Source organism: Variovorax sp. J31P207 (assembly GCF_030316965.1).
Classification (GTDB): domain Bacteria; phylum Pseudomonadota; class Gammaproteobacteria; order Burkholderiales; family Burkholderiaceae_C; genus Variovorax; species Variovorax ginsengisoli_B.
In genome coordinates this window covers 224,471-337,263 of record NZ_JASZYN010000005.1, presented here as the reverse complement: position 1 = coordinate 337,263, position 112,793 = coordinate 224,471, and the positions used below count along the sequence as shown (strand labels likewise).

Sequence of the window (112,793 nt, the reverse complement as noted above, 5' to 3'; positions counted from 1 at the left end):
CACCGTGTCGTTGACCGGGCGCATACAAGCCCAGAGCGAAGTCAACCAGTCCTTCCGCATCGACGGCCGGCTGATCGAGCGCAACGTCGACATCGGCGACCGGGTCAGGCCCGGCCAGCTGCTGGCGCGGCTGGACCAGATGAACGAGGACAGCAGCCTGCAGTCCGCGCGGGCCCAATTGGCGGCCGCGCAGGCCCAGGGCATCGAGGCCCGCAACACCTTCAACCGGATGCGCGACCTGCTGGCCGAGAACGCGGTCTCGCGGGCCTCGTTCGAGCAGGCCGAGGCGATGCTCAAGGTCACGCAGTCGCAGGTCAATTCGGCCCAGTCGCTGGTCGAGATCGCGCAGAACCGCCTGAGCTACACCCGGCTGCTGTCCGACGTGGCCGGGGTGGTCACGGCGCGCGGCGCCGAGCCCGGCGAGGTGGTGCCGGCCGGCCGCATGATCGTGCAGGTGGCACGCGAAGGCGCCATCGACGCGGTCTTCGATGTCCCGGCCCAGATCAAGGACATCGCGCCGACCAATCCCGACATCCTGGTCTCGCTCGGCGGCGACCCGAAGGTCACGGCCGCGGGCAAGGTGCGCGAAGTCTCGCCGCGCGCCGACCCGGTCACCGGCACCTTCGCGGTCCGGGTCCGGCTGATCAATCCGCCCGCGGCGATGCGCCTGGGCAGCACCGTCACCGGGCGCATGAAGCTCAACACCGAGCCCGCGCTCGACATCCCGGCCAGCGCGCTGGTGCGCGCCAACGGCCAGACCTCGGTCTGGGTGGTCGACACCAAGGCCGGCACGGTTTCGGCCCGCAACGTCCAGGTGCGGGCCTATGACGCGGCCCGCGTTCAAGTCTCCCAGGGGCTGGCGCCCGGCGATGTGATCGTCACCGCCGGTGTCCAGGCGCTGCGGCCGGGACAGAAGGTCCGCTGGCTCGAGGCCGCGAAGTGATCGGCCCGAACCTGTCGGAGTGGGCGCTCTCCAAGCGCTCGCTGGTGGTGTTCCTGATGATCATCGCGGTCGTCGCGGGCACCTTGTCGTTCCTGAAGCTCGGGCGCGCCGAAGACCCGGCCTTCACCTTCCGCACCATGATCGTCGCCGCCGGCTGGCCAGGGGCCACGGTCGACGAGACGCTGTCGCAAGTCACCGAGCGGCTCGAGCGCACGCTGCAGGAAACGCGGCACCTCGACCGGGTGCGCAGCTACACCACGGCGGGCCAGACCACGATCTTCGTCGACCTCAAGCAGTCGACGCCGCCGGCCGAGGTGGCGGACATCTGGTACCAGGTGCGCAAGAACATCGGCGACATGCGCCAGACGCTGCCGACGGGCGTCGTCGGTCCCTTCTTCAACGACGACTTCGGCGACACCTTCGGCATCATCTATGCCTTCACCGCCGACGGCTACACCTTCCGCGAACTGCGCGACAAGGTCGAAGACGCGCGCTCGCGCCTGCTGCAGGTGCCCGACGTCTCGAAGATCGAGGTGCTGGGCGCGCAGGACGAGCAGATCTTCATCGAGTTCTCGACCGAGCGCCTGGCCGGCCTGCGCCTGGACTACGGCGCGATCGTGGCGGCGCTGCAGGCGCAGAACGTGATCCGTCCGGCCGGCGTGCTGCACACCGAGCAGGAGCGCGTCTTCATGCGCGTCACCGGCTCCTTCGACAACGAGCGCGACATCGAGTCGGTCAACCTGGTCCTGGGCGGTCGCAATATTCGCCTGGGCGATATCGCGACCGTGCGGCGCGGCTTCACCGACCCGCCGCAGCCGATGTTCAGGGTCAATGGCAAGCCGGCGATCGGCCTCGCGATCGCGATGCGCGACGCCGGCGACATTTTGGCGCTCGGCAAGAACATCAAGGCCGTGATGGCCGACATCACGGCCAACCTGCCGCACGGCATCGAGCCGACGCTGGTGGCCGACCAGGCGGTCACGGTCGATGTCGCGATCAGCGACTTCATGGCCTCGCTGTGGCAGGCGATCGCGATCATCCTGGTGTGCAGCTTCGTGAGCCTGGGCGTGCGGCCCGGCGCGGTGGTGGCGCTGTCGATCCCGCTCACGCTGGCGATCGTCTTCGCGATCATGGACTTCGTGAACATCGACCTGCACCGGGTCTCGCTCGGGGCGTTGATCATCGCGCTGACCCTGCTGGTCGACGACGCGATGACCACGGTCGACGCGATGCTCAACCGCCTCGCGGCCGGCGACACGAAGGACCAGGCCGCGACCTTCGCCTACCGCACGCTGGCGGCGCCGATGCTGATCGGCACGCTGGTGTCGATCTCCAGCTTCGTGCCGATCGGCTTCGCGCGCAGCTCGGCCGGCGAATACACCTTCTCGATCTTCGCCGTGGTGGCGATCGCGCTGCTCGTCTCGTGGCTCGGCGCCGTGATCTTCGCGCCGCTGGTGGGCAAGGCGCTGCTCAAGTCGCCCAAGGCCGATGCGGTGGTCAAGCCCAGCAAGTTCCTGAATGCCTACGGCGGTTTCCTCAAGGGCGCGATCCGCGCCAAGTGGCTGACCATCGGGCTCACGCTGGCGGCCTTCGTGGGGTCGATGTTCTTGGTGCGTTTCGTGCCGCAGCAGTTCTTCCCGGCCTCCGACCGGCCCGAGCTGACGGTCGACCTGACCCTGCGCCAGAACGCATCGATCTACGCCACCGAGGAAGAGGTCAAGAAGCTCGAGGAGATCCTCAAGGCCGACCCCGATGTCGACCACTTCAGCAGCTATGTCGGCCGCGGCGCGGTGCGCTTCATCCTGACGCTCAACGTGCAGCTGGCGAATCCGTTCTTCTCGCAGCTGGTCGTGGTCGCCAAGGACCTCGAGTCCCGCGACCGCCTGCAGAACAAGCTCGAGAAGGTGCTGGCCGAGCAGTTCCCGGACATGGTGGCGCGGGTGTCGCCGCTCGAACTCGGGCCGCCCGTGGGCTGGCCGCTGCAGTACCGCGTGATGGGGCCCGACAAGGACGAGGTGCGCAAGATATCGCTCGACCTGGCGGGCATCCTGGGCTCGCATCCGCAGGCCCGGCACGTGAACTTCGACTGGATGGAGCCGGCGCGGCAGATCCAGATCCGTGTCAACCAGGACGAGGCGCGCCAGCTCGGCATCAGCACCGGCGCGCTGGCCGGCATCATGAACGCGACCGTGACCGGTACCGCGGTCACGCAGGTGCGCGACGACATCTACCTGATCAACGTGGTGGCCCGCTCGAGCGCCGAGCAGCGGCTGTCTCTGCAGACACTGAGCACCCTGCAGGTGCCCACCGCCAGCGGCCGCATGGTGCCGCTGAACCAGTTCGCCACCTTCTCCGAAGAGCAGGAGTCGCCGCTGGTGTGGCGCCGCAACCGGGTGCCGACGCTCACGGTGCGCGCCGACGTGGTCCACGGCGCGCTGCCCGACACCATCGTCGAGGCGCTGGCACCGAAGATCAAGGAGTTCAACGCCAAGCTGCCGAAGGGCTACAAGATCGAGACCGGCGGCCTGTCCGAGGAAAGCGCCGAGTCGAGCGCCTCGGTGTTCGCGGTGGTGCCGCTCATGATCGTGCTCATGCTGCTGAGCATGATGGTGCTGCTGGTGAGCTTCCGCCGGCTCGCGATGGTGGTCTGCGTGATGCCGCTGGGGTTGATCGGCGTGGTGATTACGCTGCTGGTGTTCAACCGGCCGCTGGGCTTCGTCGCCATCCTCGGCATCCTGGCGCTGATCGGCATGATCGCCAAGAACGGCGTGATCCTGATCGTGCAGATCGAGACCTACCGGGCCGAGGGCATGAGCGTGCTCGACGCCGTCGTGGCCTCGGGCACCTCGCGGATGCGGCCGATGATGCTGACCTCGATCTCGACCGTGCTGGGCCTGATCCCGATCGCGCCGACCGTGTTCTGGGGCTCGATGGCCTTCGCGATCATGGGCGGCCTGCTGGTGGCCACGCTGCTGACGCTGGTCTTCCTGCCGACCCTGTACGTGATGGTGTTCGGCAAGGAGAAGCCGACGCCGCCGGCAGGCGAGGCCGAGCCGGCGTGAACGACCGGCTGGCTGACGGGGCAAGGCACATGCAGGCATCCGCAACACCGACCGGACCCGCGGTGCTGGACCTGCACGTGGCCGAACTCCGGCAGCTGTTCAACTCGATGGACCCGGCGCCTTTCCGCCAGCGCGACCTCGATGCCAAGGCGCAGGCCTACATCGTCGACTGGGCCCAGGAGGTGCCGGCCGGCCGGCCACTGGAGCTGGTCGTGCACGTCGGCGCCGAGACCGTCGCGCCGTCCGATGCCGCGATGCTGAAGGTCGCGGTCGACGAATACTTCCGCCAGCGTGCGCTGGCCACCTGGCGCGGCTTGCGCAAGCTGTTCCGCACCGGCCGCATCAGCCTGCTGATCGGCGTGCTGTTCGTCGGCACCGCCGCGGTCGTCGGCGAGTCGATCGCCAGCTTTGTCAGCAAGGGGCGCTACGCGACCCTGATCCACGACAGCCTCGTGATCGGCGCCTGGGTGGCACTGTGGCGGCCGATGGAGATCTTTCTCTATGACTGGTGGCCGGTGCGCACCGAGGCCCGCCTGTTCGAGCGCCTGAGCAGGCTCGATGTCCGGCTGGTCAGTGCCGGCGGCACGGAGGCGAGCGCATGAAGCCCGCTGCCTCCGATCCCGCCACCCCGGCCGCACCTTCGCGGCGCACCACGGCCGTGGTTCGCGGACTGATGCTGCTCGTGCTCTGGCTGCTGCTGATGCCCAGCCTCAAGCCCGCCGACCTCGGGGTGGGCCTGGTCGCCGTGGCCGCCGGAACCTTCGCCAGCCTGCGCCTGCTGCCGCCCGAGGCGGGGCATCTGCGCCTTGGCGCGCTGTTCGGCTTCCTGCCGCATTTCCTCTGGCAGTCGGTGCTGGCCGGCGTCGATGTCGCGCGCCGGGCGCTGTCGCCGCGCATGCCGCTGAAGCCCGGCTTCATCGTCTACAAGGTCGGTTTCCGCCCCGGCCTCGCGCGCAATGAGTTCAGCTCGATCACCAGCCTGCTGCCTGGCTCGGTGCCGGTCGCCGAATCGGAGCACGACATCACCTACCACTGCCTGGACCTCGACGCGCCGGTCGCCGAACAGCTGGCGGCCGAGGAGCTGCGCCTGCGCCGCGCGCTGGTCGCCGGGGAGCGCCACCATGACTGAGTTCCTGCTCGGCGCTTCGGCCTTCGTGCTGCTGACGGTCGCGGTGGGCCTGATCTGCATCCTGCGCGGTCCCGACGACGTCGATCGCATGATGTCGGTGCAGCTGTTCGGCACCGCCGGCATCGCGGCCCTGCTGCTGCTGGGGGCCGCGATCGGCGCCGCGGCCGTGGTCGACCTGGCGCTGATCCTGGCCGTGCTGGCGGCCTTCGCCGCGCTGGCCTTCGTCAAGGCCGGCGCGCGCCCCGAGGCCGCGCACACAGAACCGGAGGACCGCGCATGAGGGCCATCCTGGACATCTTCACGATCGTCGCCGTGGTCGCGGGCGCGTTCTTCTTCCTGGCCGGCACCGTGGGCCTTTTGCGCTTCCCCGATACCTTCACGCGGGCGCACGCGCTGACCAAGGCCGACAACCTCGGACTGGGCCTGGTGGTGATCGGCCTGCTGCCGCAGATGGACGGCGTGATGGCCGGGCTCAAGCTGGTCCTGGTCTGGCTGATGGTGCTGCTGGCCTCGGCCACGGTGTCGCAGCTGATCGCGCGCGCGGCGCGGCGCGGCGGGTCCGGCGGGGCCAAGTCATGACCGTGGCGCTGACCCTGGCCCTGGTGGGCCTGCTCATGGCGCTGGCCATCTGGACCGTGGTGGCGCGCGACACCTTCGCCGCCGTGACCGGCTTCGTCCCCTACGGGCTGCTGCTCACGCTGGCCTGGCTGCAGCTGCGCGCGGTCGACGTCGCGATGACCGAGGCGGCGATCGGCGCCGGCCTGACCGGCGTGCTGCTGATCGCCGCCGCCGCCCGGCTGCGCTCCACCGAGACGCCGGCCTGGGCCGAGCGGCCCGGCCTCGCGACGCGGGTGCTGGCCGCGATCGTCTCGGCAGCCGTGGCCGCCGGCATCGGCGCCTGCGTGCTGCTGCTGCCCGATCCGGCGCCGAGCCTGGCGCCCGCGGTGGTCGAGAACATCGCCGCCACCGGTGTCGGCAATCCGATCACCGCCGTGCTGATGTCCTTCCGCGCGATGGACACGCTGCTCGAGGCCATCGTGCTGCTGCTGGGCCTGGTCGGCGTCTGGTCGCTGGCGCCCGACCGCTTCTGGGGCGGGCGGCCGGGGCCGGCGCCGACGGAAGACCCGAACAGCATCCTGGGCTACCTCGCGCGGGTGCTGCCGCCGATCGGGATCGTCGTCGGCGTCTACATCCTCTGGGTCGGCGCCGACCATCCGGGCGGCAAGTTCCAGGGCGCCACGGTGCTGGCCGCGATGTGGCTGCTGGTCATGATGGCCGGCCTGTCGGACGCGCCCGCGGTCGATCGGCGCTGGGTCCGGATCGCGCTGGCCGGCGGCCCGGCCGCTTTCATCGCGGTCGGCCTGCTCGGCAGCGTCATCGCGGGCGCCTTCCTCGGCTATCCGGAGGCGCTCGCCAAACCCCTGATCGTGGTCATCGAGGCGGCGCTGCTGCCGTCGCTGGCGGTCACGCTGGCGCTGCTCCTGACCGGGCCGCCGAGCCGCAAGGACACCAGCGAATGAACACGCCCACCCTGCTCGGACTGTGCGCCGCGGTGCTGATCGGCCTGGGGCTCTACGGCCTCATCGTGAACCCGCACCCGCTGCGCAAGATCATGGCCTTCAACGTGATGGGCAACGGCATCTTCCTGGTCGCCGCCGTGATCGCGCGCCGCGGCGCCGGCGCCGGAATGGGCGGCGACCCGGTGCCGCAGGCCCTGCTGATCACCGCGCTGGTGGTGGCCTTCGCCGCCTCGGCCCTCGGGGTCGCCCTGGTGCTGAGGCTGTTCGAGGAAACCGGCTCGGCCTCGCTGACCGCGCCGGAGGCCGCGCCGCGCACCCACGCTGCCGAGAGCGAGGTCTAGGTGCCGCTCTCCATGCCCGTTGTGGATCCGGCGACGCCAGGCGGCCTGCTGCTCGTGCTGGCCGTGCTGCTGCCCTTCATCGGCATGATGCTCGGCTTCGTGCTCGGCGGCCGGCGCGCGCAGCAGGTGGCCTGGGCGACCATCGCGCTCGGCATCGTGCTGGTCGCCGCGATCGCGCACCGGTTGTGGGTGTCGGGCGACGCGCTGGTCTACCTGCTCGGCGGCTGGGCGCCGCCGCTGGGCGTCAGCCTGCGCGCCGATGGCCTGGCGGTCTGCATGATGGTGGCCGTGATGGTGGTGGTGGTCGGCATCGGCGTCTACGCCAACGGCGATTTCGGCACCCCGGCCGGGGTGCGCGAGAAGCGCTCCGCGCTCACCTTCTGGCTGCTGCTGCTCGCGGTCTGGGGCTCGCTCAACCTCGTGTTCGTGAGCGGCGACGTCTTCACGCTGTACGTCGCACTCGAGCTGCTCACCTTCGCCGGCGTGCCGCTGGTCAGCCTCGACGGCCGCGGCGAAACCTTGCAGGCCGCGCTGCGCTACCTGCTGTATGCGCTGGTCGGCTCGATGTTCTACCTGCTCGGCGGCTTCCTGCTGTACGGCGCCTACGGCACCCTGGACATCGCGCTGCTGGCCCAGCGCATCGGCGCCGAGCCGGTGGCCTGGATCGCCGCCGCGTCGATGACGGTCGGCCTGCTGGCCAAGACCGCGCTGTTCCCGCTCCACCTGTGGCTGCCTCCGGCGCATGCCGGCGCGCCGGCCGCCGCCAGTGCGCTGCTGTCGGCGCTGGTGATCAAGGGCGCCTGGTTCCTGGTGGTGCGGCTGTGGGTCGATGTCTTCGCCGGCGTCATCACGCTGCCTTCGGCCCAGTTGCTCGCGGCGCTCGGCGCCTCGGCGATCCTGGTCGGCAATGTCGTCGCCCTGCGGCAGGCGCGCCTGAAGCTGCTGATCGCCTACTCGACCGTGGCCCAGATCGGCTACCTGTTCCTGATGTTCCCGCTGGCGGCCGGGCTCGATGCCGCGCAGCTGGACAGCAGCTTCGCGGTCACCGGCGGGCTGCTGCAGGCGATCTCGCATGCGACCGCCAAGGCCGCGATGTTCATGGCGGCCGGGCTCATCTACACGACGCTCGGCCATGACCGCGTGGCCGACCTGCGCGGCGCCGGGCGGGCCCTGCCGATGACGATGACTGCCTTCGCGCTGGCCGGCGCCTCGCTGATCGGGCTGCCGCCCTCGGGCGGCTTCCTCGCCAAGTGGATGCTGCTGTCGGCGGCCATCGCCACCGCCCAGTGGTGGTGGGTGGTCGTGATGCTGGTGGGCGGCCTCTTGACCAGCGCCTACGTCTTCATGGTGATGGTGCGCGCGATGGCGCCGGCCGCCCTCGGCTGGGTGCCGAAGGCGCGCGTGCCGGGCTACCAGCAGGGGGCCGTGCTGGCGCTCGCGCTGTGTTCGTTCCTGCTCGGCGCGGTGGCGCTGCTGCCGGTCGACGTCGCCCAGATCGGCCGCACCGGCCTGCTCGCGATGGGGGTCCGATGATCGGTTCCATCACGCTCGCCGCGGTCGTGTTCGAAGTGCCGGTGCTGTTGCCGCTGGCGCTCGGCGTGCCGCTGCTGCTGCTGCTGGCCTGTGCGTTTCCCGGCCTGCGCCGGCGCCTGCCGGGGCTGTTCGCGCTGGCCCCGGTGCCGGCGCTGGCTGCGGCCCTCTTGGCCGGCGCCGAGCCGGACCTGGTGCTGGGCAATGCCTACTTCTCGCTGACGTTCGCGCTCGATGCGCCGGGCGCGATGCTGCTCGGCGTCGCCGCGGTGCTGTGGATCTTCGCCGGGGCCTACGCTGCGCGCTGGCTGCGCGGGCGGCCCGACCGCGACGGTTTCATCGTCTGCTGGCTGATGACGCTGACCGGCTCGGTCGGCGTCTTCCTGGCGGCCGACCTGATCGGCTTCTACTTCCTGCTGGCCGTGCTCAGCGTCGGCGCCAGCGGCCTGGTGCTGCAGGGCGAGGGGCCGGATGCGTTCCGCGCCAGCGCGCTCTACCTCGGGCTGGCGCTCCTGGCCGAGGCCTTCCTGCTCGCCGGCCTGCTGCTGCTGGCCCTGGCCACGCCGGACGGCAGCCTGCTGATCGCCGATGCCGTGGCGGCGCTGCCCGGCTCGCCGTGGCGCGATCTCACGCTGCTGCTGCTGCTCGTGGGCCTCGGCATGAAGGCCGGCCTGCTGCCGCTGCATTTCTGGATGCCGATCGCCTACGGCGCGGCGCCGATCCCGGCCGCGGCGGTGATGAGCGGCGCCGTGGTCAAGGCGAGCATCATCGCGCTGGTCCGCTTCCTGCCCTTCGATGCCGCGCTGCCGTCCTTCGGCCTGCCGCTGGCCGCGCTCGGGCTCCTCGGCGCGCTCTACGGCGTGGCGATCGGCATCACCCAGACCCAGCCCAAGCTGATCCTGGCCTACTCGAGCGTCAGCCAGATGGGATTCCTGGTGGCCGTGATCGGCATGGGCCTGGCCGCCGGCGACCCCGGCACCGCGCTGGCCGCGGCTTTCTACGCGGCCCACCACCTGCTCGTGAAGGGCGGCCTGTTCCTGGCCGTTGGCGTGGTCATGCTGACCGGCCGCCGTCACCTGTGGCCGATGCTGCTGCCGGCCGCGGTCATCGCGCTGGGACTCGGCGGCCTGCCGCTGACCGGCGGCGCGCTGGCCAAGTACGCGGCCAAGGACTTCATGGGCAGCGGCCTGGCCGCCACCGTGGCCGTGGTGTCCTCGATCGCCACCACGCTGCTGATGGTCCATTTCCTGCGGCGGCTGGCCGCCGATACGGCGGTCGATCCTGGCGCTCGCGCGCCTTCGGTGCTCGTGGTCTGCTGGCTGGCGATGGCGCTGGCCTCGGTGGCACTGCCGTGGGCGCTGTGCCTGCTGCTGCCGCTCGGCGCGCTGCCCGAGGCCCTGTCGCCCGCGGCGCTGTGGGCCGCGCTCTGGCCAGTGCTGATCGGTGCCGCCATCGCGGTCGGGCTGGACAGCCTCCGACGGGCGCTGCCGCAGATCCCGGCCGGCGATCTCGGCGTGGCGCTGGGCCGGCTCGGCGGCCTGGTCGCCGCGGCCGGACGAGGATTCGAGACGATCGACACTTTCGCGCGGCGCTGGGCCGTTGCGAGCATTGCATTGCTGGTAGTGTCCCTGCTGTTCGGCTACGCGCTGATGGCACAGGGCTGAAGGAGAACGAGATGAGGAAGTCAACGCTCGCGGCGGTGTCCGCTGCGGTCCTGGTGGCCCTGGCGGGCTGCACGGTCGGGCCCGACTTCGTGCGGCCCGCGGTGCAGTCCCCGGCGGCTTGGCGGATCGACTACCCCATGGCCGCCGAAGTGGCCAACACCCAGTGGTGGGAACAGTTCGGCGACCCGGTCCTGAACCAGCTGATCGAGACCGCGCTGCGCGACAACCTCGACGTCCGGGTCGCGGCCGCCCGCATCGACCAGTTCCTCGGGGCGCTGACGACCACCGATTCACAGGCCTATCCGCAGTTCGGCTACGGCGCCGGGGCGGCCCGCACCCGCGCCAGCCGCGAGGGCCAGCCGCCGATCCCCGAGCCCGTCAGCAACTACTTCTCGCTCTACCAGGCCAGCGTCAATGCCGCCTGGCAGGTCGACCTGTTCGGCCGCGTCCGGCGCCAGAGCGAGGCCGCGCAGGCGCAGGTCTACGCCAGCCAGCAGGGCCAGCGCGGCGTGGTGCTGACGCTCGTGACCGGTGTGGCGACCAGCTACATCGCGCTGCGGGCGCTCGACCGGCAGCTCGAGATCTCCAAGTCCACCGCCGCCAACTTCGGCGAGACCGCGCGCATCTTCGACCTTCGCTTCAAGCGCGGACTGGTCTCGCAGACCGAGGTGACGCAGGTGCGCTCCCAGTACCAGCAGGCGCTCACCGCGATCCCGACCTTCGAGCAGCAGATCGCGGCCCTCGAGAACCAGATCTCGATCTTGCTGGGCCGCGACCCGGCGCCGATCCCGCGCGGCAAGACCATCGACGAGCTCGCCGCGCCGCTGATCCCGGCCGGCCTGCCTTCCGACCTGCTGCTGCGGCGCCCCGACATCCTGGCGGCCGAGCAGAACCTGGTGGCCGCCAACGCCAGCATCGGCGTCGCCCGCTCGCTCTATTACCCGAGCCTGTCGCTGACCGGCGCGCTGGGTTCCACCAGCACCTCCTTCAGCAACTTCCTGACCGGGCCGGCGACCACCTGGTCAGTGGTCGCGGGCCTCACCGGCCCGATCTTCACCTTCGGCGCCATCGAGGGCCAGGTCCGATCGGCCGAGGCCCAGAAGGCGCAGGCCGAGCTGGTCTACCGGCAGACCGTGCTGGGCGCCTTCCGCGACACCAACAACGCGCTGATCGGCACCCAGAAGAGCATCGAGGGGGTCGAGTACCAGCGCGGACGGGTCAAGGCGCTGCGCGAGTTCGCACGCCTGTCCAGGCTCAAGTTCGAGGCCGGCCTGATCGGCTACCTCGAGGTGCTGGTGGCCGACAACGAACTGTTCGCGGCCGAGCTGGCCTTCGTGAATCTGCAGGCCAACCGCTACTCGCAGGCGATCAACGTCTACCAGGCGATGGGCGGCGGCTGGGTCGACGTCGCGGATGCGCAGACGCCGCGTCCGGTCGGCATGGCCGGCGGCCAGCGAACGCCTTGAACCGCCGCGGCATGAACGAGCGCTTCCAGACCCTGGTCTACGGCACGGCGATCGCGCTGATGATCGGCTGGGTGTTCTACATCGGGCGCAATGTCTTCGTGCCGATCATGTTCAGCGTCTTCGTGGTCTACGTGATCCTCGGGCTGGCGCGCCTGATCGGCAAGGTGCCGCTGCTCGGGCCGGCGCTGCCGCAGTTGGTGATCTCGATCCTCTCGGTGCTGATCATCGCGCTCGGGCTCGCCATGGTGGTCTACACGATCCTGGCGAACAAGGACAGCGTGATCGCGATGGCGCCGCGCTACCAGGAGTCGCTGCTGGCAGCGGTGCAGCGGGTGGCGGTGCTGATGCGGGTCGAGGCAGAGCCGACCTGGACCACGCTGCGGCGCGACCTGCTTTCCCAGGTAAGCCTGCAGCGGGTGGCGGCGTCGGCGCTCGCGTCGGTATCGTCAATGTTCGCGACCGTGATCGTCGTGGCGCTGTACGCCTGCTTCCTGCTGGTCGAGCGGACCCATCTCGACGTCAAGATCCTGGCCATCGCACGCAGCCCCGAGCAGGCACGGCGCATCAAGCAGGTCATCGCCGACATCAACGCCCGGGTCGGCGCCTACCTGGCGCTCAAGACCTTCCTCGGGGTGCTGCTCGGCGCGCTCAGCTACGTGATCATGCGCTTCGCCGGCCTCGAGTTCGCCGGCTTCTGGGCCGTGATGATCGCGCTGCTCAACTACGTGCCCTACATCGGCTCGTTCCTGAGCGTCGTGCTGCCGGGCCTGATGGCCGTGGCCCAGTTCGGCAGCGCCGGCGAGGCGATCCAGATCATGATGTCGCTGGCGGTGGTCCAGTTCGTGATCGGCAACTTCCTGGACCCCTACATCATGGGGAATTCGCTCAACCTGAGCCCGTTCGCGATCCTCGTGAGCCTGGCGGTCTGGGTCGCCCTCTGGGGCGTGCCGGGCGCCTTCCTGGCGGTGCCGATCACCGCGATGATGACCATCATCTTCTCGGAGTTCCCTGGCACCCGCCCCATCGCCGTCCTGCTGTCGCAGAACGGCAAGCCTTAGTCGCTGCGCCCCTCAAGTTTCGGCGCGGCTGGCCGATATACGGTCAGCGCATGCCCTCGCCGCGTCGGACGGGTGGCGTGTCGCGACGAGGAGCCAGCGTGAAACTGAGGTCGATGCAGGGTCGCTGCAGTCCGGGCCCGAGGGGGCGGGGATGAGCTTGGCCGTCTATGGCTACGATGCCTTCAAGGTGCTGGCCTTCGCCGCGCCGGTGGCCGGCTTCGCCGCCGTCGCCCATGTGCGCGCCACGCGGCGCCGGGAGCAGGCGCGGCGGGTCGAAAGCGCGAGCCGCAGCTGCCGACAGGTCTTCGTCGAAGTGCCGGGACTCCCCGGCGCGCCCCCCGATTCGGTCTCCTTCGAGCTGACGCCGCAATTGCTGGGCTGGCTCGCCGCCGCCCAGAGCGGTTCGCTGAAAGGCATCGACACGCCCGACGCCGTGATGCTGGCCTTCGATGTCGAGGCGGCCTGGAAGGGCGTGCGGCCTGCCGGGGCGGGCGACGACCCGGACACCCGCAGCCAGCTGGTCGCGACCCGCGAGCGCTTCTTCGTTCGATCGGTCGATGCCCGCCGCAACAGCGCCCCGGTGTCATTGCGCGCGATGCTCGATGCGCATCGCAGCCTTGCGGAGGGCGAGCCGCTCCATTGCTCGGTCGATGGCCTGATCGGCGTCAGGCCGGTGCGGCGGTTGCGCGTCGAGGCGGCGGCGGTGGTGGCCAAGCAGTTCTACTGGGTGCGGGCGAATGGGGCGGGGCCGCCACGCTCTCCGCCGAGTTAGGTAGGATTGCGGGCTGTCCGCTGCGCCTGCGGGCAATCTCGCAATTCAAGGACTCCGCATGACCACCCCCAGCTACCCCGACACCCGCCTGCTGATCGATGGCGAATGGTGTGACGCCGTGAGCGGCAAGACCCAGGACGTGATCAACCCGGCCACCGGCCAGCCGATCGGCAAGGTCGCCTTCGCCGCGACCGCCGACCTCGACCGGGCGCTCGATGCGGCCCAGCGCGGCTTCGAAGCCTGGCGCCGGATCCCGGCCAACGAGCGCGCCGCCACCATGCGCAAAGCCGCCGGCCTGCTGCGCGAGCGCGCCGCCGACATCGCCCGCATCCTCACGCTGGAGCAGGGCAAGCCCTTCGCCGAGGCCCGCGGTGAGGTGCTCGCCGGCGCCGACATCATCGAATGGTTCGCCGACGAAGGCCGCCGCGTCTATGGCCGCATCGTGCCGTCGCGCAACCTGGCGGCGCAGCAACTGGTGCTGAAGGAGCCCCTGGGCCCGGTCGCCGCCTTCACGCCCTGGAACTTCCCGATCAACCAGATCGTTCGCAAGCTCGGCGCCGCGCTGGCCAGCGGCTGCTCGTTCCTGTGCAAGGCGCCCGAAGAAACGCCGGCTTCGCCCGCCGCGCTGCTGCAGACCTTCGTCGATGCCGGCGTGCCGCGCGGGACGGTCGGCCTGGTGTTCGGCGATCCGGCCCAGATCTCGAACTACCTGATTCCGCATCCGATCATCCGCAAGGTGACCTTCACCGGCTCGACGCCGGTGGGCAAGCAGCTCGCGGCCCTGGCCGGCCAGCACATGAAGCGCGCGACCATGGAACTCGGCGGCCATGCCCCGGTGATCGTCGCGGCCGACGCCGACGTCGAACTGGCTGTCAAGGCCTCGGGCGGCGCCAAGTTCCGCAATGCCGGGCAGGTCTGCATCTCGCCGACCCGCTTCCTGGTGCACAACAGCATCCGCGACGCCTTCGCCCAGGCGATGGTCAAGCATGCCGAGAGCCTCAAGCTCGGCGACGGCCTGGCCGAAGGAACGACGCTCGGCCCGCTGGCCAACGCCCGCCGCCTCGGCGCCATGGCCAAGGTGCTCGAGGACGCCCGCGCCACCGGCGCCAAGGTCGCGACCGGCGGCGAGCGCGTCGGCAGCAGCGGCAACTTCTTCGCGCCCACGGTGCTGACCGACGTCTCGCTCGAGGCCGACGTCTTCAACAACGAGCCCTTCGGCCCGATCGCGGCGATCCGCGGCTTCGACTCGCTCGACGAGGCGATCACCGAAGCCAACCGGCTGCCCTTCGGCCTGGCCGGCTATGCCTTCACCCAGTCGATCAAGAACGCCCACCTGCTGTCGCAGCGCATGGAAGTCGGCATGCTGTGGATCAACCAGCCGGCCGCGCCGTCGCCCGAGATGCCTTTCGGCGGCATCAAGGATTCGGGCTACGGCTCGGAAGGCGGTCCGGAGGCGATGGAGAACTACCTCAACACCAAGGCCGTCTCGATCATGGCGATCTGAGGCGCCGCGGGCGCGGGGGCCGCGCGGATGAGCGGCCCTTGCGTCGGCGGCGCAGCGGACCACAATGGCGGGCATGCAAAACACGCTGCTCCGCCGGGTCCTGGTCTGTGTCTGCCTGCTGCTGCCGGCGCTGGTCTGGTCGCAGACCCAGCTCGGCAGCGCCGCCGCACTGCAGGCGAAATTCGAAGCGGTCCAGTCGCAGTTCGACAAGAACGCCTTCGGCCGGCCGCTGGTGCTCGAATCGACCGAGGCCTCGGGCCAGCTGAGCGGCAACATCTTCGCGCTGGTCGACCATCCCTTCGACCAGGTCAGCGCCGCGCTGGTCAAGCCGGCGGTCTGGTGCGACATCCTGATGCTGCACCTCAACACCAAGTACTGCGCCGTGCGAGGCGGCGGGGCGGCGACCACCCTGGCAGTGTCGGTGGGCCGCAAGTTCGACCAGCCGCTGTCGGATGCGCAGCGCATCGATTTCGTCTGGCAGCCCCCGGTCTCGGCGGCCGACTACATGAGTGCCCGCCTGAGCGCCGACAAGGGGCCGCTGTCGACGCGCGACTACCGCATCGAGGTCGAGGCCACGCCGCTGCCCAACGGCAAGACCTTCATCCACATGGCCTACGCCTATGCCTACGGCACCGCGGCCCGGATCGCGATGCAGGGCTACCTCTCGACCCTGGGCAGCGACAAGGTGGGCTTCAGCGCCAAGGACAAGGACGCTTCCGGCCAGCCCAGCCTGGTCGGCGGCGTGATCGGGGTGGTGGAGCGCAACACCATGCGCTACTACCTCGCGATCGACGCCTACCTCGATTCGCCGGCCGAGGCCGAATTGCCCAAGCGCCTGGCCCAGTGGTTCGACAGCACCGAGCGCTATGCGCGCCAATTGCACGAGGTGGACCGCAACGACTACCTCGAGATGAAGCGCAATGAATACAAACGGCTGAAGACCCAATAAGCCGAGAGCTCGCCCCCGGTAAAAGCGCCCTTGCATCCGCGCCAGATGCACATGTATCCTTGTGTATCTGAAAGGGCCGCCCATGTCCATGGAACTGGATTTCCACCTCCACAAGATTCAGTCGCTGAGTCCCAAGGCGGCCAAGATCGCGCTACGGATGCTGGACCGCGATCCGCGCGTCCCGACCGAATGGGTGATGGCCCTGCGTCCGGCGCTGGTCGACCGCAGCAGCGACGCGGAATCCTTCGGCGGCACCGACTGGATGACCATCGCGGCCATCGAGCGGCCCGGCATCCGGCGCTTCACGGAGCACTTCGAGAGCCGCGAGCAGCGACATGCGCGGCTGTGGGTGCTGAGCCTGCGGACCGCGACCAAGCGCCATGACCGCGCCGAGCCTGGCGAGAGCCTCTACGGCGCGCTCTAGCGCGTGTGCGACGCGGCGCCGGCGACTTCGCGGCCGTTCATTTTTTCCGTCCCGCTCCGCCCCTGAGCAGTTCGCTCCGGTGCTTCTGAACCTCGGCCAGCCGCTTGAGTTCGGCCGCGCAGTCGGCCTGGGTCGCGACCAGCACGATCGGGCTGCGGCGCAGCGACGTGATGGTCTTCTCGACCTGCACCGGGTCCCGGTTCTTGATGACCAGTCCGGCCGCCACCGCGGCCCTGGATTGCTTGTAGAAGGCCTTCTCGAAGCCCGGCGTACCGCAGCGCGCGGCGATCACGCGCAGGTCGGCCTCCTGCTGTTCACCCGAAATCGGCGCGTCGCCCCCAGCCGGCTGGGCGCCGGCCATCATGGGCATGCCGATGACCGCTGCGGTCACCACGGCTGCGATATCGAACCTCGTTGTCATCTGTCCCCCTGCTTCCTGGAAATGCGCTGTCGCAGGCGCCATCGTACGACCTCGGAGGCCCGATGCGCCATCGCCGGCGCGCCCGGCCCGATTGCACGAAAGGGCAATGGCGCCTGCCCGTTGGTCCAATTTGCAGCGCTTGCACGGTCACCCAAGATGGCCGCGTGGCCAGAGGTTGCGAATCGAACAGGAGTGGTCCGGAACGCTCCCCTTCACCAGGAGACCGCATGACGATCGCGAAGCGCCCGCTCCGGCTGGCCATGGCGGCGGCATCGCTCGCGGCCTGCGGCGCCTGGGCCCAGGACGACGCCGACCTGCAGAAGAAATTGGCGAACCCGATCGCCGACATCGTCACCTTGCCATTCCAGTGGACCACCAACTACAACGCCGGGCCCTTCGAGAAGCCGCAATACACGCTCAACATCCAGCCGGTCTATCCGATCAAGATCGGCGGCGGCTGGTCGCTGATCAACCGCGCCATCGTTCCGCTGCTGTCCAACCCCGCGGTGCTGCCGGGCCAGGACCGCAAGGACGGTCTCGGCGACATCACCTACGAAGCTTTCTTCGCGCCACCGGCGGGCGAAGGCGGATGGATCTGGGGCTTCGGTCCCGCGATGGTCCTGCGCACCGCCACCGACGACCGGCTTGGCGCGGGCAAGTGGTCGCTCGGCCCGGCGGTGGTCGGGCTCAAGGAGTCCGGCCCCTGGACCGTGGGCGCGCTCGCGACCCAGGTCTGGTCCGTCGCCGGCGACGACAACCAGCCGAACGTGAGTGCCTTCACGTTCCAGCCGATCGTCAGCTACCGGCTGGATTCGACGCAGTCGCTCGGCTACATCGGGATCGTCACGGCCGACTGGGAGCAGAAGCGTTCGAGCCAGCGCTGGACGGTGCCGCTCGGCGTGTCGTATTCGCTGCTGGTGCGGCCCGAGGGCTTCGTGCCGATGAATTTCGTCGTCGGTGCGGGCTACAACGTGATCCGGCCCGACAATGCGTCCGACTGGTTCGTCCGGTTCCAGGTCAATTTCGTTCTTCCCAAATGAGGAGCCAGGCATGCGTGCGAGCGACACACTGAAGGGGCTGGCCATCGTGCTGGCGATGGCCGGAGCGGCAACCGCGGCCGCCACCCCGTTGACCTTCTACAACGGGATACGCGAAACGCCGATCACCAAGTTCAACAAGGCCGACATGGCCCTGATGAACAAGGCGGTCTACGGGGCGCTGGACTCGGGCGCTGACGGCGTCAAGGTCAGCTGGGAGAACCCGGACACCTCCAGCAGCGGCAGCGTCACGCCGGCCAAGGACCCGAAGGGCCGGGCGTCGTGCCGGCTGGCGCAGATCGAGAACCGCCACAAGAACCTGCTCGGCTCGGGCAGCTACATCTTCTGCAAGAACACCAAGTCCAAGACGCCGCCGTGGGAGCTGATTGCGCCCTGGAACGGCGGCTGATCCGAGGCGCGCCCATGCCCGCCCTGCGCATCCTCCTTCTGCTTCGCGGCGCGGTCAGCGTGCTGTTCGCGCTGTCCAAGCTGGCGCCGGCGACGATTCCGGCGGCGATGTCGTTGAACCGCAACGGCACTTTTTCGATGATCGACGGGCTGCTCGGGCTGGCCCTGGCCTTCGCGGTGTCGAAGTCGCCGCGCTACAAGTGGCTGTTCGGGCTGGTGCTGGCCGACGCGCTGGTGCGCCTGCTGATCGGCATCGTGGCGATCGCTGCCCCGGACATCGAGGGCCGCATCCTGGGCTCGATCGCCTTCTTCGGCGCCATCATCACGGCCTGCGTGGCGCTCGGCGTGTTCGGGCTGTTCTTCGCGCTGAGGGGCGGTCGCGAGGCGCCGGCCGACGCGCGCGGCGGGGTCGTGCCGGTGCTGGTGGTCAGCGCCTGCACCCTGGTGCTGGGCGTGGGCCTGCTGTTCGGCTTCGGATCGGTCGATGCGCGCCGGCTGCTGATCGGCGGCGTCGCACTGGCGATCGGCCTGTGCCTGCTCGCGAGCGGCTTTCTCTCGAAGGACCCACGGTCCATTCGCTGAGCTCAGGCGCCGGCGTGGCTGGCGCCGTCCGGCGTCACGCCCAGCTGTCCCACGGCGCGCACCAGGTCGGCCAGGGAGCTCACCTCCATCTTCTCCATGACGTGTGCGCGATGGGCCTTCACGGTGCGTTCGGCGGCACCGAGCTGGGCGCTGATCTGCTTGTTGAGGGCGCCGTTGACGACCATTTCCATGACCTGCCTTTCGCGCGGGCTGAGCCGCGAATAGCGGGTCTGCAGGGCGCACAGCCGGCGTCGCGCCTGGCGCCGCACGGCGTCGTCCTCGATCGCCTTGCGGACCACGGTCAGCAGCGTCTCGCTGTCCACCGGCTTGAACAGGAAATCCGAGGCGCCGGCCTTCATGGCCCGCAGCGTCTCGTGCACCGTGGCCTCCGCGGTCACGAAGATCACGGGCAGGGGTTCGGGCTGGCTGGCGACCATCTCCTGCAGGTCGAGCCCGCTGGGACCGGGCATGTGGATGTCCAGCACCAGGCAACCCGGTGCGCTGCCGATGCCTTCGAGCAGCATCTCGCCGACCGATCCGTACTCCATCACCTGGTGCCCCGCGCTTTTGAGAAGCCGCTGCAGGGCCCGCCGAAAGGCGATGTCGTCATCGATCAGCCGGACGACGGGCGATTCCCCGTCCGCGGCAGCACTGATTTGCTTTCCCATGCCAATCCTCCAGGCGCCCGCAGGCGAAGGTGAATTGAACACGCGCCCTGGGGGCATGACAAGCTGCCCTTTGGTGTAAGCGAATACCGATTTGCTATTTTTGTAGCTATTTAGTTTTATTAAATGAGCTTGACGCAAAAAAAACCGGCCTCGCTCGTGGCGCAGGCCGGTTGATTCGGGGGCCGCGGATTTACAGGGCGGCCTGGCGCGTCGTGCCGCCGGTGCGCGGGCCGCTGAATTGCGGCGGGACCACGCTGTTGGCGAAGGATTCGACGCGGACGTTCTGGTTCGGCCGGTGGGCGGCGGCGACGGCTTCGCTGCGCACCGACGAACGATCGCGGGTGCTGGCGATGGTGGTCACGCCGTTGTTGTAGCCTTCCGCGTAGGGGTTCGCGCTGTGAGCCGCGACTGCGGCCTGGGTGCTCACTTCGGCGCGGCTGTTGGCGGAAGTAAGCGCATGCACGCCGTCATAGGTTTCGGCTTGGGCGCCAGCGGCGGCGAGCAGCGACAGGGTGGCGGCGGCGATGATTTGCGAGGTCTTCATTTCAGTTGTCCTTTGTTGGTTTGAACGGGCGGAGGGCGCTTCGGCGATCCGTCCACGCAAGTCTAAGGCTGAAGACTAAGTAAAAACCCTAATGAAATCGAACCGCGGTGTTGCCAGGAACGAAACAATCGGCCGGCGACCTGCCGGCATAACCGATCCGCGCCGATGTTGCGGCGCGGCATCGCGAAATTGCAATGGCACGCTCAGTCAGGGTCGAGGCGTCGGCCGTAGGCGCTGAAGCTCGCCGCCTTCAGCGCCTTCATCATCACCTTGGCAGCCGGCGACAGCAGCCGGTCGGTCCGCGTGATGATGCCGAAAGCATCCATGTGGCAGGGCATCTCGACCGGCAGCAGCGCCACGATGCCGTGGCTCGCGTAGTAGCGCGCCACATCGGTGGCCAGCACCGCGACCATGTCGCTCTGCTGCAACATGCGGGTGATGAAGAGCAGCGCCGCGGTCTCGATCACGTTGATCGGCGGTGCCAGCCCTTCTTCCTGGAACATCAGTTCGAAGCGGTGCCGCAGCACGCTGCCGGCGGGCGGCACGATCCAGCCGGCCGACACCAGGTCGCGCAGGCTCAGGCCGCTGACACCGAGCAGTGGATGGCCCGGGCGCACCAATGCGCACACCGGCTCCTCGGTCAGGGCCTCGTAGCGCAGGTTGGTCTTGTCGTGCTCGGCGAACAGCCGCGCCACCAGCAGGTCGAGCTTGCCCTGCTCGAGGCGTTCGAGCAGCACCGGGCTGGTCTCGATCTCGACCGACACCCGCAGGTTGGGCTGCTCGCGCTTCACCTCGGCCACCGCCGGCGGGAGCAGCACCAGGCCCGGTGCGGTGATGACGCCGATATTGACCTGGCCGGCGCGGCCGGCCTTGAGCGCGCTGAGTTCGTCGTGCGCCTGGTTCAGGCTCGCCAGCGCGACCCGGGCGTGGCGGATCATGATCTCGCCATACCAAGTGGGCCGCATGCCGCGTGGCAGGCGGTCGAACAGCGACACCTCGAGCACGTCCTCGAGGTCCTTCAGGAGCTTGGAGGCCGCCGGCTGCGTCATGTTGAGCACCTGGGCCGCCCGATGGATGTTGCCCTCCTCGGCCAGGGCCACCAGCAACAGCAGCTGCCGGGTCTTGAGTCGCGCACGGATGAACCAGTGCGTGTAGTTGGTCATGGGGTTTACCTGAATGCTTCTTCGGATATGCATTCGATCCAAATCTTGATTGGAAAGATATGGGTGTGATTCCTAGACTCGCGTCACCGTGAAACGCAGCGAACTCCAACAGAAAGCCCGCCAGTACATCAATGGCCGTTGGGAAAGCGGTGTCACGACGGGCCTGAGCGAGAACCCGTCCGATACCCGCGAAGTGGTGGCCGAATACGCGCGGGCCGACCGCAGCCAGACCGAGGTGGCGGTCCGCGCCGCGGCCGATGCCTTTCCGCACTGGAGCCAGAGCACGCCGCAGCGGCGCGCCGATGCGCTCGACCAGATCGGCAGCGAGCTCCTGGCCCGACGCGAGGAACTCGGCCTGCTGCTGGCGCGCGAGGAGGGCAAGACCCTGGCCGAGGCCGTCGGCGAGGCCGCGCGGGCCGGTCACATCTTCAAGTTCTTCGCCGGCGAGGCGCTGCGCGCGAGCGGCGGCGAGATGCTGGCCTCGGTGCGGCCGGGGGTGCAGGTCGACGTGACGCGCGAGCCGCTCGGCGTGGTCGGGCTGATCACGCCCTGGAACTTCCCGCTCGCGATCCCGGCCTGGAAGATCGCGCCGGCGCTGGCCCATGGCAACAGCGTGGTGTTCAAGCCGTCCGAACTGGTGCCGGCCTGCGGCTGGGCGCTGGCCGAGATCATCAGCCGGGCCGCGCTGCCGGCGGGCACCTTCAACCTCGTGATGGGCAGCGGCCGCGAAGTCGGCCAGGCGATGGTCGACAGTGCGGGCGTGGACGCGATCAGCTTCACCGGCTCGGTCGCCACCGGCGAGCAGATCCTGCACGCCGCGGCGCGGCGGCGGGCCAAGGTGCAGCTCGAGATGGGCGGCAAGAATCCGCTGCTGGTGCTGGCCGACGCCGATCTCGACCGGGCGGTCGACTGCGCCGTGCAGGGCGCCTACTTCTCGACCGGCCAGCGCTGCACCGCATCCAGCCGGCTGATCGTCGAGGGCGGCGTGCACGACGCCTTCGTGGCGCGACTGCGCCACCGCCTGACGGCGCTCAAGGTCGGGCATGCGCTGGAGCGCGGCACCGACATCGGCCCGGTGGTCGACCGCGCGCAACTGGCACAGAACCTGGCCGCCGTCAGCGCCGCGCGCGAGGAGGGCGCCGAGCACGTCTGGGGCGGCGAAGCGCTGCAGCGCGCGACGGTCGGCCACTACATGAGCCCGGCGCTGTTCCTGGCGCGGCCCGAGCACCGGATCGCGCGTGATGAGATCTTCGGTCCGGTGGCCTGCGTGCTGCGTGCCGACGACTACGACCATGCGCTGCAGATCGCCAACGACACGCCCTTCGGGCTCTGCGCCGGCATCTGCACCACCTCGCTCGCGCGTGCCATGCATTTCAAGCGGCATGCGAAGGTCGGCATGACGATGGTCAACTTGCCGACCGCCGGCGTCGACTACCACGTGCCTTTCGGCGGTCGCAAGGCTTCGAGCTATGGCCCGCGAGAACAAGGCCGGCATGCGGCGGAGTTCTACACCAGCGTAAAGACAGGCTACGTGCTGGCCTGAGCAAACAACGATAACGACAAGAGTTGCTTTTTTCACCACGCCAACCAGGAGACATCATGAAACTGAACCGTCGCACGCTCAATATCGCGCTCGCATCCGCCACGTTGTCCTCGCTGTTGCCGGCCACGGCCCTGGCGCAGAAGAAGCCGGTGCTCGGCTTCGCCCAGGTCGGCGCCGAAAGCGAATGGCGCACCGCCAACACCGAGTCGATCAAGTCGGCCGCGGCCGACGCCGGGATCGAGCTCAAGTTCTCGGATGCGCAGCAGAAGCAGGAGAACCAGATCAAGGCGATCCGTTCGTACATCGCCCAGAAGGTCGATGTCATCGCCTTCTCGCCGGTGGTCGAATCGGGCTGGGACACGGTGCTGCTCGAGGCCAAGGCGGCCAAGATCCCGGTGGTGCTCACCGACCGCTCGGTCAACACCAAGGACGACTCGCTCTACGTCACTTTCATGGGCTCGGACTTCGTCGAGGAAGGCCGCAAGGCCGGCCGCTGGCTGGTCGAGAAGGAAAAGGGCAACCCCGGCCCGATCAACATCGTCGAGCTGCAGGGCACGGTGGGCTCGGCGCCGGCGATCGACCGCAAGAAGGGCTTCGAGGAAATCATCAAGGCCGACCCGAAGTTCAAGATCATCCGCTCGCAGACCGGCGACTTCACGCGCGCCAAGGGCAAGGAGGTGATGGAAGCCTTCCTGAAGGCCGAGGGCAAGAAGATCAACGTGCTGTTCGCGCACAACGACGACATGGCGATCGGCGCGATCCAGGCGATCGAGGAAGCCGGAATGAAGCCGGCGCAGGACATCATCATCATCTCGATCGACGCCGTGAAGGGCGCCTTCGAGGCCATGATGGCCGGCAAGCTCAATGTCTCGGTCGAGTGCAGCCCGCTGCTGGGCCCGCAGCTGATGGCCGCGGTGGCCGACATCAAGGCCGGCAAGCCGCTGCCCAAGCGGATCCTGACCAAGGAAGGGATCTTCCCGATGGAAGTCGCCAAGGCCGAATTCCCGAACCGCAAGTACTGAGACCGCGCGCGGCGCTTCGCGACAGCGCAGCGCCGCGCGTCCGCAAATACAACAAGGAGACCTTCTCATGAAACGCACTTTCATCAAGACCCTGCTGGCCGGCGCCGCCCTGGGACTGTTCGGCCTGGCGCCGCTGGCACAGGCCCAGGACAAGGGCCTGGTCGCGATCTCGATGCCGACCAAGTCGTCGGCGCGCTGGATCGCCGACGGTTCGAACATGGTCAAGTACTTCAACGAGAAGGGCTACAAGACCGATCTGCAGTACGCCGACGACGACATCCCCAACCAGCTGGCGCAGGTCGAGAACATGGTGACCAAGGGCGCCAAGGTGCTGGTGATCGCGGCCATCGACGGCACCACGCTGTCGGACGTGCTGCAGAAGGCGGCCGACAAGGGCGTCAAGGTGATCGCCTACGACCGGCTCATCAAGGGCTCGAAGAACGTCGACTACTACGCCACCTTCGACAACTACCAGGTCGGGGTGCTGCAGGCCAGCTACATCGAGAACGCGCTCAAGCTCAAGGAGGGCAAGGGCCCCTACAACATCGAGCTGTTCGGCGGCTCGCCCGACGACAACAACGCCTTCTTCTTCTACAACGGCGCGATGTCGGTGCTCAAGCCCTACATCGACAGCGGCAAGCTGGTGGTGCGCAGCAAGCAGATGGGCATGGACAAGGTCTCGACCCTGCGCTGGGACGGCGCGGTGGCGCAGGCGCGGATGGACAACCTGCTGTCGGCCTACTACACCAAGGACCGGGTCGACGCGGTGCTGTCTCCGTACGACGGCCTGTCGATCGGCATCATCTCGTCGCTCAAGGGCGTGGGCTATGGCTCGGCGCAGCAGCCGATGCCGGTGGTGACCGGCCAGGACGCCGAGGTGCCGTCGGTCAAGTCGATCCTGAAGAAGGAGCAGACCTCGACCGTGTTCAAGGACACGCGCGAACTGGCGAAGGTGACGGTGGGCATGGTGGACGCGATGCTGGCCGGCAAGACGCCCGAGGTGAACGACACCAAGACCTACAACAACGGCGTCAAGGTCGTGCCGTCGTACCTGCTGAAGCCTGTCAGCGTCGATGCCTCGAACTGGAAGCAGACGCTGGTCGACAGCGGCTACTACAAGGAGAGCCAGATCAAGTAGGCCGCTGAACGGCGTGCGGGTGGAAGGAGCCACGGTGAACGATGTGATCCTGGAGATGCGCGGCATCACCAAGACCTTTCCGGGCGTGAACGCGCTGGACAACGTCAACCTCGCGGTGCGCGCCGGCGAGATCCATGCCGTGGTCGGCGAGAACGGCGCGGGCAAGTCGACGCTGATGAAGGTGCTGAGCGGCGTGTATCCCTGCGACTCGTACCAGGGCGAGATCCACTTCGAGGGCCAGCTGCGCCGCTTCAAGGACATCTCCGACAGCGAGAAGCTCGGCATCATCATCATCCACCAGGAGCTGGCGCTGGTGCCGCTGCTGTCGATCGCGGAGAACATCTTCCTCGGCAACGAGACGGCGCGCGGGGGCGTGATCGACTGGTTCGAGGCCTATGCCCGCACCCGCGTTCTGCTGGCCAAGGTCGGGCTCAAGGAGCCGCCGACGGCGCTGATCACCAACCTGGGCGTCGGCAAGCAGCAGCTGGTCGAGATCGCCAAGGCGCTCTCGAAAGAGGTCAAGCTGCTGATCCTCGACGAGCCGACCGCGAGCCTGAACGAGAGCGACAGCGATGCTCTGCTGCGCCTGCTGCTGGAGCTGAAGGCGCAGGGCATCGCGTCGATCCTCATCTCGCACAAGCTCAACGAGATCGCCAAGGTGGCCGATTCGATCACCGTGCTGCGCGACGGCGCGACCGTCGAGACCATGGACTGCCGCGGCGCGCCGATCAGCGAGGACCGCATCATCCGCGGCATGGTCGGGCGCGACATGGCGCACCGCTACCCGGAGCGCAGGCCGGACATCGGCGAGACCATCTTCGAAGTGCGCGACTGGCACGTGCACCATGCGCTGCACGCCGATCGCGAGCAGATCAAGGGCGTCGACCTGCACGTGCGGCGCGGCGAGATCGTCGGCATCGCGGGACTGATGGGCGCGGGCCGCACCGAGTTCGCGATGAGCGTGTTCGGGCGATCCTACGGACAGCGCATCAGCGGCTCGGTGCACATGCACGGCAAGGAAGTCGATGTGAGCACCATCCGCAAGGCGATCGACCACGGCATCGCCTACGTCACCGAGGACCGCAAGAGCGCCGGGCTGGTGCTGGAGGAGGACATCCGCAAGAACGTGAGCCTCGCCAACCTGGCCGCCGTGTCCGAGCGCGGGGTGATCGACGACGGCCGGGAGTTCAAGGTCGCGAGCGACTACCGGCGCGCGCTCAACATCCGCTGTGCCGGCGTGGACCAGCGCGTGGTCAACCTCTCGGGCGGCAACCAGCAGAAGGTGGTGCTGAGCAAATGGCTGTTCGCCCAGCCCGAGCTGCTGATCCTCGACGAGCCCACGCGCGGCATCGACGTCGGCGCCAAGTACGAGATCTACACCATCATCGAACGGCTTGCGAGCGAAGGGAAAGGCATCCTCATGATTTCGTCGGAACTGCCCGAGCTGCTCGGCATGTGCGACCGCATCTACGTGATGAACGAGGGGCGCTTCGTCGCCGAGTTTCCGGCCGCCGAGGCCTCGCAGGAGAAGATCATGCGCGTCATAGTGGCTTCCGGGAGCAGCGTCCATGCCGCCTGAACTCGAGGCCGTGAAGGCCGCCACCCACCTCGCGCCGGCGGCGCCCGGCGCGCACGCCGGCTTCCTCAAGAACAACCTGCGCGAGTACGGCATGCTGATGTCGCTGGTCGCGATCATGGTGCTGTTCCAGGTGCTGACCGACGGCACCCTGATGCGGCCGCTGAACCTCACCAACCTGCTGCTGCAGAACAGCTACATCGTGATCATGGCGCTGGGCATGCTGCTGGTGATCGTGGCCGGCCACATCGACCTGTCGGTGGGCTCGGTGTGCGGCTTCATCGGCGCGCTGGCGGCGGTGCTGATGGTCGAATACGAATGGCACTTCGTGCCGACCTTCATCGTCTGCCTCATCGCCGGCGGCGCGATCGGCGCGGCGCAGGGCTGGTTCGTGGCCTTCTTCCGGATCCCGTCGTTCATCGTGACGCTGGCCGGCATGCTGGTGTTCAAGGGCCTGACCTTGGCGCTGCTCGCTGGCCAGTCGGTGGGCCCTTTCCCGGAGGCGTTCCAGAAGCTCAGCTCGGGCTTCGTGCCCGACCCGCTGGGCGGCGAGAGCCTGCGCGCCACCTCCCTGCTGCTCGGCGCGCTGGCCGCCGCGGCGCTGGTCTTCTTCAAGCTGCGCGGCCGCGCCAAGCTGGCCAAGCACGGCATGGAGACCGAGCCCTACGTCTTCTTCCTCGGCAAGAACCTGTTCTTCGCCGCCGTCATCCTGCTGCTGAGCTACCTGCTGGCGACCTACAAGGGCCTGCCCAACGTGCTGATCGTGATGTCGGTGCTGATCGTCGCCTACGACTTCGTCACCAACCGCACCACCGTGGGCCGGCGCATCTACGCGCTGGGCGGCAACGAGAAGGCGGCCCGGCTGTCGGGCGTCAAGACCCAGCGGCTGGCCTTCCTGACCTTCGTCAACATGGGCGTGCTGGCGGCGCTCGCCGGCCTGGTGTTCGCGGCCCGGCTCAACACGGCGACGCCGAAGGCCGGGCTCGGTTTCGAGCTCGACGTGATCGCGGCCTGCTTCATCGGCGGCGCGTCGGCCTCGGGCGGCGTCGGCCGCGTGATGGGCGCGGTCATCGGTGCCTTCATCATGGGCGTGATGAACAACGGCATGTCGATCCTCGGCATCGGCATCGACTACCAGCAGGTGATCAAGGGGCTGGTGCTGCTGGCGGCGGTGTTCGTCGATGTCTACAACAAGAACAAATAGCATGGACACTTCAACCGGCGCGCCCGTGCTGCTGCTCACGGGCATCGACAAGCGGTTCAACGGCGTGCCGGCACTGTCGGGCGTCTCGCTGCGCCTGCGTGCCGGCGAGATTCATGCCCTGCTGGGGCAGAACGGGGCCGGCAAGTCGACCTTGATCAAGGTGCTCACGGGGGTCTACCCGGCCGATGCCGGCGAGATGGCGCTGGCCGGCCAGCCGATCCGGCCGGCCTCGCCGCTCGACGCGCAGCACCTGGGCATCAGCACGGTCTACCAGGAGGTGAATCTCTGCCCCAACCTGTCGGTGGCCGAGAACATCTTCGCAGGCCGTTATCCGCGCCGCGGCCCGGCCCAGGGCTGGCGCATCGACTGGGCCGCGGTGCACCGCGAAGCACGTGCCTTGCTGGCGCGGCTCGACATCGACATCGACGTCACGCAGCTGCTCTCGAGCTACTCGGTGGCGGTGCAGCAGATGGTGGCGATCGCGCGTGCGCTGGGCCTCTCGTCGAAGGTGCTGATCCTCGACGAGCCGACCTCGAGCCTGGACGACGAGGAGGTGAAGAGCCTGTTCGCGGTGCTGCGCCGGCTGCGGGGGCAGGGCCTCGCGATCCTGTTCGTCACCCACTTCCTGAACCAGGTCTATGCGGTGTCGGACCGCATCACGGTGCTGCGCAACGGCGGCTGGGTGGGCGAGTGGCCGACCGCCGAGCTGGGACCGCAGGCCCTGATCTCGGCGATGGTCGGCCGCGAGTTCGCGGCACAGGCGAGCGGCCATGCCGAACTGCCGGCGATCGAGGCCACGGCGCCGGCGCTGCTGGAGGCCGAGGGCCTGGGCCAGCGCGGGCAGCTGCAGCCGGTCGACTTGCAAGTGCGCGCCGGCGAGGTGGTGGGCCTGGCCGGATTGCTCGGCGCCGGCCGCACCGAACTGGCCCGGCTGCTCTTCGGGCTGGCCAGGCCCGACCAGGGGCGCCTGCGCGTCGATGGCGTCGCGGTCGAGCTGGCGAGCCCGGCCGATGCCGTGAGGCACGGCATCGCGCTGTGCCCCGAGGAGCGCAAGACCGACGGCATCGTGGCCGAGCTGTCGGTGCGGGAGAACATCGCGCTGGCGCTGCAGGCGCGGCGCGGCGTGCGCAACACCTTGTCGCGCGCCGAGCAGGCCGCCCTGGCCGAGCGCTTCGTCAAGGCGCTCGGCATCAAGACCGCCAGCATCGAGACGCCGATCGGCCTGCTGTCGGGCGGCAACCAGCAGAAGGCGGTGCTGGCGCGCTGGCTGGCGATCGCGCCGCGGCTGCTGATCCTCGACGAGCCGACCCGCGGCATCGACGTCGCGGCCAAGCAGGAGATCATGGACGAGATCCTGCGGCTCGCGCGCGGCGGCATGGCGGTGCTGTTCATCTCGTCCGAAATGAACGAGGTGGTGCGCGTGTCGCACCGCATCGCGGTGCTGCGCGAGCGGCGCAAGGTCGGCGAACTGCCGGGCGGAAGCAGCGAGGACGCGGTCTACGAACTGATCGCGGCGGAGACATGAGCCGCCGGGCCGCTCCCAAGGCGAATACCGAAGCGCTGCTGCGCGAAGGTACACCGGTGAGCCAGTTGTTCAAACACCGCCTGGCCTGGCCGCTGGTCACGCTGCTGCTGCTGCTGGCGATCAACGCGGCCTTCAACCCGAGCTTCCTGCATCTCGAATGGCGCAGCGGCCATCTCTACGGCAGCCTGATCGACATCCTGAACCGTGCCGCGCCGCTGGTGCTGGTGTCGCTCGGCATGACGCTGGTGATCGCCACCCGCGGCATCGACATCTCGGTCGGCGCGGTGGTGGCGATCGCGGCGGCCATCGCGGCCTGGATGATCGGCGGCTCGCTGGTGGTCAGCAATGGCGCGGCGGCGCAGGTGAGCCGCTTCCCGATGTGGCTGGCGATCGTGGGCGCGCTCGGCGCCGCGCTGGCCTGCGGTCTCTGGAACGGCCTGCTGGTCGCTCGCGTCGGCATGCAGCCGATCATCGCGACCCTGATCCTGATGGTCGCCGGGCGCGGCATCGCGCAGCTGATCACCGGCGGGCAGATCATCACCATCTACTACGCGCCCTTCTTCTTCATCGGCAGCGGCTATCTGTTCGGGCTGCCGTTCTCGGTCTACGTCGCGGCCTTCGTCTTCGCCGTGCTGTACCTCGCGATCACGCGCAGCGCGCTCGGCCTGTTCATCCAGGCGGTCGGCATCAATCCGGGCGCGGCCCGGGTCGCCGGCGTGCGCGCGCGCCGCATCGTGGTCGGCGCCTACATGTTCTGCGGCTTCTGCGCCGGCGTCGCGGGCCTGCTGATCAGCTCCAACGTCAAGAGCGCGGACGGCAACAACGCCGGCCAATTGCTCGAACTCGACGCCATCCTGGCCGTGACGCTCGGCGGCACCGCGCTCACGGGCGGGCGCTTCAGCCTGGTCGGCAGCGTGATCGGCGCGCTGATCATCCAGACCCTGACGTATGCGATCTATTCGCTCGGTGTGCCGCCCGAGATCAACCTGGTGGTCAAGGCGGTGGTGGTGTTCGTGGTGATGCTGCTGCAGTCGGCGGAGTTCCGGGCCAGCCTGCGGCAGCTGGCGGTGCGGCCGGCGCATGGGGGGGCGACGCGATGAGCGCGCTGGTGTCGAACGAAACCGCGGCGGCCGATGGCGCGACCGCGGCGTCGCGCGGCCGGCCGGCCGGCGCGCGCTTCAATCCCAAGTACCTGCCGCTGGCGGCGACGATCTCGCTGTTCATGCTGATGGCGACCCTGGGGTCGGTCTTCTACGACGGCTTCTTCTCGCCGCAGGTGTTCCTGAACCTGCTGATCGACAACGCCTTCGTGTGCATCGTCGCGGTCGGCATGACCTTCGTGATCCTGTCGGGTGGCATCGACCTGTCGGTCGGCTCGGTGATCGCGCTGACCACCATGGTCTCGGCCTCGCTGGTCGAGAAGCACGGCTGGAGCCCGGCGCTGGTGATTCCGCTGGTGCTGGCGATGGGCACGGCCTTCGGCGCCTTCATGGGCCTGCTGATCGAGCGCTTCCGGCTGCAGCCCTTCATCGTGACCCTGGCCGGCATGTTCCTCGCGCGCGGCCTGTGCTACTTGATCAGCATCGACTCGATCAGCATCACCAACGAGTTCTATGCCAAGGTCTCGCAGTGGCGGCTGCCGGTGTGGGGCGATGCCTCGCTGTCGGTGTCGGCGCTGATCGCGCTGGCGGTGGTGGCGCTGGCGGTGTTCATCGCCCACTTCACGCCCTTCGGCCGCGCGGTGTACGCCATCGGCGGCAGCGAGCAGTCGGCGCTGCTGATGGGCCTGCCGGTGCGCTCGACCGTGGTCGGCGTCTACACGCTGTCGGGCTTCTGCTCGGCGCTTGGCGGCGTGGTCTTCACCTTCTACATGCTGTCGGGCTACGGCCTGCATGCGATCGGCCTCGAGCTCGACGCCATCGCCGCGGTGGTGATCGGCGGCACCCTGCTTACCGGCGGGGTCGGCTACGTGGTGGGCACGCTGTTCGGCGTGCTCATGCTGGGCATCATCCAGACCCTGATCTCCTTCGACGGCACGCTGAGCTCGTGGTGGACCCGCATCGTGGTGGGCGTGCTGCTGTTCGTCTTCTGCCTGCTGCAGCGCCTGTTCACGGCGCGCGGCACCGGCACCCACTGAGTCCACGGCATGCCCGACACCCCGACCCGGAAGCTGCGCTCCGCCGAATGGTTCGGCCCGGCCGACAAGAACGGCTTCATGTACCGCAGCTGGATGAAGAACCAGGGCATTCCAGACCACGAGTTCGACGGCCGGCCGATCATCGGCATCTGCAACACCTGGTCCGAGCTGACGCCCTGCAACGCGCACTTCCGCAAGATCGCCGAGCACGTCAAGCGCGGTATATCAGAAGCAAACGGTTTTCCGGTCGAGTTCCCGGTGTTCTCCAATGGCGAGTCCAACCTGCGCCCGACCGCGATGCTGACGCGCAACCTCGCCAGCATGGACGTCGAGGAGGCGATCCGCGGCAACCCGATCGACGCCGTGGTGCTGCTCACCGGCTGCGACAAGACCACGCCGGCGCTGATGATGGGGGCCGCCAGCTGCGACATCCCGGCCATCGTCGTCACCGGCGGACCGATGCTCAACGGCAAGCTCGAGGGCCGCGATATCGGTTCCGGCACCGCCGTCTGGCAGCTGCACGAGTCGATGAAGGCCGGCGAGATCGACCTGCACCAGTTCCTGTCGGCCGAGGCCGGAATGTCGCGTTCGGCCGGCACCTGCAACACCATGGGCACGGCCTCGACCATGGCCTGCATGGCCGAGGCGCTGGGCGCCTCGCTGCCGCACAACGCGGCGATCCCGGCGGTCGATGCGCGGCGCTACGTGCTGGCGCAGATGTCGGGCATGCGCGCGGTCGAGATGGCGCGCGAGGGGCTCACGCTGTCGAAGATCCTGACCCGCGAGGCCTTCGAGAACGCGATCCGCGTCAACGCGGCGATCGGCGGCTCGACCAATGCGGTGATCCACCTGAAGGCGATCGCGGGCCGGATCGGCGTCGCGCTCGCGCTCGAGGACTGGACCCGCTTCGGCCGCGGCACGCCGACCCTGGTCGACCTGATGCCCTCGGGCCGCTTCCTGATGGAGGAGTTCTACTACGCCGGCGGCCTGCCGGCCGTACTGCGACGCCTGGGCGAGCACGGCCTGCTGCCGCATCCCGGCGCGCTGACCGCCAACGGCCGTTCGCTGTGGGACAACGTGCGCGAGGCGCCGAGCTTCAACGACGAGGTGATCCGCCCGCTGGACAGGCCGCTGGTCGCCGATGGCGGCATGTGCATCCTGCGCGGCAACCTGGCGCCGCGCGGCGCGGTGCTCAAGCCCTCGGCCGCTTCGCCCGAGCTGCTCAGGCATCGGGGCCGGGCGGTGGTGTTCGAGAATCTCGAGCACTACAAGGCGCGCATCGTCGACGAGTCGCTCGAGATCGACGCCAGTTCGGTGATGGTCTTGAAGAACTGCGGGCCGAAGGGCTACCCGGGCATGGCCGAGGTCGGCAACATGGGCCTGCCGCCCAAGCTGTTGCGCCAGGGCGTCAAGGACATGGTGCGGATCTCGGATGCCCGCATGAGCGGCACCGCCTACGGCACGGTGGTGCTGCATGTGGCGCCTGAAGCGGCCGACGGCGGCCCGCTGGCGGCGGTGCAGGACGGCGACTGGATCGAGCTCGACTGCGAGGCCGGACGGCTGCACCTCGACATCGACGATGCCGAACTGGCGGCGCGCCTGGAGGCGATCGCAGGCCGCGCCGCGCCCGCGAGGGGCGGCGGCTACCAGCGACTGTATGTCGACCACGTGATGCAGGCCGACGAGGGCTGCGATTTCGACTTCCTGGTCGGCTGCCGCGGTGCGGCCGTGCCGCGGCACTCCCATTGAGCCCACGGGGCCTGGACGGACCGCTTCAGGGCTTCCAGAACGGGGTCAGTCCGGCCACCTTGGCGAGCGCCTTGCGGCACTGGGTGGCGCTGGCCGGATGGTTGGCCGCCAGCCAGCCGACCGCGAACCAGGCGGCGCCGTCCGTTTCGGCATGCGCGCGGTAGGCCGCCATGGCGGTCGCGGCATCGTTGTGGGCGCCGAGGGCATCCTGCGCCGGCTCCAGCTGCGCCAGGAAGCGCTCGGCGGCGCGGCGCCCGAACAGCGGTGCCACGAACTCCCCCAGGTAGCGCAGGCGCTTGAGGCGCTTGCGCACGCGATGCTGCTCGACCGCTGCCAGGCTTTCGAAGCGCTTGCCGTCGCGCAGCACCTGCCGATGCAGTTTCGAGAGCCGGGCCCGCAGCACCTTGCGGGCCGAGGGGGCCTTGGCGGCAGGTTCGGCCGTGGCGGCGGCGGGCAAGGAGGCGGCGATCAGGTCCATCAGCACCGCCTGGAAGGCCGGGCTTCGCACCGTCGCCGCGGCCGAAGGGGTGGCGTCCGAGTCCGCGGCGATGTTGCAGGGCGGTGCGCCATGGGCTTCCAGCTGCGGCTGCACGCCGCGCATCACGTGCTCGCGATCGCGCTGGCGGCCCAGCGCGCCGAAGGTCTCGGCCAGCGCCGGCTCCCAGGCCGGATCGATGGCCGGCGCGAAGTCGGCCATCTCGCGCAGGGCGGTGCGCAGGCGCCGGATGCCGACGCGCAGCTGGTGCACGTGCTCGGGGTCGGTGCTGTCTGCTGCGACCTCGCTGGCGTTCGGAAGAATCTGGCTCAGGCAGCTGTCGAGCACCGCGCGAAACACCTGCGGGCCGCTCGCATCGGCCTCCAGCCGCGGCGCCGTGGCCTTGACCGGCGGGCCGTGCTCGACGCCGCGGGCCAGCCGCTCGCCGCGCTCCGCCTTGGAGACGGTGTCGAGCCAGAGCCCGTAGCGCGCGCGCCAGCGGCCGGCGAGTTCGAGCAGCGACGACGGACTGCCGTGCTTGAGCTCGATCTCGAGTTCGCGCAGCGGATGGCTGCGGTCGCCGGCGCGCACCGACCCGAGGTCGAAGGCCAGTTCGACCAGCGCATCGCCGCTGCGCATCTCGCGCGTGGTGCGCCAGACATCGGTCCCGTACAGCGGCACCAGCGTGACTTCGGCGGGGTCGTGGCCGGCCCGGCGCAGGGCCTCGGCGATCCGTTCGCCGACCGGCGTGCCGTCATGCCGCCCGACCACGGGCTGCGGAATATCACTGGCCCGGGAAGGCGGGAGTTCGACATTGTGTTCGAGGCGCTCGACCAGCCGCTCGCCCGGGGCCTTGGCGGTCTGCACCCAGGCGCCGTCTTCCTTGCGCACCCGGAGCACGATATGTTGCGCTGCCAGCGCGCCATCCGCGGTGTCGTAGTAGCGGGCGCGCAGATGCGCGCGGTGCGAGCGCCCGCGCGCCACCGCCGCCTCGACCGCCGCCTGGTGCGCGGCGTCGACCTGGAACTTGAGTTCGAATTCGACCACGGGGCCACGCGGGGACCCGACTGCATCGGGCGCCGCCTTCACTCCTTGAGTTCGCTGACCTGCACCGACAGATCGTACAGCTTGGACTTGCTGGCGTAGTAGCGGTCGAGACGCCATTCCTTCAGGATGTCCATGGCCAGCTGGAAGCTCTTGTAGTCGAGGTCGTAGAGCGTGACGAGTTCGAAACTGGCCTCGGATTCGAGCGCCAGCACCAGTCGGGCGAGGATTTTTGCAGACGCGTCGGCCGGGTCCGTTTCGATGAATCGGCGGGCGACCTTGATGGCGTTCATGGGAAAGGCTTCCTCGTTAGTACATTCCCATGACTATAGCCAGCCGACACATGCGAATTGTGACAGTCGCATGACAAGCCTGGGGTTTTCCCCGCTTGTCATGCGCGGTTCAGCGCACGGGCGTTTCGGCCTGTCGGATCACGCCGCCGCCCAGCACGCTGCCGGTGACGGTGCCGTCCATGACCCGGGCTTCGCAGGCCTCGCGGTCGCCGGCCGGCTGGCGGGCGCAACGGGCCAGCGCATTCTGTTGCAGGGTGGCGGCGTCCGGGGCGGGGAAGCCGCCGCGGCGCGCCGTGTCGGCGGCCGCGCCTCGCTCGCGCAGGCAGGCTGCGCGGTCCTGCATCATGCCGTCGCAGGGCAGGCTGCCGAGGGGCGCGCCGGCGGCGAACGCGGCCGATGCGCCGAACAGGCTGCCGGCGGCCAGCAGGGCGGCGGAACAGGAACGCAGTGTGTTTCTCATGGTCACTCCTTGAGTCATGGCGGCGCGGACTCGCGCCACCCCAGGCCGCCACTGTGGGGGCCGGGGCTCAGGAGGCGTGTGGGACGAGGGGGCCGCGCGCGGCGTCCTGCAGGCGCGCTTTGCTGTCGGACAGACGCTCGCGTCAGAGGGAGCGTGGGAGCGCTCAGGCCGGCGCCGGGCCGCCCCAAGGCGGCCTGCGGCCCCCTCGGGGGGCAGCGACCCACACGGAGTGGGGGAGCGTGGGGGCCAACTCAGCCGGCGGCGATGCGCTTGGCCAGGTGGGCCAGCGCTTCCTCGACCTGGTCGACCAGGATCAGCGACAGATCGCCGGGCTGCAGCCGGGCCAGGGCACTGTCGATGGCGATGAACTCGCCACGGATCTCGTCGATGAAGCGGGTCCGCTCGGCGCCCTCCAGGCCCTGGCGCAGCAGCGCCATGACCTCGCCGTCGGCGCGGCCGCGCTGGGCGGCGTCCTGGTAGAGGATCACGTCGTCGAAGGCCTGGCCGAGGATCGCGGTCTGGTCGCGGATGTCGCAGTCGCGGCGATCGCCGGCGCCGCTGATCACCACCGAGCGCTTCTTCGCCGGCATGGTGTCGACCGCGGCCACCAGCGCGCGCATGGCGTCGGTGTTGTGGCCGTAGTCGGCGATGACGGTGGCGCCGCGGTAGTCCATCACGTTGAAGCGGCCGGGCACGCCGGCGGCGTCGTTCTTGAAGCTCGCGAGGCCGCTGCGGATGGTGTCCCAGTCCAGGCCCACGGCCCAGGCCGCGGCCACCGAGGCCATCACGTTGTCGACCTGGAAGCCGATGGTGCCGTTGCGCGTGATCTGCACGTCGCGCAGCGGGATGCGTTCGCGCCACGAGCCTTCGGCCGCGACCACCGCGTCCTGGTCGACGTAGACGGTGCGCTTGCCCTGCGCGCGGTGGGTGGCCATCACCGGATGGGTTCGGTCGGCGCTGAAGAAGATCACGCTGCCCGGGCAGCTGGTGGCCATTGCCGCGACGTTGGGGTCGGCCGCGTTCAGCACCGCGTAGCCGCCGGGCGCCACGTTGCGCACGATCACGCGCTTGAGCACCGCCAGGTCCTCGACGGTGGTGATGTAGTTGAGGCCGAGGTGGTCGCCGCTGCCGATGTTGGTCACCACCGCCACCTGGCAGCGGTCGAAGCCCAGGCCCTCGCGCAGCACGCCGCCGCGCGCCACCTCGAACACGGCGGCATCGACGTCGGGATGCAGCAACACGTTGCGCGCGCTCTTCGGGCCGCTGCAGTCGCCGCTGTCGGTCTGGCGGCCATCGACGTAGACGCCGTCGGTGTTGGTCATGCCGGTGCGCAGTCCGCTGCCGGCCAGCAGGTGGTTGATGAGCCGCGCGGTGGTGGTCTTGCCGTTGGTGCCGGTGACGGCGACCACCGGGATGCGGCCGTCGTCGCCGTGGGCGAAGAGGGTGTCCATCACCGCTTCGCCGACCGCCCGGCCGCGGCCGAACGAGGGCGAGATGTGCATCCGCAGGCCGGGCGCGGCATTGACCTCGACCACGCCGCCATGCTGCTCCTCGAGCGGGCGCAGCACGTTCTCGCAGACCATGTCGACACCGCAGATGTGCAGTCCGACCATCTGGGCCGCGTCGACCGCGCGGGCCGCGACTTCGGGGTGCACCGTGTCCGTCACGTCGGTGGCGGTGCCGCCGGTGGACAGGTTGGCGTTGTTGCGCAGCACCACGCGCTGGCCGAGCGCCGGCACGCTGTCGGGCTGGAGGCCCTGCGATTCGAGCCGGCCGATGGCGATGTCGTCGAGCCGGATCTTGGTCAGCGAGGTGGCGTGGCCTTCGCCGCGGCGCGGGTCCTGGTTGACCAGCTCGACCAGTTCGCGCACCGACTTGAGGCCGTCGCCGATCACCTGCGGCGGGTCGCGGCGGGCGGCGGCCACCAGCCGGTCGCCGACCACCAGCAGGCGGAAGTCGAAGCCGGGCAGGAATTTCTCGACCATCACTTCGCCGTAGGCGGCGGCCGAGTCATAGGCGGCCAGCAGTTGCTCGCGGCTGGTGATGTTGACCGTGACGCCCTTGCCCTGATTGCCGTCCTGCGGCTTGACCACCACCGGCAGGCCGATCTCCTGGGCCGCGGCCCAGCCGTCGGCGGCGTCGCTCACCGGCCGGCCCAGCGGCACCGGCACGCCGGCGGCGTTGAGCAGCTGCTTGGTGAGCTCCTTGTCCTGCGCGATGGCCTCTGCCACGCCGCTGGTGCTGTCGACTTCGGCGGCCTGGATCCGGCGCTGCTTGGAGCCCCAGCCGAACTGCACCAGGCTGCCGCTGGTGAGGCGCCGGTAGGGGATGCCGCGCGCGACCGCCGCGTCGACGATCGAGCCGGTGCTCGGTCCGAGGCGCTCGGATTCGTCGAGGTCGCGCAGCTCGGTGATCGCCGCGGTGGCGTCGAATTCGGTGCCGCCCTGGGCGGCGTCGATCAGGGCCCGCGCCAGTTCCAGCGCGCGGCGGCCGACGGCCTCCTCGCTGTACTGGAAGGTGACCTGGTAGATGCCTTCGTCGATGGTGCGCGAGGTGTGGCCGAAGTTGACTGGGCAGCCGGCCTGGGCCTGCAGCGCGACGGCGGCGTTCTCGAGCACGTGCGCGACCGCCAGCGGCTGGCCCAGCACGACCGGGTGCAGTTCGCCGATGGTCGGGAACAGCGCGCGCAGCCGGTCTTCGAAGCCCGGCAGGCGCTCCATCGCGGATTCTTCGGGGCTGCACGAGACGATCGCCTCGATGCAGGTGTGGCGGCTCCACAGATTCGGGCCCCGGAGGGCGCGGATGCGAGTGACTTCCATGGCGTTCAGGCGCCGGCGGACCCGCAGGCCCGGCCGGTCAGGCAAATTGTTGTTCGGTGGGGATCAGGGTCTGCGACAGCTGCAGCGAGGCCAGCGCCGCCTGCAAATCGGCTTCGAAGGCTTCGACGCCGGCACCGATCAGGTTCAGCGGAATGCCCAGCGCCCAGCCGGCGGCGACCGCGGCGAGCAGGCTTTCGAGGCTGACACCCGCGTGGGTGGCGCGCCAGACTGTCAGCCGGCCGAGGCCGGGCAGGAAGGATTCGCTGCTGCCATTGGACAGCACGACGCGGTCCTGGCGCACCAGCACCGCCTTGCCGCCGGCTTCCCGGTGCTTGGTCAGTGCCTCGGCCTGCGGGTCGGCGGCATACAGGATGACGTCGCCGTCGCACAGCGGCGCCAGGCCCGCGACCCGCGGGTCGCCGGCGTTGAGCACGGCGGTGCCCTCGGGCAGCACGACGTCGACCTGGGTGCGCAGCACCCGGACCATCTGGTCGCTTTCGGTGATGTCGAACTCGCCCAGCGCCTGGGCGCCTTCGAGGTCGGTCACGATGCCGACTTCGCAGCGGTCGTAGGCCAGGCCGTCGCGCAGGATGGTTTCGGCGCCGTTCTCGATCACCACCGCCTGCACGGCGCGGTTCACGAGCAGGCGGCGGCCGGCTTCCCAGTGGGCGCTGTCGCGGGCGTCGACCCGGCGCCGTTCGAGGAACAATCCGTCGCGGCAGGCCAGCCCAGTGTGGCGGCCGCCGAGGCCGATCAGCCAGGCCACCAGGCGCGACAGCACGGCCGTGTCCTGCGAGCCGGCGACGCCGACCACGGGGATGCGGCCCGGCGCGTCGTCCGGAAAGAGGTGGTCGCAGATGGCGCGGCCGACCGGGCGCGGCGAGCCGACGGCCGGCTTCAGGTGCATCAGCAGGCCGGGGCCGGCGTTGACTTCGACGATCGCGCCGCCCTGTGCGGCCAGCGGACGCGAGATGTCCTCGGCCACCAGGTCGACGCCGGCGATGTCCAGGCCGACCACGCGGGCGGCCAGCACGGCCGCATGGGCCACGTCCGGATGCACCTGGTCGGTGCAGTCGATCGCCATGTTGCCGTTGCGCTGGATCGTCACGATCCGGCCGGCCGCGGGCACGGCATGGCCGTCGAGGTCCTGGCGCTTGAGCTCGAGCTGCAGCTTGGCGTCGGTCGCGAGGACGATCACGTCGAGCGGATATTCCTCCTCGGCGCCGCGGCGGGGATCGCTGTTGAGCTGGCTGTCGATCAGCTGGGCCACGGTCGCGCTGCCGTCGCCGGTCACGGTGATGATCTCGCCACGCGCGGCCGCGACCACCTGGCCGCCGACCACCAGCAGGCGGTGTTCGGAACCGCGCACGAAGCGCTCGACCATCACGTCGCTGCCTTCGGGCTCGGCGACCGCGAACGCGGCCATGACTTCGTCGCGGGTGTGGAGTTCGAGCGAGACGCCGCGGCCGTGGTTGGCGTCCGAGGGCTTGACCGCCACCGGCAGGCCGATGTCCTCGGCGGCTTCCCAGGCTTCCTCGGCATTGGCCACCACCTGGCCTTCGGGCACCGGCACGCCGCAGCTGGCGAGCAGCGACTTGGTGAGTTCCTTGTCGCTGGCGATCGATTCGCCGATGGCGCTGGTGTAGTCGGTCTCGGCGGTCCAGATGCGCTGCTGGTTGGCGCCGTAGCCGAGCTGCACCAGGTTGCCGCTATTGAGCCGCAGGTGCGGGATGCCGCGGTCGGTGGCGGCGCCCACGATGCAGGCGGTGCTCGGGCCGAGGTAGCAGTCCTCGACCTTGGCCTTGACCGCATCGACCGCGCGCTGGACGTCGGCGGCGCCGAAGGGCTGGTCGTTGATCGCCGACATCAGAAGCCGGTGGCCTTCGGCCAGCGCGACCCGGGCGACCTGCTCGTCGCGGGCCCGGAACACCATCCGGTAGACGCCGTGCTGCGAGGTGCTGCGGGTCTGGCCGAAGCCGGTCGGCATGCCGGCCAGGTTGAGCAGCTCGATGACCACGTGTTCCAGCACGTGGCCGGCCCAGGTGCCTTCGGTCAGGCGCTGGATGAAGCCGCCGCGCTCGCCGACGCCGCAATGGTGCTCGATCAGCGCCGGCAGCAGGGTGGTCAGGCGGTCCGTGAAGCCGGGAATGGTGTTGGACGGGTGGTCCTCGAGCGCGCCGAGGTCGAGCCAGACTTCCAGCACGGGCCGGTAGGTCCAGAGGTTCGGGCCGCGCAAATAGTTGATGCGCAGCAGTTGTATGTCGTCGAAACGGGTCATGAAAACGTTCGATGTGCTTTGGCCGAGCACGGAGGCGCCCTCAAGCGCGCCCATGGCCATCGGTCAGAATCGGCGCGCCGGGAGCGCCATGAAGGGTCCGTCGGCGGGCCAGAGATACAGAAACACAATGCAACATCACGATCCAGTCGGAACCCCGGGGGGCGAAGGGGAGGCGGCTTCAGACGCTCTGAAAAGCCGGCTCTCTGTCGCGGAAAACGTTTTGGCGACGCTGGCGGTTGACCTCGACGGGCAACTTCGATTCAAGACGGGCCTGCTGGCCCTGACCGACCAGCGCCTGCTGGCCCGCGCGCCGGACGGCCAATGGTCCGAATGGCCGGTCCCGGCCCAGGGGCTGGAAATCCACCTCGGCGACCATGCCGGCATCGGCACGCTCGACCTGCTGGGGACCGAGGGCCGGCTCGGCCGCTGGCGCTTCACGCTGGCCCAGCAGCCGGCGGCGCTGCGGCTGCAGAAGCTGTTCGACGCCCGCACCGAGGGTGTCGCGCAGGCGACAGCGGCGGGCGCCGACCTCGACGAGGCGCCGTTCGTCGAACCGGAACTGCAGGCGCCGCCTTCGACCTGGGTGCTGCTGCGCCTCGGCCGCTTCGCCAAGCCCTACCGCAAGCAGCTGATCACCGGCTTCCTGCTGACCCTGGCCTCGACCGCCGCCACGCTGGTGCCGCCCTACCTGACCATCCCGCTGATGGACGACATCCTGATCCCGTTCCAGAACGGGCAGCAGATCGCGGTCGCCAAGGTGGTGATGTTCCTGAGCGCGCTGCTGGCCGCGGCGCTGGTCGGCTGGGCCCTGGGCTGGGCCCGCACCTACCTGCTGGCGCTGGTCTCGGAGCGCATCGGCGCCGACCTGCGGACCACCACTTACGAACACTTGCTGACCTTGCCGCTCGATTACTTCGGCGGCAAGCGCACCGGCGACCTGATGGCGCGCATCGGTTCCGAAACCGACCGCATCAACGTCTTCCTGTCGCTGCATGCGCTCGATTTCCTGACCGACGTGCTGATGATCGCCATGACGGCGGTGATCCTGTTCTCGATCAATCCGCTGCTGGCGGTGGTGACGCTGGTGCCGCTGCCCTTCATCGCCTGGATGATCCACGTGGTGCGCGACCGCCTGCGCACCGGCTTCGAGAAGATCGACCGGGTCTGGAGCGAGGTCACCAACGTGCTGGCCGACACCATCCCGGGCATCCGGGTGGTCAAGGCCTTCGCGCAGGAGCAGCGCGAGGCGAAGCGCTTCCACGCCGCCAATGCCTACAACCTGCAGGTCAACGACAAGCTCAACAAGACCTGGTCGCTGTTCACGCCCAGTGTCTCGCTCCTGACCGAGATCGGCCTGCTGGTGGTCTGGGGCTTCGGCATCTGGCAGGTGGCGCGCGGGCGCATCACGGTCGGCGTGCTGACCGCCTTCATCGCCTACATCGGGCGCTTCTACACCCGGCTCGACTCGATGAGCCGGATCGTCTCGGTGACGCAGAAGGCCGCGGCCGGCGCCAAGCGCATCTTCGACATCCTCGACCACGTGAGCAACGTGCCCGAGCCGGCCAACCCGGTGAAGGTCGAGCGCGTGCAGGGCCGCATCGAGATGGCGGACGTCGGCTTCCGCTACGGCAGCCGGGCGGTGATCCGCGACCTCGACCTGGTGATCGAGCCGGGCGAGATGATCGGCCTGGTCGGCCACAGCGGCTCGGGCAAGAGCACGCTGGTGAACCTGATCTGCCGCTTCTACGACGTGACCGATGGCGCGATCAAGGTCGACGGCACCGACATCCGGCGCTTCGCGGTGGCCGACTACCGGCGCCACGTCGGGCTGGTGCTGCAGGAGCCCTTCCTGTTCTTCGGCACCATCGCCCAGAACATCGCCTACGGCAAGCCCGAGGCGACGCGCGAGGAGATCGTCGCGGCGGCCCGCGCCGCCCATGCGCACGACTTCATCCTGCGGCTCGCGCACGGCTACGACTCGCTGGTCGGCGAGCGGGGGCAGGGCCTGTCGGGCGGCGAGCGCCAGCGCATCAGCATCGCGCGCGCGCTCTTGATCGACCCGCGCATCCTGATCCTCGACGAGGCCACCTCGGCGGTCGACACCGAGACCGAGAAAGAGATCCAGAAAGCGCTCGACAACCTCGTGAAGGGCCGCACCACGATCGCCATCGCGCACCGGCTGTCGACCTTGCGCAAGGCCGACCGGCTGGTGGTCATGGACCGCGGCGAGGTCGTCGAGGTCGGTCCGCACGACACGCTGATGGAAAAGCAGGGCGCCTACTGGCGGCTCTACCAGGCGCAGTTGCGCCAGGCCGACGACGAGAGCGCGGGCGCGCTGGCCGAGCGCACCTCGGTGGCCTTGGCGCTGGGCAGCCATGCCGCGCATCCGGCGGGGGACGCATGATGAACATCGAACTCGAGCGCGATGGCTTCGGCCGGCTGGTGCTGACCGATGCCGAAGGCCAGCGTCACGCGGGCGTGGTGCCGGTGCGGGCCTTTCCGTTGACCGCGCCGGACGACGGCCTCTCGCTGGTCGGGCCCGACGGCCGCGAACTGCTCTGGATCGACCGCCTCGACCAGCTGCCCGAAAACGCCCGCGCGCTGCTCGGCCAGGAGCTCGCGCCGCGCGACTTCGCGCCCACGCTGCAGCGGCTGCACAAGGTCTCCAGCTTCGGCGTGCCCAGCACCTGGACCGTCAGCACCGACCGCGGCGAGACCAGCTTCGTGCTGAAGGCCGAGGAGGACATCCGCAGGCTCGAAGGCGGCGCGCTGCTGATCGCCAGCGCGCACGGGGTGCAGTTCCGGATTCCCGACGTGAAAGCGCTGGACCGGGGGTCGAGGAAGCTGCTGGAGCGGTTCCTGTAGGGTCATCGGCAGGCTGTCCGGGGTGCATCAAATAGAATGAAGTGCATCAACCCCATGAAAGTGCATCAGCCATGCGCACCACTGTCACTCTGGAAGACGACGCCTTCGAAGTGGCCCAGGCCTATGCGCAGGCGCGCGCGCTGAAGCTCGGGCAAGCCATCTCCGAACTGATCCGGCGCGGCGGCGGCGAGCGCCTGCCGGTGCGCAAGAAGGGGGGCGTCTGGGTGTTCGAGCTGCCGGCCGATGCGCCCCGCGTCACCAGCCGCCAGGTCAGGGACCTGCTGGAAGACGCGCCTTGAGCTGGCTGCTGGACGCCAATGCGCTGATCGCATTGGGTTGGCCGGCGCACGAGCACCACGAGCGCATGCTTCGCTGGTTCGGCCGCCATGCGCGCGAGGGCTGGGCCACCAGCGCGCTGACCCAGTCCGCTTTCGTGCGCGTGATCTCGCAGCCGGCCTTCTCGGGCCAGGCCATCTCGATCGGCGAGATCGCCGAAGTGCTGCTGCGCAACACCGCGCATCCCAAGCATCGCTTCCTGGCGCTGGATTTCGGCATCGAGCAGGTGCTGGGCTGCTGCACCGGCGGCCTGCGCGGCCATCGGCAGATCACCGACGCCTGGCTCCTGACCTTGGCCATGCGCCACGGCGCCAGGCTGCTCACCTTCGATGGCGGCATCGCGCAACTGCTCGCCACCGCGCCCGAACGCCAGCGCCACATCAAGATTCCGGACTGAACACCATGCACACCACCGCCCTCGTCCTCTTCTCCGGTGGCCAGGACTCCACCACCTGCCTGGCCGATGCCCTCGCCAAGTACCAGCGGGTCGAGACCATCGGCTTCGACTACGGCCAGCGCCACCGGGTCGAGCTCGATGCGCGGCTCACCGTGCTGGCCCGCCTGCGCGAGCGCTTCCCGCAATGGGCGCCGCGGCTCGGCGACGACCACCTGCTGTCGGTCGACGTGCTGGGGCAGGTCAGCGCGTCGTCGCTGACCCAGGACATCGCCTTCGAGATGCAGGCCAACGGCCTGCCCAACACCTTCGTGCCCGGCCGCAACCTGCTGTTCCTCACGCTGGCCGGCGCGCTGGCCTACCGGCGCGGCCTCGAGGTCATCGTCACCGGTGTCTGCGAGACCGACTTCTCGGGCTACCCCGATTGCCGCGACGACACGATGAAGGCGCTGCAGGTCGCGCTCACGCTCGGCATGGACCGGCGTTTCGTCATCGAGACGCCGCTGATGTGGATCGACAAGGCCCAGACCTGGGCCATGGCGCATCGCCTCGGCGGCGATGCGTTGGTCGAGCTGATCGTCGAAGACACCCACACCTGCTACCTCGGCGACCGCACGCAGCGCCACGACTGGGGCTACGGCTGCGGCAGCTGCCCGGCCTGCGAGCTGCGGGCCCGGGGCTGGGCCGGCTACGTCGCCTCGACCCTGTAGCGCACGCCGCTGCCTTCGGGCTGCGGCACCAGCGTCCAGCGACGCTGGTGGTGGTCGCCGACCGAGGCCCGGTGGGCGATCGACACCATGGCGCCGCCGGCGGCGTGCACCATCGCCGTCAACCGCTTGTAGAGCGTCGCCTCGCTGTCGGCGTCGAGCGCACTCGTTGCTTCATCGGCGAACAGCCAGGCCGGCTTGCGCAGCAGCACGCGGGCGATCGCCAGCCGCTGCTGTTCGCCGCCCGAGAGCTTCTGGCTCCAGGCGTCGCGGTCGTCGAGCCGGGTCGCGAGATCGGACAACAGCGCGTCGTTCAGGGCCTGCACCAGCTGCGCGTCGGTGAACTGGCTGGCAGGTTGGGGGTAGGCCAGCGCGTCGCGCAGCCGGCCGTCCGGCACATAGGGCCGCTGCGGGATGAACATGGTGTTGTCGGGCATCGAGACCCGGCCCTTGGCGAACGGCCAGATGCCGGCGAAGGCTCGGAACAGCGTCGACTTGCCGCTGCCCGAAGGGCCTTGCAGCATCACGGTGTCGCCCGGCTGGACGGCCAGCGCGGCACCTTCGATCAGCCGCGCGCCGTCGGGCAGGGTGACGCCGAAGCCGTCGGCGCGCAGGCCCCTGGCGTTGTCCGCCGGGGTGCGCTCGAGCGCGCTGGCCGCGCCGGCGTTGGCACGCATCGCGGCTTCGAAGGAGCTCAGCCGGTCGGCGGTGGCGCGCCAGACGGCCACCCGGTCGTAGTTGTCGACGAACCAGCTGAGCGAATCCTGGACCCGGCCGAAGGCCGAGTTGACCTGCATCAGCTGGCCGAGCTGGATCGCGCCGCTGAAGAAACGCGGCGCCTGCACGATGAAGGCGAAGATCACCGAGGCCTGGCCGAACGAGGCCGTGAAGGCCACCAGGTTCTTCTGCTTCTTGATCAGCTGCAGGTAGTTCTTCAGCACGGACCCGAAGCGCAGCTCGAGCTGGCCGTGCTCGACCTGCTCGCCGCGGTCGAGCGCGATCGCCTCGCTGTATTCGCGCACCCGCACCAGGTGGTGGCGGAAGTCGGCCTCGTAGCGCTGCTGCTGGTAGTTCAGCCCGATCAGGGGCCGGCCGATGTAGTGCGTGATGACGGTTCCGGCGGCGCAGTAGAGAAGGGCGATCCAGACCATCGACCCGGGCACCGAGAAGCTGTGGCCCAGGAGCGTGAAGTTGGCCACGCCGCTCAGGCCCCACAGGATGCCGATGAAGCTCACCAGCGTGACCACCGCATTGAGCAGGCCCATCGAGAGCGTCATCGTGTAGTCGGTGAACAGCTGCATGTCCTCCTGGATGCGCTGGTCGGGGTTGTCCGGCGACTGGCCGTCCTGCTGGCCGTAGCGTGCCAGTTCGAGCCGGTAGAAGGTGCGGTCGGCCATCCAGCGCTGCAGGTAGCTGCGGGTCATCCAGGCCCGCCAGCGCAGCTGCAGCAGCTGGGTCAGGTAGAACTTGAGGATCGCAATCGCGATGAAGCCGGCCGCGATCCAGCAGAAATAAACGATCTCGCGCCAGAAGACCGCCTGGTCCTTGTTCTGCAGCGCATCGTAGAAGCGCGCGTACCACTGGTTGTTGAGCACCAGCATGTAGACCACGCCGAGGTTGAGCGCCACGATCGCCGCCAGCAGGCCGCGGGCCCGCCATTTCTCCTCGGAGTTGAAATAGGGCGCCGCCAGCGCGCCGATGCGGCGCAGGGTGGTCAGCATGCTCTTGGAACCGGTGCTTGCAGTCATGGCGTGGGAGTGGGTTCGCGCCTGGGGGCGGCGCGTTGCTTTCATCCTAAACCCGCGCGGGCGCGCTTTCTTAAACGGCGCTGAAAACCAGGCCCGGCTGACAAACGCCTGTCACATCCGCTGCCGATGATCGACGGGCTTCGCGTGCCGTTGCGCGCTGTTCTCCCGTGTCTCGATAGGAATCCCCATGCTGCGTCGTACCTTCCAATCCCTCCTGCCTGCCGTCCTGCTCGGCCTCGGCGCCGGCGCCATCGCCCAAGGCCGCACCGAGCTCCTGGTCTACACCGCGCTCGAGGCCGACCAGGTGCAGGCCTACAAGGCGGCCTTCGAGAAGGACAACCCCTCCATCGAGCTCAAGTTCGTGCGCGACTCCACCGGGATCGTGACCGCCAAGCTGCTGGCCGAGAAGGCGAATCCGCAGGCCGACGTGGTCTGGGGCCTGGCCGCGACCTCGCTGATGCTGCTCGACAAGGAGGGCATGCTGCAGCCCTATGCGCCGAAGGGCCTCGAGGCCATCAAGCCGACCATGCGCGACAGCGCCAACCCGCCCAAGTGGGTCGGCATGGACGTCTGGTCGTCGGCGATCTGCTTCAACACCACCGAGGCGCAGAAGAAGAACCTGCCCAAGCCCGCCAGCTGGGCCGACCTGACCAACCCGGTCTACAAGGGCCAGATCACGATGCCGAACCCGGCCGCCTCGGGCACCGGCTACCTGATGGTGTCGGGCTGGATCCAGATGATGGGCGAAGACAAGGCGTGGAAGTACATGGACGCGCTGCACCAGAACATCGGCATCTACAGCCAGTCCGGCAGCAAGCCCTGCCGCCAGGCCGGCGCCGGCGAGTTCGCGCTCGGCATGTCCTTCGAGTACCGCGCCAACAAGACCAAGCGCGACGGCGCGCCGATCGACATCGTGCTGCCGAAGGAGGGGCTGGGCTGGGACATGGAGGCCACCGGGGTCATGAAGACGACCAAGAAGCCGGAGGCCGCGAAGGCGCTGGCCGACTGGGCCGTCACGAAGCAGGCCAACGAGCTCTATGCGAAGAACTTCGCGGTGCTGGCGCTGCCGGGCATCCAGGAGAAGCTGGAATTCGTGCCGGGCGACGTCGAGAAGCTGCTGGCCAAGAACGACTTCGACTGGGCCGCCGCCAACCGCGACCGGATCCTGACCGAATGGTCGAAGCGCTACGAATCGAAGTCGGAAAAGAAGGCGCCGCCGCAGTAAGACCCGGCGCATGACGTCCTATCTTTCCCTGCGTGGCGTCGGCAAGTCCTTCGGTGCCAGCCGCGTGCTGGACGGCATCGACCTCGATGTCGAGCCCGGCGAATTCGTCTGCCTGCTCGGGCCCTCGGGCTGCGGCAAGACCACGCTGCTGCGCATCGTCTGCGGCATCGAGCGCGCCGACCACGGGCAGTTGCTGCTGAACGGCCAGGACATCGCGGGCCTGCCGCCCGCGGCGCGCGGCTTCGGCGTGGTGTTCCAGTCCTATGCCCTGTTCCCGAACCTCACGGCGGCGCAGAACATCGCCTATGGCCTGCATCCGACCGGTGCGCTGGCGCGCGAGATGGCGAAGCGCTCGCGCGAGATGCTCGACCTGGTCGGCCTCGCCGCCCATGCCGACAAGTACCCGGTGCAGTTGTCGGGCGGGCAGCAGCAGCGGGTGGCCCTGGCCCGCGCGCTGGCGCCCAATCCGCGGTTGCTGCTGCTGGACGAGCCCCTGTCCGCGCTCGATGCGCAGGTGCGCGCCAGCCTGCGCGGCGAGATCCGCGCGCTGCAGAAGCGCCTGGGCATCGTCACGATCATGGTCACGCACGACCAGGAGGAGGCGCTGTCGATGGCCGACCGCGTGGTGCTGATGCACGACGGCCGCATCGAGCAGGCCGGCACGCCCGGCGAGCTCTACCACCACCCGCGCACGCGCTTCGTCGCCGGCTTCGTCGGCCGCATGAACATGCTGCCCGCCACCGTGCTGGCCGGCGACCGCGTGCGGGTGCGCGACAGCGAGCTGCACTGCGCGCCCGTCGCGTTGCAGGTGGGCGCGCAGGCCACCGTCGGCATTCGGCCCGAGCAGGTCGTGGTCCGCCGCTTCGGCGACGGCCTGGGCGCCAACAGCTTCGCGGCCCGGCTGCTCGACACCGAGTTTCTCGGCAACCGCACCGCCGCCCGGCTGGCCTGCGAACCGCTGGGCATCGAGATCGAGGCCGAACTGCCGGCCGACCACCGGGTCGGCGAGGCGCTGGTGCCCAGCAGCATGGTGCACATCGAGCTGCCGCAGCACGCGCTGTCGGTGCTGGCGCGTTGAAGGCGCTCGACCGCGAACGCTGGCTCACCGGGGCCGGCCTCGGGCTCGCGCTCGCCATCCTGGTGGTGATCGTCGCGCTGCCGGTGGCCGCGCTGGTGGGCCAGAGCGTCTTCGATCGCGCCGGTGCCTTCGTCGGGCTGGCCAACTTCGCCCGCTACCTCGACAACCCGGCGCTGGTGCAGTCGGCCTTCAACAGCGTCTGGCTGGCCGCGCTGAGTGCCGTGCTGTGCACCGCGATCGCCTACGTCTACGCCTATGCGCTCACGCTGTCCTGCATGCGCGGCAAGGGCCCGCTGCGCGCGGTCGCGCTGCTGCCGCTGCTGGCGCCCTCGCTGCTGCCGGCGATCAGCCTGATCTACCTGTTCGGCAACCAGGGCATCTTCAAGGACTGGCTGGGCGGCCTGTCGATCTACGGGCCGCTGGGCATCGTGCTCGGCTCGGTGTTCTGGACCTTGCCGCATGCGCTGCTGATCCTGACCACCGCGATGGCGACCTCCGACGGCCGGCTCTACGAGGCCGCGCAGACCCTCGGCGCCTCGCGCTGGCGGATCTTCCGCACGGTCACCCTGCCGGCTTCGCGCTATGGGCTGATCGTGGCCTGCATGGTGGTCTTCGTGCTGGTCATCACCGACTTCGGCGTGCCCAAGGTGGTGGGCGGCCAGACCGGCGTGCTGGCGACCGACATCTACAAGCAGGTGGTCGGGCAGCAGAACTTCCAGATGGGTGCGGTGGTCGGCTTCGTGCTGCTGATCCCGGCCGTGCTGTCGTTCGCGGTCGAGCGTCGGGTGCGGCGGCGCCAGGCGGCCGCGATGTCGGCCCGGGCGACGCCGCATCGGCCCGAGCCCGTTGCGCTGCGCGACCGGGTGCTGTTCGGCGTCTGCCTGCTGATCGCCGCGGCCATCCTGGTGATGATCGGGATGGCGGTGTTCGCATCGCTCGCCACCTACTGGCCCTACAAGCTCGCGCCGTCGCTGAAGAACTACGACTTCAGCAACATGGACGGCGGCGGCTGGGGCAGCTATGTCAATTCGCTGAAGCTCGGGCTGGGCGCCGCCGCGGCCGGGGCGGTCGCCACCTTCCTGTCGGCCTACCTGGTCGAGAAGCCGCGCCACTTCGGCCTTTTGCGCGAGGCGCTGAACCTGCTGGCCAACCTGCCGCTGGCGGTGCCCGGCCTGGTGCTGGGCGTGGGCTACATCTTCTTCTTCAACGCACCCAGGAATCCACTCAACGGGCTCTACGGCGGCATGGCGATCCTGATCGTCTGCACCGTGGCGCACTTCTTCTCGGTCGCCCACCTGACCTCGCTCACCGCGCTGCGCCAGCTCGACCGCGAGTACGAGCTGGTCGCGGAGTCGATGGGCGTTCCGTTCTGGCGCACGCTGTGGCGCGTGCACCTGCCGGTGGCGCTGCCCACGGTGCTGCAGGTCGGCGGCTACTTCTTCGTCAACGCGATGACGACCGTCTCCGCGGTGGTGTTCCTGTATTCGCCGCAGACCACGCTGGCCGCGATCGCGGTGCTGAACATGGACGACGCCGGCGATGTGGCGCCAGCGGCGGCGATGGCCTCGCTGATCATGCTCACGGCGGCCATCGGCCGCGGACTGTTCGCGCTGGCCGGGCAGGCCGTGCTGGCGCGCACCCAGGGCTGGCGCGGCCGCTAGCGCGGATTGCTGATGCCGCTGGCCACGTGCCCCGAGGGCACATGGCGCGCCGCCGCGTCGACGTGGCCGGTCTGGTCGTCGAAGAAGAAGTCGGGCTCGAACTCGCGCAGGAACTCGCCCTTGGGCAGGCCGCCGAGGAACATCGCCTCGTCGACCTTGATGTTCCAGTTCATCAGCGTGCGGATCGCGCGCTCGTGGGCCGGCGCGCTGCGCGCCGTGACCAGCGCGGTGCGGATGCGCATCTCGGGGCTGCCGGCCTGCTGCAGGCGGTGCAGCGCCGTCAGCAGCGGCTTGAACGGGCCTTCGGGCAGCGGCAGCCCGGCCTTGGAGGATTCGTGCAACTGGAAGGCGTCCAGGCCCTCGGCCTGGAAGACGCGCTCGGCCTCGTCGCTGAACAGCACCGCATCGCCGTCGAAGGCGATGCGCACCTCGTTGGGGTAGGCGTCGCTCGCCCGCACCGACTCGACCAGCACGCGGGCCGCGGGAAAGCCCGCCACCAGCGCCTCGCGCACGTCCTCGGCATTGACCGACAGGAACAGGTGGGCGCGCAGCGGCCGCAGGTAGCCGAAGGGCGGCCGGCCCTGCGTGAACACGCCGCGCTGCAGCGAGATGCCGTTGGCCACGCCCGAGCGGAACACCCGCATGCCCGACACCGGGTCATTGCGCGAGAGGATCACGACCTCGACCCGCTGCTGGCCGCCTTCGTTGAAGCGCAGCAGCTTCTGCACCAGCGAATAGGCGATGCCCGGCTGGGCCGGCACGTCGAGCCGCTCGAGCTGCAGCTTCATGTAGCCGGCGTCGTCGCCGGATTCGAAGATCCGGTTCTCTTCCTCGAGGTTGAACAGGGCGCGCGAAGAAATGGCCACCACCAGCTTGTCTTCCAGGGAGGCGGCCATGGCTACTTCACGAATTGGTTCAACTGGATGATGGGCATGAGGACGGCGAGCACGATCAGCATCACGACCCCGCCCATCGCCACGATCAGCAGCGGCTCGAGGATGGTCGCCAGGTGCATCGCGCGGCGCTGCACTTCGGCGCCCAGCTGGTTGGCCGCGCGCTGCAGCATCAGCGGCAGCGTGCCGGTCTGTTCGCCGAGGCGCGCGAACATCGAGACGATGCCCGGAAAGCGCTTCTTCTGCGCCAGCGCCGAGGCCAGCGGCGCTCCTTCGCGCACCAGCACCAGCGCATCGAGCGCATCGGCGCGCATGGCGCTGTTGCTGAGCGTCTCGGAAGCCGCCTGCAGTGCGCGCAGGATCGGCACGCCGGCGGTCGCCAGCATCGCCAGCGTGCTGGCGAAGCGCGCCGCGTTGTAGCCGCGCGCCAGCTTGCCGACCAGCGGCAGGTTGAGCCAGGCGGCGTCGAAGCGCTCGCGGATCGCGGCGCGCGCCAGCGCCATCCGGGCACCGATGGCCGCGACCACGACGGCGATCAGCATCAGCCAGCCGTAGTTGCGGACGAAGGCGCTCAGCGCCAGCATCGCCACCGTGAGGATCGGCAGGGCGCGCTTGGTGCCGGCGAAGACGTTGGCGACCTGCGGCACCACGTAGCTGACCAGGAAGACCACGATGACGATCGCCACCAAGGTCACGATCGCCGGGTAGAGGGCGGCGCCGACCAGCTTCTGCTGCAGCGCCTGGCGCTGCTCCAGGTCGTCGGCCAGCCGTTCGAGCACCAGGCCCAGGTTGCCGCTCTGCTCGCCGGCGCCGATCACGGCGACGTAGATCGGCGAGAACTCGCGCGGGTGCTGCGACAGCGCACGGCCGAAGGGCGCGCCGGCATTGACCTCGGCCCGCAGCGAGGCGACCAGGTTGCGCTGGGCCTCGGTCTCGGCCTCGTCGGTCAGCGCGGTGAGCGCCCGTTCGAGCGACAGGCCGGAGGACACCAGGCCGGCGATCTGCCGGGTCCAGACCGCCAGCGTGGTCGAGTTGAAGATGCGGCCGCCGCCGAACATGCGACGCCAGTTTCGGGTCTGCGGCACGCCGCTCTCGACGCTGCCGACCGCCGTCACCGACAGCGGGATGAGCGCCTGGGCCCGCAGCATCCCGCGCGCGCTGCGGGCCGTGTCGGCCTCGAGCACGCCCTTGCGCGCCACGCCCTGGGCGTCGATCGCTTCGAAAGAATAGGCGGGCATCGGGCGTCAGTCGCGGGTCACGCGAAGCAATTCGGCGCGCGAGCTGATGCCGGCCTGGACCAGCCGTTCGCCGTCCTCGCGCATCGAGCGCAGGCCACCGCGCTCGGCCGCCACGAAGAGCTGGCTTTCGGGCGCGCGGTTGTGGATCAGCGACTGCACGGTCTCGTCGGCCACCAGCAGCTCGAAGATGCCGGTGCGCCCCTGGTAGCCGGTGTGGCCGCAGGCCTCGCAGCCCACGGGCTGGGCCTCGTGGCCGGCGGCCGGCGAACACACCGGGCACAGCTTGCGGACCAGCCGCTGGGCCAGCACGCCCAGCAGCGAGGAGCTCAGCAGGAAGGGCTCCACGCCCATGTCGGTCAGGCGCGTGACGGCGCTGACCGAATCGTTGGTGTGCAGCGTGGCCAGCACCAGGTGGCCGGTGAGCGAGGCCTGGATCGCGATCTGCGCGGTCTCGAAGTCGCGGATCTCGCCGATCATGATGACGTCCGGGTCCTGGCGCAGGATGGCCCGCAGCGCCTTGGCGAAGGTCAGGTCGATCTTGGCGTTGACCTGGGTCTGGCCGACGCCGTGCAGCTCGTACTCGATCGGGTCCTCGACCGTCATGATGTTGCTGCTGCTGGCGTCGAGCCGGCTCAGCGCGGCGTACAGCGTGGTGGTCTTGCCGGAGCCGGTCGGGCCGGTCACCAGGATGATGCCGTGCGGCTGTCCGATCAGGTGCTCGAAGCGCGCCAGCGTGTCGCCCTGCATGCCCACCGATTCGAGCGTGAGCTTGCTCTCGGACTTGTCGAGCAGCCGCAGCACGGCGCGTTCGCCGTGCGCCGAGGGCAAGGTCGAGACCCGGACGTCGACCGCGCGGGTGCCGATGCGCAAGGAGATGCGGCCGTCCTGCGGCAGGCGCTTCTCGGCGATGTCGAGGTCGGCCATGATCTTCAGCCGCGAGATCAGCGCCGCATGCAGCGCGCGATTCGGCTGCACCACCTCGCGCAGCGAACCGTCGATGCGAAAGCGCACCGACGAGGTCCGCTCGTAGGGCTCGATGTGGATGTCGCTCGCGCCGTCGCGCGCGGCCTGCGTGAGCAGGGCATTGAGCATCCGGATGATCGGCGCGTCGCCGGCCGATTCGAGCAAGTCCTCGACCGCCGGCAGCTCCTGCATCATGCGCGAGAGGTCGGCATCGCCCTGCACCTCGCTGACCACCGCGGCGGCATTCGACTCGCCCTTGGCATAGGCCGCGCTGATCCGCTGGGCGAGCTGCTCGGGCGCCAGCGGCTCGAAGGTCTTGACCGGGTACTTGCGCAGCACCTCGCCCAGGGCGCTGCGCGGCGGCACCTTCGGCATCCAGAGCGTGAGGGCGCCGTCGTCAGCCTCTTCCAGCAGCAGCTGCTGGCCACGGGCGAAGGCGTAGGGGAGGGGATAGCGCATCGGATCGGTGTCCTGCGGCTAGGGCAGTTCGCGCCTGCTCGACGGGTCCGCCGTCGGCGGCAATGCGCCCTTCAGCGGAGAGGGGGCAAGCCGCTGAGACGGCGGCGTCGGCAACGGAATCAAGGTGGCGCCCTCCAGCCGGGTCGTGGGCTCCGTCGGGTTCTGTTGCTGGGCGGGCACCGGGGTGGTCGCCAGAGCCGGGAGGGGGGGAGCCGAGGTCACGTTGTTCAGCATCACGTTGTCGTCGGGCTGCACCCGCTGCTGCAGCACGCGCATCGCGTCGTAGCGGTCGTTGGCGACATTCGTGGTCGCCACCCCGTCGCGCATCACCATCGGCCGCAGGAACATCATCAGGTTGACCTTGGTGCGCGCCCTTTTTTCGCTCTTGAACAGATTGCCCAGGATCGGAATGTCACCGGCCAGCGGAACCTTGTCGACGTTGTTGCTGTAGTCGTCTGACAGCAGGCCGCCGAGCATCACCAGGCCGCCGTCCTCGACCAGCACGCTGGATTCGATCGAGCGCTTGTTGGTGGTCGGGCCGTTGGGGGCGTTCTCGGTGCCGGCCTGCACCGTGGAGGTCTCCTGGAACACCACCATCTTCACGGTGCCGTTCTCGTTGATCTGCGGGCGCACGCGCAGCGTCAGGCCGACGTCCTTGCGCTCGATGGTCGTGAACGGGTTCACCGAGCCGTTGGCCGCACCGGTGTTGGTGAACTGGCCGGTCACGAACGGGACGTTCTGGCCGATCACGATCTTGGCTTCCTCGTTGTCGAGGGTCAGCAGATTGGGCGTCGACAGCAGGTTGGCGTCGGCGTCGCTGGCGAAGAAGTTGGCGATCGCGTTCAGCACGTAGTCGCCGTTGTACTTGCGTCCGATGCCGATGTTGAGGCCGGTGCCGAGCGTGGTGAGGGCGGCCGGGGTTTTTGCCACCAGGGCGGCCGTCAGCGTCAGGATGTTGGCGCCGGAGAGGCTGGAGTTGGTGCCGATGACGCCGTTGTTGCCGACCGCCGACTGCCACTGGACACCGAACTGCGCCGCCTTGTTGGCCGTGACCTCGACGATCAGCGCCTCGATCATGACCTGCGCACGCCGGCCGTCGAGCTTGTCGATCACGGCGCGGATCTGCCGGTACTGCGGTTCCGAGGCCGTGATGATGAGCGAGTTGGTCGAGGGGTCGGCCTGGATCTGGCCGCCGGTCGACGGCTGGTTCGCGTTGTTGACCGGCGCAGTGGCCGCGGTGCTCGCACCGGCGTTCTGCTGGTTGGCGCCCAGCTGCGGCGCCACCTGCGAAGTCCCGCCCTGGAGCGAGCCGCCGGCGCCGCCGGTGCCCGAGCCGCCGCGCGCTTCGGCCGAGATCGCCGCGCGCAGGGTCGCGGCCAGCCTCACGGCGTCGGCGTTCTTGAGGTAGACCACGTAGACATTGCCGGCCGCGCCGTTGCCGGTATCGATCGCCGGGCGGTCGAGCTTGTCGATCAGCGTGCGCACCAGCTGGGCGCGCGCCGGATTGGCCGCCCGCAGAATGATCGCGTTGCCGCGGGGTTCGGCCAGCAGCGTGGTGCGGAACGATGAGTCGACCTGGCCCGGCGCCCCGGCGCCGGGGGTCGTGCTGCTGCCTTCGATCAGCCGCGTCACCAGCGGCACCATGTCGGTCGCCACCGAGTTCTTCAGCTGGATCACCTCGATGTCGGCGGCGTTCGGCACGTCGAGCGCGGCCACGATGCGGGCCAGCCGGCGCATGTTCTCGGCGTAGTCGGTGATCACCAGCGAGTTGTTGCCCGGGTTGACGTTGATCGTGTTGTTCGGCGCGATCAGCGGGCGCAGCACCGGCAGCAGGTTGTTGGCCGACTCGTAGTTGAGCTTGAAGACCTGGGTGATGATCTGGTTGCCGCTGAGGCTGGACGTGGGCGTCGAGGTCGTCACGGTGCTGCTCTGCAGCTTGGCATCGGCCTCCGGCACGACCTTGTAGAGGCCGTCGGCCTGCACGATCGCGAAGCCCTGTAGCCGCAGCGCGGCGGCGAACTGGTTGAAGGCCGCGGCCGGTTCGATGGCGCGGTCGGTCTGCAGGGTGATGGTGCCCTTGACGCGCGGGTCGACCACCACGTCGCGCCCGGTCACGACGGCCATGGTGCGCGCCACCGATTCGATCTCGGCGTTGCTGAAGTTCAGCGTGATCGGCTCGCCGCGCCGCAGCACGTCCTGGGCGAAGGCGGAAGGAATGCAGGCCGCGATCAGCATCTGCGCGGCGAGCGCGAGGGTGCCGAGGCGGACGCCGGAAGAAGACTTTGGCTTCGTCATGGTCAACCCAGTGTGATGAGGGAGCGCGCGCCTTCGCGTCGTCCGATGATGTTCAACAAGTTCGAAAGGGCGTCTTCGCGGCCCGCCGCCGCGCTGGCCTCGCCGTCGAAGCGCATCGTCGTGCCGTTCCAGCGGCCGCTGCCGCTCAGTTGCAGGCTGCCTTCGCGGGTCGTCAGGAGCAGCGAAGGCACCGGTCCGCCTTCGAGAGCGATCCGGTAGCTGCCCATCGGCTTCAGGGTCGACAGGCTGGAAGAGATGTCGGTGGCGTCGAGCGTCGCCCGGCCGGCCAGCGTCAGCTGGCGGCCGCTCCAGCGCAGCACCAGCGCCTGCATCGAGAGGTCGAGCGCGCCTTCGAGCTTGAGCGTGTTCCAGGGCGCGCCGAATCCGGCCAGCATCGCCGCCGGCCAGCGCGACTGGCCGTCGCGCCACTCGAGTTCGAGCCCGTCGGAGCGCGGGCGCCCCTTGAATTTCAGTGGCTTGGCCGCGCAGCAGGGGAGGTCGAGCGTGGCGCTGATGCCGTCCCAGCGCGGCCGCAGCGTCCAGCCCAGCTGGCCGGGCAGGGAGATCGATTCGGCGCCGCCCGCCCCGCTGGAGAACACGACCCCGGCGGTGCCGTTCCAGAGCGTGCCGCGCGCATTGATCAGTTGCAGGTGGCCGTCGCTCCATTGCGCCAGGCCGGCCGCGAGCCAACGCGCGGGCGCGAACACGGCCAGCGCGAGGGCGATGCCGATGCTGGCGCCGAGCAGGGCCCAGCGCCAGCCGGAACTGGACGCGCGGGGGGTGGACGGGGTCGCCATGCGCGCTCTCAGCGGGCCGGCAGGCCCATGACCAGGGTGCCGTCCCAACGCGGACGGGGCGGTCCGGCCGGCGCGGCGGGCGCGGCGGGCGCCGCCCCGGGGCCGGCGGGGCCGCCCTGCGGCGCGCTGCTGCGTGTCAGATGCACTTCGCGCGGCACCGCGCGCGCATTGCTGCGCGCCTGCGTGATCAGCTGGGCGAGCGCGTCGGCCGGCGCGGCGCGCAGTGCGATGGTGGCGTTCTCGCCGGCGCCGGCGGTTTGAAGCTGGGCGTTCGGCCCGAGGTTCTCGCGCACCGAGGCTTCGAGGGCGCGCATCGCGTCGTCGCGGCTGGCGCGGGGCTGCGACTGCAAGGACTTGGCCTGGCGCTGCAGTGCCGTCATCTGCTGCAGCTGCGCATCGAGCTTCGCGTGTTCGGCCGGGGCCGCGGACAAGGTGCCCAGGGCCGGCGCCAGCGCCACCCACCAGACCAGCGCCAGGCCCACCAGCGCGGCCGCGATCGCGACCAGGCGCTGTTCGCGCGGCGCGAGTTCGGGCCACCAGGCCTGCCAACGCGCTTGGAGGGCTTCGAGCCACTTCATCGCTGCGCCTCCGCCTGCACCAGCAGCAGGTCGCTCTCGGTGCGCGCGCTGTAGCCGCGCGAGGACAGCGCGGTCTTGACGCCGGCGAACTCCGAGGCCGGCAAGCCGAGGCCGCGCAGGCGCAGCTGGCCGGCGCTGAAATCGATAGCGGTGGGCACGCGGCCCGCCGGCAGGCTGGCCGCCAGCGCGACCAGCATCGGTTCGAGGTCGGACGGCGTGACGCCGCCCGTGGCCTGCTCCAGGGCCGCGACCTCGCGCGCCATCTGCACCGGGGCGTCGACCACCAGCTTGACCGCGGGGAAGGTCTGGGTCAGCAGCGATCGCACCGCGCCGCGCTTGGCGTCGAGCGCATTGCGCTCCTTCCAGGCCCAGGCGTTGAGTCCGATGAACTGCGCCAGCAGCAGGGCCAGCACGCCCCAGCGCGCCGCCCGCCAGCGGCGTCCGTACCACAGCGCGCGCGCCATGGCCGCCGCCTTCTTGCCGGCGCGTGCACGTCCCGTCGATGCCAGGTCGAACTGCGCCAGGTCCCAGGGCGAACGGCTGGCCTGCAGCCAGCGCTCGGCCGGCTTGACGATCGGCAGCCGGCGCCCGAGCACGCTTTCGGCCAGTTCGGCGACCGCTGGCTCGGCCAGTGCCGTGGTGTCGGCGGGAAGGGGTCCGGCCAGCTCGAGGCCGGCGGCGTCGAGCGGCAGCGTGGCCACGCCCTCGGTGCCGCAGACGATGCACAGCGCCGCGTCCGGATCGCCGATCGCGAACACCATCGGCGGGCTGCCGGCCGGCTGGGGCGTGAACTCGGGAACGATCCGGGTCACCCGCCGGCCGGCGGCCTCCAGCGCCTGCACGGCGGCGCGCAACCAGATGCGGTTGCAGGCCGCCACCCAGACCGGCACCGCCACCCGCGCCCCGGGTTCGAGGGCGAAATGAAGTGCTTCGGGATCGTCGAGCAGGCGGTCTTCGAGCAGGCCGCTCAGCACCGAGCGCAGGCGCACGGCCCCGCTCATGCTGCCCTGGGGCAGGGTGACCTGGTGCCACGACAGTGCCGCGGCGGGCACGCCGAGGATGACTTCGTCGCTGCTCGGCAACAGGGCCGGTGCCGCGCTGCCCTGCGAACGCAGCTTGCGGCCATCGCTGGACCAGAGCGCCCAGCCGTACTCGCCGGCCGCCGGGCCGGAAACGAGAGGAATGGTTACAAGCAGCAAGGCCATGGACAGGAGTGAAGGGTCGCTATTGTAGGAGAGGGTCGCTCGGCGACGCTACGGAATTGATAGCATCTCTTTCAGATCCAACGGGCGTTGCGCCTATTTTTGACCCATTCGGTGACAGGTGGTGTGTTGCATCAGGATCTGGCCGGCTGCGGCGTCGCGCCGGCGCCACGTTCTCGCCACACGATCCCGACGTTGATGCCGACTCGCTGCAGCAGGGTCTGTTCTTCGACCCAGGTCCGGTCGATCCGCAGGCGGGCCTGTACTTCGAAGTAGGTGGTCGACACGCTGTGCTGGTCCGGCACGAACTGCGCCGAGCTCTGCTGGACCAGCGCGCCGGCGTCGGCCAGCGTCTTGAAATAGGACTGGGTACGGGCCGCGACCAGGCGCTTGGCGCCAGCGAGGTCGAGGGCCGGCGTGCTCGCGAAGATGGCTTCGGCGCTGGCGGTGTTGAGGTTCAGCGGCGTCCGGGTGGGCAGCACCGTGACATAGGGTTCCAGCGCCGCGGCGGTGGAGGGCGACAGGCCGAGCCAGACCAGTTGGGCCGTGCGCTGGGGCACGAGGGGGCCGGTGGCGCTGCCGGTCACGGTGGTTGGCGCCGTGGTGGTCGGGGTCGTGGTCTGCGGGGTCGAGGTGCTGGCCGTGCTGCTCGCGCTGCTGGTGGTGCCCGTAGTGCCCGTGGTTCCGGTGGCCGCGGTGCTGGCGGCGGCCGGCAGTGCGCGCTGCAGGTTGGCGGTCATCAGCGCCAGCTCCTCGGCCGGCAGCCCGAGCAGCTGGAACAGTTTCTTGAACGCGGCCACCGACGTGGCGACCGGCTTGCCGGCATCGACCAGGTTGAACGCGTTGAGCTTCGACTGGGCGTCGATGATGCGGCCCGACAGGAAGGCGTCGGGCAGCCCTTCCAGCGCGTCGCTGGCGATGTTCTTGTCGGCCGCCAGGAAGGTGGTCAGCTTGGCCTCCTCGAGCGGGATCGCCCATGGCTCGGCCAGGTAGTCCGCATTGACCCCGCTGCTGCCGGCCGCCCGGGCGTCCTCGCGCAGGATCAGCCGCGACCAGTCGAGTGCGCCGACCAGCACCCAGGCGGCCTGCGTCCGGCCCCGCTCGGCGGCCTCGACCTCGGCCGCACGCCATTGCTGCCAGAGCGCGGCCGCGGCGAAGGTGGCGACCAGCGTCACGGTCAGCATGGCCGTGAGCAGCGCTGCGCCGAACTGGCGGCCACGCTTCCCCTTGTGCATCGGCGTCTTCATGACTTCGGCACTGTCAAGCTGGGCCGGACCCAGTCCCGGGTGACCAGGCCCGCGAGCGCCGGTCCCTGGGGCAGGGCCAGCGTCAGGCGCACGCCATCCGGCATCGGCGTGGTGGCGCCGAGCGCCTCGGCGCTCGTGGCCGGGGTCCACGCGTTGTTGCGGAAGTAGGCAAGCTGCCAGCTGTCGAGCGGAATCAGGTCGACGTCTGCGCCCCCGGTGCCGCTGCCGCCGTCGGTCGCCCAGGCGGCGGCCTGGGCCCAGGCCTGCTGCCATTCGGGGCGGGTCGTGAAACCCTGCGATTGCCAGCGCCGCCAGTGGGTGCCGCCGGCAGGGTCCGGCCGCAGCGTCCAGGCGGCGACGAAGACCACCGGCGTCGCACTGTCGGTGCTGCGGCGTGTGAGCCGCAGCACGCGGCCATCCCAGTCGATCGCCGAGGTCTGCGGCAACGCCACCATGGCGTCGAGGTCGGCGCTCCACTGGGACAGCGTGGTCTGCAGCGTCAGCACGGCGTCGCCGCGCTCCCGGTTCAGCGACTGGGCGCGCCCCATCGCGTCGAGCCCGCGCCAGCTCATGAGGGCCAGCAGCGCCATGGCGGCGATCGCCACCAGGAGCTCGATCAGCGTGAAACCGCGGGCCTGGCGCCTCATCAGTAGCGCCCCACCACCGTCGACAGCCGCAGCACCGGTGCGTCGAAGGCGTCGCGCACCTGGACGTCGACCCGGCGGAAGTTCGGATTCAGCGTCGACGTGGTCGTCACGGTCACGCCGAAACTCTGGCTGGCCTGCGTGCAGACGCCGCCGGCGTCGCCCACGGGCGGCATCTGCCGTGCCAGCCGGGCCTTGATCAGCTCGTTCTCGGCGCAGATCTGGGCCAGCATCACGTCCGTCTGCCGCTGCGCGTTGCGCGTCAACGCCAACGTGGCCTGGGTGCCGGCCATCAGCGCGATGGCGACGATGCCGAGGGCGACCAGCACCTCGATCAGTGTGAAGCCGCGCGCGGCCCGGCGTGTTCGCGTCATGGCGCCACGACCGTGAAGGGGCGCAGGCCGTCGGTGCCGATGCGCAGGCTGCGATCGGGCAGCGCGTCGGAGGTCAGCTGCACCTGCTGCGCGGCGATGATCGGGTCGGGGCCCAGCTGCAGGGCGCCCACGGCCCGGCCGTCGACCCCGATCGGCTGGGCCGAGATGCCGCCGCTCAGCCAGTTCGTCGGCAGCGCGCCTGGTGGCAGGCCGTCGAAGCTGAAGTTGCCGGGCCCATCGGGCGTGACGCGCCACCGCACCGCGACGCCGCTGGCACGCGACTGCGCCCGCGCCGATTCGAGCAGGGCGGCGAGCCGCTCGGCTTCGCGGTCGAGCGTGGCCTGGCCGGAGTCCCTGAGCGAGAGCCCGACACCGGCGGTGGCCAGCGCGATGATCGCGATCACCACCAGCAGCTCGAACAGCGTGAAACCGCCCGCGCCGGGCCGGCCGTGAGCGGGTGGGCGGCAGTGCGCGCTACTGCCAGCTGCCGATGTCGGCATTCTTGCCTTCGCCACCGGGCTCGCCGTCGGCGCCGAGCGAAAACACGTCGATCTCGCCCTTGACGCCCGGATTCAGGTACTGGTACGGGCGGCCCCAGGGGTCGTTCGGCAGCTTCTCGACATAGGGCTTCCAGTTGGGCGCCGCCGGGCCGCTGGTGGGGCGCGCGACCAGCGCCTGCAGCCCCTGCTCGGCGCTCGGGTAGCGCTGGTTGTCGAGCCGGTACAGCTTGAGCGCCTGCATCAGGTTGTTGACATCGGTCTTGGCCGCGGTGACCCGGGCGTCATCGGCCCGCTCGATCACGTTGGGCACGATCAGCGCGGCCAGCACGCCGATGATGACCAGCACCACCATCAACTCGATCAAGGTGAAGCCGCGCTGGAGTGCGCGGGCGGGATAGCGGATGGAAATGGGCATGGAGGAATGATAATCCGGCCCCATGTCAGTCCCTTACGCCTCCCCTCGCTGGCCCGCGGCCGCCGCCACGACCGCCCTCTGGGCATTGGCCGCCGCGAGCGTCGTGTTCTGGGGCCTGCGGCTGGCTGCGCCGGCCGACGCGCCGGCCCCGCCGCCGGTGGCCGGCACGCCCCAGGCGGCGCCCGATCCGGCCGCGGTGGCCCGGATGCTGGGCGCCGTGTCGACCCCCGCCGCAGCGGCGGCGACGCCCGAGGCCGCCAGCCGCTTCGCGCTCCTGGGCGTGGTGGCCGATGCCGGCCAGCAGGGTGTGGCGCTGATCGCCGTCGACGGCAAGCCGCCGCGGCCGTTCCGGGTCGGCGCCACGGTGGCCGACGGCTACGTGCTGCAGTCGCTCGAAGCCCGAGCCGCCGCCCTGGGCGCCAGCGCCGGCTCGGCGGCCGCCTTCACGCTGCAGCTGCCGACGCGGCCGCTGGCGACCATGACCCCGCCCGCACCCCTCCCGCCGCAGAACTGACGCCAGACTAGATCAGGAAGAGCCGGTACACCGGGTTGTCGGTTTCCTCCACGAACGGGTAGCCCAGCGTCTGGAGGAAGGCATCGAAGGCCTCGTGTTCGGCCGCGGGCACCTGCAGCCCGACCAGGATGCGTCCGTAGTCGGCGCCCTGGTTGCGGTAGTGGAACAGGCTGATGTTCCAGTTCGGCCGCAGCAGGCTCAGGAACTTCAGCAGCGCCCCCGGCCGCTCGGGGAAGACGAAGCGCAGCAGCCGCTCTTCTTGCGCGAGGCTGGTGCGGCCGCCCACCATGTGGCGGATGTGTTCCTTGGCGAGCTCGTCGTGCGTGAGATCGATGGCACCGAAGCCATGCGCCACGAAGGTGTCGGCGATGGTGGTCGATTCGCCGCGCGCCGAGGTCGTCAGGCCGACGAACACATGGGCTTCCTTCGAGTCGCTGATGCGGTAGTTGAATTCGGTCACGTTGCGCGAGCCGCCGGGCAGCTGGCCGACCAGTTCGCAGAAGCGGCGGAAGCTGCCGCGCTCCTCGGGAATCGTCACCGCGAACAGCGCCTCGCGCTCCTCGCCGACCTCCGCGCGCTCGGCCACGAAGCGCAGGCGGTCGAAGTTCATGTTGGCGCCGCAGAGGATCGCGGCATAGGTTTCGCCGCGCGTGCCGCGGGCCTCGACGTACTGCTTGATCGCCGCCACTGCGAGCGCACCGGCCGGCTCGACGATGCTGCGGGTGTCGATGAAGACGTCCTTGATGCCGGCGCAGACCGCATCGGTGTCGACCGTGATGAATTCGTCCACCAGTTCGCTCGAGATGCGGAAGGTCTCCTCGCCGACCAGCTTGACCGCCGTGCCGTCGGAAAACAGCCCGACGTCCGGCAGCGTCACGCGGTGGTGGGCGGCGACCGATTGCATCATCGCGTCCGAGTCGTTCATCTGCACGCCGATCACGCGAATCTCGGGCCGCAGCGCCTTGATGTAGTTGGCCACCCCCGAGATCAGGCCGCCGCCGCCGATGGCGACGAACACCGCGTGCAGCGGCCCCTGGTGCTGGCGCAGCATTTCCATGGCGATCGTGCCCTGGCCGGCGATGACGTCCGGGTCGTCGAACGGGTGCACGAAGGTGAGTCCGTGCAGCTTCTGTTGTTCGAGCGCATAGCCATAGGCGTCCGAATAGCTGTCGCCGTGCAGGTGGACCTCGCCGCCGAGCGCGCGCACCGCGTCGATCTTCAGTTGCGGGGTGGTCACCGGCATCACCACCACGGCCCGCGCCCCGAGCTTGCGCGCCCCCAGGGCCACGCCCTGCGCATGGTTGCCGGCCGAAGCGCAGATCACGCCGGCGGCGAGCTGCTCGGCGCTCAGCTGCGCCATCTTGTTGTAGGCGCCGCGCAGCTTGAAGCTGAAGACCGGCTGCTGGTCCTCGCGCTTGAGCAGCACGGTGTTGCCGAGCCTGGCGCTCAGGGCGCGCGCCGGTTCCAGCGCCGATTCGACCGCCACGTCGTAGACGCGCGCAGTCAGGATCTTCTTGAGGTAGTCGGCAGGGGTGAGGGGCGGGGTCGGGGAGGACATAGGGCCGCGATCATAGGCCTCGCCGACGCGTCGGCCCGACCCCAAGAAAAAAGCCCCGGGCCTTGCGGCTCGGGGCTAAATCCACCAATTGGGAGGGTGGAGGAGACAACCGGTGCACATATGTGGATGTGCGATGAAATAAAGTATATCGGTTGATTGCTGCAATGCAACACGCCCGTTGCTTTTTTTGAACACTCAATCACGTCGTGCGGTGCTTTCCCCGCTCGCGCGACGACTTTTCGGAGCTGAAGATGGAATGCACAGTAAGTTGGACCGGCAACGCCGGCACGCGATCGGCGATGGGCTTCGTCGCCGAGACCGGCAGCGGCCATGTCCTGATGATGGATGGCGCGCCGGATGCCGCCAAGCCCGAGAACGGCGGCCAGAACCTGGCTGCCCGGCCGATGGAGACGGTGCTGGCCGGGACCGGCGGCTGCACCGCCTACGACGTCGTGCACATCCTCAAGCGCGGCCGCCACCAGGTCGAGCGCTGCAGTGTCAAACTGACCAGCGAGCGGGCCGAAAAAGATCCCAAGGTCTTCACCAAGATCCACATGCACTTCACGGTGGCGGGCAAGGGCATCCCGGCGGCGGCGGTCGAACGCGCGATCGCGCTGAGCCACGACACCTACTGCTCGGCCACCATCATGCTCGGCAAGACGGCCGAGATCACGACCAGCTTCGACCTGGTGGAGGCCTGATTCAGATCCTGTGCGCGACCGTGGTCATGACGCGGGAGGCCATCCGCATCAAGGCCTTGGCCGGCGCCGGCAACTCCTTGGCCCCGGCGTTCCAGGCCTGGGCCGCGTGACGGGCCTCGTCCACTTTCATCTGCTCGACCACGGCGCGCGAGGCGGTGTCGGCCGCCGGCAGGCGGTCGAGATGGCCATCGAGATGCGCTTCGACCTGGCGCTCGGTCTCGGCCACGAAGCCCAGGCTGGTCGCATCCCCGAAGCGGCCAGCCACCAGTCCGAGCCCGAATGCGCCCAGGTACCAGAGCGGGTTCAGGACCGACGCGTGGCTCCCCAGGTCGTCGATCCGCTGCTGGGTCCAGGCCAGGTGGTCGGTTTCCTCGCGCGCCGCCTCTTCGAAGTGCCGCCGAAGGGCAGGGTCCCGCGTGACCGCCGCCTGTGCCGTATAGAGTGCCTGTGCGCACACCTCCCCGACATGGTTGACCCGCATCAGGGCGCCGGCCTCGCGCCGCTCGGCCTCGCTCAGGCTGCCTCCCGCCACCGCGGGCGCGGGCAGCGCCCGCGTCGCATGCGGCTTGGCAAAAAGAGTGCGCAGCGCCGCGTCGGCCGCGCCCAGGACGGAGTCAAGCGTTCGGTTCATGAAGTGATTGGAACCGATGTACAAAATGTCACATGCATGGAGCGCCAACGTTCCACATCATGAAGCGGACAAGCGGGCCAAAGCTTTGTTGCACCGCTGCAACGAAACGCCTCGCCCGGCCGCCTTTTCGGGCGAATTGCTTTGCCCTCCCGAAGCGGCTCTGGTGCAATAGCGACAACTTCCCAAAAGGAGGTTGGCCCGGGGTCCGGTGGGAGCACAAAGTGCCAGTCACGGTGAGCCCTTCGCACCGGAGCCCTATGTTTAACCTTGGAGAAACTTGCAATGAAAAAATCTCTAGTTGCCCTGGCTGCTCTGGCTGTTGCCGGTATTGCCTCGGCTCAGTCGTCGGTCACCCTGTTCGGTGTGGTTGACGCGACGATCAACGGCATTTCGAACAAGACGGACCAGCCGGTGTTCCTGGGTAACGTCAATGGCCTGCCGATCTTCGGCACCCAAAGCGTTACGACCAGCAAGACGCAACTGACCAACTCGGGCTACAACTCCAGCCGTCTGGGCTTCCGTGGTACGGAAGACCTCGGTGGTGGCCTGGCTGCCAGCTTCTGGCTCGAAGCCGGCATGAGCAACGATGACGGCAACGGTGCTGCTACCGGTGGTGGCCTGAACTTCAACCGTCGTTCGACGGTCAGCCTGTCGGGCAACTTCGGTGAAGTGCGCCTCGGTCGCGACTACACCCCGACGTTCTGGAACGACACCGTGTTCGATCCGTTCGGCACCAACGGCGTTGGTACCAACCTGATCTCCACCGCCAACGGTTTCAGCAGCAACGGCGCCCGCACGGGTGGCTTCACCGCTAACCAGAACTACGTTCGCGCCAGCAACTCGGTCGGCTACTTCCTGCCGCCGAACCTGGGTGGTTTCTATGGCCAGGTGATGTACTCGTTCAACGAGAAGACCAGCTACGATCCGGGCGGCCTGACCCCTCCCGGCTCGGTTGCCATCGTGAACAACCCCGCGCTGCTGCTCATTCCTGGCAATGAGCGCGCTGGCCGCTACGGTGGTGGTCGCGTCGGCTACGCCAACGGTCCCCTGGACGTTGCGATCGCCTACGGCCAAAGCACCATCGCGTCGAACTTCTACGCCGGCACGACGAACAACCTGAACACCTGGAACCTCGGTGCTTCGTACGACTTCGGCGTGGTCAAGCTGTTCGGTGAATACTCGAATGCTGAACTGAAGCAAGAGAGCTCGACGAACTTCATCGCTGGTGTGACCAACCCGTTCGGCTGGCGTAACCCTGGTGCTGACGGCTGGCTGATCGGCGCGACCGTTCCTGTCGGTCCTGGCCTGATCCGCCTGTCGTACTCGGCAGTCAACTACAAGAACACCGGTTCGCTGATCAACCCGGCCAACCCGTTCCTCGGCTTCAATGACGACGCCAAGGCTGACAAGTTCGCCCTGGGCTATGTGCACAACCTGTCGAAGCGTACGGCCCTGTACGCAACGGTGGCGTACCTGAGCAACAAGGACGGTGCTGACCTGACGCTGGGCGGCCCGGCTTTCTTCTCGTCGAGCGCCACCATTGTGACCGGCGTGCCGAAGAGCTCGACCGGCTACGACTTCGGTATCCGTCACGCTTTCTGATTTGACGCTGGCGCAAGCCAGCATCAATGGGAAGTCTTGAAAGCCACTCGACGAAAGTCGAGTGGCTTTTTTCATGGCCGAACAGGCGGCGCACCCCCGGGGAACCCCCGCTTGGGCACGCAGCTTGCTCTGCTAGCATCATTGGTCACTCTTGTTTCTGAATGATTGCTTTCGTACTGCGCCGCCTGATCCAGGCCGTGATCGTCATGGTCGCGGTCGCCTTCTTCGCCTTCCTCCTGTTCCAGTACGTGGGCGATCCGGTCGTCTTCCTGCTCGGCCAGGACGCCAAGCCCGAGCAGATCCGCGAACTGCGCGCCGCCTTGGGGCTCGACAAGCCCTTCTTCGTGCAGTTCTGGCACTTCCTAGTCAATGCAGCGCAGGGCGAATTCGGCCTCAGCCTGCGGCAGGGCGCCAAGGTCTCGCGGCTGATCGGCGAGCGCTTCCCCGCGACGCTCGAACTGTCGCTGGTGGCCGCGGTGCTGGCGTTGGTCATCGGCATCCCGATGGGCGTCTACACGGCGCTGCGGCGCGGTAGCGTCACCAGCCAGGTCTTCATGACGCTGTCGCTGCTCGGCGTCTCGCTGCCGACCTTCCTGATCGGCATCCTGCTGATCCTGGTGTTCGCGGTGCACCTGGGCTGGTTCCCCAGCTTCGGCCGCGGCGAGACGGTGCAGATGGGCTGGTGGAGCACCGGCCTGCTGAAGTCCGATGGCTGGATGCACATCGTGCTGCCCGCGATCACGCTGGCGATCTTCCAGCTGACGCTCATCATGCGGCTGGTGCGCGCCGAGATGCTCGAGGTGCTGCGCGCCGACTACATCAAGTTCGCGCGGGCACGGGGCCTGTCCGACCGCGCGATCCATTTCGGTCATGCGCTCAAGAACACGCTGGTGCCGGTGATGACCATCACCGGGCTGCAGCTCGGCGGCCTGATCGCGTTCTCGATCATCACCGAGTCGGTATTCCAGTGGCCCGGCATGGGGCTGCTGTTCATCCAGGCCGTGACCTTCGCCGACATCCCCGTGATGGCCGCGTACCTGTGCCTGATCGCCCTCATCTTCGTCGTCATCAATCTCGTGGTCGATCTGCTCTATTTCGTGGTCGATCCGAGGTTGAGGATCAGCAACGCCGGAGGCCACTGAATGACTGAACCCCGACTGCAGGCGGCCGGCAGGCCCTTTGCGCACATCGCCCGCCTCCATCCCGAACTGACCGCGTTCCGGCGCGACCTGCACGCGCATCCCGAACTCGGCTTCGAAGAGGTCTACACCTCGGGCCGCGTCCACGAGGCGCTGAAGGCCTGCGGCGTGGACGAGATCCACACCGGCATCGGCAAGACCGGCGTGGTTGGCGTGATCCGTGGCCGCAGCACGGCCAGCGGCCGCATGCTGGGCTTGCGCGCCGACATGGATGCGCTGCCGATGGCCGAGGACAACGACTTCGCGTGGCGCTCGGGCAAGCAGGGCCTGATGCATGGCTGCGGCCACGACGGTCATACCGCGATGCTGGTCGGCGCGGCGCGCTACCTGGCCGAGACGCGCAACTTCGATGGCACCGCGGTGCTCATCTTCCAGCCCGGCGAGGAAGGTTTCGCGGGCGCCCGGGTGATGATCGAGGACGGCCTCTTCGACCGCTTCCCGGTCGACTCGGTCTATGCCATGCACAACTGGCCCGGCATGCCGGCCGGCACGGTCGGCATCAATCGCGGCGCGATGATGGCGGCGGCGGATCGCATCACGATCGAAGTCACGGGCAAGGGCGGCCATGGGGCCCATGCCTACCTGACGGTCGACCCGGTGGTGGTGTCGGCCCACATCATCACGGCGGTGCAGAGCATCGTGTCGCGCAATGTGCGGCCGATCGATGCCGCGGTGGTCAGCATTTGCGCCGTGCACGCCGGCGACCTGGGCGCGATGAGCGTGGTGCCGGGCAAGGCGACGCTGGTCGGCACCGTGCGCACCTTCAGCTCGCGTGTGCAGGAGCAGGTCGAGCGGCGCCTGGTCGAACTCAGCAGCGCGGTGGCCGCGGGCTTCGGCGCCTCGGCCCAGGTGAAGTTCGAGCGCATCTATCCGGCCACGATCAACACAGCCCCCGAGGCCCAGTTCGCTGGCGACGTGGCGCAGGCCCTGGTGGGCGCGCACAACGTCGAGCGCAACATGGAGCCCAGCATGGGCGCCGAAGATTTCTCCTTCATGCTGCAGAAGAAGGCCGGCGCCTACCTGCGCATCGGTCAGGACGCCCGCGGCGGCGCTTTTCTGCACAACAGCCAGTACGACTTCAACGACGAGATTCTGCCGTTGGGCGCCGCCTTGCATGCGGGCCTGGTCGAGCAGGGCATGCCGCTGGCCGCCAAGGCCGGCACAACAAAAAACAGGACCGTCTCGACGGCCGCCTGAATCTTTCCAACCCGAGGAGTGCTTCCCATGAGTCTGAAGAAAAGCGTGGTCGCGGCCGCGATCCTGTCCGTGCTGGCGACCGCGAGCCTGATGGCCGGTGCCCAGACGATCCGTATCGCCAACCAGGGCGACGCGTTGTCGCTCGATCCGCATTCGCTCAACGAATCCCTGCAGCTCAGCGTAGCGGCCAACGTCTACGAGACCCTGACCGGCCGCAACAAGGACCTGAGCCTGGCGCCGCTTTTGGCCACCAGCTGGAAGCAGACCTCGCCCAACGTCTGGCGCTTCGAATTGCGCAAGGGCGTGCAGTTCCACGACGGCACGCCGTTCACCGCCGACGACGTGGTCTTCAGCTTCGCCCGGGCCAAGGGCGACGGCTCCGACATGAAGGCCACGCTGAGCGACATCAAGGAAGTGCGCAAGGTGGGTGACCTGGCGGTCGAGATCGAGACCAATGGTGCCTTCCCGATCCTGCCCGACGTGATCTCGCTGACCATGATCATGAGCAAGAAGTGGTGCGAGGAGAACGGCGCCGCCAAGCCCGTCGACAAGCGCAAGGGCATCGAGAACACCGCGTCGTTCAAGGCCAACGGCACCGGTCCGTTCCGCGTCCGCGAGCGCCAGCCCGATGTCCGCACCGTCTTCACGCGCAATGCCAACTACTGGGGCAAGATCGAAGGCAACGCGCAGGAGATCATCTTCACGCCGATCGCCAATCCGGCGACCCGCGTCGCCGCGCTGGTGTCGGGCCAGGTCGACGTGATGGAGCCGGTGCCGGTGCAGGACATCGCGCGCATCACGGCCAGCCCCAACGCTCGCGTGATCACCGGCCCCGAGCTGCGCACCATCTTCATGGGGATGGACCAGAAGCGCGACGAGCTGCTCTATTCCAGCGTCAAGGGCAAGAACCCGTTCAAGGACAAGCGCGTGCGCCAGGCCTTCTTCCAGGCCATCGACATCGTCGGCATCCAGAAGACCGTGATGCGCGGTGCCTCGCGCCCGACCGCCTTGCTGGTCGGCCCGGGTGTCAACGGCTGGAGCGAGCAGCAGGACAAGCGCCTGCCCTTCGACGTCGACGCCGCCAAGAAGCTGCTCACCGATGCGGGCTACCCGAACGGCTTCGAAGTCACGCTGAACTGCCCGAACGACCGCTACGTGAACGACGGCCAGATCTGCCAGAGCGTGGCCTCCAACCTCGCGAAGATCGGCGTCAAGATCAACCTCGCGACCGAGACCAAGGGCACCTACTTCCCGAAGATCCTGCGCCGCGACACCAGCTTCTACCTGCTGGGCTGGACCCCGACCACCTATGACGCGCACAACGCGCTGTCGTCGCTCACCGCCTGCCCGGACGACAAGGGCGCGGGCCAGTTCAACCTGGGCGCCTACTGCAATCCGAAGCTCGACGACCTGACCAAGAAGATCCAGTCGGAAAGCGACAAGGGCAAGCGCGACGCGATGATCAAGGAAGCCTTCACGATCCACATGGACGACGTCGGCCACCTGCCGCTGCACCAGCAGTCGCTGGCCTGGGGCGTGAGCAAGAAGGTCGAGCTGACGCAGCTGGCCGACAACTTCATGTACTTCAAGTGGATGAGCATCAAGCCGTAACGCAATGGCGGGCCTGGCGAGCCGCCTCCGGGCGGCCCGCCAGGCCCGATCGCTTCCGGCCATAGGCGCCTTCTTTTCGCTCCTCGATGAAAAAAACCCTAGCGCGCTGGCTCGACAGCGATGTCGGACACAGCTTCCGCAACTCGCCGGTCGCGATGATCGCCGCCGTCATCGCGTTCCTGTGCCTGTTCTGCGCCGTCTTCGCCGGCTGGGTGACGCCCCACAATCCCTTCGACCTGGCCACGCTCGAACTCGGCGATGCCCGCCTGCCGCCAGTCTGGAGCCCCGAGGGGTCCACCAAATACCTGCTCGGCACCGACGACCAGGGCCGGGACATTCTCTCGGCCGTGATCTACGGCGCCCGCATCTCGCTGGTCGTCGGCATCGTCTCGGTGGTGCTGTCGGTCCTGGTCGGCGTGATGCTCGGCCTGCTCGCCGGCTTCTGGGGCGGCTGGCTCGATGCCTTCCTGATGCGGGTCTGCGACGTGATGCTGTCGTTCCCGCCGATCCTGATCGCCCTGCTGATGGCCGGCGTCGGCCGGGCACTGTTTCCCGACGCGCCGACCTCGGTCGCCTTCGGCGTGCTGATCGTCGCGATCTCGCTGACCGGCTGGGTGCAGTACGCCCGCACCGTGCGCGGCTCGACGCTGGTCGAGCGCAGCAAGGAGTACGTGCAGGCGGCGCGCGTGACCGGCGTTTCGCGCTGGCGCATCATGATGCGCCACGTGCTGCCGAACGTCATGGGGCCGGTGATGGTGCTGGCCACGATCCAGGTCGCGACCGCGATCATCACCGAAGCCACCCTGTCGTTCCTGGGCGTCGGCGTGCCGCCGACCTCACCCTCGCTGGGCACCTTGATCCGGACCGGCAACGACTACCTGTTCTCGGGCGAATGGTGGATCACGGTGTTCCCGGGCGCGATGCTGGTGCTGATCTCGCTCAGCGTCAACCTGCTGGGCGACTGGCTGCGCGATGCCTTGAACCCGCGCTTGCGCTGAAGCTGGAGCCCCGCACATGAGTCTTCTGCAAGTTCGGAACCTGGTCGTCGAGTTCCCGCACCGCCGCGGCACGCTGCGTGCGCTGGACGACATTTCCTTCGAGATCGCGCCGGGGGAGATCCTCGGCGTGGTGGGTGAGTCCGGTGCCGGCAAGTCGCTCACCGGCGCCGCCATCATCGGCCTGCTGGAGCCGCCGGGCCGCGTGGCCGGCGGCGAGATCCTCCTCGAAGGGCAGCGCATCGACAACCTCGGCCACGAGGCGATGCGCCACATCCGCGGGCGCAAGATCGGCGCGATCTTCCAGGATCCGCTGACCTCGCTGAATCCGCTGTACACCGTGGGCCGGCAGCTGGTGGAGACCATCCGCGCGCACCTGCCGGTGAGCGAGAGCGAGGCGCGGCGGCGCGCCATCGGCCTGCTGCAGGACACGGGCATCCCGGCGGCGGAACAGCGCATCGACCACTTTCCGCACCAGTTCTCGGGCGGCATGCGGCAGCGCGTGGTGATCGCATTGGCGCTGGCGGCCGAGCCGAAGCTGATCGTCGCCGACGAGCCGACCACGGCCCTCGACGTCTCGATCCAGGCGCAGATCATCGAACTGCTCAAGGGCATCTGCAAGGATCGCGGCGCTGCGGTGATGCTGATCACGCACGACATGGGCGTGATCGCCGAGACCTGCGACCGCGTGGCCGTGATGTATGCGGGCCGGGTGGCCGAGATCGGGCCGGTGCACGAGGTGATCCACCAGCCCGCCCACCCCTACACCGCGGGCCTGATGGCCGCCATTCCCGACATGACGATGGACCGCGAACGCCTGAACCAGATCGATGGCGCGATGCCGCGCCTCAACGCGATCCCGCGCGGCTGCGCCTACAACCCACGTTGCCCGCGCGTGTTCGACCATTGCATGACCGAGCGCCCGGACCTGTTCAATGCCGGCGCGACCCGCGCCGCCTGCTGGCTGCACGAGGTGCACACCGCGTCGCCGGCCTATGGGGGTTTGGCATGACGGCGCTGGTCCAGGCGCACGACCTGGCGAAGAGCTTCGATGTCTCGCCGCCCTGGCTCAACCGGGTGCTCGAGCGCAAGCCGCGCGTGCAGCTGAAGGCGGTCGACGGCGTGAGCTTCTCGATCGAGCGCGGCCAGACGCTGGCGCTGGTGGGCGAGTCCGGTTGCGGCAAGAGCACGGTGGCGCGCCTGCTGGTCGGCCTCTACGAGCCGACCCGTGGCGGCATGCAGTTCGACGGCCAGGACGCGCACGCCGCCTTCAAGACCGCCGAGGGGCGCATCCTGCGCCGGCGCGTGCAGATGATTTTTCAGGACCCGTACGCGAGCCTCAACCCGCGCTGGATCGTCGAGGACATCGTCGGCGAGCCGCTGCGCGAGCACGGCATCCTGAAGGAAGGCCCGGCACTCAAGGCGCGCGTCGGCGAGCTGCTGCAGTCGGTCGGCCTGAGCCCGCTCGACATGGTGAAGTACCCGCACCAGTTCTCCGGCGGCCAGCGGCAGCGGATCTCGATCGCGCGGGCCCTGGCGACCCAGCCCGAGTTCCTGGTCTGCGACGAGCCGACCTCGGCACTCGACGTCAGCGTGCAGGCGCAGGTGCTCAACATCATGAAGGACCTGCAGCGCGCGCAGGGCCTGACCTATCTCTTCATCTCGCACAACCTGGCGGTGGTGCGGCACGTGGCCGACCAGGTCGGCGTGATGTATCTCGGTCGGCTGGTGGAGGTGGCGGACAAGGCGCAGCTGTTCGCCACGCCGCAGCATCCCTACACCCGCATGCTGCTCGATGCGATCCCGCAGATGAAGCACACCGGCCGCCGCCGCACGCCGGTGCAGGGCGAGGTGCCGAACCCCTTGAACCCGCCGAGCGGCTGCACCTTCCATCCGCGTTGCCCGCTGGCCAACGAGCGCTGCAAGACCGAGCGGCCGCCGCTGCAGATGCTGCGCGGCGTGCAGGTGGCCTGCCACGCGGTGGAAGAAAACAGAGACTGAGACCTTCCGGCGCGAGGGCTACTGCTCTTCGCCCCAGGCGTAGCCGTCGCGGGCGATCATCGCGCTCGACGCGCTTGGCCCCCAGGTGCCGGCCGCGTACGGACGCGGCGCCCCGTCCGAGGCCCAGCTGTCGATCAGCGGCTCGACCCAGCGCCAGGCTTCTTCCTGCTCGTCGCTGCGCACGAACAGGTTCAGCCGGCCGTCGATGACATCGAGCAGCAGCCGCTCGTAGGCGCCGACGCGCTCGGTCCCGAAGCGCTTGTCGAAGTCGAGATCGAGCTGCACCGGTGCCAGCTGCGGGCCGGCGTGCCGGTTGCCGTTGCGCTGGCGCTTGTCCTGCGCCTGGGCCAGCATGTGCAGCTCGAGCCCGTCCTTGGGCTGCAGGTTGATCACCAGCTTGTTGACCGCGTTGGTCGGCGCGCTGTAGATCGCATGCGGCGTCTGGCGGAAGCTGATCTCGATGCGGGCGTCGCGCGAACCCAGCCGCTTGCCGGTGCGGATATAGAGCGGCACGCCGGCCCAGCGCCAGTTGGCGATCTCGGTGCGCAGCGCGACGAAGGTCTCGGTGCGGCTCTCGGGGTCGACACCGGGTTCGTCGCGGTAGCCCTGGACGCGCTCGCCGTAGGCGGTACCGGCCGCATACTGGCCGCGGATCGCGTGCATCCCGATCGATTCGGCGGTCCAGGGCTTGAGCGCCCGCAGCACCTTGAGCTTCTCGTCGCGAATGGCGTCGGCATGGGCGTTGATCGGCGGTTCCATGCCGATTGCGCAGACCAGCTGCAGCGCATGGTTCTGCACCATGTCGCGCAGTGCGCCGGTCTGGTCGTAGAAGGCACCGCGCTTCTCGACGCCGAGGTCCTCGGCGATCGTGATCTGGATGTTGGCGATGTATTCGCGGCGCCAGATCGGCTCGAACAGCGCGTTGCCGAAGCGCATCGCGAACAGGTTCTGCACCGAGGGCTTGCCCAGGTAGTGGTCGATGCGGAACACCTGCTGCTCGGTCAGCACCTTGCGCACCGCACTGTTGATCTCGCGGTTCGACGCCAGGTCATGGCCGAGCGGCTTCTCGAGCACCAGGCGCACGTGCGGGCCGTTGAGCCCGGCGACGGCCAGCTGCTCGACCGCCTGGGTGAAGAGCCCGGGCGCGGTCGCGAGGTACATCACGACGGTGTCGGCATTGCGCTGCTTCAGCAGTTCGCCGAGCTTGGCGTAGTCCTCGGGCTTCGAGAGGTCCATGCGCTGGAAGTACAGCATCGAGGCGAACTGCTTGAACTCCTCGGGCGAGGGCCGCTTGGCGCCCTCGACCGCCGCGAAGCGCGACTGGATCAGCTCGCGGTAGGCATCGTCGCTGAGGTCGTCGCGCGCCACGCCGATGATGCGCCCGCCTTCGGGCAGGCTGCCGTGGCGGAAGGCCTGGAACAGTGCCGGCATCAGCTTGCGCCATGCGAGGTCACCGGTACCGCCAAAGAGGACGAGGTCGAAACTCATGGATACATCCGTGGTGTTGTTGAGGGCCGAGCATGCAGCTTTCAGCGAATGGTACTTGTACCGATCCTGCGCGGTCCGGTACGCGATAAGCTGAAAAGCGGCCCGCGGGGCCTTTTTTGTTCTTGAGAGGTCCTGATGAAGAAGATTTTTGCGATGACCGCGGCGGCTGCGCTGCTGGGCGCCACGGGCGCCGCTTCGGCCCAGACCGTCAACGTCATCTGCTCGGTGCAGGCCGAATGGTGCAACATGATCGCCACGGTCTACGCACGCACCACCGGCGTCAAGCTCAACATGTCGCTGAAGGGTTCAGGCGAGGCGCTGGCGCAGTTGATCGCCGAGAAAGAGAACCCCAAGACCGACGTCTGGTTCGGCGGCACCGGCGACCCGCATCTGCAGGCGGCCGAATCGGGCCTGACGCTCGAATACAAGTCGCCCAGCCTGCCGCAGCTCTATCCGTGGGCCCAGCAGCAGGCCCAGCAGTCGGGCTGGAAGACCGTCGGCATCTACTCGGGGCCGCTGGGCTTCGGCTACAACACCGAACTGCTGCAGAAGAAAAAGCTGGCCGTGCCGCGCAGCTGGGCCGATCTGCTCAAGCCCGAATACAAGGGCGACATCCAGGTCGCCAACCCGGCCTCCAGCGGCACCGCCTACACGATGATTGCGACCCTGGTCCAGCTGATGGGCGAGGACAAGGCCTTCGAGTACCTCAAGGGCCTGCACAAGAACGTCGGCCAGTACACGCGCTCGGGCACCGGCCCGATCAAGGCGGTGGCGCGCGGCGAGACCGCGGTGTCGATCAGCTTCGTCCACGATGCGCCGCAGGAGCGGATGCAGGGCTTCCCGGTCCAGACGGTGACGCCGTCCGAAGGCACCGGCGCCGAGATCGGCTCGATGAGCATCGTCAAGGGCGCGCGCAACCTGGCCGAGGCCAAGAAGTTCTACGAATGGGCGCTGACGCCGCAGGCCCAGACATTCGGCGCCGCGGCCAAGCAGTTCCAGCTGCCGTCGAACAAGGCGACGCCGGTCGATGCCAACGTGCCGGACTTCAAGAAGATCAAGATGATCGACTACGACTACGCCAAGTACGGCGCCAGCGCCGAACGCAAACGCCTGATCGCGCGCTGGGAGAAGGACGTCAACTCGCTGCCGCGCTGAGAGCATGTCTTCTCGGCGCCCCAATGCACCGGTCTGGACCTGCGTCGCGGCGGGGCTGCTGGCCTACTTCGTGCTGCCCTGGTATGCGATCCAGGACACCAGCTGGTGGGAGGCGCTGCCGCAGGTCTTCGGTTCCGCCGAAGGCGCCAACGGCGTCATGCAGGCGCTTCTGCAGGCCCGCAGCTGGCTCTGGATCGGGTTGTTCGGGCTGGCGATCTGCGCGCTCGGCGCCCTGTTGCCCACCGGCCGCACCCAGGGCCGGCTGCTGCTGGTGGGCGGCGCGGTCGGGGCGATCGGCCTGGCGCTCAGCGCCTTCCTGATCGGCGCTCGCGGCTGGACCCTGCCGGTTCTCAACGCCCGGCTCGGCGAGCTGCCGGTCAACCAGTTCGGCATCGGCGCCGGCGGCTTCATCGCGCTCTCGGCGCTGATCCTGCTCGCCGCCTTCGGGCTGGCGCGGCTCGGCTTCTTCAAGGGCGACCTGTTCGTCTCCGGCGCGGTGGTGGGCTGCGGCGTGCTGATGGCGCTGTTCATCGCCTACCCGGTCAGCAAGGCGCTGGCCGGCGCCCTCCTGGACGAGGACGGCCGCGCGTCCTTCGCGGCCTTCGTGGCGCGCATCGGCACCGAGCGGGTCTGGGGCCTGGGCTGCCTGGCCGGCGGCGTGCGCTGCGGCGTGGCCTGGAACACGCTGGTGCTGGCCTTGCTGACCGCCGCCGGCACCACCTTCCTCGGCACGCTGATGGCGCTGATGGCCGAGCGCGGCAGCCGGCGCTGGCAGGCCCCGCTGCGGGTGCTGGCGCTGCTGCCGATCATCACGCCGCCGTTCGTGGTCGGGCTCGGCCTGATCCTGCTGTTCGGACGCGCCGGCGTCGTCAACCAGCTGCTCGAGAGCGCCTTCGGCATCGAGCCCACGCGCTGGTTCTACGGCATGCCGGGCGTGCTGGTGGCACAGCTCTTCGCCTTCACGCCGATCGCCTTCATGATCATGCGCGGCGTGGTGCAGGGCGTCTCGCCCAGCCTCGAGGAGGCGGCGCAGATGCTGCGCGCCGACCGCCGCCGCACCTTCTTCACGGTCACCCTGCCGCTGCTCAAGCCCGGGCTCGCGAACGCCTTCCTGGTCGGCTTCATCGAGAGCATCGCGGACTTCGGCAATCCGGTGGTGGTGGGCGGCCAGTTCTCGGTGCTGTCGACCGACATCTTCTTCGCCATCGTCGGTGCCCAGTACGACCAGGGCCGCGCCGCCTCGCTGGCCTGGGTGCTGACGCTCTTCGCGCTCGGCGTGTTCGCGCTCCAGCGCGCCGTGCTCGGCAAGCAGAACTACACCACGGTCAGCGGCAAGGGCGACGCCGGCATCGCGATGGCGCTGCCGGCCGGCGTGCGCCGCACCATCTACGGCATCGCGCTGCCATGGATCGCCTTCACGGTGGTGGTCTACCTGTTCGCCTTCGCGGGCGGCTTCGTCCAGACCTGGGGCCGCGACTACACCTTCACGCTGAACCATTTCAAGACCGCGTTCGCGCTCGAATGGGGGCAGTTCGGCATCGTCTGGGCCGGCACGGCATGGAACTCGCTGATCACCACGGTCAAGCTGGCCGGCATCTCGGCGCCGCTCACTGCGGGGCTCGGCCTGCTGATCGCCTGGCTGCTGGCGCGCAACGAGTTCAAGGGGCAGGGCGCGTTCGAGTTCGCGGCGCTGCTGGCCTTCGCGATTCCGGGCACGGTGCTCGGCGTGAGCTACATCCTGGCCTTCAACGTGCCGCCGCTGGAGCTCACCGGAACCGGCCTGATCATCGTGCTGTGCTTCATGTTCCGGAACCTGCCGGTCGGCGTGCGGGCGGGCACGGCCGCCTTCAAGCAGCTCGACCGCTCGCTCGACGAGGCCTCGCTGATGCTGCGAGCCTCGACCTCGCAGACGCTGTTCAAGGTGGTGCTCCCGCTGCTGAAGCCGGCCCTCGTGGCGGCGCTGGTCTACAGCTTCGTGCGGGCGATGACCACGGTGAGCGCGGTGATCTTCCTGGTCACGGCCGAGAACGAACTGGCGACCACCTACATCATCGGCCGGGTCGGCAACGGCGACTACGGCATCGCGCTGGCCTACTGCACCGTGCTGATGATCCTGATGTCGGTCGCGATCGCGGCGGTGCAGCTGCTGGTCGGCGAGCGCAAGCTGGGGCGGCGCAAGCAGGGCGTGCCGAGCATCGCGGTGGCCGCCCATTGAACACGGAGCAACAATGAGCCAGGGCATCGAACTGCGCAACATCACCAAGCGCTACGGCAGCAATGCGCGCGCGCCGCTGGCCGTCAAGGGCATCAGCTTCGAGGTGCCCGCGGGCACGCTGACCACCATCCTCGGGCCCTCGGGCTGCGGCAAGACCACCACGCTGCGCATGATCGCCGGGCTCGAGTCGCCGACCTCGGGCACGATCCTCATGGGCGGGCGCGACGTGACCACGCTGGGGCCGGCCGAGCGCAACGTCAGCATGATGTTCCAGAGCTACGCGCTGTTCCCGCACATGAACGTGATCGAGAACGTCGGCTACGGCCTGCGCATGAGCGGCCTGCGCAAGCCCGAGGCGGCGGCGCGGGCCCGCGAGGCGCTCAGGGGCGTCGGGCTGGTCGACTTCGACCAGCGGCTGCCGAGCGAGCTGTCGGGCGGGCAGCAGCAGCGCGTCGCGCTGGCGCGGGCGCTGGTGCTGGAACCGGCCGTGCTGCTGTTCGACGAGCCGTTGTCCAACCTAGACGCCCGGCTGCGCCGCGAGATGCGCGAGGAGATCCGCAACCTGCAGCAAAGATTGCAACTGACGGTCGCCTACGTCACCCACGACCAGAGCGAGGCGCTGGCGGTCAGCGACCAGATCATCGTGATGGACCACGGCGTGATCGCTCAGCAGGGCACGCCGGAGCAGCTCTACGGCCACCCGACGAGCGAATTCGTGGCCGGGTTCATGGGCGAGGCGATGGTGTTCCCGGCGCTGGCCCAGCCAGACGGCCGGGTCGAGCTCGGCCCCTTGACCCTGACGCCGCGCTACGACGTCGCGCCGGGCTTCGTCAAGGTCGCAGTGCGTCCCGAGGCCTGGCTGATCGGCGCCGCCATCGGCCTGCCGGCGACCTTGCGCAAGGCGGCCTACCTGGGCAGCTTTTACGAATATGCTTTCGACACCGCGCTGGGCCCGGTGTTCGTGGTGTCGTCCGACCTCACGCGGCCGCTGGCCGCCGGTGCGCAGACCACCCTGTCCCTCGCCAGCCATGGCGTTTCCGTCGTCCCCGTTGCCTTATGAATGTCGTTTTCGATCTCGGAGCCGTGCTCCTGACCTGGGAGCCCGTCGCGCTCGTCCAGAACCAGCTGGCGCCCCATGCGCCTACGGCAGAAGCCGCCCACGCGCTCGCGCGCCAGATGTTCCATCACGAGGACTGGCTGGGTTTCGACCGCGGCACCCACAGCCTGGACGATGCCATCGGCCGGATGGCATTGCGGCTGGCGCTGCCGGCCGACCGCTTGAGCGAAGTCCTGGCGCCCATGGGCGAGCGGCTCGAGCCGATCCCGGTCACGGTCGAATTGCTGGCAAGCCTGCGGGCGCGCCGGGATGCCGGGGAGGATCTGCGGCTTTACTACCTGTCGAACATGCCGTCGCCGTACGCCCGGGTGCTCGAGTACCGGCATCCCTTCTTCCAATGGTTCGACGGCGGCATTTTCTCGGGCGACGTCCAGATGATCAAGCCGCAGCGCGAGATCTACGAACTGCTCGCCGCCCAGTACCGGCTGGCGGCCGCTGACACCGTGTTCATCGACGACTCGCTGGCCAATGTGCTGGCGGCGCGCGAACTCGGCTGGCAGGCGATCCATTGCGAGCGGCCCAGCGCCTTGCCGCGGCAACTGGCCGGCTACCTGCCGGTCAGCTCGACCTTGTCGACATCGAAGCCCAGCGTGCGGGCGTAGTCCAGTTCGGCCTGCAGCGCGGCTGCGTCGAGCCGCGGCACCCGCGACAGCACCCACAGGTACTTGCGGTTCGGCGTGCCCACCAGGGCCACCTGGTAGTCGCGGTCGAGCTTGAGGATCCAGTAGTCGCCCCAGACCAGCGGCAGCCAGCCCAGCCACTCGGGGGCGAAGCGGACCTCGAGGCGGCCGGCGCCGGGTTGGCCGGCGACCGGCACCTGCCGTGCCGATCCCACGGATTCGTCGAAGCTGCCGTCGGCCAGGATGCAGCGGTTGCGCACCTCGACGCTGCCGTCCTCCAGGGGCGTGTACTCTGCCGAGACGGCGCCGGTGCATTGTTTCTGGAACCGGTTGGGGAGCCGCGCCTGCTCGTGCCACAGGCCTGCATAGCGCTTGAGATCCACCGGCGCCACCACCTGCAGCGGCGCGCGCATCAGAGGCGCGCCATCGGCCGGGCCGGCGACGGTCTGGGCCCGTGCCGTGCGCGAGTTGGTGAGGGCCAGCAGGGTCAGGGCGCCGCCGACGCAGAAGGCCGCCGCGAGGGTTCCGATCGAAGCGCTGTGGGCGCGGTCGTCGAAGGCGGCGGGCGGCGTTGCACGAGGGGTGTGGCAGGGCATGGGATTTCTCCGGAAGGCGATCAATCGACAGTCGAGCCTAGCGGGCGGCAAGTGGCCGCCGCGTCAGTCACGGACCACACGCCATGTAGTGCTGCGGCGGGATAATGGCCGCATGAACCAACTCGATGCCCTCCGCCAATGGACCACCGTGGTCGCAGACACCGGTGATTTCCGCCAGCTCGCCCAGTTCAAGCCGCAGGATGCGACCACCAATCCGTCGCTGATCCTGAAGGCGGTCCAGAAGGCGGACTACCGTCCTCTGCTGGACGAGGTGGTCAGGAAACACAAGGGGGCACCGGTCGACGAGGTCATCGACCGCCTGCTGGTGCGTTTCGGCACCGAAATCCTGTCGATCATTCCGGGCCGGGTGTCGACCGAGGTCGATGCGCGCCTGAGTTTCGACACGCAGGCGACCATCGATCGGGCCGAGCGCATCGTCGCGCTCTATCGGGCCGAGGGCATCGATGTGTCCAAGCGCCTGCTGATCAAGATCGCCTCGACCTGGGAAGGCATCGAGGCGGCGCGCCAGCTTGAGCAGAAGGGCATCCACTGCAACCTGACGCTGCTGTTCTCGTTCGCCCAGGCAGTGGCCTGCGGGGCTGCCAAGGTGCAGCTGATCTCGCCCTTCGTCGGCCGCATCTACGACTGGCACAAGAAGTCGCAGGGCAGCCAGTGGAACGAGGCCGCCAATGCGGGCGCCAACGATCCGGGCGTGAAATCCGTGCGCCAGATCTTCGACTACTACAAGAAGAACGGGATCGCGACCGAGGTGATGGGCGCCAGCTTCCGCAACGTCGGCCAGATCGCCGCGCTGGCTGGCTGCGACCTGCTGACCATCAGCCCCGAACTGCTGGCCGAGCTGGCCGCCAGCGAGGCCCCGCTCCCGCATGCGCTCGACGCCGAGGCGGCCCAGCGCCTGGAGATCCCGAAGGTGTCGCTCGACCAGGCCGCGTTCCGCTTCGCGCTGAACGAGGACGCCATGGCGACCGAGAAGCTGGCCGAGGGCATCCGTGCCTTCGCGGCCGATGCCGTGAAACTCGAAAAACTGATGGAGGCGTGATGACCCACATTCGCTGCGACGGCACGGCTGCCTGGGCCACGCTCCAGAAGCACTACGACAGCGTCGGCCTCGCATTCGACATGCGCCAGGCCTTCGCGAACGATCCGGGGCGTTTCGCGGCGCTGAGCCAGTCGGCACCGCACGTCTTCGCCGACCTGTCGAAGAACCTCCTCGATGCGCGTACCGAGCAGCTGCTGCTCGACGTTGCGCGCGAATCGGGGCTGGAGGCGCACCGCGACGCGATGTTCGCGGGCCGCCACATCAACGCGACCGAAGACCGCGCGGTGCTGCATACCTTGCTGCGCCGCCCGGCTTCCGCGCCGGTGGGCGGCGACCTGGCCGCGGCCTTCGGCGACGTCCAGGCCACGCTCGATGCGATGCTCGCCTACGCCGAGAAAGTGCGCGCGGACTCGACCATCACCGACGTCGTCAACATCGGCATTGGGGGTTCCGACCTCGGGCCGCAGATGGCGGTGCTGGCGCTCGACCAGTTCGTCGCGCCGGGCAAGCGCTTTCATTTCGTCTCGAACGTCGACGGCCACGAACTGGCCGGCATCCTGCGCGGGCTGGCGCCCGAGCACACGCTGTTCCTGATCGCCTCGAAGACCTTCACCACGGCCGAAACCATGGCCAACGCGCAGTCGGCCAAGCGCTGGTTCGAGCAGTCGGGCGGCGTCGACATCGCGCGCCACTTCGCGGCGCTCACCACCAATGTCGCGGCCGCGAAGGCCTTCGGCATCGACACCACCTTCGGTTTCTGGGACTGGGTCGGCGGCCGCTATTCGATGTGGTCGGCCATCGGGCTGCCGATCGCGCTGGCGATCGGCGCGGACGGCTTCCGGGGCCTGCTGGCCGGCGCGCATGCGATGGACGAGCACTTCCGCACCGCCCCGCTGGCGCAGAACCTGCCGGTGCGGCTCGGCCTGCTCGACGTCTGGTATCGCAATTTCCATCGGTTCACGACCCGCAGCATCGCGCCCTACCACAGCGCGCTGAAGCGCCTGCCGGCCTACCTGCAGCAGCTCGAGATGGAAAGCAACGGCAAGCAGGTCGACATGGCTGGCCAGCTGCTCACCTTCGGCACCTCGCCGGTGTTGTGGGGCGAGCCCGGCACCAACGGGCAGCATGCGTATTTCCAGATGCTGCACCAGGGCACCGACGTGACGCCGCTGGAGTTCATCGCGGTGCGTGACGCGGCGCACGATCTCCCCGGCCACCATTCCAAGCTGCTGGCCAATGCGCTGGCGCAGGCGCAGGCGCTCATGGTCGGCCAGCGCGACGCCGGCGGCCACAAGAACTTTCCCGGCAACCGGCCGAGCACCTTCTTCGTCTTCGAGCAGCTGACGCCGGAGTCGCTCGGCGCCTTCCTGGCCCTGTACGAACACCGCGTGTTCACCAGCGGCGCGCTCTGGGGCATCAACAGCTTCGACCAGTGGGGCGTCGAGCTCGGCAAGGTGCTGGCCAGGGACATCGAGCCGCGGCTGGCGTCGGGCGACGTGGCGGGGCTGGACGCCTCCACGGCCGGGCTGCTGGCGCGGCTTCGCCCGCGCGCCTAGCTTTCGTCATCACCGGGAGCAGGCTGCTCGATATGATGATTGCGGGGTTGTCCCGTGGGAAAACATCAAGAGGAGTTGCTCATGAACTTTCAACAGGCGGTCCAGACCTGCTTTCGCAAGTACGTCGAGTTTTCCGGCCGGGCGACCCGGCCCGAATACTGGTGGTTCATCCTGGCCTATGTCATCTCGGCCTTCGTGGCGGGTTTCATCCACGAGTTCCTGTACTACCTCGTGGTGCTGGCCTTCCTGCTGCCCCTGCTGGCGGTCGGCGCGCGGCGCCTGCATGACGTGGGCCGCAGCGCCTGGTTCCTGCTGCTCGGGCTGGTGCCGGTGATCGGCACCCTGGTGCTGCTCTATTTCATGGTCCAGCCCAGCCAGCCCGAGTCGAACGCCTACGGGCCGCCGTCCGGCGCCATGCCGGCCGGCGTCTGAGGCCGCGCCACCACCGGAACGAAAAAAAGCCCCGCAGCTCGCGCTGCGGGGCTTTTTGATTGGCTTGGCGCCGGGGGCCGATTACATGCCCATGCCGCCCATGCCGCCCATGCCGCCCATGTCGGGCATGCCGCCGCCGCCAGCACCGGCCTCGTCCTTCGGTGCGTCGGCGACCATCGCTTCGGTCGTCAGCAGCAGCGAGGACACCGAAGCGGCGTTCTGCAGTGCGGTGCGGGTCACCTTGGTCGGGTCCAGGATGCCCAGCTCGAGCATGTCGCCGTAGGTGTCGTTGGCGGCGTTGAAGCCGTAGTTGCCCTTGCCGGCCAACACAGCGTTCACCACCACCGAGGCTTCGCCGCCGGCGTTGTTGACGATCTCGCGCAGGGGCGCTTCGATGGCCTTGAGCACCAGCTTGATGCCGGCGTCCTGGTCGGCGTTGTCGCCCTTTAGCGAGTCGCCCACGGCTTGCTTGGCACGCAGCAGTGCCACGCCGCCGCCGGCCACGACGCCTTCTTCCACTGCAGCGCGGGTGGCGTGCAGGGCGTCTTCGACGCGAGCCTTCTTTTCCTTCATTTCGACTTCGGTGGCAGCGCCGACCTTGATCACGGCAACACCGCCGGCCAGCTTGGCCACGCGCTCTTGCAGCTTTTCGCGGTCGTAGTCGCTGGTCGCTTCTTCGATCTGCACGCGCACTTGCTTCACGCGGGCTTCGATGTCGCCAGCAGCGCCGGAGCCGTCGATGATGATGGTGTTTTCCTTGCCCACTTCGATGCGCTTGGCTTGGCCGAGGTCGGCCAGGGTCACCTTCTCGAGGGTCAGGCCCACTTCTTCAGCGATGACCTTGCCGCCCGTCAGGATGGCGATGTCTTCCAGCATGGCCTTGCGGCGGTCGCCGAAGCCAGGTGCCTTGACGGCCACGACCTTCAGGATGCCGCGGATCGTGTTCACGACCAGGGTCGCCAGGGCTTCGCCTTCGACTTCTTCGGCAATGATCAGCAGCGGACGGCCGGCCTTGGCGACTTGTTCCAGCGTCGGGAGCAGGTCGCGGATGTTGCTGATCTTCTTGTCGAACAGCAGCACGAAGGGGTTGTCCAGAATCGCGGATTGCTTTTCGGGGTTGTTGATGAAGTAGGGCGACAGGTAGCCGCGGTCGAACTGCATGCCTTCGACGACATCGAGTTCGCTGTCGAGCGACTTGCCGTCTTCGACGGTGATCACGCCTTCCTTGCCGACCTTGTCCATCGCGTCAGCGATGAGCTTGCCGATGGTTTCGTCGCTGTTGGCCGAGATCGAGCCGACTTGCGCGATTTCCTTCGAGGTGGTGGTGGCCTTGGAAGCCTTCTTCAGCTCGGCGACCAGGGCGGTGACCGCCTTGTCGATGCCGCGCTTCAGGTCCATCGGGTTCATGCCGGCGGCGACCAGCTTGAAGCCTTCGCGAACGATGGCCTGGGCCAGCACGGTCGCGGTGGTGGTGCCGTCACCGGCGTTGTCCGAAGTCTTGGAGGCCACTTCCTTCACGAGCTGGGCGCCCATGTTCTGGAGCTTGTCCTTGAGTTCGATTTCCTTGGCGACCGACACGCCGTCCTTGGTCACGGTGGGGGCGCCGAAGGAGCGCTCGAGCACCACGTTGCGGCCCTTGGGGCCCAGGGTCACTTTGACTGCGTTGGCGAGGATGTTCACACCTTCGACCATGCGCGCGCGGGCTTCGCCGCCGAAGACTACGTCTTTTGCTGCCATGAGATTTCTCCGAGAAAATTAATTGATCAGTTGGGGACAGAGCAGTCGCGCTTCGCGTCGACTGGTCTTTCCCGCAAAATTACTTGGCTTCAACGACCGCAAACAGGTCGTCTTCCTTCATGACCAGCAGTTCGTCGCCATCGACCTTGACGGTCTGGCCGCTGTACTTGCCGAACAGGACGCGGTCGCCGACCTTGATGTTCATCGAGATCAGGTCGCCCTTGTCGTTCTTCTTGCCAGGACCGACGGCGAGGACTTCACCCTGATCGGGCTTTTCGGCGGCGTTGTCGGGGATCACGATGCCCGAGGCGGTCTTGGTTTCGCTTTCAATGCGCTTGACGATCACGCGATCGTGCAAAGGACGAAGTTTCATTGCTTGCATCTCCTGATGGGAACGGGGTTGGGTCGGGCGTCGGCGTTGTGCCGATACCACATCGTTGGGCAGGCGGCGCTGTTAGCACTCAACTGCAACGAGTGCTAATCATAAGGGTGTTTTTTGGCTTTTCAAGGCGGAGAGACCGTTTTTGCAGGGACATGGGGCCGTAAGGGGCCCGGCAATATTCATGCGAAAACAAGACTTCACGATGAAGAATCCACCGCTGTCCGACTTCAGCGACCTGCTGCTTCGGGCGTGCGCGTTTCAGCTTCGCGGGGCGCTGGGCCGCAGCAGCGCCGCCAGCCGCGCGATGCCGCCGGTGCCGCTGGCCGCGCGGCCAATGAAGGCGCCGGCCGCGGCGCCGATCAGCGCCTTGCCGATCAGCGAGCGGCTGCGGCCCGTGGCCATCATCAGCAGCAGGCCGACGCCCAGCACGATCAGGTGCTCGCCCGGCAGGTCGGGCCGACGGGCATCGGCGTCCTTGACCGTCTGGATCAGAGAATCGAGATTCATGCGGACTCCCGCGCGTTGCGCCGTCAGGGGGTGGGTGAAATCGCCGCGTCGACGATGGTCTGGGCCTCGGCCAGGATCCGCTGCAGGTGCTCGGCGCCGCGGAAGCTCTCGCCATAGATCTTGTAGATGTCCTCGGTGCCCGACGGCCGGGCGGCGAACCAGCCGTTCTGCGCGATCACCTTGATGCCGCCGATCGCGCCGCCATTGCCGGGGGCATGGCTCAGCACGCTCTCGATCGGCTCGCCGGCCAGCTCGGTGGCGTGGAGCTGTTGCGGGCTCAGCGCCGACAGCTGTTTCTTCTGCTGCCGGCTGGCCGGGGCATCGATGCGGTTCGAGACCGGGTTGCCGAACTCGCTCGCCAGCTCGGCATAGAGCGCACCGGGGTCGCGGCCGGTGCGGGCGGTGATCTCGCCGGCCAGCAGCGCCGCGGTGATGCCGTCCTTGTCGGTGGTCCAGACCGAGCCGTCGCGGCGCAGGAAGGTGGCGCCGGCGCTTTCTTCGCCGACGAAGCCGAGCGAGCCGTCGACCAGGCCGTCCACGAACCACTTGAAGCCCACCGGCACTTCGTAGAGCCGGCGGCCGAGCCGCTTCGCCAGGGCATCGATCAGCCGCGTCGAGACCACCGTCTTGCCGACCGCCGCATCGGCGCCCCACTGCGGGCGGTGGCGGAACAGGTAGTCGATCGCGACCGACAGGTAGTGGTTGGGCTGCAGCAGGCCGGCGCTGCGGGTGACGATGCCATGGCGGTCGTGGTCGGTGTCGCAGGCGACGCCGACGTCGAAGCGGTCCTTGATGTCGAGCAGCCGCTGCATCGCGTAGGTCGACGACGGGTCCATGCGGATCTGGCCGTCCCAGTCGAGCGTCATGAAGGCGAAGCGCGGGTCGACCGTCTCGCTGACCACGCTGAGGTCGATCCGGTAGCGCTCGGCGATCGCGCCCCAGTAGTGGACCCCGGCACCGCCAAGCGGGTCGACGCCCATGCGCACGCCCGCTTCGCGGATCATGGCCATGTCGATCACGTTTTCCAGGTCGCCGACGTAGGCCGCCACGAAGTCATGGCGGTGCGTGGTGGCGGCCTTCAGGGCTCGCTCGTGCGGCATCCGGCGCACGCCCGCGAGCCCTTTCTCGAGGAAGCCATTGGCCGCCTCCTGCACCGGGCCCGTGATGTCCTGGCCGGCCGGCCCGCCATTGGGCGGGTTGTACTTGAAGCCGCCGTCGCGCGGCGGATTGTGCGAGGGCGTGACCACGATGCCGGCGGCCAGCCCGCTGCTGCGGCCGCGGTTGTAGGTGAGGATGGCATGCGAGAGCGCGGGTGTCGGCGTGTATTCGTCGCCGCTGGCCAGCATCACCTCGACACCGTTGGCGGCCAGCACTTCGAGCGCGCTGGCCGCGGCGGGGGCCGACAACGCGTGCGTGTCGATGCCGAGGTAGAGCGGCCCGTCGATGCCCTGGGCCCGGCGGTGGTCGCAGATCGCCTGGGTCATCGCCAGCACGTGCCATTCGTTGAACGAACGCTCGAAGGCGCAGCCGCGATGGCCCGAGGTGCCGAAGGCGACGCGTTCGGTCGCGACCCCCGGGTCGGGGCGCTCGGCGAGATAGGCGGCGAGCAGCGCGTCGACGTCGACGAGGCTGTCCGCGGGGGCCGGCTGGCCGGCAAGAGGGCTGAGTCGTGAGGCCATGAAAGCTCCTGGTCGATGTCCGAGTGTCTCAAAGGATGGGCCATTGGCGCAGTTCGACGATGCGTTCGATGGTGATGTCGGGGGCCGGATGACCGTCGAACGCCTGCGGGGCCAGCGCGTACTGGCCCTGGCGCGGAAAGACCGTCGTCAGCCGTTCGCCCCATCCGGCCTTCATCGCCGAGAGGATGCGCGGCTTGTCGTCGATCATCACGTAGTGGCGGGCCGGAAAGCGCTCCTGCACCGCATCCAGCATCAGCTCCTTGTGGATGTAGATCAGCACCCGCCCATCGACCGCCTGCCACAGGCCCGAGCGCTGCACCTTGCGCGGCTGGAAGACCGCGTCGCCATCCGACAGGATCACCGGCAGGCCGAAGCGCTGCAGGTGCGCGATGACTTGCAGGGCACCGGGGTAGAGCCGTTCGGCGAACGGGTAGTCGAGCAGGAAGCTCGACATCCGCAGCAGCCGCGGATCGCTCATGTCGGCGCCGGGACCGCCCAGGCGATAGCGTTGCAACGCACCCAGGTAGTCTGTGTAGCCGAGTTCGTCGCGCAGTTCCTCGAAACCGCGCCAGTAGCGCTCGGCCCCCACGGGGCCGAGGTCGTCGACCAGGCGGCGGCGCAGGTCGTCGAGCACGCCGTCGAAGTCGAGCAGCGTGTTGTCGACGTCGAGCAAGAAGACGATGTCCTGCATCCGCAAACTCCTAGAGCAAATCGCTCGGCACGAACCACGAGAACAGCAGCAGCTTGATCTTCACCAGCATGCTGGCCTCGGGCTCGTCGTCGTACACCGCGTTCTCGCCATCGGTGCTGATCCATTGGATCTGGTCGGTGCCGGGTTTCAGCCGCAGTTCGTACGCGCTTTCGACATTGTCGACCTGGTAGGCATCGAGCAGGCGGTGCGCGACCTCGAAGCTCTCCAGGCGCACCCCGAGCTCGGTGTTGATGTGGGCCGAACGGGGATCGAAGTTGAGCGAGCCGATCAGCGACCACTCGCGGTCGATCAGCGCCAGCTTGGCATGCAGGCGCCCGCGCGACTGGCGGAACACCTTGCGCAGGTTCAGGCTGCGCTTGATCTGCTCGGAGCTCACTTCGTAGAGGCGGACGCCGAGGCGGAGCATCTCGACCCGGTAGTTGTTGTAGTTGATGTTGACCAGCGGCTCGTCGGTGTCGGCCAGCGAGTTGGTGGCGACGCTGATGCGGACGTCGCGGGCGCGCAGCCGGGCGATCTGCGCCATGCCTTCCTCGCCGGGCAGGAAGTAGGGCGACACGATGTCGACGCTGGAGCGCGCCAGGTCGAGCTGCACCCGCATGCGCTCGGCCACGGTCGGGGGGCGGCGTTCGCTGGCCCACTCGCCGTCGTCGGTCTGCAGCGCCTTGGTGGGCGAGTCCGACACCGCGTTGGCCCGCGCCGGGATCATCTCGAACCGGCCCTGGGCGATCAGGCCGCCGAGCGGCGGGTCGCCGAACATGTCGGTCTCGGGTGGTGCCGGGGGCAACGGCGCTTCCTTGCGCGAGGTCCGCCGGTCGAACTCGGCCCGCAGCTCGGCGGTCGATTCGATCGCCGGCACGATGGTGTGCAGCGGGTAGACCACCTCGCTGTTCCAGTAGTTGTCGAAGATGGTCTGCAGCTCGGTCACGACCGGTCCGGCCAGCAGCATGTCGAGGTCGATGAAGTTGGCGCCCTCGCTGCGCAGGAAATACTCGTCCGCCAGGTTGCGCCCGCCCACGATCGCGAAGGCGCCATCGGCCATGAAGAGCTTGTTGTGCATGCGGTGGTTGAGCCGGCGGAAATCGGCCGCGAAGCCCATCCAGCGGGTGGCCGAATGGTCGCGTCCGGCCACGAAGGGGTTGAACAGCCGGATCTCCACGTTCGGCCAGGTGGCCAGGCCGAGCAGCAGCGGGTCCAGCTTGGTCGTGTAGAAGTCGTCCAGCAGCAGACGCACCCGCACCCCGCGCCGGGCGGCGTCGCGCAGCTCTCGCAGGATCAGCTTGCCGGTCTTGTCGTTGCCCAGCAGGTAGTACTGCAGGTCGAGCGAGGCCTGGGCCCGCCGGATCAGCTCCAGCCGCGCGTCCAGCGCGAAGGCGCCCTGCGCCAGCACCCGCGCGCCCGACAGGCTCTCGGGCGAGCTGTTGAAGGGCGCGGCGAGCCGGCCCAGCTCGTTGGACGTCGAGGCCGCAATGGCCGGGACATAGGGCGATGCGGGGACGGCCGGCAGCCCGGCGCAGGCCGACAGCAGGCAGGCGAGGGCGAGGACCAGACAGCGAAGCAGCATGGGGGAGACCGCGGCAAGGCGACCGGAAGGGGCTCCGCCCCGGATGGACGGCCAGCGGATCGTAGCCGTCCGGCCGTATTGTTGCGTCACGTCAGGTATCGGGTTTCTTCAGCCTTCGCTCATTGACCATGATGAGCAACGCAGAATCGCCGCGATGAAGTTCCCAGCCGCCCCCACCGCTTGCCTCCTGCTTGCAGCCTGGTTCCCGGCCCAGGCCCAGGCCCAGGAACAGGACCAGGCCCGGGACACCGGAAGCGCACCGACGCTGGGCGAGATCACGGTCTCCACACCGGCCGGTCCGACGCCCCTTTTTGATGTCGCCGGCTCGGTCGACCGGGTGGAGGGCGCGGCCATGCGCGACAGCCGGCTCGGCGTGAACCTGTCGGAAAGCCTGAGCGGCGTGCCCGGACTGCAGATCCAGAACCGGCAGAACTACGCGCAGGACCTGCAGATCTCGATCCGCGGCTTCGGCGCCCGCTCCACCTTCGGCGTGCGCGGCGTGCGGCTGTATGTCGACGGCATTCCGGCGACCCTGCCCGACGGCCAGGGCCAGACCTCCAACATCGACATCGGCTCCGTGGACCATGTCGAGGTGCTGCGCGGCCCGTTCTCGGCGCTCTACGGCAACTCCTCGGGCGGCGTGGTGCAGTCCTTCACCGAGACCGGCGAGGGGCCGCCCAAACTCGGCTTCTCGATGGCCGCGGCCAGCTTCGGCACGACCCGTACCGGGGTCATGGCCAGCGGCTCCTCCGGTGCGGTCGACTACCTCCTGAGCGCCGGGCGCTTCGAGACCGACGGCTACCGCGACCACAGCGCGGCCGATCGCGACATCGTCAACGGCAAGTTCGGCCTCGCGCTCGACGACGGCAGCCGGCTGACGCTGGTCGCCAACAGCGTGCACCTGAATGCCCAGGACCCGCTCGGGCTGACGGCCGAGCAGTACGCGCTGAACCGGCGCAGCGCGGCCGTCGCGACGCAGTTCGACACCCGCAAGAGCGTCGACCAGGCGCAGGCCGGCCTGACCTACGAGCGCCGCCTCGACGGCGACAACGCGCTGCGCATGATGGTCTACGGCGGCGAGCGCAAGACGTCGCAGCACCAGGCCATCCCGCCCTCCGCGCAGTCGAGCCCGACCAGCGCCGGCGGCGTGATCGGGCTGGATCGCGACTTTGGCGGGGCCGACCTGCGCTGGATCTCGCAGATGCGGCTGGCCGACCGGCCGTTCGAGCTCGTCGCCGGGCTGGAATACAACAAGCTGCGCGAGCACCGCACCGGCTACGAGAACTTCCTGGGACCAGTCGCGCGGCCGGTGCTGGGCGTCCAGGGGCGGTTGCGGCGCAACGAGATCAACGAGGTCTACAACCTCGACCCCTACGTGCAGGGCAACTGGCGCTTCGCCGATCGCTGGACGCTCGAGGCCGGCGTGCGCCGCAGCAGCGTGGATTTCGATTCGCAAGACCACTACATCGTCGGCGCCAACGGCAACGACAGCGGCAGCGCGCGCTACACCGAGACGCTGCCGGTGGCGTCGCTGCGCTACGAGGCGACGCGCGACCTTGCCCTCTACACCTCGGTGGGCCGAGGCTTCGAGACGCCGACGCTGAACGAGCTCTCGTACCGTCCCGACGGGCAGGGCGGGCTCAACTTCGCGCTGCAGCCGGCGGTCAACGACAGCGTCGAATTGGGCGCCAAGGCGCGCCTGGCGGGCGGCCTGCTCACGGCGGCGCTGTTCAAGACCCGGACCAGCGACGAAATCGTCACCGCCACCAACATCGGCGGCCGCGCCACGTTCCAGAACGCAGGCAGCACCACGCGCGACGGCTTCGAGCTGGCCTGGCAGCACGAGACCGAGGGCCACTGGCGCACCCAGCTGGCCTACACCTGGCTCGACGCCCGCTACAGCGACACCTTCTGCGCCACGGTGCCGTGCACGGCGGCGGGCCTGGTGCCGGGCGGCAACCGGATTCCGGGCATCGCGCCGCAAGCGCTGTTCGCCTCCTACGGCTGGGTGCCGCCCCAGGGCTGGCGTGCCGGCACCGAGCTGCGCGCGCTCTCGAGCATCGAGGCCAACGACCGCAACACGGTGAGCGCGCCGGGCTACGCGGTGGTCGCGCTGTTCGCGGGCTACGTCATGCAGTGGCAGCGCTGGGGCCTGAATGCCTTTGCGCGCATCGACAACCTGTTCGACCGCCAGTACATCGGCTCGGTGATCGTCAACGAGGGCAATGCCCGCTACTACGAGCCGGCACCGGGGCGCAACTGGACGATCGGCATGGGGGCGGCGTATCGTTTCTGAGTCCCGGACAGTGGGAGAAGCCCATGGAATTCAAGGATCGACGCGACGCCGGCCGTGCGCTCGCCAAGGCACTGGAAGCCTGGCGCGGGCGGCCCGACGTCTTGGTGCTGGCGCTGCCGCGCGGCGGCGTTCCGGTGGCCTGGGAAGTCGCCGGCGCGCTTGGCGCGCCACTCGATGTGCTGGTGGTGCGCAAGCTGGGTTTTCCGGGCCAGGAAGAGTATGCAATGGGCGCCATCGCATCCGGCGGCGTGCGCGTCATGGGTGAGGCGGACGCTGGCTGGCCGGTCTCGGCACGGGAGCTCGAAGCCGTCGTGGCGCGTGAACAGGCCGAACTGGTGCGGCGTGAGCAGCGCTATCGCGGCGGACGACCGCCGCTCGATCTGACCGGCCGCGTCCTGATCCTGGTGGACGACGGCCTCGCGACCGGTGCCACCATGAGCGCCGCGGTGCAGGCGGCGCGCGCGGGCAACCCGAAGCAGGTCATCGTCGCCGTGCCGGTGGCTTCGACCGAGGCCGTGCAAAGCCTGAGTGCGCTGGCCGACGAGGTGGTGTGCCTCTTCACGCCGAAGCACTTTCGTGCGGTGGGCCTCTGGTACCAGGACTTCGGGCAGACCTCCGATGAAGAGGTCTGCCGCCTGCTGGACGAAGGCTGAAAGGCCTTACAGCCCGGCGGCAGCGCGCAGCGCCTGCGCGTTGGCCGTGCTTTCCCAGGTGAACTCGGGCTCTTCGCGGCCGAAGTGGCCGTAGGCGGCCGTCTTGCCGTAGATCGGGCGCAGCAGGTCGAGCATCTGGATGATGCCCTTGGGACGCAGGTCGAAATGCTCCTGGACCAGTGCGGCGATCTTCTCGTCGGAGATGACGCCGGTGCCTTCGGTGTAGACCGTCACGTTCATCGGCTTGGCGACGCCGATCGCGTAGGCGACCTGGATCTGGCACTGGCGCGCCAGGCCGGCGGCCACGATGTTCTTGGCCACGTAGCGCGCGGCATAGGCGGCCGAGCGGTCGACCTTGCTCGGGTCCTTGCCCGAGAACGCGCCGCCGCCGTGCGGGCAGGCGCCGCCGTAGGTGTCGACGATGATCTTGCGGCCGGTCAGGCCGCAGTCGCCCTGTGGGCCGCCGATGACGAAGCGGCCGGTCGGGTTGATCAGGTAGCGCGTCTCCTTGAGCCACTCCTTGGGCAGCACGGGCTTGATGATTTCCTCGATCACGGCCTCGACGAACGAGGCCTTCATCTTGGTCGGCGTCTCGCTCTGGTCGGGGTGGTGCTGGGTCGAGAGCACCACGGTGTCGATGCTGTGCGGCTTGCCGTCGACATAGCGCATCGTGACCTGGCTCTTGGCGTCGGGACGCAGGAAGGGCAGGCGGCCGTCCTTGCGCAGCTGGGCCTGGCGCTCGACCAGCCGGTGGGCGTAGTAGATCGGCGCGGGCATCAGCTCGGGCGTCTCGTCGCAGGCGTAGCCGAACATCAGGCCCTGGTCGCCGGCGCCGGTGTTGAGGTGGTCGTCGCTGGCGTGATCGACGCCCTGGGCGATGTCGTTGGACTGCTTGTCGTAGCAGACCATCACGGCGCAGCCCTTGTAGTCGATGCCGTAGTCGGTGTTGTCGTAGCCGATGCGCTTGATGGTGTCGCGCGCCACCTGGATGTAGTCGACGTGCGCATTGGTCGTGATCTCGCCCGCGAGCACCACCAGGCCGGTGTTGGTCAGCGTCTCGGCGGCCACGCGCGAGCGCGGGTCCTGTTCGAAGATCGCGTCGAGGATCGCGTCCGAGATCTGGTCGGCTACCTTGTCGGGATGGCCTTCGGAGACGGATTCGGAAGTAAAGAGGAAATCGTTCGCCATGTGTTTCAAACTCCGTAGCAGCAGGTCAATTGGCGCGTTGCCAACCCGTTTCGGAGCTCTGGCGAACGCTTTAGCAGTGGTGTTTAACGTCGCCCTGCAAGTAGTTCCATAACTCGGCGACAATTTGCATTCTATCCGAGCCGCGCTGTACCCTGCGCGCGCGTCCATCTCCATCCCCATGTCTCGATGATTGCCTTGTTCAGATTGCTCGCCCGTGTTCCGCTGCCCGTGATGCATGCGGTGGGCGGCTGGTTGGGCTGGCTGGTCTGGTGGTTCGCACCCGACTACCGGCGCCGTTTCCGCGAGAACGCCGAGGCGGCGGGCTTCACGCCGGCGCAGTACCGCCCCGCGATCGCCGCCGCCGGCGCCATGGTCGGCGAACTGCCCTGGGTCTGGGCCCGTCCGCGCGACGAGAGCCTTTTGCCGCACATCGTGCGCTGGGACGGCATCGAGGCCTTCGAGGCCGCGCTGGCCGCGCGCAAGGGCGTGATCCTGGTGTCGCCGCACCTGGGCAGCTGGGAAACCTTCGGCCAGGCGGTGGGCGAGCGCTTCTTCAAGGACTACGGTCCGATCACGGCGCTGTTCCGGCCGGCGCGCAAGAAATTCATGGCCGACCTGATCGCCGGTTCGCGCGACCGGCCCGGGCTGCAGACCCTGCCGACCACCGTCTCCGGCGTGCGGGGCCTGATCCGAACGCTGCGCGGCGGCGGCTACACCGGGCTGCTGCCGGACCAGGTGCCGCCGCTGGGCCAGGGGGTCTGGGCACCGTTCCTGGGCCGCCCGGCCTACACGATGACCCTGCTGCCGCGGCTGGCGCAGCAGACCGGTGCCCGGGTCTTCCTCGGCGTCTGCGAGCGGCTGCCGCGCGGCGCCGGCTATGCGATCCGTTTCGTGCCCTTCGACGGCACCGCGATGAGCGACCCCAAGGCCACGCCGGAGGCCGCCGCCACGGCGATGAACGAAGGCATCGAGAAGTTGATCCGCAGCCTGCCGGGCCAGTACGTCTGGGACTACGCCCGCTACAAGCAGCCGCGCGCCGAGGCGGCGGTGGAGGCGGCGACATGAGCAAGCTCACTTCGAAGCTCGGCATCGGCTTCATGCGCGCACTGGCACACGTGCCGTTCCCGCTCGTGCGCGGCTTCGGGGCGGTGCTCGGGCGCGTGCTGCACGTGCTGGCAGTGCCGCGGCGGCGCGTGGTCGACACCAACCTGGCGCTGTGCTTTCCGAGCCGGTCGGAGGCCGAACGGCGCCGCATGGCGCGTCAGACCTTCGTCTACGTGGCGCAGTCCTGGTTCGACCGCAGCTGGCTCTGGCATGCGCCTGAGGCGGTGGTGGCGCGCCGCCTCAAGGTGGTGGGCGCGGCCGACGTGATCGAGGAGATCGCCCACGGCCACGAGCCGATGATCCTGTTCGCGCCGCATTTCTACGGCCTCGACGCCGCCGCCACGGCGCTCACGATGCACACCGACCGGCCGTCGACCACCATCTACACCACGCAGCGCGATCCGATGGTCGACCAGTGGGTCAGCGAGGGCCGCAAGCGCTTCGGCAACGTGATCACGCTGAACCGGGTCGACGGCATCAAGCCGATCGTCGCCGGCCTGCGCAAGGGCGGCCTGCTGTACCTGCTGCCGGACATGGACTTCGGCCGCGACCAGACGGTGTTCGTGCCCTTCTACGGCGTCCAGGCGGCCACCGTGCCCTCGCTGTCGCGCTTCGCGCGGCTGGGGCGGGCCAAGGTGGTGCCGGTGGTCTCGAAGCTCACCCGCGACGGCTACGAGATCGAGGTGCTGCCGGCCTGGGAGGACTTCCCGAGCGATGACGCGGTGGCCGACACCGCCCTCATGAACCAGCGCCTGCAGGGCTACATCGACACAATGCCGTCGCAGTACTACTGGGTGCATCGCCGGTTCAAGACCCGGCCGGAAGGCGAAGGTCCGGTCTATTAGGACTTTGCGGGACAGACCAAGAAACTGCGCAGCGGTTTTTGCTCTGTCCTCAACTGATCAGGAGCGGCGCAGGAAGGCCTCGATCTCGCCGGCGACGAACCGGGGCTGCTCATGCACCACCCAGTGCGTGGCGCCCGGCACCCGGACGATCTCGAGCTTCGGCACATAGTCCTCCAGGCCTTCCAGCAGCCCGGGCAGCAGCGCCTTGTCGTCGAGCGCCCACAGGACCAGGGTGGGCGCGGCGACCGTGAGCTTGTCGTGGGGCATGTCCGGCATCGCGGGCGCCGGCTGGCCGGGCATGGCCGGCTTCAGCGGCGTGACGCGATACAGGTTGCAGGCGCCCGTGAGGCCCGCATCCCAGACCTTGCGGTACTGGTCCTTGACCGGCTCCGTGAGCCAGCCGAAGCCATCAGCGCCGGCCTTCATGCCGAGGAACATGGGCCACATGCGGCGGTAGTCGTCGGCCGCCAGGAGCGTCTCGGCATCCGGCCGGGCCAGGAAGTTCATGTAGGCGCTCGCGGCCTGCTGGTCCGGGTTGTTCTGCAACTCGCGGGCGAAGGTGCCGGGATGCGGCGAGTTGATGATCACCAGGCGTCCCAGCCGGTCGCCGTGCCGGTTGCCGAAACCCCAGCCGAAGGCGCCGCCCCAGTCGTGCGCCACCAGCACCTCGATGCGGCCGGCCGGGTTCTCGCTGGCCGCCAGTTCGGCGAGGTCCTGCACCAGGAGGTGGGCCCGGTAGGCCGAGACCTCGGTGGGTGCGCTGGACTCTTCGAAGCCGCGCAGGTTCGGTGCGATGCAACGGAAGCCGCCGTGCTCGGGCGCGGCGAAGTATTCGAGCAGTTCGTCCCAGATGAACGCGGCCTCGGGAAAACCGTGCAGGAACACCATCAGCGGCCGGCCGGGCGCGCCGGCCGCGCGGCAGCTCAGGGTGGTGCCGTTCGGCAGTGCGCGGGCGAAAGTCTCGATCACAGGCTGTCTCCTTCGTTGTCCATGCGGCGAGGAGGCCAGCGCCGGATTCAGGGCTGCTCGTCGATGGGGGCTTGCTCGGATGCCGGCTCGGAAGGCGGCGCGGGCTGCCCGTCTTCCGGGTGCGCCCAGCGCCACAGCAGCTCGGCCGCCTCGTCCACGCCGTGCTGCTTCAGGGCCGAGAACAGTTTGACCTCGCCGCCGCCGGCCTGCAGTCGCGCAATCGACAGCGCCTTGGCGCCGTCCGAGCGCGTGAGCTTGTCCGACTTGGTGAGCAGCACCAGGAACTTGAGCCCCTGCTCGACCCGCGGCCGGATCACGTCGAGCAGGATGTCGTCGAGCTCGGTCAGGCCGTGGCGCGGATCGCACATCAGCACCACGCCGCGCAGGTTCGGACGGGTCATCAGGTAGTTGCCCATCACGCGCTGCCAGCGCAGCTTGGCCTCCTTGGGCACGGCCGCATAGCCATAGCCGGGCAGGTCGGCGAGCACGGCGTCGTCGACCTTCTGCTTGCCGACGCCGAACAGGTTGATGTGCTGGGTCCGGCCCGGTGTCTTCGAGGCGAAGGCCAGCCGGGTCTGCTGCGTCAGGGTATTGATGGCGGTCGACTTGCCGGCATTCGAGCGGCCGACGAAGGCGATCTCGGGCAGGTCGAAGGTCGGCAGATGCTCGAGCTGGGGGGCGCTCGTGAGGAAGTGGGCAGTGTGCAGCCAGCCGCGCGCCACACGGGCGCGTTCGGCCGCCTGGGGGTCGACGGCGGTCGCTTTGCGGGAGTAGCTGGCGGCGGGCTTCCGCGGCGGGGTGGTCATCGATAGGCTTTCGGTACGGGGCGCCATTGTAGAATCGCCGGGTTTTGCGCCATAAATCCAAGCCCCCGATATGAAGTTGTTTGCCAAATTTCTGCTTGCAGCCCTGTTGGGCGCCGCCGCCAGTGCCAGCTTCGCGGCTGACGAGCCCGCTGCAAAGCCGGCTGCCGAGGCGCCCGCCAAGGCACCGAAGCCCGACCCCGCCAAGGGCGACACGGTCTTCAATGCCACGCCGGCAAACAGCCAGAGCTGTGCCTCGTGCCACAACGCGGACGGAAATTCGGCCATCGCGGCGAACCCCAAGCTGGCGCAGCAGCACCCCGAGTACATCCTCAAGCAGCTGCAGGACTTCAAGTCCGGCAAGCGCAAGAGCGCGATCATGAAGCCCATGGCCACGGCGCTGTCGGACGATGACATGCGCAACATCGCCTGGTTCGCGGCCTCGAAGAAGGTCAAGCCCGGCTTCGCCAAGGAAAAGGACCTGGTCGGCCTGGGCGAGCGGATCTTCCGCGGCGGCATCGCCGATCGCCAGATCCCGGCCTGCGCCGGCTGCCACAGCCCGAACGGCGCCGGCATCCCGGCCCAGTACCCGCGCCTGGGCGGCCAGCACGCCGAATACACTGCGCAGCAGCTGACCCTGTTCCGCGAAGGCACCCGCCTCAATTCGCCGGTCATGACCGGGGTGGCGGCCAAGCTCAGCAACAAGGAAATCACCGCGGTCGCCGACTACATCGCCGGCCTGCGCTGAACGCCGGGCCTCCAAGCCTGAACCAACCGCCAATAACAAACTCCTAACAAGGCGGGTCCATCCGGCAGGATGGCCCGCCTTGTTTGCTTTCCACGCCTCGCACCGATGTCAGTCTCCACCCACGGCCTTCGCGTCCGCCGCGGCCCCCATGCGGTCCGCGCGGCGGTGGAGCTGTTCTCGTCGATGCGCTTCGCGATCGCGCTGCTGACCATCATCTGCATCGCCTCGATCATCGGCACCGTGCTGAAGCAGCACGAGCCGGTCGGCAACTACGTGAACCAGTTCGGCCCCTTCTGGGCCGAGCTGTTCCGTGCCGCCAGGCTCGACTCGATCTACAGCGCCTGGTGGTTCCTGCTGATCCTGCTGTTCCTGGTGGTCAGCACCTCGCTGTGCATCGCGCGCAACACGCCGCACATCCTGCGCGACCTGAGGACCGTGAAGGAAGGCATCCGGGCCCAGAGCCTGAAGGCCTTCGGGCAGCGCGCCGAGGCCGTGCTGGCCGAGACGCCCGACAGCGCCGCCAAGCGTATCGGCGAACTGCTGGCCGGCGGCGGCTGGAAGGTCAAGCTGCAGCACCGCGAGGCCGAAGGGCAGAGCCAGGGCTGGATGGTGGCCGCGCGCGCCGGCGGGGCCCACAAGCTCGGCTACATCGCCGCCCACGGCGCGATCGTGCTGGTCTGCATCGGCGGCCTGTTCGACGGCGACCTCGTCGTCCGGGCCCAGACCTGGTTCAACGGCAAGAGCGTCTACACCGGCGGCGGCCTGATCAAGGACGTGGCGCCCGAGCATCGGCTGTCGCCGCGCAACCCGACCTTTCGCGGCAACATCCTGGTGCCCGAGGGCGCGCAATCCAGCGTCGCGATCCTGAACCAGGCCGACGGCGTGCTGCTGCAGGATCTGCCGTTCTCGATCGAGCTCAAGAAGTTCATCGTCGAGTACTACTCGACCGGCATGCCCAAGCTGTTCGCCAGCGAAGTGGTGCTGCACGACCGCGAGACCGGCGAGCAGCTGCCCAAGCGCATCGAGGTCAACCATCCGGCCAGCTACAAGGGCGTCGAGATCTACCAGTCGAGCTTCGACGACGGCGGCTCCAGCGTGAAGCTCAAGGCGGTGCCGATGGGCGCGGCCGCCAAGCCCTTCGAGATCGACGGCACCATCGGCGGCAGCAGCGAGATCACCAACGGCAGCGACCGGCTCACGCTCGAACTGGTGGCGCTGCGTGTCATCAACGTCGAGAACTTCGCCGACGGCGGCGGCGCCATGACCAGCGGCGCCGACGTCCGCAAGGTCGACCTGCGGCACGACCTCGAGTCGCGCCTGGGGGCGGCCAACAAGACCAACAAGCCCAAGGTGCTGCGCAACATCGGCCCCAGCATCGGCTACAAGCTGCGCGACGCTTCCGGGCAGGCGCGCGAGTTCCAGAACTACATGGTGCCGGTCGACACCGGCGACGGCCAGCCGGTGTTCCTGCTCGGGGTGCGCGAGCGGCCGGAGGACCCCTTCCGCTACCTGCGCGTGCCGGCCGACGAGCAAGGCTCGATGGAAGGCTTCGTGCGCATGCGCGCCGCCCTGGCCGATGCCAAGCTGCGCGACCGGGCCCTCGACCGCTACATCGCGCGCGCCACCGATCCCAAGCGGCCCGAGCTGGCCGCCCAGCTGCGCGCCTCCGCGGCCCGGGCGCTGGCCCTGTTCGCGGGCACCGAGCGCGCCAAGGTCGACGCGGTCAGCAGCGGCGGCTGGCAGGCGGTGGCCGAGTTCATGGAGGCCAACGTGCCCGAGGCCGAGCGCGAACGCGCGGCCTCCGTGCTGGTGCGCATCCTCAACGACGTGCTGTTCGAGGTGCTCAACCTGAGCCGCGAGCAGGCCGGCCAGGCCGCCATGCCGCCGGACGAGAAATCGCAGCTCTTCCTCACGCAGGCGGTGCTGGCGATCAGCGACGCCCACTTCTATCCGGCCCCGGTCGCGATGATGATGTCCGACTTCAAGCAGGTCCAGGCCAGCGTCTTCCAGGTCGCACGAGCCCCTGGCAAGAACATCGTCTATCTGGGCTGTCTGTTGCTGATCGTGGGCATTTTTGCGATGCTGTACGTGCGCGAGCGCCGGCTCTGGGTGTGGCTCGCGAAGGACGGCGACGATGCCCGGGGCACGGCGGCGACCCTGGCTTTCTCGGTCAACCGCAAGACCATCGACAGCGACCGCGAATTCGAGCACTTGAAGCACAAGCTGCTCGCCATCACGAAAGACACCGCGTCATGACGACCACCACGCTCACTCTCAACGACAGCTGGCTCTCCCGCCGCAACGCCCTCGACTGGGTGTTCGCGTTGCTGGTGCTGGCGGGCGCCGTCTTCGCCTTCTCGCGCTACCACGGTGCGATGGACTACTACGAGCAGACGATCCTGGTGGCGGCCGTGCCCGCCGCCGTCTGGCTGGGCTGGTTCTGGCGGCCGCTGCGGGTGCTGGCGATCGTGGTCGCGGCCGCCGCGCTGCTGGCCATCGCGTCCTACCAGGGCGACCTGGCGCGGGCCGACAGCGTCTTCTGGCTCAAGTACTTCCTGTCGAGCCAGTCGGCCATCCTCTGGATGAGCGTGCTGTTCTTCATGAGCACGATCTTCTACTGGATCGGCTTCTTCGGCGGCCGCCAGGGCGACGCCATGGACCTGATCGGCTCGCGCCTGGCCTGGGCCGCGGTCACGATGGCGCTGATCGGCAGCATGGTGCGCTGGTACGAGAGCCACCAGCTCGGCCCCGACATCGGCCACATCCCGGTCAGCAACCTGTACGAGGTGTTCGTCCTCTTCTGCTGGCTCACCGCCACCTTCTACCTGTATTTCGAATGGCGCTACCGGACCCGCGCGCTGGGTGCCTTCGTGATGCTGGTGGTCAGCGCCGCGGTCGGTTTCCTGCTCTGGTACACGCTGGTGCGCGACGCCCACGAGATCCAGCCGCTGGTGCCGGCGCTGCAGAGCTGGTGGATGAAGCTGCACGTGCCGGCCAACTTCATCGGCTACGGCACCTTCTCGCTCGCTGCCATGGTGGCCTTCGCCTACCTGATCAAGGAGCAGGCCGCCGAGACCCGCTGGTACAAGCTGACGCCGATCTGGCTGCTCGGCGTGGCGCTGTGCTTCGTGCCGGTGGCGTTCCGCCAGCGCGTGCAGGAGGCTGGCGGCAGCTACTGGGTCGGCTATGCCGCGATCTCGGCGCTGATCGCCGCCGGCATCCTGATGGGCCGCAAGCGCATCGCGGCGCGGCTGCCGGCCAACGAGGTGCTCGACGACGTGATGTACAAGTCGATCACGGTCGGCTTCGCCTTCTTCACCATCGCCACCGTGCTGGGCGCGCTGTGGGCGGCCGATGCCTGGGGCGGCTACTGGAGCTGGGACCCGAAGGAAACCTGGGCGCTGATCGTCTGGCTCAACTACGCCGCCTGGCTGCACATGCGGCTCGTGAAGGGGCTGCGCGGCACCGTGGCGGCCTGGTGGGCGCTCGGCGGCCTGGCCGTGACCACCTTCGCCTTCCTCGGCGTCAACATGTTCCTGAGCGGGCTGCACAGCTACGGCACGCTCTAGCGCGGTTTTTGCGCGTGGAATGATCCGGGGGCGTGCCTGGCGCGTAACCGGATCGGCATCGGCAACGAACTCCCCCTGACTGAGCGTTTTCAGGCGAAAGGCATTTCATGTTGATTCATTCCCGCGACGACGGCTTCCTCCACCCGCGTTCGAGCGAGATCACGCCCAAGGGCGTCTACGAAGGCCGGCGCGACATGCTGCGCTGGATGGCCGGCGGTGTCGCCGGCGCGGCCATGGCCTCCTGGGCGGCGCGCGACGCGCTGGCGCAGGCAGCGGCACCGGGCAAGCTGGCGCCGCTCGCGGGCGCGAAATCGGCGGTGCCTGGCGCCCAGACGATGGAAAAGCTGACCGACTACAAGGACGCCACCAGCTACAACAACTTCTACGAGTTCGGCACCGACAAGGGCGACCCGGTGAAGAACGCCGGCAGCCTGAAGACCCGGCCCTGGACCGTCGAGGTCGAAGGCCTGGTCAAGAAGCCCGGCAAGTACGGCATCGAGGACCTGCTCAAGCTCAGCGCCCAGGAAGAGCGCATCTACCGCCTGCGCTGCGTCGAGGGCTGGTCGATGGTGATCCCGTGGGTCGGCTATTCGTTGTCGGAACTGATCAAGAAGGTCGAGCCGCAGGGCAACGCCAAGTACGTCGAGTTCCTGACGCTGGCCGATCCCAAGACCATGCCCTTCGTCGGCTCGCGCGTGCTCGACTGGCCCTATGCCGAGGGCCTGCGCATGGACGAGGCGATGCATCCGCTGACCTTGCTGACTTTCGGCATGTACGGCGAGGTGCTGCCGAACCAGAACGGCGCCCCGGTGCGCATCGTGGTGCCCTGGAAGTACGGCTTCAAGAGCGCCAAGTCGATCGTCAAGATCCGCTTCGTCGAGAAGGAGCCGGGCACGGCCTGGAACAAGGCCGCGGCCAACGAGTACGGCTTCTATTCCAACGTCAATCCGAACGTCGACCACCCGCGCTGGAGCCAGGCGACCGAGCGGCGCATCGGCGACGGCGGCGGGCTGTTCGCCAAGCGCGCCAAGACCCAGATGTTCAACGGCTACGAGGCCCAGGTCGGCCAGTTGTATGCCGGTCTGGACTTGAAGAAATACTACTGAGCGCAGCGCCGTGAACAAGCTGCTGATGCACCCGGCCGCCAAGCCGGTGGTGTTCGTGCTCTGCCTGCTGCCCTTCGCGTGGCTGTTCTACGGCGCGCTGACCGACGGCCTTGGGGCCAACCCGGCCGAGTACCTGATCCGCTCGACCGGCGACTGGACCTTGCGCTTCATCTGCATCGTGCTGGCCGTGACGCCCTTGCGCGTCATCGCCAAGGCGAACGCGCTGGCGCGCTTTCGCCGCATGCTGGGCCTGTTCGCGTACTTCTATGTCGTGCTGCACCTGCTGAGCTACAGCTGGTTCGACATGGGTTTCGAGATGGCCGACATCGCCAAGGACATTGCCAAGCGACCGTTCATCCTGGTCGGCTTCTCGGCCTTCGTGCTGCTGACGCCGCTGGCCGCGACCTCGTTCAACCGCGCCATCAAGGCGCTGGGTGCGAAGCGTTGGCAGGCGCTGCACAAGCTGGTCTACGGCATCGCCGCGCTGGGGCTGCTGCACTTCTTCTGGATGCGGGCCGGCAAGAACAACTTCGCCGAAGTGTTCGTCTACGCCGGGATCATCGCCGTGCTGCTCGGCTGGCGCGTGTGGAACTTCGCGCGCAACAAGGACAACAAGCTGCCGCGGCCACTGGCCGCGGCGCCCCGGGCCCCGCTCAGTCGCTGAAGCGTTCGCTTGCCAGTTGATCGTCGATGCTTTCGCGGCGGCGGATCAGCGTCGCCGTCTTGCCGCTCACCAGCACCTCGGCCGCGCGTCCGCGCGTGTTGTAGTTGCTGGCCATGGCCATGCAGTAGGCCCCGGCGGACAGGACCGCGAGCAGGTCGCCCGACTGGACCTGCAGCGCGCGGTCGCGGCCGATCCAGTCGCCGCTTTCGCAGACCGGGCCGACCACGTCATAGGTGGCGGCGGCGCCGGCGCGTTCAGCCAGCGGGACGATCTGGTGGAAGGCCTGGTACATCGCGGGCCGCGGCAGGTCGTTCATCGCCGCATCGACGATGCAGAAGTTCTTTTCCTCGCCGGGCTTGAGATAGAGCACCTCGGTCACGCAGACCCCCGCATTGCCGACCAGCGAGCGGCCCGGCTCGACGATCAGCCGGCGCTGGCCGAAGCCGCGGGCATCGAGCCGCGTGAGCAACTGCTGCCAGAGCGCATCGGCGGCGGGCGGCGTGTCGCCGTTGTAGTCGATGCCCAGGCCGCCGCCGAAGTCGAGATGGTGCAGCGGCACGCCGGCCGCCTCGATCGCCTCGACCAGGTCGAGCACGCGCTCGAGCGCCTCGAGGTAGGGCGAGGCGTCGGTGATCTGGGAGCCGATGTGGCAGTCGATGCCGACCACCTTCAGGCCCTTCAGGGCAGCCGCATGCCGGTAGATCGCGACCGCGCGATCGTGCGCGACGCCGAACTTGTTGCCCTTCAGCCCGGTCGAGATGTAGGGGTGCGTTTTCGGATCGACGTTCGGATTGATACGGATGCTGACCGGCGCGCGGCGGTCGTCCTTGAGCGCGACGGCATTGAGCACGTCGAGCTCGGCTTCGCTTTCGACGTTGAAGCATCCGATGCCGGCCGCCAGCGCCTGCCGCATCTCGGCCCGGGTCTTGCCGACGCCCGAGAAGATCACCTTGGCCGGATCGGCGCCGGCGGCAAGCACTCGCGCCAGTTCGCCGCCCGAGACGATGTCGAAGCCGCAGCCGGCCTCGGCGAAGACGCGCAGCACGCCCAGCGAGGAATTGGCCTTGATCGCGTAGCAGACCATCGCATCGCGGCCTGCGAAGCCGCGCTGGTAGGCGGCGAGGGCGTCGAGCATCCATTGCTTCGAGTAGACGAACAGGGGGGTGCCGTATTTCTGCGCCAGTTCGGCGAGCGGCCGGCCTTCGACCTGCAGGGCGCCGTCCTGGCGCGCGATGTGGGGATGGCCCGGGAGCCGTGCGGCGGCGTTCACTGGCTGGCTCCTGCGGGGGCGCTGCTGGCGGCTGCCGGCGGCTTGGCCGGGGCGTCGCCGGCGGCGCTGGCGGGCGGCGTGGGCAGCAGCAGGCCGGGCAGCGTGGTGCGTTCCTTGGCGAGCGGATCGGTGGGCAGGTACAGCGAGCCCTTCTGGCCGCAGGCCGTCAGGCCGGCACCGACGAGCGCGAGGCCCAGGGCGCTCACTAGAATTTGGCGAACATTCAACATGGCGAAATTGTACTTTTCGACCTGGACACGCTTTGCAACCCCTGCGCCAACCGCCATCGCCCATGCTGGGCTACAAGCCCGAAATCGACGGATTGCGTGCCCTCGCCGTCCTGTCGGTGATCGGTTTCCATGCGTTTCCAACGATTTTTCCAGGCGGATTCGTCGGCGTGGATGTCTTTTTCGTCATCTCTGGCTACATCATCACGCGCCTGTTGAATGCCGAGTGGAATGCGAATGGCTCGATCGACCTGTCGGCGTTCTATGCACGGCGTGTTCGCCGAATCTTCCCGATGCTCGTGGCGGTGGTCGCCTGCACCCTGGTGGCGTCGAACCTCCTGCTGCAGGGCGTCGGAGAAGTGGAGGCGGTTGGCCGATCCGCGGCGGCGTCCCTGCTCTTCGTGGGCAATCTTTACTTCCAGGCGAATACCGGCGGCTATTTCGACCCGGTCGTCGAGCGCTTGCCATTGCTGCATCTGTGGTCGCTCGGCGTCGAAGAACAGTTCTATTTGCTGTGGCCGGTCTTGATGGTGCTGGTGCTGCGCCGGCGTCCCGGTCGCTTATTCGGAATCGTCGCGGCCTGCGCGCTGTTCTCGTTCCTGCTCGCGCTCGGCCTGGGCCTGTTCAGCCCGAATGCCGCCTTCTACCAGATGCCTGCCAGATTCTGGGAGCTGGCCGCCGGGGGCTTGATCGCGCTGCGAACCTGGCATCGCCCCATCTCCGGCCGGCTGCTTTCGATCACTGCCATCGGCCTTTTGATGTTGGCGGTCGTCCTGCCTGGCGCGCTGCCCGGCGGCGTGCGCGTTCCACTCGCCGTGACTGCTGCGGCAATGCTCGTGTACGCGAGCCATGCGAGCGCCGACCTCGGTCGGGTCGGCGCCGTGCTGCGCTCTGGGCCGGCGCTGTTCTTCGGGCTGATTTCCTATTCGCTCTACCTCTGGCACTGGCCGCTGCTCGCGCTGGCACGGGCAGTGCATCCGGGTCAGGCGCCGGCGCTCACGCGCGCCATGCTGTGTGCCGCGGCGGTGGCACTCGCATGGGCCAGCTTCCGCCTGGTCGAGAACCCGCTCAGGCATCCCGCACGGACCACGCCGAATCGCCAACTGGTCTTCGCGGGGCTGCTGACATCACTGGTGCTCGCCTATTGCAGCGTCGTCTTCACCGACGCCATGGCGAGAGGTCCTGGTGAAGACAGTCCGGCGGAGCGCATCAGCCGGGATTTCCCCGAAAACCGCTTTCGATGCCATTCGACCGGCGATGAGGCCGTCACCCAGGTTCCGAAACGCGGCTGCAATTCGGCCGTGGACAAACCGGTGCGGGTCGCCATCTGGGGCGACTCCTACGCGCTCGCATGGCAACCGTTCGCGTGGGCGCTGGCGGCGCAAGAGGGCGGTGCCGCGATCAGTTTCTCGAGGGACGCCTGTCCGCCGGCGATCGACTACGACAATCGAAAGCAGTTGCTGGAAGCGCAGCGCTGCAAGGCGTTCAACGCGCTGGCGATCAGCGAAGTCGAAGCAGTCGATACCTTGATCTTGTCCGCGGCCTGGTTGGCCCATGCCGGCGAGGATGATTTCGCGCGCCAGATCGAGCAGACCGTGGCCCGCGTCGCGCCCCGGGTCCGGAATGTCCTCATCCTGGGCCCTACGCCCTATTTGAACGAGTCCGCTTCCGCATGCCTGGACTCGCCGCAGGCCGAGGCCTGTTCGGTGAGTCGACAGGAATTCGACCGCCAGGCCGCGCCCTCGCGGACCTTCATCAGAAGCTTGCAGGCGAAGCACGCCAATGTCACCTACGTCGAGCCCGCAGGATTCTTCTGCGATGCCAATCGCTGCCCGGCGATCAAGGACGGCTATGGCCTCTACTGGGACAGGAACCATGTCTCCTCCACGGCGGTGCGCAAGTTCTCGGAGGGTTTCCTCGCAGCACATTCGACGGGCCCGTTGGCCACACCGCCGATGAACTGAGGCCGGATGCGGGAAAATGAGTCCTGTTCCAAGACCGAGAGCCTCGATGACCGACCCCGAATACATGGACCGCGCGGAATCCGCACTGGCAGCGATCGAGCGCAGCTGCGACCGCATCAACGACGAGAGCGACGTCGACATCGACAACCAGCGGGTCGGGGGAATGATCACGATCATCTTCGGCAACGGCAGCCAGCTGATTGTCAACCTGCAGAAGCCGCTGCAGGAGATCTGGCTCGCCGCGCGTTCCGGCGGCTACCACTACCGGCACGACGGCCGCGCCTGGGTCGACACCAAGACCGGCGAGGAGTTCTTCGGCAACCTGTCGCGCGAGGCGACCCGGCAAGCAGGCCAGCCGCTCCAGTTCATCGCCGGCTAGCGCGACGCGCTCAATTCCTGAAGAGATCCAGGATCCGGCTGCGCTCTTCCACCGGCGCCGGCGCGCTGATCGGCGGTGCCGCGATCGCCTCCGCCGGCTGCGTCGGTCCGCTGTCGACGCCCAGGGTGGCGACGCCGCGGCCTGGCGCGTAGTCGTCGTAGTACCACTCGCCGCCGACATTCACCACGCCGGGGGGCGCCGGCACCTCGGCCACCGGCACGCCCTTGATCGCGGTCTCCATGAAGTTGATCCAGATCGGCAGGCTCAGCCCGCCGCCGGTCTCGCGATCACCCAGCTTGCGCGGCGTGTCGTAGCCCATCCAGGCGACCGCCGCCAGGGTGGGCTGGAAGCCCGCGAACCAGGCATCGAGCGAGTCGTTGGTGGTCCCGGTCTTGCCGTAGATGTCGGTCCGCTTGAGCGTCGCCTGCGCCTTGGCCGCGGTGCCGCCGCTGGCCACCGACTGCAGCAGGCTGGCCATCAGGAAGGCGTTGCGCTGCGGCACCGCACGCAGGGTCTCGTTGAGCAGCGGCGGCTGCTTGTCGACCAGCACCTTGTCCTTGTGGTCGGTCACCCGGGTCACGAGGTAGGGGTTGACGCGATAGCCGCCGTTGGCGAACACCGAGTACGCGGTCGCCATCTGCATCGGCGTCACCGAGCCCGCGCCCAGCGCCATCGGCAGGTAGGCCGGGTGCTTCTCGCGCTCGAAGCCGAAGTTGGTGATCCAGTCCTGGGCGTAGCGGGTGCCGATCGACTGCAGGATGCGGATCGACACCATGTTCTTCGACTTCATCAGCGCCCGGCGCATCGGCATCGGGCCTTCGAAGGTGCCGTCGTAGTTCTTCGGCTCCCAGGGCTGGCCGCCGGTGGTGCCGGCGTCGAAGAAGAGCGGTGCATCGTTGATCACGGTGCTGGGCGTGAAGCCCTTCTCGAGCGCGGCCGAATAGATGAACGGCTTGAAGCTCGAGCCCGGCTGGCGCCAGGCCTGCGTGACGTGGTTGAACTTGTTCTTGTCGAAGTCGAAGCCGCCGATCATCGCCTTGACGGCGCCGTCGCGCGGATCCATGGCGACGAAAGCGCCTTCGACCTCGGGCAGCTGGGTGATTTCCCAGGCGCCCTTCGGCGTCTTCACGACCCGGATCACGGCGCCGCGCCGGATCCGGATGTTGGGCGGTGCCTTGTCCGACAGCCCGGACTGTGCCGGCTTCAGGCCGTCGCCGGTGATCTGGACCGCGTCGCCGTTGCCGCGCACCGCCTGGATCTCCTTGGCGTTCGCCTTCAGCACCACGGCCGACATGACGTCGCCGTTGTCGGGGTGGTCGGCCAATGCGTCGTCGACCGCTTCGTCGAGCTCCTTGGGGTCGTTCGGCAGGTCGACGAACTTCTCGGGGCCGCGGTAGATCTGGCGCCGCTCGTAGTCCATGATTCCGCGCCGCAGCGCACGGTAGGCCGCCGCCTGGTCGGCCGCGACCAGCGTGGTGTAGACCTTGAGGCCGCGCGTGTAGGTGCTGTCGCCGTACTGCGCGTACATCAGCTGGCGCACGGTCTCGGCCACGTACTCGGCGTGCAGCCGCGTCGGGTCGGCGGCGTCGCGCAGGTGCAGTTCCTCCTTGCGGGCCTGGGCGGCCTGGTCGGCGTTGATGAAGCCGGCCTCCTGCATGCGGTCGATCACGTACAGCTGGCGGCCGCGGGCGCGGGCCGGGTTGTTGACCGGGTTGTTGGCGCCCGGTGCCTTCGGCAGGCCGGCGAGCATCGCCGCCTGGGCGATCGTGATGTCCGAGAGCGGCTTGCCGAAATAGGCCTCGGAGGCGGCCGCGAAGCCGTAGGCGCGGTTGCCCAGGTAGATCTGGTTCAGGTAGATCTCGAGGATCTGGTCCTTGCTCAGCAGGTGCTCGAGCTTGAAGGTCAGCAGCACTTCGTAGATCTTGCGGGTCAGCGTCTTTTCGGAGCTGAGGTAGACGTTGCGCGCCACCTGCATCGTGATGGTCGACGCGCCCTGGCTCTTGGCCCGGTTCATGTTGGCCATGCCGGCCCGCAGCATGCCCTTGTAGTCGACACCGCCGTGCTCGTAGAAGCGGGCGTCCTCGGCGGCCAGCACCGCATCCTTCATGATCTTCGGGATGGTCGCGATCGGCGTCAGGTTGCGGCGCTCTTCGCCGAACTCGCCGATCAGGATCCCTTCGGCCGAAAACACCCGCAGCGGCAGCTTGGGACGGTAGTCGGCGAGTTCGGAGATGTCAGGCAGGTTGGGGTAGGCGACCGCCAACGCGACCGCGATCACGCAGATCAGCGCGACCGTCCCGGCCACCACGAGACCGAGGCTCCACAGGATGAGGCGAAGCAACCATTTCAGCCAGGCTGGGCGTTTGGGAGCGGGAGCCTTCGCAGGCCCTTTGGGTCGAGAGTTTTCGGGCATTGAGGCTGTTGGAGTCTGAGCGCATTATAAAAACGCGCCGCCGTAGGACGGCGCCGCGGTAGCAGTTAGGACCCAAGTACTCTTATTTGTGACGCAAGTTGCAGTTCCGAACTGTTACGTCGACTTTTGACAACGAATGCTCACTCACTGGGGATTCGGCGCTTGGATTGGCTTGCACGTTGCTGCTAGCATGCAACCACACGCAATTATTTCCAATCGTTACAAACGGATGGGATCGAACTTGACTGCTCTTGGATCATTGTTTCGCCGCCAGCCCGCGCCTCTGCTCGGGCTCGACGTCAGTTCGTCCAGCGTCAAGCTGGTCGAGCTCGGCCGTGACGCGAGCGGCAAGCTGGTGCTCGAGCGCTGCGCGATCGAGCCCCTCGAACGCGGCTGGATCACCGACGGCAATGTCGAGAAGTTCGACGAAGTCGCGGAGGCCGTGCGGCGCGTGGTCCGCAAGAGCGGCACCCGCACCAAGAATGTCGCGCTGGCCCTGCCGCCGTCGGCCGTGATCACCAAGAAGATCATCCTGCCCGGCGGCATGAGCGAGCAGGAGCTCGAGATCCAGGTCGAGTCGGAAGCCAACCAGTACATCCCGTTCTCGCTGGACGAGGTGAGCCTCGATTTCTGCGTCATCGGGCAGAGTGCCAACTCGGCCGGCGACGTCGAGGTGCTGATCGCCGCCTCCCGCAAGGAAAAGGTGCAGGACCGCCAAGGCCTGGCCGAGGCCTCGGGCCTCAAGGCGGTGATCCTCGACGTCGAGTCCTATGCCTCCCGGCTGGCGACGGCGCGCCTGATCGAGCAACTGCCCGGCCAAGGCCAGGACGCCGTGGTCGCACTGTTCGAAGTCGGTGCCTTCACCACCAGCATGCAGGTGCTGCGCAACCAGGAAGTCCTGTACGACCGTGACCAGGCTTTCGGCGGCGCCCAGCTGACCCAGCTGATCGTTCGCCAATACGGCTTCTCGGCCGAGGAGGCCGAGGCCAAGAAGCGCAGCGGGGAACTGCCCGACGACTACGCGGCCGGCGTGCTCAAGCCCTTCGTGGCCAGCATCGCGCAGGAAATCGCCCGCGCGCTGCAGTTCTTCTTCACCAGCACGCCGCACAATCGCGTCGACTACGTTCTGCTGGCGGGCGGATCGGCGGGCCTGCCCGGCCTCACGAGCGCGGTCACCCGCCAGACCTCGTTCGCCTGCTCGCTGGTCAACCCGTTCGACGGCATGGAGATCGGCAGCAGCATCCGCGAGAAGAAGGTGCGGCGCGAGGCGGCCTCCTACCTGACGTCCTGCGGCCTCGCGATGCGGAGGTTCCTGCAGTGATCCTGATCAATCTGCTCCCGCACCGCGAAGCCGCGCGCAAGCGCCGTCGCGAGACCTTCTATGCCACGCTGGGTCTTTCCGCGGTGCTGGGCGGGCTCATCGCGGTCACCGCGTTCCTCTGGTTCCAGGCCCAGATCTCCAATCAGCAGTCGAAGAACGCGCTGCTGAAGACCGAGATCACCAAACTCGAGACGGAGATCAAGGAGATTTCCACGCTGCAGGCCGAGATCGCCGCCTTGCGCGCCCGCCAGACGGCGGTCGAAGACCTGCAAGGCGACCGCAACCTGCCCGTCCACCTCCTCAACGAGCTGGTCCGGCAGCTGCCCGACGGGGTCTACATCACCAGCATGAAGCAGGAAAACCAGACCGTCACGCTGCAGG

The 112,793-nt window shown here is 68.7% G+C and carries 103 protein-coding genes (2 of these 103 running past the window's edge); 65 read left to right on the top strand and 38 right to left on the bottom strand.

Going from position 1 to position 112,793, the window contains the following annotated elements:
- The 16 genes from QTI68_RS19500 to QTI68_RS19425 all read left to right on the top strand — a co-directional run.
- Positions 1–943, top strand: the 3' portion of a protein-coding gene (locus tag QTI68_RS19500; RefSeq protein WP_286523671.1) for an efflux RND transporter periplasmic adaptor subunit. 170 nt of this gene lie to the left of the window's left edge; the window shows 943 of its 1,113 coding nt (coding positions 171–1,113); its start codon lies off the left edge, out of view; the stop codon is at positions 941–943.
- The gene (locus QTI68_RS19495) at positions 940–4,005 is read left to right on the top strand and encodes an efflux RND transporter permease subunit (RefSeq protein WP_286523669.1); all 3,066 of its coding nucleotides are present in this window, start codon (positions 940–942) and stop codon (positions 4,003–4,005) included. Before QTI68_RS19500 ends, QTI68_RS19495 begins: the two co-directional genes overlap by 4 nt.
- 29 nt (positions 4,006–4,034) lie before the next feature.
- Positions 4,035–4,607: a hypothetical protein gene (locus tag QTI68_RS19490; RefSeq protein ID WP_286523668.1), complete on the top strand. Its 573-nt coding sequence runs from the start codon at positions 4,035–4,037 to the stop codon at positions 4,605–4,607.
- Positions 4,604–5,134 (top strand): Na+/H+ antiporter subunit E, encoded by a 531-nt coding sequence (locus QTI68_RS19485; protein WP_286523666.1) that lies wholly within the window; start codon positions 4,604–4,606, stop codon positions 5,132–5,134. Before QTI68_RS19490 ends, QTI68_RS19485 begins: the two co-directional genes overlap by 4 nt.
- Complete coding sequence (locus QTI68_RS19480; protein WP_286523664.1) at positions 5,127–5,414, top strand: MrpF/PhaF family protein; 288 nt, start codon at positions 5,127–5,129, stop codon at positions 5,412–5,414. Before QTI68_RS19485 ends, QTI68_RS19480 begins: the two co-directional genes overlap by 8 nt.
- Positions 5,411–5,713: a cation:proton antiporter gene (locus tag QTI68_RS19475; protein WP_286523662.1), complete on the top strand. Its 303-nt coding sequence runs from the start codon at positions 5,411–5,413 to the stop codon at positions 5,711–5,713. The genes QTI68_RS19480 and QTI68_RS19475 overlap by 4 nt, the downstream gene beginning before the upstream one ends.
- Positions 5,710–6,654 carry a hydrogenase subunit MbhD domain-containing protein gene (locus tag QTI68_RS19470; protein WP_286523660.1) on the top strand — a complete coding sequence of 315 codons (945 nt, stop codon included), beginning with the start codon at positions 5,710–5,712 and terminating at the stop codon, positions 6,652–6,654. The genes QTI68_RS19475 and QTI68_RS19470 overlap by 4 nt, the downstream gene beginning before the upstream one ends.
- The gene (locus QTI68_RS19465; protein ID WP_286523659.1) at positions 6,651–6,995 is read left to right on the top strand and encodes an NADH-quinone oxidoreductase subunit K; all 345 of its coding nucleotides are present in this window, start codon (positions 6,651–6,653) and stop codon (positions 6,993–6,995) included. Before QTI68_RS19470 ends, QTI68_RS19465 begins: the two co-directional genes overlap by 4 nt.
- Positions 6,996–7,007: 12 nt before the next feature.
- Positions 7,008–8,528, top strand: a complete 1,521-nt coding sequence (locus QTI68_RS19460) for a complex I subunit 5 family protein (protein ID WP_286523657.1) — start codon at positions 7,008–7,010, stop codon at positions 8,526–8,528.
- Positions 8,525–10,189: a proton-conducting transporter transmembrane domain-containing protein gene (locus QTI68_RS19455; protein ID WP_286523655.1), complete on the top strand. Its 1,665-nt coding sequence runs from the start codon at positions 8,525–8,527 to the stop codon at positions 10,187–10,189. Before QTI68_RS19460 ends, QTI68_RS19455 begins: the two co-directional genes overlap by 4 nt.
- An 11-nt stretch (positions 10,190–10,200) precedes the next feature.
- Entirely contained in the window at positions 10,201–11,655 is a 1,455-nt protein-coding gene (locus QTI68_RS19450) for an efflux transporter outer membrane subunit (protein WP_286523653.1), read from the top strand.
- 11 nt (positions 11,656–11,666) lie between these two features.
- Positions 11,667–12,713 (top strand): AI-2E family transporter, encoded by a 1,047-nt coding sequence (locus QTI68_RS19445; RefSeq protein ID WP_286523652.1) that lies wholly within the window; start codon positions 11,667–11,669, stop codon positions 12,711–12,713.
- A gap of 151 nt (positions 12,714–12,864) precedes the next feature.
- The gene (locus QTI68_RS19440) at positions 12,865–13,485 is read left to right on the top strand and encodes a hypothetical protein (protein WP_286523650.1); all 621 of its coding nucleotides are present in this window, start codon (positions 12,865–12,867) and stop codon (positions 13,483–13,485) included.
- Between the two features lie 58 nt (positions 13,486–13,543).
- Positions 13,544–14,989 carry an NAD-dependent succinate-semialdehyde dehydrogenase gene (locus QTI68_RS19435; RefSeq protein WP_286523647.1) on the top strand — a complete coding sequence of 482 codons (1,446 nt, stop codon included), beginning with the start codon at positions 13,544–13,546 and terminating at the stop codon, positions 14,987–14,989.
- A gap of 73 nt (positions 14,990–15,062) precedes the next feature.
- Positions 15,063–15,938 (top strand): hypothetical protein, encoded by an 876-nt coding sequence (locus tag QTI68_RS19430; RefSeq protein WP_286523646.1) that lies wholly within the window; start codon positions 15,063–15,065, stop codon positions 15,936–15,938.
- Between the two features lie 82 nt (positions 15,939–16,020).
- Positions 16,021–16,362, top strand: a complete 342-nt coding sequence (locus tag QTI68_RS19425; protein ID WP_286523644.1) for a hypothetical protein — start codon at positions 16,021–16,023, stop codon at positions 16,360–16,362.
- Positions 16,363–16,399: 37 nt separating this feature from the next.
- Here the strand turns inward: QTI68_RS19425 and QTI68_RS19420 are convergent, their stop codons facing one another.
- Positions 16,400–16,783: a hypothetical protein gene (locus tag QTI68_RS19420; RefSeq protein WP_286523643.1), complete on the bottom strand. Its 384-nt coding sequence runs from the start codon at positions 16,781–16,783 to the stop codon at positions 16,400–16,402.
- A gap of 227 nt (positions 16,784–17,010) precedes the next feature.
- Here QTI68_RS19420 and QTI68_RS19415 point away from each other — a divergent pair, with 227 nt between their 5' ends.
- From QTI68_RS19415 to QTI68_RS19405, 3 genes are read left to right on the top strand one after another with little or no spacing between them, the layout of a single operon-like run.
- Positions 17,011–17,823 carry a hypothetical protein gene (locus QTI68_RS19415; protein ID WP_286523641.1) on the top strand — a complete coding sequence of 271 codons (813 nt, stop codon included), beginning with the start codon at positions 17,011–17,013 and terminating at the stop codon, positions 17,821–17,823.
- A 10-nt stretch (positions 17,824–17,833) separates the two neighbouring features.
- Positions 17,834–18,229 carry a hypothetical protein gene (locus QTI68_RS19410; RefSeq protein WP_286523639.1) on the top strand — a complete coding sequence of 132 codons (396 nt, stop codon included), beginning with the start codon at positions 17,834–17,836 and terminating at the stop codon, positions 18,227–18,229.
- A gap of 14 nt (positions 18,230–18,243) precedes the next feature.
- Entirely contained in the window at positions 18,244–18,810 is a 567-nt protein-coding gene (locus QTI68_RS19405; protein ID WP_286523637.1) for a hypothetical protein, read from the top strand.
- A gap of 2 nt (positions 18,811–18,812) precedes the next feature.
- Here the strand turns inward: QTI68_RS19405 and QTI68_RS19400 are convergent, their stop codons facing one another.
- The 3 genes from QTI68_RS19400 to QTI68_RS19390 form a co-directional block, all read right to left on the bottom strand.
- Positions 18,813–19,478 (bottom strand): response regulator transcription factor, encoded by a 666-nt coding sequence (locus QTI68_RS19400; RefSeq protein WP_286523636.1) that lies wholly within the window; start codon positions 19,476–19,478, stop codon positions 18,813–18,815.
- A 190-nt stretch (positions 19,479–19,668) separates the two neighbouring features.
- Complete coding sequence (locus tag QTI68_RS19395) at positions 19,669–20,022, bottom strand: alpha/beta hydrolase (RefSeq protein WP_286523635.1); 354 nt, start codon at positions 20,020–20,022, stop codon at positions 19,669–19,671.
- A gap of 203 nt (positions 20,023–20,225) precedes the next feature.
- Positions 20,226–21,185 (bottom strand): LysR family transcriptional regulator, encoded by a 960-nt coding sequence (locus QTI68_RS19390; RefSeq protein WP_286523633.1) that lies wholly within the window; start codon positions 21,183–21,185, stop codon positions 20,226–20,228.
- Positions 21,186–21,273: 88 nt separating this feature from the next.
- Between QTI68_RS19390 and QTI68_RS19385 the strand changes: the two genes are divergently transcribed.
- The 9 genes from QTI68_RS19385 (at position 21,274) to QTI68_RS19345 (ending at position 33,079) form a co-directional block, all read left to right on the top strand.
- Complete coding sequence (locus tag QTI68_RS19385) at positions 21,274–22,728, top strand: aldehyde dehydrogenase family protein (RefSeq protein ID WP_286523631.1); 1,455 nt, start codon at positions 21,274–21,276, stop codon at positions 22,726–22,728.
- A gap of 56 nt (positions 22,729–22,784) precedes the next feature.
- Positions 22,785–23,750, top strand: a complete 966-nt coding sequence (locus tag QTI68_RS19380) for an ABC transporter substrate-binding protein (RefSeq protein ID WP_286523630.1) — start codon at positions 22,785–22,787, stop codon at positions 23,748–23,750.
- A gap of 67 nt (positions 23,751–23,817) precedes the next feature.
- The gene (gene chvE, locus QTI68_RS19375) at positions 23,818–24,888 is read left to right on the top strand and encodes a multiple monosaccharide ABC transporter substrate-binding protein (protein WP_286523629.1); all 1,071 of its coding nucleotides are present in this window, start codon (positions 23,818–23,820) and stop codon (positions 24,886–24,888) included.
- Positions 24,889–24,943: 55 nt separating this feature from the next.
- A complete protein-coding gene (gene mmsA, locus QTI68_RS19370) occupies positions 24,944–26,467 on the top strand; it encodes a multiple monosaccharide ABC transporter ATP-binding protein (RefSeq protein WP_286523963.1) in 1,524 nt (507 codons plus the stop codon).
- Entirely contained in the window at positions 26,457–27,668 is a 1,212-nt protein-coding gene (mmsB, locus tag QTI68_RS19365; RefSeq protein WP_286523628.1) for a multiple monosaccharide ABC transporter permease, read from the top strand. The genes mmsA and mmsB overlap by 11 nt, the downstream gene beginning before the upstream one ends.
- Position 27,669: 1 nt before the next feature.
- Positions 27,670–29,193, top strand: a complete 1,524-nt coding sequence (locus QTI68_RS19360; RefSeq protein WP_286523626.1) for a sugar ABC transporter ATP-binding protein — start codon at positions 27,670–27,672, stop codon at positions 29,191–29,193.
- Positions 29,190–30,293 carry an ABC transporter permease gene (locus QTI68_RS19355; RefSeq protein ID WP_286523625.1) on the top strand — a complete coding sequence of 368 codons (1,104 nt, stop codon included), beginning with the start codon at positions 29,190–29,192 and terminating at the stop codon, positions 30,291–30,293. The genes QTI68_RS19360 and QTI68_RS19355 overlap by 4 nt, the downstream gene beginning before the upstream one ends.
- Positions 30,290–31,330 carry a galactofuranose ABC transporter, permease protein YjfF gene (gene yjfF, locus QTI68_RS19350; protein ID WP_286523624.1) on the top strand — a complete coding sequence of 347 codons (1,041 nt, stop codon included), beginning with the start codon at positions 30,290–30,292 and terminating at the stop codon, positions 31,328–31,330. Before QTI68_RS19355 ends, yjfF begins: the two co-directional genes overlap by 4 nt.
- Positions 31,331–31,339: 9 nt before the next feature.
- Positions 31,340–33,079 (top strand): IlvD/Edd family dehydratase, encoded by a 1,740-nt coding sequence (locus tag QTI68_RS19345; RefSeq protein WP_286523621.1) that lies wholly within the window; start codon positions 31,340–31,342, stop codon positions 33,077–33,079.
- A gap of 25 nt (positions 33,080–33,104) precedes the next feature.
- Here QTI68_RS19345 and QTI68_RS19340 read toward each other — a convergent pair whose 3' ends face one another.
- From QTI68_RS19340 to QTI68_RS19320, 5 genes are all read right to left on the bottom strand, one after another.
- Positions 33,105–34,601, bottom strand: coding sequence for a CYTH and CHAD domain-containing protein (locus QTI68_RS19340; RefSeq protein WP_286523620.1), 1,497 nt, complete (start codon positions 34,599–34,601; stop codon positions 33,105–33,107).
- A gap of 38 nt (positions 34,602–34,639) precedes the next feature.
- Complete coding sequence (locus QTI68_RS19335; protein ID WP_286504736.1) at positions 34,640–34,891, bottom strand: hypothetical protein; 252 nt, start codon at positions 34,889–34,891, stop codon at positions 34,640–34,642.
- A gap of 109 nt (positions 34,892–35,000) precedes the next feature.
- Positions 35,001–35,351 (bottom strand): hypothetical protein, encoded by a 351-nt coding sequence (locus QTI68_RS19330; protein WP_286523618.1) that lies wholly within the window; start codon positions 35,349–35,351, stop codon positions 35,001–35,003.
- 251 nt (positions 35,352–35,602) lie between these two features.
- Entirely contained in the window at positions 35,603–38,170 is a 2,568-nt protein-coding gene (cphA, locus tag QTI68_RS19325; protein WP_286523617.1) for a cyanophycin synthetase, read from the bottom strand.
- Positions 38,171–38,207: 37 nt separating this feature from the next.
- Positions 38,208–40,448 (bottom strand): cyanophycin synthetase, encoded by a 2,241-nt coding sequence (locus QTI68_RS19320; RefSeq protein ID WP_286523616.1) that lies wholly within the window; start codon positions 40,446–40,448, stop codon positions 38,208–38,210.
- A 127-nt stretch (positions 40,449–40,575) separates the two neighbouring features.
- Here QTI68_RS19320 and QTI68_RS19315 point away from each other — a divergent pair, with 127 nt between their 5' ends.
- The 5 genes from QTI68_RS19315 to queC all read left to right on the top strand — a co-directional run bounded on the left by QTI68_RS19315 (position 40,576) and on the right by queC (position 44,753).
- A complete protein-coding gene (locus QTI68_RS19315) occupies positions 40,576–42,852 on the top strand; it encodes a cyanophycin metabolism-associated ABC transporter (RefSeq protein ID WP_286523614.1) in 2,277 nt (758 codons plus the stop codon).
- On the top strand, positions 42,849–43,313 hold the full coding sequence (locus QTI68_RS19310) for a cyanophycin metabolism-associated DUF1854 family protein (protein ID WP_286523612.1): 465 nt from the start codon (positions 42,849–42,851) through the stop codon (positions 43,311–43,313). The genes QTI68_RS19315 and QTI68_RS19310 overlap by 4 nt, the downstream gene beginning before the upstream one ends.
- A gap of 71 nt (positions 43,314–43,384) precedes the next feature.
- Positions 43,385–43,612: a hypothetical protein gene (locus QTI68_RS19305; protein WP_286523611.1), complete on the top strand. Its 228-nt coding sequence runs from the start codon at positions 43,385–43,387 to the stop codon at positions 43,610–43,612.
- Positions 43,609–44,046, top strand: a complete 438-nt coding sequence (locus tag QTI68_RS19300; RefSeq protein ID WP_286523610.1) for a TA system VapC family ribonuclease toxin — start codon at positions 43,609–43,611, stop codon at positions 44,044–44,046. The genes QTI68_RS19305 and QTI68_RS19300 overlap by 4 nt, the downstream gene beginning before the upstream one ends.
- A 5-nt stretch (positions 44,047–44,051) precedes the next feature.
- On the top strand, positions 44,052–44,753 hold the full coding sequence (gene queC / locus QTI68_RS19295) for a 7-cyano-7-deazaguanine synthase QueC (protein WP_286523609.1): 702 nt from the start codon (positions 44,052–44,054) through the stop codon (positions 44,751–44,753).
- Here the strand turns inward: queC and QTI68_RS19290 are convergent.
- Positions 44,732–46,498, bottom strand: a complete 1,767-nt coding sequence (locus tag QTI68_RS19290; RefSeq protein WP_286523608.1) for an ABC transporter ATP-binding protein/permease — start codon at positions 46,496–46,498, stop codon at positions 44,732–44,734. The two genes, queC and QTI68_RS19290, sit on opposite strands and share 22 nt — an antisense overlap.
- Before the next feature lie 187 nt (positions 46,499–46,685).
- Between QTI68_RS19290 and QTI68_RS19285 the strand changes: the two genes are divergently transcribed.
- The 3 genes from QTI68_RS19285 to QTI68_RS19275 are packed head-to-tail and all read left to right on the top strand — an operon-like array spanning position 46,686 to position 50,462.
- On the top strand, positions 46,686–47,723 hold the full coding sequence (locus tag QTI68_RS19285; RefSeq protein WP_286523607.1) for a putative 2-aminoethylphosphonate ABC transporter substrate-binding protein: 1,038 nt from the start codon (positions 46,686–46,688) through the stop codon (positions 47,721–47,723).
- Between the two features lie 10 nt (positions 47,724–47,733).
- Complete coding sequence (locus QTI68_RS19280; RefSeq protein ID WP_286523606.1) at positions 47,734–48,801, top strand: ABC transporter ATP-binding protein; 1,068 nt, start codon at positions 47,734–47,736, stop codon at positions 48,799–48,801.
- A complete protein-coding gene (locus QTI68_RS19275) occupies positions 48,798–50,462 on the top strand; it encodes a putative 2-aminoethylphosphonate ABC transporter permease subunit (RefSeq protein ID WP_286523605.1) in 1,665 nt (554 codons plus the stop codon). The genes QTI68_RS19280 and QTI68_RS19275 overlap by 4 nt, the downstream gene beginning before the upstream one ends.
- Here QTI68_RS19275 and QTI68_RS19270 read toward each other — a convergent pair.
- The 12 genes from QTI68_RS19270 to gspG form a co-directional block, all read right to left on the bottom strand.
- Complete coding sequence (locus tag QTI68_RS19270) at positions 50,459–51,358, bottom strand: 5'-nucleotidase (protein WP_286523603.1); 900 nt, start codon at positions 51,356–51,358, stop codon at positions 50,459–50,461. The genes QTI68_RS19275 and QTI68_RS19270 overlap by 4 nt on opposite strands.
- A 2-nt stretch (positions 51,359–51,360) precedes the next feature.
- A complete protein-coding gene (gene gspF / locus QTI68_RS19265; RefSeq protein WP_286523601.1) occupies positions 51,361–52,593 on the bottom strand; it encodes a type II secretion system inner membrane protein GspF in 1,233 nt (410 codons plus the stop codon).
- A gap of 6 nt (positions 52,594–52,599) precedes the next feature.
- Positions 52,600–54,015, bottom strand: a complete 1,416-nt coding sequence (gspE, locus tag QTI68_RS19260) for a type II secretion system ATPase GspE (protein ID WP_286523600.1) — start codon at positions 54,013–54,015, stop codon at positions 52,600–52,602.
- Between the two features lie 18 nt (positions 54,016–54,033).
- A complete protein-coding gene (gene gspD, locus QTI68_RS19255) occupies positions 54,034–56,310 on the bottom strand; it encodes a type II secretion system secretin GspD (protein WP_286523599.1) in 2,277 nt (758 codons plus the stop codon).
- A gap of 2 nt (positions 56,311–56,312) precedes the next feature.
- Entirely contained in the window at positions 56,313–57,107 is a 795-nt protein-coding gene (gspN, locus tag QTI68_RS19250; protein WP_286523598.1) for a type II secretion system protein N, read from the bottom strand.
- A gap of 8 nt (positions 57,108–57,115) precedes the next feature.
- Positions 57,116–57,685, bottom strand: coding sequence for a type II secretion system protein M (locus QTI68_RS19245; protein ID WP_286523597.1), 570 nt, complete (start codon positions 57,683–57,685; stop codon positions 57,116–57,118).
- On the bottom strand, positions 57,682–58,890 hold the full coding sequence (gene gspL, locus QTI68_RS19240) for a type II secretion system protein GspL (RefSeq protein WP_286523595.1): 1,209 nt from the start codon (positions 58,888–58,890) through the stop codon (positions 57,682–57,684). Before gspL ends, QTI68_RS19245 begins: the two co-directional genes overlap by 4 nt.
- A gap of 131 nt (positions 58,891–59,021) precedes the next feature.
- A complete protein-coding gene (gene gspK, locus QTI68_RS19235) occupies positions 59,022–60,122 on the bottom strand; it encodes a type II secretion system minor pseudopilin GspK (RefSeq protein ID WP_286523593.1) in 1,101 nt (366 codons plus the stop codon).
- 8 nt (positions 60,123–60,130) lie between these two features.
- Positions 60,131–60,781 carry a PulJ/GspJ family protein gene (locus QTI68_RS19230; RefSeq protein ID WP_286523592.1) on the bottom strand — a complete coding sequence of 217 codons (651 nt, stop codon included), beginning with the start codon at positions 60,779–60,781 and terminating at the stop codon, positions 60,131–60,133.
- Positions 60,781–61,152 carry a type II secretion system minor pseudopilin GspI gene (gene gspI / locus QTI68_RS19225; RefSeq protein ID WP_286523590.1) on the bottom strand — a complete coding sequence of 124 codons (372 nt, stop codon included), beginning with the start codon at positions 61,150–61,152 and terminating at the stop codon, positions 60,781–60,783. The genes QTI68_RS19230 and gspI overlap by 1 nt, the downstream gene beginning before the upstream one ends.
- Complete coding sequence (locus tag QTI68_RS19220; protein WP_286523589.1) at positions 61,149–61,652, bottom strand: prepilin-type N-terminal cleavage/methylation domain-containing protein; 504 nt, start codon at positions 61,650–61,652, stop codon at positions 61,149–61,151. Before QTI68_RS19220 ends, gspI begins: the two co-directional genes overlap by 4 nt.
- Positions 61,627–62,067: a type II secretion system major pseudopilin GspG gene (gene gspG / locus QTI68_RS19215; protein ID WP_286523587.1), complete on the bottom strand. Its 441-nt coding sequence runs from the start codon at positions 62,065–62,067 to the stop codon at positions 61,627–61,629. The genes QTI68_RS19220 and gspG overlap by 26 nt, the downstream gene beginning before the upstream one ends.
- A 22-nt stretch (positions 62,068–62,089) precedes the next feature.
- Here gspG and QTI68_RS19210 point away from each other — a divergent pair, with 22 nt between their 5' ends.
- Entirely contained in the window at positions 62,090–62,581 is a 492-nt protein-coding gene (locus QTI68_RS19210) for a type II secretion system protein N (protein ID WP_286523586.1), read from the top strand.
- A gap of 7 nt (positions 62,582–62,588) precedes the next feature.
- Here QTI68_RS19210 and ilvA read toward each other — a convergent pair whose 3' ends face one another.
- The gene (gene ilvA, locus QTI68_RS19205; protein WP_286523584.1) at positions 62,589–64,139 is read right to left on the bottom strand and encodes a threonine ammonia-lyase, biosynthetic; all 1,551 of its coding nucleotides are present in this window, start codon (positions 64,137–64,139) and stop codon (positions 62,589–62,591) included.
- A 251-nt stretch (positions 64,140–64,390) separates the two neighbouring features.
- Here ilvA and QTI68_RS19200 point away from each other — a divergent pair, with 251 nt between their 5' ends.
- A complete protein-coding gene (locus QTI68_RS19200; protein WP_286523583.1) occupies positions 64,391–64,840 on the top strand; it encodes an OsmC family protein in 450 nt (149 codons plus the stop codon).
- A 1-nt stretch (position 64,841) separates the two neighbouring features.
- Here QTI68_RS19200 and coq7 read toward each other — a convergent pair whose 3' ends face one another.
- On the bottom strand, positions 64,842–65,471 hold the full coding sequence (coq7, locus tag QTI68_RS19195) for a 2-polyprenyl-3-methyl-6-methoxy-1,4-benzoquinone monooxygenase (RefSeq protein ID WP_286523580.1): 630 nt from the start codon (positions 65,469–65,471) through the stop codon (positions 64,842–64,844).
- Between the two features lie 282 nt (positions 65,472–65,753).
- Between coq7 and QTI68_RS19190 the strand changes: the two genes are divergently transcribed.
- The 7 genes from QTI68_RS19190 to QTI68_RS19160 all read left to right on the top strand — a co-directional run bounded on the left by QTI68_RS19190 (position 65,754) and on the right by QTI68_RS19160 (position 74,076).
- A complete protein-coding gene (locus tag QTI68_RS19190) occupies positions 65,754–67,073 on the top strand; it encodes a porin (protein WP_286523578.1) in 1,320 nt (439 codons plus the stop codon).
- 161 nt (positions 67,074–67,234) lie between these two features.
- Positions 67,235–68,215, top strand: coding sequence for an ABC transporter permease (locus QTI68_RS19185; protein ID WP_286523577.1), 981 nt, complete (start codon positions 67,235–67,237; stop codon positions 68,213–68,215).
- A complete protein-coding gene (locus QTI68_RS19180; protein ID WP_286523576.1) occupies positions 68,216–69,469 on the top strand; it encodes a M20 aminoacylase family protein in 1,254 nt (417 codons plus the stop codon).
- Positions 69,470–69,496: 27 nt separating this feature from the next.
- On the top strand, positions 69,497–71,080 hold the full coding sequence (locus tag QTI68_RS19175) for an ABC transporter substrate-binding protein (protein ID WP_286523574.1): 1,584 nt from the start codon (positions 69,497–69,499) through the stop codon (positions 71,078–71,080).
- Positions 71,081–71,166: 86 nt separating this feature from the next.
- Positions 71,167–72,078 (top strand): ABC transporter permease, encoded by a 912-nt coding sequence (locus QTI68_RS19170; RefSeq protein WP_286523572.1) that lies wholly within the window; start codon positions 71,167–71,169, stop codon positions 72,076–72,078.
- A gap of 16 nt (positions 72,079–72,094) precedes the next feature.
- Positions 72,095–73,087 carry an ABC transporter ATP-binding protein gene (locus tag QTI68_RS19165; RefSeq protein WP_286523571.1) on the top strand — a complete coding sequence of 331 codons (993 nt, stop codon included), beginning with the start codon at positions 72,095–72,097 and terminating at the stop codon, positions 73,085–73,087.
- Positions 73,084–74,076, top strand: coding sequence for an ABC transporter ATP-binding protein (locus QTI68_RS19160; RefSeq protein ID WP_286523570.1), 993 nt, complete (start codon positions 73,084–73,086; stop codon positions 74,074–74,076). The genes QTI68_RS19165 and QTI68_RS19160 overlap by 4 nt, the downstream gene beginning before the upstream one ends.
- Positions 74,077–74,094: 18 nt before the next feature.
- On the opposite strand, the gene zwf is transcribed toward QTI68_RS19160, so the two are convergent.
- A complete protein-coding gene (gene zwf / locus QTI68_RS19155; RefSeq protein WP_286523568.1) occupies positions 74,095–75,564 on the bottom strand; it encodes a glucose-6-phosphate dehydrogenase in 1,470 nt (489 codons plus the stop codon).
- 135 nt (positions 75,565–75,699) lie between these two features.
- Here zwf and QTI68_RS19150 point away from each other — a divergent pair, with 135 nt between their 5' ends.
- Genes QTI68_RS19150 through QTI68_RS19135 form a run of 4 tightly spaced genes read left to right on the top strand, consistent with a single transcriptional unit; the run spans position 75,700 to position 80,653 of the window.
- On the top strand, positions 75,700–76,719 hold the full coding sequence (locus tag QTI68_RS19150; RefSeq protein ID WP_286523566.1) for an ABC transporter substrate-binding protein: 1,020 nt from the start codon (positions 75,700–75,702) through the stop codon (positions 76,717–76,719).
- A gap of 4 nt (positions 76,720–76,723) precedes the next feature.
- Positions 76,724–78,934 carry an ABC transporter permease gene (locus tag QTI68_RS19145; RefSeq protein ID WP_286523564.1) on the top strand — a complete coding sequence of 737 codons (2,211 nt, stop codon included), beginning with the start codon at positions 76,724–76,726 and terminating at the stop codon, positions 78,932–78,934.
- Positions 78,935–78,947: 13 nt separating this feature from the next.
- The gene (locus QTI68_RS19140; RefSeq protein ID WP_286523562.1) at positions 78,948–79,994 is read left to right on the top strand and encodes an ABC transporter ATP-binding protein; all 1,047 of its coding nucleotides are present in this window, start codon (positions 78,948–78,950) and stop codon (positions 79,992–79,994) included.
- 23 nt (positions 79,995–80,017) lie between these two features.
- Positions 80,018–80,653: an HAD family hydrolase gene (locus QTI68_RS19135; protein WP_353506434.1), complete on the top strand. Its 636-nt coding sequence runs from the start codon at positions 80,018–80,020 to the stop codon at positions 80,651–80,653.
- On the opposite strand, the gene QTI68_RS19130 is transcribed toward QTI68_RS19135, so the two are convergent.
- Positions 80,599–81,267, bottom strand: a complete 669-nt coding sequence (locus QTI68_RS19130; protein WP_286523559.1) for a lipocalin family protein — start codon at positions 81,265–81,267, stop codon at positions 80,599–80,601. The two genes, QTI68_RS19135 and QTI68_RS19130, sit on opposite strands and share 55 nt — an antisense overlap.
- 112 nt (positions 81,268–81,379) lie before the next feature.
- Between QTI68_RS19130 and tal the strand changes: the two genes are divergently transcribed.
- From tal to QTI68_RS19115, 3 genes are all read left to right on the top strand, one after another.
- Positions 81,380–82,327, top strand: a complete 948-nt coding sequence (gene tal / locus QTI68_RS19125) for a transaldolase (protein ID WP_286523558.1) — start codon at positions 81,380–81,382, stop codon at positions 82,325–82,327.
- Entirely contained in the window at positions 82,327–83,883 is a 1,557-nt protein-coding gene (pgi, locus tag QTI68_RS19120; RefSeq protein ID WP_286523557.1) for a glucose-6-phosphate isomerase, read from the top strand. Before tal ends, pgi begins: the two co-directional genes overlap by 1 nt.
- An 81-nt stretch (positions 83,884–83,964) precedes the next feature.
- Positions 83,965–84,315 (top strand): DUF805 domain-containing protein, encoded by a 351-nt coding sequence (locus tag QTI68_RS19115; RefSeq protein WP_286523555.1) that lies wholly within the window; start codon positions 83,965–83,967, stop codon positions 84,313–84,315.
- A gap of 81 nt (positions 84,316–84,396) precedes the next feature.
- Here QTI68_RS19115 and groL read toward each other — a convergent pair whose 3' ends face one another.
- The 6 genes from groL to QTI68_RS19085 all read right to left on the bottom strand — a co-directional run bounded on the left by groL (position 84,397) and on the right by QTI68_RS19085 (position 90,893).
- Positions 84,397–86,052, bottom strand: coding sequence for a chaperonin GroEL (gene groL / locus QTI68_RS19110; RefSeq protein ID WP_286523554.1), 1,656 nt, complete (start codon positions 86,050–86,052; stop codon positions 84,397–84,399).
- A gap of 79 nt (positions 86,053–86,131) precedes the next feature.
- Entirely contained in the window at positions 86,132–86,425 is a 294-nt protein-coding gene (gene groES / locus QTI68_RS19105) for a co-chaperone GroES (RefSeq protein WP_286523553.1), read from the bottom strand.
- A gap of 267 nt (positions 86,426–86,692) precedes the next feature.
- Positions 86,693–86,941: a hypothetical protein gene (locus QTI68_RS19100; RefSeq protein WP_286523551.1), complete on the bottom strand. Its 249-nt coding sequence runs from the start codon at positions 86,939–86,941 to the stop codon at positions 86,693–86,695.
- A 23-nt stretch (positions 86,942–86,964) separates the two neighbouring features.
- Positions 86,965–88,620, bottom strand: a complete 1,656-nt coding sequence (pgm, locus tag QTI68_RS19095; protein WP_286523550.1) for a phosphoglucomutase (alpha-D-glucose-1,6-bisphosphate-dependent) — start codon at positions 88,618–88,620, stop codon at positions 86,965–86,967.
- A 28-nt stretch (positions 88,621–88,648) separates the two neighbouring features.
- Positions 88,649–89,311 (bottom strand): HAD family hydrolase, encoded by a 663-nt coding sequence (locus QTI68_RS19090; RefSeq protein WP_286523548.1) that lies wholly within the window; start codon positions 89,309–89,311, stop codon positions 88,649–88,651.
- 10 nt (positions 89,312–89,321) lie between these two features.
- The gene (locus tag QTI68_RS19085; protein WP_286523546.1) at positions 89,322–90,893 is read right to left on the bottom strand and encodes a phospholipase D family protein; all 1,572 of its coding nucleotides are present in this window, start codon (positions 90,891–90,893) and stop codon (positions 89,322–89,324) included.
- Between the two features lie 154 nt (positions 90,894–91,047).
- Between QTI68_RS19085 and QTI68_RS19080 the strand changes: the two genes are divergently transcribed.
- Positions 91,048–93,189, top strand: coding sequence for a TonB-dependent receptor domain-containing protein (locus QTI68_RS19080; RefSeq protein WP_286523544.1), 2,142 nt, complete (start codon positions 91,048–91,050; stop codon positions 93,187–93,189).
- Between the two features lie 23 nt (positions 93,190–93,212).
- Entirely contained in the window at positions 93,213–93,842 is a 630-nt protein-coding gene (locus tag QTI68_RS19075; RefSeq protein WP_286523543.1) for a phosphoribosyltransferase, read from the top strand.
- Positions 93,843–93,848: 6 nt separating this feature from the next.
- Here the strand turns inward: QTI68_RS19075 and metK are convergent, their stop codons facing one another.
- Positions 93,849–95,030, bottom strand: coding sequence for a methionine adenosyltransferase (metK, locus tag QTI68_RS19070; protein ID WP_286523542.1), 1,182 nt, complete (start codon positions 95,028–95,030; stop codon positions 93,849–93,851).
- Between the two features lie 186 nt (positions 95,031–95,216).
- Between metK and QTI68_RS19065 the strand changes: the two genes are divergently transcribed.
- Both QTI68_RS19065 and QTI68_RS19060 read left to right on the top strand, forming a co-directional pair.
- Positions 95,217–96,095 (top strand): lysophospholipid acyltransferase family protein, encoded by an 879-nt coding sequence (locus QTI68_RS19065; protein WP_286523539.1) that lies wholly within the window; start codon positions 95,217–95,219, stop codon positions 96,093–96,095.
- Positions 96,092–96,979, top strand: a complete 888-nt coding sequence (locus tag QTI68_RS19060) for an LpxL/LpxP family acyltransferase (RefSeq protein WP_286523537.1) — start codon at positions 96,092–96,094, stop codon at positions 96,977–96,979. The genes QTI68_RS19065 and QTI68_RS19060 overlap by 4 nt, the downstream gene beginning before the upstream one ends.
- Positions 96,980–97,036: 57 nt before the next feature.
- Here the strand turns inward: QTI68_RS19060 and QTI68_RS19055 are convergent, their stop codons facing one another.
- Positions 97,037–97,948, bottom strand: a complete 912-nt coding sequence (locus tag QTI68_RS19055; RefSeq protein ID WP_286523535.1) for an alpha/beta fold hydrolase — start codon at positions 97,946–97,948, stop codon at positions 97,037–97,039.
- A 47-nt stretch (positions 97,949–97,995) separates the two neighbouring features.
- On the bottom strand, positions 97,996–98,754 hold the full coding sequence (gene yihA, locus QTI68_RS19050; RefSeq protein WP_286523534.1) for a ribosome biogenesis GTP-binding protein YihA/YsxC: 759 nt from the start codon (positions 98,752–98,754) through the stop codon (positions 97,996–97,998).
- 70 nt (positions 98,755–98,824) lie between these two features.
- Between yihA and QTI68_RS19045 the strand changes: the two genes are divergently transcribed.
- The 5 genes from QTI68_RS19045 to msrQ all read left to right on the top strand — a co-directional run bounded on the left by QTI68_RS19045 (position 98,825) and on the right by msrQ (position 104,838).
- Positions 98,825–99,499 (top strand): c-type cytochrome, encoded by a 675-nt coding sequence (locus QTI68_RS19045; protein WP_286523533.1) that lies wholly within the window; start codon positions 98,825–98,827, stop codon positions 99,497–99,499.
- Positions 99,500–99,604: 105 nt separating this feature from the next.
- Entirely contained in the window at positions 99,605–101,755 is a 2,151-nt protein-coding gene (locus QTI68_RS19040; protein ID WP_286523532.1) for a cytochrome c biogenesis protein ResB, read from the top strand.
- The gene (gene ccsB, locus QTI68_RS19035) at positions 101,752–103,068 is read left to right on the top strand and encodes a c-type cytochrome biogenesis protein CcsB (RefSeq protein ID WP_286523531.1); all 1,317 of its coding nucleotides are present in this window, start codon (positions 101,752–101,754) and stop codon (positions 103,066–103,068) included. The genes QTI68_RS19040 and ccsB overlap by 4 nt, the downstream gene beginning before the upstream one ends.
- 107 nt (positions 103,069–103,175) lie before the next feature.
- Entirely contained in the window at positions 103,176–104,174 is a 999-nt protein-coding gene (gene msrP / locus QTI68_RS19030) for a protein-methionine-sulfoxide reductase catalytic subunit MsrP (protein WP_286523528.1), read from the top strand.
- 10 nt (positions 104,175–104,184) lie between these two features.
- A complete protein-coding gene (gene msrQ / locus QTI68_RS19025; protein ID WP_286523526.1) occupies positions 104,185–104,838 on the top strand; it encodes a protein-methionine-sulfoxide reductase heme-binding subunit MsrQ in 654 nt (217 codons plus the stop codon).
- Here msrQ and lysA read toward each other — a convergent pair.
- Entirely contained in the window at positions 104,828–106,108 is a 1,281-nt protein-coding gene (lysA, locus tag QTI68_RS19020; protein ID WP_286523524.1) for a diaminopimelate decarboxylase, read from the bottom strand. The two genes, msrQ and lysA, sit on opposite strands and share 11 nt — an antisense overlap.
- A complete protein-coding gene (gene lptM, locus QTI68_RS19015) occupies positions 106,105–106,338 on the bottom strand; it encodes an LPS translocon maturation chaperone LptM (RefSeq protein ID WP_286523522.1) in 234 nt (77 codons plus the stop codon). Before lptM ends, lysA begins: the two co-directional genes overlap by 4 nt.
- Positions 106,339–106,400: 62 nt before the next feature.
- On the opposite strand from lptM, the gene QTI68_RS19010 reads away from it, so the two are divergent.
- Together QTI68_RS19010 and cyaY are read left to right on the top strand one after the other, a co-directional pair.
- Positions 106,401–108,299, top strand: a complete 1,899-nt coding sequence (locus tag QTI68_RS19010) for an acyltransferase family protein (RefSeq protein WP_286523521.1) — start codon at positions 106,401–106,403, stop codon at positions 108,297–108,299.
- Between the two features lie 46 nt (positions 108,300–108,345).
- Positions 108,346–108,678, top strand: coding sequence for an iron donor protein CyaY (gene cyaY / locus QTI68_RS19005; protein ID WP_286523520.1), 333 nt, complete (start codon positions 108,346–108,348; stop codon positions 108,676–108,678).
- Positions 108,679–108,688: 10 nt separating this feature from the next.
- On the opposite strand, the gene QTI68_RS19000 is transcribed toward cyaY, so the two are convergent.
- Positions 108,689–111,091 carry a penicillin-binding protein 1A gene (locus QTI68_RS19000; RefSeq protein ID WP_286523517.1) on the bottom strand — a complete coding sequence of 801 codons (2,403 nt, stop codon included), beginning with the start codon at positions 111,089–111,091 and terminating at the stop codon, positions 108,689–108,691.
- Between the two features lie 241 nt (positions 111,092–111,332).
- Here QTI68_RS19000 and QTI68_RS18995 point away from each other — a divergent pair, with 241 nt between their 5' ends.
- Both QTI68_RS18995 and QTI68_RS18990 read left to right on the top strand, forming a co-directional pair.
- The gene (locus QTI68_RS18995) at positions 111,333–112,412 is read left to right on the top strand and encodes a pilus assembly protein PilM (protein ID WP_286523516.1); all 1,080 of its coding nucleotides are present in this window, start codon (positions 111,333–111,335) and stop codon (positions 112,410–112,412) included.
- Positions 112,409–112,793 carry the 5' portion of a PilN domain-containing protein gene (locus tag QTI68_RS18990; RefSeq protein ID WP_286523515.1) on the top strand. 230 nt of this gene lie beyond the right edge of the window, so the window shows 385 of its 615 coding nt (coding positions 1–385); the start codon lies at positions 112,409–112,411; the stop codon falls past the right edge of the window. The genes QTI68_RS18995 and QTI68_RS18990 overlap by 4 nt, the downstream gene beginning before the upstream one ends.

Bases quoted from the DNA above. Each gene is read 5' to 3' on its own strand.
- QTI68_RS19490 (WP_286523668.1), top strand. From the start codon at position 4,035: ATGCAGGCATCCGCAACACCGACCGGACCCGCGGTGCTGGACCTGCAC.
- QTI68_RS19485 (WP_286523666.1), top strand. From the start codon at position 4,604: ATGAAGCCCGCTGCCTCCGATCCCGCCACCCCGGCCGCACCTTCGCGG.
- QTI68_RS19480 (WP_286523664.1), top strand. From the start codon at position 5,127: ATGACTGAGTTCCTGCTCGGCGCTTCGGCCTTCGTGCTGCTGACGGTC.
- QTI68_RS19475 (WP_286523662.1), top strand. From the start codon at position 5,411: ATGAGGGCCATCCTGGACATCTTCACGATCGTCGCCGTGGTCGCGGGC.
- QTI68_RS19470 (WP_286523660.1), top strand. From the start codon at position 5,710: ATGACCGTGGCGCTGACCCTGGCCCTGGTGGGCCTGCTCATGGCGCTG.
- QTI68_RS19465 (WP_286523659.1), top strand. From the start codon at position 6,651: ATGAACACGCCCACCCTGCTCGGACTGTGCGCCGCGGTGCTGATCGGC.
- QTI68_RS19460 (WP_286523657.1), top strand. From the start codon at position 7,008: ATGCCCGTTGTGGATCCGGCGACGCCAGGCGGCCTGCTGCTCGTGCTG.
- QTI68_RS19455 (WP_286523655.1), top strand. From the start codon at position 8,525: ATGATCGGTTCCATCACGCTCGCCGCGGTCGTGTTCGAAGTGCCGGTG.
- QTI68_RS19450 (WP_286523653.1), top strand. From the start codon at position 10,201: ATGAGGAAGTCAACGCTCGCGGCGGTGTCCGCTGCGGTCCTGGTGGCC.
- QTI68_RS19445 (WP_286523652.1), top strand. From the start codon at position 11,667: ATGAACGAGCGCTTCCAGACCCTGGTCTACGGCACGGCGATCGCGCTG.
- QTI68_RS19440 (WP_286523650.1), top strand. From the start codon at position 12,865: ATGAGCTTGGCCGTCTATGGCTACGATGCCTTCAAGGTGCTGGCCTTC.
- QTI68_RS19435 (WP_286523647.1), top strand. From the start codon at position 13,544: ATGACCACCCCCAGCTACCCCGACACCCGCCTGCTGATCGATGGCGAA.
- QTI68_RS19430 (WP_286523646.1), top strand. From the start codon at position 15,063: ATGCAAAACACGCTGCTCCGCCGGGTCCTGGTCTGTGTCTGCCTGCTG.
- QTI68_RS19425 (WP_286523644.1), top strand. From the start codon at position 16,021: ATGTCCATGGAACTGGATTTCCACCTCCACAAGATTCAGTCGCTGAGT.
- QTI68_RS19420 (WP_286523643.1), bottom strand. From the start codon at position 16,783: ATGACAACGAGGTTCGATATCGCAGCCGTGGTGACCGCAGCGGTCATC.
- QTI68_RS19415 (WP_286523641.1), top strand. From the start codon at position 17,011: ATGACGATCGCGAAGCGCCCGCTCCGGCTGGCCATGGCGGCGGCATCG.
- QTI68_RS19410 (WP_286523639.1), top strand. From the start codon at position 17,834: ATGCGTGCGAGCGACACACTGAAGGGGCTGGCCATCGTGCTGGCGATG.
- QTI68_RS19405 (WP_286523637.1), top strand. From the start codon at position 18,244: ATGCCCGCCCTGCGCATCCTCCTTCTGCTTCGCGGCGCGGTCAGCGTG.
- QTI68_RS19400 (WP_286523636.1), bottom strand. From the start codon at position 19,478: ATGGGAAAGCAAATCAGTGCTGCCGCGGACGGGGAATCGCCCGTCGTC.
- QTI68_RS19395 (WP_286523635.1), bottom strand. From the start codon at position 20,022: ATGAAGACCTCGCAAATCATCGCCGCCGCCACCCTGTCGCTGCTCGCC.
- QTI68_RS19390 (WP_286523633.1), bottom strand. From the start codon at position 21,185: ATGACCAACTACACGCACTGGTTCATCCGTGCGCGACTCAAGACCCGG.
- QTI68_RS19380 (WP_286523630.1), top strand. From the start codon at position 22,785: ATGAAACTGAACCGTCGCACGCTCAATATCGCGCTCGCATCCGCCACG.
- chvE (WP_286523629.1), top strand. From the start codon at position 23,818: ATGAAACGCACTTTCATCAAGACCCTGCTGGCCGGCGCCGCCCTGGGA.
- mmsA (WP_286523963.1), top strand. From the start codon at position 24,944: ATGCGCGGCATCACCAAGACCTTTCCGGGCGTGAACGCGCTGGACAAC.
- mmsB (WP_286523628.1), top strand. From the start codon at position 26,457: ATGCCGCCTGAACTCGAGGCCGTGAAGGCCGCCACCCACCTCGCGCCG.
- QTI68_RS19360 (WP_286523626.1), top strand. From the start codon at position 27,670: ATGGACACTTCAACCGGCGCGCCCGTGCTGCTGCTCACGGGCATCGAC.
- QTI68_RS19355 (WP_286523625.1), top strand. From the start codon at position 29,190: ATGAGCCGCCGGGCCGCTCCCAAGGCGAATACCGAAGCGCTGCTGCGC.
- yjfF (WP_286523624.1), top strand. From the start codon at position 30,290: ATGAGCGCGCTGGTGTCGAACGAAACCGCGGCGGCCGATGGCGCGACC.
- QTI68_RS19345 (WP_286523621.1), top strand. From the start codon at position 31,340: ATGCCCGACACCCCGACCCGGAAGCTGCGCTCCGCCGAATGGTTCGGC.
- QTI68_RS19335 (WP_286504736.1), bottom strand. From the start codon at position 34,891: ATGAACGCCATCAAGGTCGCCCGCCGATTCATCGAAACGGACCCGGCC.
- QTI68_RS19330 (WP_286523618.1), bottom strand. From the start codon at position 35,351: ATGAGAAACACACTGCGTTCCTGTTCCGCCGCCCTGCTGGCCGCCGGC.
- cphA (WP_286523617.1), bottom strand. From the start codon at position 38,170: ATGGAAGTCACTCGCATCCGCGCCCTCCGGGGCCCGAATCTGTGGAGC.
- QTI68_RS19320 (WP_286523616.1), bottom strand. From the start codon at position 40,448: ATGACCCGTTTCGACGACATACAACTGCTGCGCATCAACTATTTGCGC.
- QTI68_RS19315 (WP_286523614.1), top strand. From the start codon at position 40,576: ATGCAACATCACGATCCAGTCGGAACCCCGGGGGGCGAAGGGGAGGCG.
- QTI68_RS19310 (WP_286523612.1), top strand. From the start codon at position 42,849: ATGATGAACATCGAACTCGAGCGCGATGGCTTCGGCCGGCTGGTGCTG.
- QTI68_RS19305 (WP_286523611.1), top strand. From the start codon at position 43,385: ATGCGCACCACTGTCACTCTGGAAGACGACGCCTTCGAAGTGGCCCAG.
- queC (WP_286523609.1), top strand. From the start codon at position 44,052: ATGCACACCACCGCCCTCGTCCTCTTCTCCGGTGGCCAGGACTCCACC.
- QTI68_RS19290 (WP_286523608.1), bottom strand. From the start codon at position 46,498: ATGACTGCAAGCACCGGTTCCAAGAGCATGCTGACCACCCTGCGCCGC.
- QTI68_RS19285 (WP_286523607.1), top strand. From the start codon at position 46,686: ATGCTGCGTCGTACCTTCCAATCCCTCCTGCCTGCCGTCCTGCTCGGC.
- QTI68_RS19280 (WP_286523606.1), top strand. From the start codon at position 47,734: ATGACGTCCTATCTTTCCCTGCGTGGCGTCGGCAAGTCCTTCGGTGCC.
- QTI68_RS19270 (WP_286523603.1), bottom strand. From the start codon at position 51,358: ATGGCCGCCTCCCTGGAAGACAAGCTGGTGGTGGCCATTTCTTCGCGC.
- gspF (WP_286523601.1), bottom strand. From the start codon at position 52,593: ATGCCCGCCTATTCTTTCGAAGCGATCGACGCCCAGGGCGTGGCGCGC.
- gspE (WP_286523600.1), bottom strand. From the start codon at position 54,015: ATGCGCTATCCCCTCCCCTACGCCTTCGCCCGTGGCCAGCAGCTGCTG.
- gspD (WP_286523599.1), bottom strand. From the start codon at position 56,310: ATGACGAAGCCAAAGTCTTCTTCCGGCGTCCGCCTCGGCACCCTCGCG.
- gspN (WP_286523598.1), bottom strand. From the start codon at position 57,107: ATGGCGACCCCGTCCACCCCCCGCGCGTCCAGTTCCGGCTGGCGCTGG.
- QTI68_RS19245 (WP_286523597.1), bottom strand. From the start codon at position 57,685: ATGAAGTGGCTCGAAGCCCTCCAAGCGCGTTGGCAGGCCTGGTGGCCC.
- gspL (WP_286523595.1), bottom strand. From the start codon at position 58,890: ATGGCCTTGCTGCTTGTAACCATTCCTCTCGTTTCCGGCCCGGCGGCC.
- gspK (WP_286523593.1), bottom strand. From the start codon at position 60,122: ATGCACAAGGGGAAGCGTGGCCGCCAGTTCGGCGCAGCGCTGCTCACG.
- QTI68_RS19230 (WP_286523592.1), bottom strand. From the start codon at position 60,781: ATGAGGCGCCAGGCCCGCGGTTTCACGCTGATCGAGCTCCTGGTGGCG.
- gspI (WP_286523590.1), bottom strand. From the start codon at position 61,152: ATGACGCGAACACGCCGGGCCGCGCGCGGCTTCACACTGATCGAGGTG.
- QTI68_RS19220 (WP_286523589.1), bottom strand. From the start codon at position 61,652: ATGCCGACATCGGCAGCTGGCAGTAGCGCGCACTGCCGCCCACCCGCT.
- gspG (WP_286523587.1), bottom strand. From the start codon at position 62,067: ATGCCCATTTCCATCCGCTATCCCGCCCGCGCACTCCAGCGCGGCTTC.
- QTI68_RS19210 (WP_286523586.1), top strand. From the start codon at position 62,090: ATGTCAGTCCCTTACGCCTCCCCTCGCTGGCCCGCGGCCGCCGCCACG.
- ilvA (WP_286523584.1), bottom strand. From the start codon at position 64,139: ATGTCCTCCCCGACCCCGCCCCTCACCCCTGCCGACTACCTCAAGAAG.
- QTI68_RS19200 (WP_286523583.1), top strand. From the start codon at position 64,391: ATGGAATGCACAGTAAGTTGGACCGGCAACGCCGGCACGCGATCGGCG.
- coq7 (WP_286523580.1), bottom strand. From the start codon at position 65,471: ATGAACCGAACGCTTGACTCCGTCCTGGGCGCGGCCGACGCGGCGCTG.
- QTI68_RS19190 (WP_286523578.1), top strand. From the start codon at position 65,754: ATGAAAAAATCTCTAGTTGCCCTGGCTGCTCTGGCTGTTGCCGGTATT.
- QTI68_RS19185 (WP_286523577.1), top strand. From the start codon at position 67,235: ATGATTGCTTTCGTACTGCGCCGCCTGATCCAGGCCGTGATCGTCATG.
- QTI68_RS19180 (WP_286523576.1), top strand. From the start codon at position 68,216: ATGACTGAACCCCGACTGCAGGCGGCCGGCAGGCCCTTTGCGCACATC.
- QTI68_RS19175 (WP_286523574.1), top strand. From the start codon at position 69,497: ATGAGTCTGAAGAAAAGCGTGGTCGCGGCCGCGATCCTGTCCGTGCTG.
- QTI68_RS19170 (WP_286523572.1), top strand. From the start codon at position 71,167: ATGAAAAAAACCCTAGCGCGCTGGCTCGACAGCGATGTCGGACACAGC.
- QTI68_RS19165 (WP_286523571.1), top strand. From the start codon at position 72,095: ATGAGTCTTCTGCAAGTTCGGAACCTGGTCGTCGAGTTCCCGCACCGC.
- QTI68_RS19160 (WP_286523570.1), top strand. From the start codon at position 73,084: ATGACGGCGCTGGTCCAGGCGCACGACCTGGCGAAGAGCTTCGATGTC.
- zwf (WP_286523568.1), bottom strand. From the start codon at position 75,564: ATGAGTTTCGACCTCGTCCTCTTTGGCGGTACCGGTGACCTCGCATGG.
- QTI68_RS19150 (WP_286523566.1), top strand. From the start codon at position 75,700: ATGAAGAAGATTTTTGCGATGACCGCGGCGGCTGCGCTGCTGGGCGCC.
- QTI68_RS19145 (WP_286523564.1), top strand. From the start codon at position 76,724: ATGTCTTCTCGGCGCCCCAATGCACCGGTCTGGACCTGCGTCGCGGCG.
- QTI68_RS19140 (WP_286523562.1), top strand. From the start codon at position 78,948: ATGAGCCAGGGCATCGAACTGCGCAACATCACCAAGCGCTACGGCAGC.
- QTI68_RS19130 (WP_286523559.1), bottom strand. From the start codon at position 81,267: ATGCCCTGCCACACCCCTCGTGCAACGCCGCCCGCCGCCTTCGACGAC.
- tal (WP_286523558.1), top strand. From the start codon at position 81,380: ATGAACCAACTCGATGCCCTCCGCCAATGGACCACCGTGGTCGCAGAC.
- pgi (WP_286523557.1), top strand. From the start codon at position 82,327: ATGACCCACATTCGCTGCGACGGCACGGCTGCCTGGGCCACGCTCCAG.
- QTI68_RS19115 (WP_286523555.1), top strand. From the start codon at position 83,965: ATGAACTTTCAACAGGCGGTCCAGACCTGCTTTCGCAAGTACGTCGAG.
- groL (WP_286523554.1), bottom strand. From the start codon at position 86,052: ATGGCAGCAAAAGACGTAGTCTTCGGCGGCGAAGCCCGCGCGCGCATG.
- groES (WP_286523553.1), bottom strand. From the start codon at position 86,425: ATGAAACTTCGTCCTTTGCACGATCGCGTGATCGTCAAGCGCATTGAA.
- QTI68_RS19100 (WP_286523551.1), bottom strand. From the start codon at position 86,941: ATGAATCTCGATTCTCTGATCCAGACGGTCAAGGACGCCGATGCCCGT.
- pgm (WP_286523550.1), bottom strand. From the start codon at position 88,620: ATGGCCTCACGACTCAGCCCTCTTGCCGGCCAGCCGGCCCCCGCGGAC.
- QTI68_RS19090 (WP_286523548.1), bottom strand. From the start codon at position 89,311: ATGCAGGACATCGTCTTCTTGCTCGACGTCGACAACACGCTGCTCGAC.
- QTI68_RS19085 (WP_286523546.1), bottom strand. From the start codon at position 90,893: ATGCTGCTTCGCTGTCTGGTCCTCGCCCTCGCCTGCCTGCTGTCGGCC.
- QTI68_RS19080 (WP_286523544.1), top strand. From the start codon at position 91,048: ATGAAGTTCCCAGCCGCCCCCACCGCTTGCCTCCTGCTTGCAGCCTGG.
- QTI68_RS19075 (WP_286523543.1), top strand. From the start codon at position 93,213: ATGGAATTCAAGGATCGACGCGACGCCGGCCGTGCGCTCGCCAAGGCA.
- metK (WP_286523542.1), bottom strand. From the start codon at position 95,030: ATGGCGAACGATTTCCTCTTTACTTCCGAATCCGTCTCCGAAGGCCAT.
- QTI68_RS19065 (WP_286523539.1), top strand. From the start codon at position 95,217: ATGATTGCCTTGTTCAGATTGCTCGCCCGTGTTCCGCTGCCCGTGATG.
- QTI68_RS19060 (WP_286523537.1), top strand. From the start codon at position 96,092: ATGAGCAAGCTCACTTCGAAGCTCGGCATCGGCTTCATGCGCGCACTG.
- yihA (WP_286523534.1), bottom strand. From the start codon at position 98,754: ATGACCACCCCGCCGCGGAAGCCCGCCGCCAGCTACTCCCGCAAAGCG.
- QTI68_RS19045 (WP_286523533.1), top strand. From the start codon at position 98,825: ATGAAGTTGTTTGCCAAATTTCTGCTTGCAGCCCTGTTGGGCGCCGCC.
- QTI68_RS19040 (WP_286523532.1), top strand. From the start codon at position 99,605: ATGTCAGTCTCCACCCACGGCCTTCGCGTCCGCCGCGGCCCCCATGCG.
- ccsB (WP_286523531.1), top strand. From the start codon at position 101,752: ATGACGACCACCACGCTCACTCTCAACGACAGCTGGCTCTCCCGCCGC.
- msrP (WP_286523528.1), top strand. From the start codon at position 103,176: ATGTTGATTCATTCCCGCGACGACGGCTTCCTCCACCCGCGTTCGAGC.
- lptM (WP_286523522.1), bottom strand. From the start codon at position 106,338: ATGTTGAATGTTCGCCAAATTCTAGTGAGCGCCCTGGGCCTCGCGCTC.
- QTI68_RS19010 (WP_286523521.1), top strand. From the start codon at position 106,401: ATGCTGGGCTACAAGCCCGAAATCGACGGATTGCGTGCCCTCGCCGTC.
- cyaY (WP_286523520.1), top strand. From the start codon at position 108,346: ATGACCGACCCCGAATACATGGACCGCGCGGAATCCGCACTGGCAGCG.
- QTI68_RS19000 (WP_286523517.1), bottom strand. From the start codon at position 111,091: ATGCCCGAAAACTCTCGACCCAAAGGGCCTGCGAAGGCTCCCGCTCCC.